Here is a 93121-nt window from a genome sequence, read left to right on the forward strand (position 1 = left end):
TCCGCCCCGCCCTCGAGCAGGTGGGTCGCCGCGGTGTGCCGCAACCCGTGGGGACTGACGTCATGGCCGGTGACCTGCCCGGCCTTCTCCACCACCCGCCGCACCTGGCGGGGGTCGATCCGACTGCCGCGCACCCCGACGAACAGGGCCGGGGTGTCCCCGGCCAGCTCCGGACGCCCGGTGCGCAACCACTGTTCGAGGGCGTCGGCGGCGGCTCGGCCGAAAGGGACGACGCGCTCTTTATCCCCCTTGCCCCGCACGCGGACGGTGTGGCGGGTCAGGTCCAGATCCTTGATATCCATGCCTGTGAGTTCAGCGACGCGCACCCCGGTGGCGTAGAGCAGCTCCAGCATGGCTGAATCACGGAGGAATTCGGTCTCATCGCGGGAGGCGGCATTGCCCACGAATTCACTCGCCTTGTCCATGCCGAGCACCTCCGGCAGCGGCCGGTTCACCTTCGGAGTGACCAGGCGGGCGGCGACATCCGAATCCAGGTGCCCGTTCCGCAGGGCCCAGCGGGAGAAGGACTTCAGCGAGGCCGTGCGCCGGGCCAGCGTCGCCCGGGCCTTGCCTTCTGAGACCGCGACCGCCAGCCACCCGCGCAGGGCCGGCAGGGTGAAGTCCCGGAAGGTGGGCACGTGGTCGGCCAGGTCGAGCAGATCGGAGCGGTAGCCGCGCACGGTCGCCTCGGAACGTCCCAGTACCAGCCGGGCATGTTCCGCGAAGTCCTCGACGGCCTCCCGAAGCTGGGACTGTTGTGCGCTCATGGCGCCCAAGCCTATCCCTCGGACACCTCCACCCGCGACCAGGCGGTGCCGTCCAGCCGCACAACATTCCGGCGCGCCAGGTCCATGAGCAGATGGACCGCCAGAGGCAGAGGCAGGCCGGCGCCGGCCGCGATCTCCTGGGCCGTGGAACCCCCGGGGGCGCAGGCATCGAAGACCCGCAGTTCGTTGCGCGTCAGAGACTGCACCGGCGTTGCAGCGTAGGCCAGTTCGTACTGCTCCGCGACGTCGAGGGCCCCGATCGCACCGAGCAGGCCGCGGACGTCGTCGGCGCCGGTGACCAGTTGCGCCCGGCCCTGTCTGATCCGTTCGTGGCAGCCCAGGGAACCAGCACTGGTGACCGGGCCCGGCACGGCCATGGTCACCCGGCCGAGCCCTTCGGCCCAGCTGAGGGTGTTCAGCGCCCCGGAGCGCCAGGCTGCCTCGACGATGACGGTGCCGGCGGTCAGTGCCGCGACGAGTCGGTTGCGGGTGAGGAAGCGGTGGCGTTGCGGGTTCATGCCGGGCGGGTATTCACTGATGACGCAACCCTGGGCGGCAATGCGGTCCAGGAGGGCTCCGTTGCGGGCCGGGTAGGTGCGGTCGATGCCGCAGGCGGCCACCGCCACGGTGAGCCCGCCGGTGGCCAGGGCGGTCTCATGGGCGACGGTGTCGATGCCCAGCGCCGCCCCGGAGACGACCGTCCAGTGGTGGGTGGCCAGGCCCTGGACCAGCTGGCGGGTGGCCTCATGCCCGTAGCGGGTGGCCGCGCGGGTGCCGACAACCGCAACCGACTGCGCGACGGCCTGATCCAGGGGCATGCCCCGCACCCACAGGACATGGGGTGGGATGGCATCAGCCTGGTAGCTGCGGAGGTGGTCACTGCGGCCGGTGGCGGCAAAACCGAAGGCCCGGTCGAATTCCGCCAAGGGCCATTCGGCGCATCCGGGGTGGATCAGCCGGGCGCCGACGGCTGCGGCGTCGGCCAGGTCCTGTTCGGCCCGGTCCCAGTTGTGGCGGGAAGCGGTCTGGGTGGCCAGTTCACCGATCCAGGTGGCCCGGCGGCGCACGCCGCGGGCGATCTCATCGGCGTCACGACCGGCGTCGAGAAGCTGCTGCAGCGGTCGGCTGGGGCCTTCGACGACGCGGTTGAGGTACGCCCAGGAGAGCTGGCTCATGCCCCCTCCCGCAGGTCCAGGGCGCGCGCGACATGCCCGAGGTCCGGGCTGGCGGCCCCCTCGAGGTCGGTCAGGGTCCAGGCGAGTTTCAGGCAGCGGTCGACGCCGCGCTGGGTGAGCTCCCCCTCGGCGAGCAGGGCCCCGAGCATCGCCATGCCAGCCTCATCGGCGGGGTGGTGCCGACGCAGTTCGTGCGGGTCCATCATCGCGTTGGCCATGCCCCAGCGATGTTGTGCCCGCTCCCGAGCCAGGTGCACCCGTCCGGCGATGGTGCTGCTCGGTTCCGCGTCCCCGGCGTCCAGGACCGCACCGGTGGCGGAGGTGGCGGCCACGATGTCGAGCCGGTCGCGCAACGGTCCGGAGAGGTTGTCCAGGTAGGAGGAGCGCTGACGGGAAGTGCAGCGGCAGCGGGCCGGGTCCTCCGCCGCGCACCGGCAGGGGTTGGTGGCGAGGATGAGCTGGAACCGGGCGGGGAAGACAACCTCCCGGCGCGAACGGATGAGCCGGACCTGTCCGTCCTCGAGTGGGGTGCGCAGCCCGTCGAGGATGGCGGCGGGTACTTCGGAGACCTCGTCGAGGAAGAGCACCCCGTGGTGGGCCAGGCTCACCGCCCCTGGCCGCGGTGTTCCGGAGCCGCCGCCGAGGAGGGCTGCCCGGCTGATGGAGTGGTGGGGGTCGATGAAGGGTGCCTGCATCATCACCTGGCCGCGGCCGGCGATGGAGTGCACGGCGGTGGCCTCGAGCGACTGGGTGGGACTGAGCGGGGGCAGGATACCCGGCAGGCGGGCGGCGATCATGGATTTTCCGGATCCGGGTGGTCCGATGAGCAGCATGTGGTGTCCGCCGGCAGCCGCGACCTCCGCTGCCAGGCGCGCCTGGGGTTGACCGGCCAGGTCCGCGAAGTCGGGGATCCGGCGTCGGGGTTCGGGCACGGAACCCCTCGCCACGGGCAACTCTCCTTCTGCTGTGGTCCAGTGCCAGGCCTGGACCAGGGTTTCCGCGGTGTGGACGTTCAGCCCCTCGACGAGGGTGGCCTCCTCCGCATTGCCCGGTGGGATGACCGCATGGCTGAAGCCGTGTGTGCGTGCTGCCAGCAGGGCGGGCAGTACGCCGGGCACCGGCCGGACCGTACCGTCCAGTCCCAGTTCACCGACGAACACGGTCTGCTCCAGGCGGTTGCGGTGTGGTGTGGCGCCGGCGGCGAGCACCGCCAGGGCGGTGGGCAGGTCGAAATGCGAGCCGGATTTGCGCAGTGAGGCCGGTGACATGGACACGACGATCTTCGTCTTCGGCCAGCTCAACCGGGAGTTGGCCACGGCGGTGCGGATCCGGTCGCGGGATTCGGTCACCGCAGTATCCCCCAGGCCGACCAGGTGGATGCCCGGCAGGCCGGGGCCGATGTTGGCCTCCACGGTGACGATCCGGGCGGTGACCCCCTCCAGGGCCACGGTGTGACTTCTACCGAGCGCCATGTTCAACCCCCTCGTAGACCTCGGTGTCGAAGCCGTGGCCGGTGCGGGTGAATACGACGACGTCGAAACGCACGGCGGTGCCGGGTCTGCCTTCGAGCCAGCGGGCGGCGGCACGGCGCAGGCGGGCGAGCTTGCGTCCGGTCACGGCCTCCGCGCCCCCGAAACCCGGGCCGGAGCGGGTCTTGACCTCCACGAAGACGATGGTGCCGTCCGTTTCCCGCGCGATGAGGTCGAGTTCCCCGACGGGATAGGCGACGTTGCGGTCGATGATCTCCGCCCCGCGGCGCCGGTAGAGCTGCGCGGCGCGTTCCTCCCCCAGCCGCCCGAGCCGGCTGCGTCGACGGTGCATGGATGTGCTCATGGTGTTTCCCCCTGATCAGATGACGGTGTCTTCTCCCCCTCACCATCACCCGGGCACGGGCTCCCCCACCAGTGCCTGATACGCGAAAAAACCGCGAACTGTGGATAACCCCCGTTATCCACAGCCGCGGCGTAGGCGGAGTTGACTACTCCGGCAGGATGAGGTCCGGTTTGTCCAGTTCCTCGATGTTGACGTCCTTGTAGGTGATCACCCGGACGTAACGCACGAAACGGGCGGAACGGTACATGTCCCACACCCACGCGTCCGACATGCGGACCTCGTAGTAGACGTCCCGGCCCTCGGTGTGCGGGATCAGCTCCACGGCGTTGGCCAGGTAGAAGCGGCGCTCGGTCTCCACCACGTAGGAGAACTGGCTGACCACGTCCCGGTACTCACGGTAGAGGGAGAGTTCGACCTCCGCCTCGTAGTTGTCGAGTTCCTCAGCGCTCAATGATCTGCCTCCTGCGTGCTCAGCCATTCGCCGTGGGCCTTCACGACGTTGGCATAAGTGTATCGGTGCTCCCCTGTTGCACCGTGACGGCGCACCGCAGCCATGTGCGCCTTCGTGGAATAACCCTTGTGCGAGGCCAGGCCGTAGCCGGGGAGGCGCCCGTCCATCTCCACCATGTGCCGGTCACGGGTGACCTTCGCCAGCACGCTGGCCGCGGAGATGCACCGCATGGCCGCGTCGCCGCCGAGCACCGGCAGGTGCGGGGCGGTCAGCCCGGGGATATGCCAGGCGTCGGTGAGCACATAGCCGGGCCGCACACCCAGCCCGGCCACGGCGCGGCGCATCCCGGAGATGTTGGCGGGCTGGATGCCGCGGGCGTCGATGTACGCGGCGGAGATGCTGACCACGGACCAGGCCACGGCGGCGTCGATAATCAGCGGGTAGAGCCGCTCGCGGACCGCGGGCGTGAGCTTCTTGGAGTCCGTGAGGCGTTCCAGGCCGGGCAACTCCCCCTCAGGCAGGACACAGGCCGCAACTGTCATCGGCCCGCAACAGGCACCCCGGCCGGCCTCATCGACCCCCGCCACCGGTCCCAGACCATGGGCGGCCAGCAGCTCCTCCGGACGCACTACTGCTGGATCGCGGGGTCGTCGACGCCACCGATCCGGTTGAACGGGAAGATGATGAACTGTACCTTGCCACGGATGTTCTCCTCCGGGATGCTCCCCTGGAACTCATCGCCGATGTGGGCGCGGGAATCTGCGGAGTTGGTGCGGTTGTCGCCCATCATGAAGTAGTTGTCCTCCGGCACCGTCAGCGGGCCGAAGTAGGGGCCACCGCAGGCCTCGGAACCGGTCTCGGGATCCACCGGGTAGGCCACCGGCTCCAGCGTGTAGGACTGGTCGACCGGCTCCCCGTCGACCATCACCGCCGGGTCGTCGGCCTGGCAGGACACCGTCTGACCACCCGTGGCCACGATGCGCTTGACCAGGTCATTCTCATCCGGGGCCACCAGGCCGATGTAGGAACCGACGTTCTGCAGGCTGCGGACGACATCGTTCTCGGAGCGCTGGGACACGAAGCCCTGGTTCCAGGAGTCGGTGCCCTTGAACACCACCACATCACCGGGCTCAGGATCACTGAAATTGTAGCTGATCTTGTCCACGAAAATCCGGTCACCCGTACAGCCCTCACAGCCGTGCAGGGTCGGTTCCATCGACTGGGAGGGGATCATGTAGACCCGGCCCACGAAAGTCTGGAGGAGAAAGATCGCCAACAGCGTCAGCGCGATGACCACCGGGATCTCGATATACCAGGGGGCCTGCTTCTTCTCCGTATCAGTCACGATGAACGAGCTTAGCAGCCGCTGACCGCCGTACACTTGTACACCATGGCCTCGTCCACCGTGTCACCGTTCCGCACCCTGCTGTCCATGCTCGCCCACCACAAGGGCGTGCTCACCGTGGCAGTGGTCATGTCGCTGGTCGGCTCCGCCCTCGGGCTGGTGCAGCCGCTGGTGGTCAACCAGATCATCTCCACCATCGGTGACGGACCCGTCGCGGCCCTCGTCTGGCTGCTGGTGGGCCTGCTCATGGGTTCCTCGGTGCTCTCCGCGCTGCGCTCCTACCTGCTCACCCGCACCGCCGAGACCGCGGTCCTGGCCACCCGCCACCGGCTCATCGCCCGGCTGCTGCGTCTGCCCATCCCGGCCTACGACCGCCACCGCACCGGCGACCTGGTCACCCGCCTCGGCTCCGACACCACACTGATCCGCTCCGCCTTCAACGGCGGCCTGGTCGAGGCCATCGGCGGGGTGGCCACCATGGCCGGCGCGATCGTGCTCATGGCCCTGGTCGACGTCTTCATGCTCGGTATCGTCCTGGCCGTCGTGGTGGTCACCCTCGTCGCGGTGGTGGGCACCTCCACCCTCATCCAGCGTTACACCAAAAAGGCCCAGGAGGCCGTCGGCGACCTGGGCGCCGGAATGGACCGTGCGCTGGTGGCTGTGCGCACCATCCGGGCGGCCGGTGCGCAGGACCGCGTCGAGACCGGTCTGCGTGCCGACGCCGACACCGCCTGGCTCCAGGGCGTGCGCATCGCACGGGTCGCCGCGCTGATCTTCCCCGCCGCCGGACTGGCCATGCAGGGCAGCTTCCTCGCGGTCCTGGGCATCGGTGGCGCCCGCGTCGCCGCCGGCACCATCAGCGTCGCGGATCTGGTCACCTTCGTCCTCTACCTGTTCATGGTCTCCATGCCGCTGGGATCCATCTTCGGCGCGGTCACCACCATCCGGCAGGCCATGGGCGCGATCGAACGCATCGGGCAGATCTTCGACATCGAACCCGAGTCCACCGAGGGGCAGGCAGCGGAACCGGCACACTCCATCACCTTCGACGACGTCTCCTTCGCCTATGAGACAGCCTCCGAGGACCAGGAGACGCGGCCGGTGCTCAGGGACATATCCGTGGACATCCGCGCCGGGGAGAAGACCGCCATCGTCGGTCCCTCCGGCTCCGGAAAATCCACCATGCTGGCCCTCATCGAGCGTTTCTACGACCCCACTTCGGGCCGTCTCCTGCTCGGCGACCAGGACATGTCGGAACTCACCCGCGCTTCCGTGCGCCAGGTCGTGGGCTACGTCGAGCAGGAGGCCGCGGTGCTGGCCGGCACCGTGCGGGAGAACCTCACCCTCGGGGCCCCGGAGACCAGCGACGAACGCTGCTGGTGGGCGCTCGACCAGGTGAACCTGCGCGAACGCGTCGCCGGAACCGATGGTCTGGACACCGTCCTCGGCGACCGCGGACTGACCCTCTCCGGTGGTCAGCGCCAGCGCCTCGCCCTGGCCCGCATGCTGCTCATGGACACCCCCATCCTGCTTCTCGACGAACCCACCTCCGCCGTCGACTCCCAGAACGAGCAGCTCATCCTCGACGCCATTGACGCCTCCGCCGAGGGCCGCACCCTGGTCGTGGTCGCCCACCGCCTGTCCACGGTCACCGACGCCGACCAGATCATCGTCCTCGACGCCGGCCGGGTCGTGGCCACCGGCACCCACGCCGAACTGCTGGAATCGAGTCCCCTCTACCGCAACCTCGCGTCCCGGCAGCTGCTGGGCTGAGCCGGCGATTTCCCCGCCGTCGAGATCACCTCTTCGAGAGGACCCTGCCCGGGTCGAGATCAGGGGTGACCTCGACGAGGCCCTATCGGGGAGGTGATCTCGACCCCCTGGCAGTGCCACCCCAGAAAAGGCGAAAACCCGCCGCCCACCAGGGGCGACGGGTCAAACGCGGAAAGCTCAGCGCTTCTCCTTGATGCGGGCAGCCTTGCCGCGCAGCTCACGCAGGTAGTAGAGCTTGGCGCGACGGACGTCACCCTTGCGGATGACCTCGAGCTTGTCGATGTTCGGGGAGTGCAGCGGGAAGGTACGCTCCACGCCGATGCCGAAGGAGACCTTACGGACGGTGAAGGTCTCGCGGATGCCGGAGCCCTGGCGGCGGATGACGACACCCTTGAACAGCTGGGTACGCTCGGTGGAGCCCTCGATGACCTTGACGTGGACGTCAACGGTGTCACCCGGGCGGAAGGCCGGGATGTTCTCGCGCAGCTGCGCGGAATCAACCTTGTCGAGAATGTTCATGCGACATTTTCCTTTTCATGTTCTGGACAGAGGACCCTGGCGGCTTCTCCCCGGTTGGGGCGCTCGACCGGTTCGTATCCGATACAGACAACCCGAATATTCTCCCACAGTCGCACGGCACGGGCAAAATCCAGGGGCGATGGCCTACACTGTCCTCGACCCCACGGGCGCCCGAGGCATCGGGCTGAGATCGCGCTGCCGCCTACGCGAGGACCGTACGAACCTGTCTGGTTAGCACCAGCGAAGGAAGAGAGGCCAGGCTGTGCCATCCATTGATCTCCGTTGTTATCTGGTCACCGGCGCCGGTTCCCGTGAGCATGTCGTCGATGTGGCGCGCGCGGCGGTGGCGGGTGGTTCCCGGATTGTGCAGGTGCGCAGCAAGCCGATCTCGGCACGCGATCTCTACGCGCTGACCGAGCAGGTCGCCCTCGCTGTGGGTGACCGGGCCCATGTGCTTGTCGACGACCGCGTCGACGTCGCCCTCGCCCTGCGCCACCGCGGCATCCCGGTCCACGGGGTGCATGTCGGCCAGGATGATCTGGCTGTCCGCGATGTCCGCGCCCTGCTGGGGGCGGATGCCGTCATCGGTCTGACCACCGGCACCCGCGAACTGGTGGCGGCAGCCAACGAGCTGGCTGATGTCCTCGACTACGTCGGGGCCGGCCCCTTCCGACCCACCCCGACGAAGGACTCCGGCCGTGAACCTGTCGGGTTGGCCGGTTACCGGGAGCTGGTGGAACTGTCGAAGGTGCCGGTGGTGGCCATCGGGGACGTCACCGCCGATGACGCCGCTGAACTCGCCGGCACCGGTGTCGCCGGTCTGGCTGTGGTGCGCAGCCTCATGAGTGCCGCTGATCCGGCCGCCTACGCACAGCGCCTGATCCGCGATTTCGAGCAGGGTCGCCCATGAGCACCCTCACCGTTGTCGGCGGTGGGCTGGTCGGCCTGGCCACCGCCTTCCGCCTGGCCGAACGCGGCCACGGCGTCACCCTCGTCGACCCCTCCCCCGCCTCCGGGGCGACGCACCACGCCGGTGGCATGCTCGCCCCGGTCGCGGAGGTCGTTTACCGGCAGGACGCGCTGTTCCCGCTCATGCTGCGTTCGGCGGAGCTGTATCCGGGGTTGATGGCGGACGTCGCAAAGCACACCGCGTTGCCCACCGGTTACCGCACCGAGGGCACCCTCGTCGTGGCCGCGGACCGCGCGGATGCCACACACCTGGCGGAACTCACGGACTACCAGGCGGCCCACGGAATGAGCGCCGAACGCCTGCCGCTGCGCCGGGCACGGCAGCTGGAACCGGGGCTGAGTCCCCAGTTGGCCGGTGCCGTACACATCCCGGGCGACCACCAGGTCAACCCACGGCTGTTCGCCGCCGCGCTCCTCGACGCCCTGGGCAACCTCGGCGTGGAGATCATCCGGGAGCAGGCCACCAGGCTGCCCGGGGGACAGACCATCCTGGCCAACGGCCTCGGCGCCACCGCGCTGTACCCCGGCCTGCAGCTGCGGCCCGTCTACGGCGACATCCTGCGCCTGGGTGTGCCGGAGTACCTCGATCCCCTGCTCAGCCGCGTGGTGCGGGGCTTCGTCGAGGACCGATCTGTCTACCTCATCCCGCGCACCGACGGTACCCTCGCGATCGGGGCCACCTCCCGCGAGGATGACCGCCCCACCCCGCAAGCCGGCGGGGTCCATGACCTGCTGCGCGACGCCATCCGGCTGGTCCCCGGCGTGGAGGAATGCGATTTCCTCGAGGCCACCACCGGCGCGCGCCCCGGCACCCCGGACGACCTGCCCTATCTGGGCCGGGTCTCCGCAGAACTCATCATCTCGACGGGGTATTTCCGCCACGGGATCCTGCTCACCGCGCTGGCCGCCGAGGCGACGCTCGCGCTGGTGGAGGGCCGCGATCCCGGCATTGATCTCTCCGCCTGTGAACCGAACCGACACCAGGAGTTGCCATGAACCTGACCGTGAACAACCAGCCCGTCACCACTGAGGCCACCACGCTCGCCGGCCTGCTCGAGGAGACCCTCGGCCGGCTTCCGGACGCCGGGGTGGCCGTGGCCGTCGACGGTGACGTCGTGCCCCGCTCCCAGTGGGACGCCAACCTCGTCGAGGGCCAGTCAATCGACATCCTCACCGCAGTCCAGGGAGGTTAGTCATGCTCACCATCGCCGACCGCACCTTCGACTCCCACCTGATCATGGGCACTGGCGGGGCGACGTCCATGTCCATGCTGGAGGAATCACTGCTGGCCTCCGGCACGGAGCTGACCACGGTGGCCATGCGCCGCCACGCCGCGAAGACCACCGGTGAATCCGTCTTCGACATGCTCCAGCGCCTGGACATCGCTCCACTGCCCAACACCGCCGGCTGCCGCACGGCCCGTGACGCCGTGATCACCGCGAAGCTCGCCCGGGAGGCGCTGGGCACCAACTGGGTGAAGGTCGAGGTCATCGCCGATGAGCACACCCTGCTGCCCGATGTGGTCGAACTCATCGACGCCTGCGAACTGCTCGTCGCCGAGGGTTTCGTCGTGCTCGCCTACACCTCCGACGACCCGGTCGTGGCCAGGCGTCTCGAGGACGTCGGCTGTGCCGCGGTCATGCCGCTGGGCTCGCCGATCGGCACGGGGCTGGGCATCCTCAACCCGCACAACATCGAGCTGATCTGCTCGCGCGCGGGCGTGCCCGTACTTCTCGACGCCGGCGTCGGCACCGCCTCCGACGCCGCCCTGGCCATGGAACTGGGTTGCGACGGCGTGCTGCTGGCCTCTGCCGTCAACCGCTGCCAGGATCCGGTCGCCATGGCCACCGCCATGAGATACGCCGTGGAAGCCGGCCGGCTGGCGCGGGACGCGGGGCGCATCCCGAAGCGGGAGCACGCCCTGGCCTCCTCCAGTTTCGACGGGCTGGTCTCATGGTCGGACCAGGTGCTGTAGTTGACCGTGACCCTGCCTGATTCCGAGCTGCGCCGCACCGCCCGCCAGCTGGCCCTGCCCGGCTGGGGCATTGAGCAGCAGCAGCGCCTGTTCAACTCCCACGTCCTGGTCATCGGCGGCGGCGGCCTGGGCTGCCCCGCGATGCAGTCCCTGGCCTCCGCGGGTGTCGGCCACATCTCCATCATCGATGACGACACCGTCGACATCACCAACATCCACCGCCAGATCCTCTTCGGTGCCGATGACGTCGGCCGACCCAAGGTGGAGGTCGCGGCCGAGCGCCTGCGCCAGCTGCAGCCGGACATCACCGTCACCACGCTGAACAAGCGCCTGACCGTGGACAATGCGGTGGAGATCCTCTCCGGGGTGGACCTGGTGCTCGACGGCTCGGATTCCTTCACCACCAAATACCTGGTGGCCGATGCCGCCGAGATCACCGGCACGCCCCTGGTCTGGGGCACGGTGCTGCGCTTCCGCGGTGATGTCTGCCTGTGGACCGACGGTGTGGGCCTGCGTGACCTCTTCCCCGTCCAACCCACCGGCGACTCGATCCCCGACTGCGCCACCGCCGGGGTCCTCGGTGCCACCACCGCCACCATCGGGGCGATGATGGCCACCGAGGCGATCAAATTCCTCTCTGGGCTGCCCACGAAGCCTGGCCGCATGCTCAGCTATGACGCGCTGACCGCGACGACCCGCAGCTTCACCGTCGTCGCCGATCCGCAGCGCCCGCGGGTGACCGCTCTGCAGCCCGACTACGCCGACGCCGTCTGCGCGGTGGGGCCGTCGCCGGAGGAGCTGCTTGACAGCGTCCGCGCCGGTCACGCCACCCTCCTGGACCTCCGCGAGCCGCATGAGTGGTTGCTCGACGACTCGCTGGCTGAGCTGGATCCGGTGCGACTGCCGCTCTCCGCGGTCTCCGGACCGGAGTCTGTCCGCGGGGCCCTCGGTGGGGCGCAGCGGGTCATCGTCCACTGTGCCTCCGGGGTGCGCAGCGCCGAGTTCTGCCGTACCTGGGCAGACCTGGGCTATGAGCTGGTGGACCTGCCCGGCGGCATCAACGCGTTGAACTGAGCCGTGTTCCTCACCGCCGCGCGTCTCGACGTCCCGCCGGAGCACGTGGCCCACTACCTCGCCGGGTTACCGGTGGTCACGGCCCTGGCCGGGGAGGGAATCGGGTTCACCGCCCCGGTCACCGTGCTCACCGGGGAGAACGGGGTGGGCAAGTCCACCCTCCTGGAGGCCCTGGCCGTAGGTATGGGGTTGAATCCGGAGGGTGGTTCCCGACACGCGCGTTTCGCCAGCCTCGACCAGTCGGTCTCACCGCTGCACCACTGGCTCACACTGAGCCGGCGTCGCAATCCCCGCGACGCCTTCTTCCTGCGCGGGGAGTCCTTCCTCAACCTCGCCGGTTATTACGCCGGCCTGGAACCCGCTCCCCGGGGCCCGCGCATGGATGACCTGCAGGCCATGAGCCACGGGCAGTCCCTCATGGCCCTGTTCGAACGGCGTCTGCACGCCGAGGGCCTGTTCTTCCTCGACGAGCCGGAGGCCGGCCTGTCGGTCCTGCGCCAGCTGGAGCTCATGGGAAGACTCTTCCACCTGGCGGCGGGTGGATCCCAGATCATCATGGCCACCCATTCCCCCGTTCTGCTGGCGGTGCCGGGAGCACAGATCCTCGAGATCAGTGCCAGGGGGATCCGGCCCCGTGGTTTCGAGGACACTGAGGCGGTGTGTGCCGCCCGGGAATTCATCACGGACCCGGAGGGGACGGCCGCCTTCCTCATTTCGGAGGAGGAGTCATGACACCGTTCGTCCACGCCTACTTCCTCTACGATTATTCCGCTGCCTGGAAGACACCGCCGTGGGTCTTCGAGGTGCCGGCCTTCCGTGCGCTACGGGAACGCGGCCGGTTGCCCCTGGATCGGCCGGTCACGCTGATCACCGGGGAAAACGGCGTGGGTAAGTCCACCCTGCTGGAGGGCATCGCCGTCAGCTGCGGTTTCAACGACGCGGGCGGTCCCTTCGGCGCCGAGGTCGGCAGCCGGGTCAACCCGTTGCGCCACGTCGCCACCGTCCAGCGGGGCACCCGCACGATGGACGGCTATTTCCTGCGGGCCGAGGCCCACTTCAACATCGCCACCGACTACGGCGGCAGCGCCCCGGGCGTGGTGGATCTGCACCGGATGTCGCACGGTGAATCCGTGATGCAGGTGGTGCAGGAGGCCTTCCACGGCAACGGCCTCTACCTGCTCGACGAGCCGGAATCCGGGCTGTCGACGATCCGCCAGATGGCTCTGCTCGGTGAGCTCCATGCAGTGGCGCAGGCCGGGGCGCAGTTGATCATCGCCACCCACTCCCCCGTCCTGCTCGCGATCCCCGGTGCCGAGGTCTGGGAATTCACCGCGGACGGGGAGCTGCTCCGGGGCCTGACCGTGCAGCAGACGACGGCCTTCCGGGCCCTGCGGGATTTCCTGGCGGATCCGGAAGGCATCGCGGAGTTCATGGTGGGGGTGACGGAACCGGAGTAGAAATGGCGGGCATGCCATGCCTCTTCGACGCCCACCTCCACATCATCGACCCGGCCCGCCCGCTGGTGGAGAACAACGGCTACCTGCCGGAGCCCTTCACCACGCAGGACTACCTCGCCCGGGTCAAGGGCCTGAACGTTGCGGGTGGGGCCGTGGTCTCCGGCTCCTTCCAGGCATTCGACCAGGGTTATCTCCTCGATGCCCTGGCCCAGCTCGGGCCGAACTTCGTCGGCGTCACCCAGCTTCCGGTGCACACCCCCGACGGGCGGATCCGGGAGCTTGCCGACGCCGGCGTGCGCGCCGTCCGCTTCAATCTCCGCCGCGGTGGCTCGGCGGGGATCGGGGACCTCGACCGTTTCGCCCGGCGCGTGCATGACCTGGTCGGCTGGCACACCGAGCTCTACGTCGACAGCCGGGAACTGGCGGAACTCGAACCGATGCTGAGCTCCCTGCCGGCGGTGAGCATCGACCACCTGGGACTGCACCCCGACGGTCTGCCCGCCCTGCTGCGTCTGGTGGAGGTGGGGGTGAAGGTCAAGGCCACCGGCTTCGGCCGCATCGACCTCGAGCCGGTGGCGGCGATGCAGGCCATCATGGCGGTCGACCCGACCGCACTCATGGTGGGCACCGACCTGCCCTCCACCCGGGCGCGCCGCCCCTTCGACGACCACGACCTCGGCATCATCGCCGAGGCCGTGGGCCCCGATAACGTCGGGGCGGTCTTCTGGGGTAACGCGGAGTCGTTCTACCTCAGGGCCTGACCTGTGGGAACGGTCACCATGCCGAACTCCTCGATCCGCTCCCCCACGCCCAGCAGTTCAGCAATCGCCGCGACACACCGCTCGGCTGCCCGGCCGTCGCCGTATGGGTTCACGGCATTGGCCATGACGGCGTAGGCCGCAGGATCATCCAGGAGGTTCTGGACCTCATCGATGATGCGCCGGCGGTCCGTCCCGACCAGCTTCACGGTTCCGGCGGTCACCGCCTCCGGCCGCTCCGTGTTCTCCCGCATCACCAGAACCGGCTTGCCCAGCGAAGGAGCCTCCTCCTGGACGCCCCCCGAATCCGTGAGGACCAGCGTGGAACGGTTCATCAGGCTGGTGAACTGGTCGTAGGGCAGCGGGTCGGTGACGATGACGTTCTCCATCTTCTCCACCTCCGGCAGGACCGCCTCCCGCACCCTCGGGTTGAGGTGCAGCGGCAGCGCAAAAATCACGTCCGGGTACACCCGGGCGAGTTCCTGGATCGCCGAACCGATCTCCACCATGGCATCGAGGTTCTCCCGGCGGTGGGTGGTGACCAGGACGAGGCGCCTGTCCGAGGCCACGGCTGAGACCAGCGCCGGGTCGTCGAAGTCCACCTTCCGCTTCACCACCGTCAGCAGAGCGTCGATGACGGTGTTGCCGGTGACCACGATGTCGGCGGGGTCGAAATTCTCCAGGGTCAGATTCTCCCGGGCTGCTTCGGTGGGAGCGAGATGCAGGGAGGCCACCTGGCTGATCACCCGGCGATTCGCCTCCTCCGGGAAAGGGGAGGCGATGTTGCCGGTGCGCAGCCCCGCCTCGATGTGGACGACCCGGGTACCCCGGTTGAAACCGGCCAACGCAGCTGCCATCGCCGTGGAGGTGTCACCCTGGGAGATGATGACGTCGGGCTGCTCCTTCTCGATGATCACATCCAGCCCCGCGAGGGCACGGGAAACCAGTTCGTTGAGAGCCTGGCCCTGTTTCATCAGGCCCAGGTTGTAGCGGGGGCTGATGCCGAAAATGCCGTTGACCTGCTTTAACATTTCTCGGTGTTGGCCGGTGGAGACGGGGACGGACTCAAAACGTGCATCATTCTGCAGGTGGGAAAGTATGGAGGCAACCTTGATCGCCTCGGGACGGGTGCCGTAGACGGTCATGATCTTGGGGAGAGACATGGGAAACCTTCTCGTTGTGTGAGTGCGCACCTGACCGCCGGGAGGCAGCTGTGCGGCAGATGGAAAAGCCTTGGATGGGGCGCTCCGCGCTGGAGCCGGTCTCATCCGGCTGTCCCACCACAGGGGTGTGATGGTCCGTCCAGCGGGGAGTGCATTGTTCATGGACAGTCACCTCTTCGTTCCGCATGGGTTCAGGCTCTTTGTCATCACCTTGTCTTGAGGCAGAGGAAACATCGGGGCCCCTACAACTCAGTGGAGGGGACGAAGGTGTAGCCCAGATCGGTGATGCCGGTGACCAGCTCGTCCAGGTACTCCACGGGCAGATAGGGGTGGAAGAAGAAGCTGGCGGTGGATTCACGGACCACCAGGTTCCGCTTCGCGTTGTCCACCAGGAAGGCTGGGGGACGTGCCGGGTGGTTGTTCTGCATCTCCTCGGTGACGTTGCCGAGGTTCTCCGGCAGGATCGTCGTCCCGTACACGTCATGGACCCGGTAGGGGAAGATCTGCGTGACCGGCTGCGCATCATCATCAAAGTGGATGCCCGTGGTCAGACCCGGGAAGTACTGGACACGTTCGTAGCGGTAGTCGTAGCTGTCCCCGATCGCTTCGTAGGCGTTCGGGGAGGCGCCGTAGTGCGGCACCTCAAACTGGTCGGGATCGCCCAGGCCTGCCTCGATCATGAGCTGTCTGCCCCGCTCGAGCCGGGTGGCATGGTCTTCGATGCTGTCACGGCTGACCGGTCCCGTCAGGCGGACCCAGGATGTCTGGCGGCAGTCCTCGAACTCAAAGGGCGGGAACTCAGTGGCGCTGCACTTCGCGCGGTAGAACTCGTAGTCGGCTCCACTGGTCGCGCCCTGGTAAGGGTTGTGGATCGTGCCGTACTGGTGGCTGGTTCCGTGCTGGATCAGGGTTCCGCCTCGTTCCTGCATGTACTTCAGGGCCTTGACAACATGGGGCCGGTCCAGGAGTGAGACGCCGTAGTGCCGGACAGGGTCGGTGTCGGGAACCTCGGAGGTGTGGAAGGGGACGACGGCTACCTGGAACGGGATGTCGCGTTCGTACAGGTGGTCGGCGACCCTGCGCAGCGCCCTCGGGTTGGCCTCCGGTCCAACGTCCTCGAACCGGACCGCCGCCTTCTGCGTGGGGGTGGTCTCCGGCGCCAGGAGATCATAGAAGAGGTCCGCGTACGCCAGGTGGTGGGAGTTCTCCTCGATGACATCCAGGGGGATGTCGATCACGTAGGTGATGTTCCCGGAACGGATGGCCCACGGGAAATCGGTTCCCTCCGCACCGCGGCATTCCTTGGGTTTGTCCCTGCTCCCGCAGAGCGCCTTTCCAAGGACCTCGACCTTCGCGACGTCGGTGATGGCCGGCACGTAGATGAAGCCGGTGTCCGCGGACCGCTCGAGTTCCTGGTCCTTGTAGAGGATTTTGGTGATCTCGTCGGAGTTGTTGATCCTCGAGGAGCTGGGCAGCCAGCCGTAGCGGGCGCCGAATTCCTGTGCCTGGGGGGAACCCTCATATCCGCTGAGCAGATGGATGTTGGCACCCACCCACATCACCTTCGTCCGTCCGTCGGTCATGTCGCGGATCAGGGGATCAGGCAGGTCCGCACCGAATCGTGCGCCCACGTACACCGCTGCGTCATAGTCGTGCATCTCACCGGGCTGGTATTCGACTGCATGGCGCATCGTGGCCTGGCCGAAGTGGGTGGCGAGGTTGGCGGTGCCGAGTCCGTGGAGGTCCGCTCTCGCACTTTCATTGTCGTAGAGGACGAGGGTCCGCTTGCCCCCTTCCTGTCCGAAGGTCGCCGGGAACAGAGACTTGGTGACGGGGGCATCCACATCCGGGTCATCGTGGTAGTCGTCGATGAACTCGTCGGTGACGACTGATTTCTCCCCGGCCATGATGGAGTCATCCGCGACGAAGAAGATCAGGTACGCAGCCACCACCAGGCTGACGAGCAGCGAGGTGAATATGATCGCCAACGCAGAGCCGTTCCCCGGTTTCTTTTTCCTAGTTTTGATCGCATTCACCTTGGCCACACTCCAGAATTTCAGGCATTGAAAGTTGAAGAACTGTTTTCCAGTTGTCTGTCTGTCAGTCCGCCGACTGTGCGGACTCAATCTCCAGGTCACTGAATCGGACCTTCGCATCCTCGGTGTAGAGGCCGATGGAACCCCGGTGGTAGGGGGTCTCGGTATCGGTGAACTCACCGAGTTGCACACCGTCGGCGAAGACGGTGATGGTGTTGCCCACCTGGACTATCCGGGCGCGGTAGTCCTGGTTGACGGGAAATCTCGGTTCATGCCCCGACATGAGGAACCTCTGGTTTCCCCGGTAGTCGGGGTCCTGTTTCGACAGTTCCCATCCGTTGGGTTTAAGGGCGAGGGCGTAGAAGTGCTCGTCGTCCTGGTAGTCCCAGAGGACCCACCCGACCTCCCACGTGTTCGGCTCGCCCTGCCGGACCTGTTCCTCTGTACGGACCGTCACCGAGAAGTCGATGTCGCCCTCGAATTCCTCATCCGTCACCACCAGGCATGCGTGGGTTGTGTCCTCATCGGTGGCGGAGGTCGGATACATGAGCACCTCCCGGTCATCACCGGTGACCATGCCGTAGCCGTGGTAGGCGAGCCGCCATTTCCCGTAGCGATGCCCCTCCTGCCAGCCACCGTCGCCGCAGGCGGTGAGCGTGCCCAGCAGGGCACCGGAGGCGGTCATCACGAGCAGTTTCTCCTTCCAGCTCATGATCCTGCCGCCACGGCTTCCCCCGTCTGGTCCCCGGCGATCTCCTCCGGGTTCTCGGCGAGGCGCTCGGTCTTCGCCCAGCTGGTTTTTCCTCTGAGCAGGCGGAACAGTGCTGTCCATCCGGCGATCATCCACAGGAAGGCGTAGAAGACGAAGGCCTGGCCGAGGAGCATCGACCTGATCCATCCCAGGGACCGCTCGGACTGGCGGTAGATCAGTCCGAGGATGGTCGCCGGGCCGAAGGCGAACAGGTAGGTGCTCACCCACGTCCAGCTGAAGTACGCGGTGCCCCGCGAGATGCTGATGGTCAGGTCCACGAACCACAGGAAGAAGGACAGCGTGAACAGGGAACTGATCAGCAGCAGGGAGGGGCTGGTCAGGTGGTAGCACAGGTCGACCCGGCCGGAGCCACGCAGACGGGTGAACACGTCGGGCAGCAGCGTCCAGGCCTGCAGGTGGCCCTGGAACCAGCGGGTCCGCTGCCTGACCCACCGCCGGAGACTGACCAGTCCCTGCTGGTGCACGGCCACCTCAGGGCAGAAGTCCAGACGGTATCCCTCGAGGATCAGGCGGACACCGAGATCGAGGTCCTCCGTGAGGGAGTCGCTCCAGGGGTCCTGCCCCAGACTGTTCAACGCGGACAGACGGACGAACTGGCCGTTTCCGCCGAGTCCGGTACTACCTAGTTTCACCCGGCCGCGCTGGAACACCTCGGTGTAGATCACGAACTCGAAATCCTGGAAGCGGGCCAGCAGGCTGGAGCGTCGGTTGTTGATCCGCACGCCGATCTGGACTCCGCCGAGCTCAGCTTCATCAAAGGCGGGTAGCACGTACTCGAGAGAGCGTTCGTCCATCCTGCCATCCGCGTCGACGACCACGATGATCGTGTTCTCCGGGTCCGGTGCGCCGATCACCCCGCCGGCACCGATGTGGCTGATCGCGGCGTTGAGCGCTCGGCCCTTGCCTTTCCGCGCGTTCGGCAGGGTGCGCTGCAGAAGATGGACGCGAGAATCGTCGAAGGAGCGGACGACATCCGCGGTCCCGTCATCGGAACCGTCGTCGACCACCAGGATGGCGGTGCGCGGGTAGTCAATGCTGAGCAGTCGTTCCACGCTTGCGCCGATCACCGCCTCCTCGTTCAGGCAGGGAAGAACGAAGACCACGTCATAGGCTTCCCCACCCGGTTCGTCGGCGCGCCGGGGAACCCAGGCAGGCTTCCGGAACCGGGAGCTGACCAGCATCATCAGCATGTAGAAGACGAAGATGAGGACCAGGGATATGGCGACGATGAGAACTAGGTCAATGCGCTGGCCGTTGATGAGGATCATTTCAAGGGCTCCTTTTTCGTGTGCCCGGACACAGGCGACCCGGCGGGCGCGGAGTTGCGTTCCAGCGGGGAGAACACCTTATTGCCGCTCTTCATGCCGGGCAGAGCAGGCGCGATGTCCTTCTTGCGGTGGGAGTCCCGGGGCTTCGGCAGTGAGTTGAGGGGTTCTCCTGTGGTGCCGGTGTATTTCACCGATGACTTCCCCGGCCGCCATGTCAGGAGGAGGGCGATGGCGATGGTCAGCACATAGGCCAGGAACAGCACACTGGCGACACGGAGGGTCAGACGACTCACTCCATACGCTGTATCGGCGAACATTGACATGTCCAGAAGCAGCATTGACATGAGTTTTTCCTTAAATGGGATTAAACCGGAACCATGCAATTTGCATGCTATGTCAAGCATTCGAGCCTTACCTACCATATCGATAAACCCGGAAAACATTATTTTTCCGCGATACGTCCGCGACCTGCACTTTCGAATGGTTTTACCGCCGAAAATAGGGCAACCAACGGGGTCAATCATTGGTTTGATTTTGGCTTTTAATCACACCTTTATTCGCCTTTCCCACATGGAGGGAACGGCACATGTCCGACCTGAAGGCGCCCCCACCTCACAGTCCCTTCCCTGCCACGCCCCCACCACCAGCCACGGAGGCAGGACAGCCCTAATTACACGGAAAAAGGCGGTCTAATATTCCTACCCTCGAAAAATGCCCCCGACACGTACTTCACTTCACCCCCACACCCTCCGACGAGACAGGTCCACCCACGAGCTGGGGTGGACCACCGGGATTACCCTCCGCCCACCAGAAAAAGGTCGTGTGAAAAATCCTGAGCGGACACTCCCCCCACTCCCGACGACCAGTGCTGGCTAGCGGCCGAGCCCGGCACGCTTGAGGGCCTCGGCCATGCTCCCTGCCGGCGCCGCCGGCTTCTGTTGCTGGTGCTGTCCACGGGGACGCTGCTGCTTCTCGCGCCTGGGCTTCTTGGCGGGCTGACCGGGCTCGTCGTCAAGCCGCAGGGAGAGGCCGATGCGCTGACGGTCGACGTCGGCCTCCATGACCTTGACCCTGACCACCTGGCCGGAGCGGACCACCTCGCGGGGGTCGGAGACAAATTTATCGCTCATCGCGGAGACGTGCACGAGCCCGTCCTGGTGGACGCCGACATCGACGAAGGCACCGAAGGCGGCGACGTTGGTGACGGTGCCCTCCAGGATCATGCCGGGGACCAGGTCGGAGATCTTCTCCACACCCTCCTTGAAGGTGGCGGTGCGGAATTCGGGGCGGGGGTCGCGGCCGGGTTTGTCCAGCTCGGCGATGATGTCGGTGACGGTGGGTATGCCGAAGGTGTCGTCGGCGAAATCAGCGGGGCGCAGCTGGGAGAGCACCCGGGTGTTGCCGATGAGTTCGTCGACGCCCAGGCCGGTGGCCGCCGCGATGCGGGCGACGACGGGGTAGGCCTCTGGGTGTACGGCGGAGGCATCGAGGGGGTCGCTGCCGCCGGTGATGCGCAGGAAGCCGGCGCACTGTTCATAGGCCCTGGGTCCCAGGCGCGGGACCTTGAGCAGGGCCTTCCGGTTGGGGAAGGCACCGTTGTCATCGCGGTGGGTGACGATGTTCTTCGCCAGGGTGGCGGTGACGCCGGCGACACGTTCGAGCAGCGGTACGGAGGCGGTGTTGAGGTCCACGCCGACGGCGTTGACGGCGGATTCCACCACGCCGTCGAGGGTGCGGGCCAGGGCCGTCTGGTTGACGTCGTGCTGGTACTGGCCTACGCCGATGGCCTTGGGGTCGATCTTGACCAGTTCCGCCAGTGGGTCCTGCAGGCGGCGGGCGATGGAGACGGCCCCGCGCAGGGAGACGTCCATACCGGGGAATTCCGCGGCGGCCAGCTCGGAGGCGGAGTAGACGGACGCCCCTGATTCGGAGACGACGACCGGGGTGGGGCGTTTTCCTCCGGCGGTCTGGATCAGGTCGGCGACCTCGTTGCCCAGCTTCTCGGTTTCCCGGGAGGCGGTGCCGTTGCCCACGGCCAGCAGGTCGACGCCGTGGGTGGCGCACAGGCCGGCGAGTTCCTGGCGCGCGGCCTCCCAGCGGTTCTGCGGCTGGTGTGGGTAGACGATGGTGGTGGCCAGCACCTTACCGGTGGGGTCGACGACGGCGCATTTCACGCCGTTACGGAAGCCCGGGTCCAGGCCGAGGGTGGCGCGCTGTCCGGCGGGGGCGGCGAGCAGGACGTCGCGGAGGTTGGTGGCGAAGACGTCGAGTGCGCCTTCCTCGGCGGTCTCCTTCAGCCGCATGCGCACGTCCAGTCCGGAGGAGACGGCGAGTTTGGTGCGCCAGCCGAAGCGGACGGCGTCGGCAAGCCAGGTGGACTGGTCGACGGGCAGGTCGAAGCGCCCGGCGATCATGCCCTCGTAGACGGTGTCGTCCCCGGGGTCGAGGTTGAGGTGGAGGATGCCCTCGGATTCGCCGCGCAGCAGCGCCAGGATGCGGTGGGAGGGCAGCTTCGTGAAGGGTTCGGCGAACTCGAAGTAGTCCTTGAATTTCGCCCCCTCCTGCTCTTTACCCTTGATGACGCCGGCGGTGAGCTGCCCGGTGCGGTACATCTGCTCGCGGACCTCGCCGACCAGGTCGGCGTCGAGGGCGAAGCGGTCGATGAGGATGGCGCGGGCGCCTTCGAGGGCCTTCTTCTCCTCCTCGAAACCCTCGGTGAGGTAGGCGGCGGCCAGGGTGGCGGGATCAGCGGCGGGGTCCTTGATGAGCGCATCCGTCAGTGGTTCCAGGCCTGCCTCGCGTGCGATGTCGGCCTTGGTGCGGCGGCGTTTCTTGAAGGGCAGGTAGAGGTCCTCGAGGCGGGCCTTCGTCTCGCAGCCCTGGATCAGTGCACGCAGGTCCTCGGTGAGTTTGCCCTGTTCCTCAATGGCGGCTAGCACGGTCTCCTTGCGTTCTTCGAGTTCACGCAGGTAGGTGGCGCGTTCCTCGATGGTGCGCAACTGGGTGTCGTCAAGTCCGCCGGTGGCTTCTTTCCGGTAGCGGGCGATGAAGGGGACGGTGTTGCCCTCGGCGAGCAGGTCAAGGACGGCGCGGATCTGGTCCTCGCGCACGCCGAGTTCACGGGCGATGGTGGTGGCGATCATTCGCCCTATTCTAGGCCACCCTAATAGTGCTAGTATAGGTAGCACAACTAGTGAAAGGAGGATGAGTTGCTCATCCAACTCGACGCCGCCTCCCCAACCCCCATCTACGCCCAGCTCGTCGCCGCGCTGCGCAAAGCCATCACCGACGGTGACATCCGTGACGGCGAGCGCCTGCCCACCGCAGCGGACCTCGCCGCCGCCCTCGACCTCAACCGCAACACCGTGCTGCGCGCCTACCGCGACCTGCGCGACGAGGGGCTGGTTGAACTGCGCCGCGGACGTGGCGCCACCGCCATCACGCCCACCGGAAGGCCGGACGGGGATGTCGAGAAACATCTCGACGCCCTCGCCGCAGCCGCCCTGAAATCCCGGACCCCGCTCGCTGCGCTCATCGCCGGCCTGACCATCAGAGGAATTTCCTGAGATGAACCGCTACCTGCTCACCACCACCGGCATCCCGGCACTCACCCTGCTGGCCGCCGTCATCTGGTCCCTGACCATCCTGGGTGAACTACCCGACCCCGTGGCCAGTCACTTCGGTGCCGATGGCACCGCGGACGGTTTCTCCTCCCCGCTCACGCTCATCCTCGGCCTCGCCGTCCTCGGGGTGTTCCTGCTGGCGCTTTTCGCCGCGATCGCCCGTTCCGGTTTCACCTCCGGGACCTCCGCACGCTTCATGGCCGGCATCGGCGCCGGTTCCGTCATCCTCCTGGCGGTACTGCTCGCGCTCATGCTGGACGCGCAGCGCGGGCTCACCGACGCCACCGCCGCCACACTCGACGGCTCCCTCCCCCTCGCCTTCGGCATCGCCGCCGCCGGTGGTCTGCTCGTCGCCCTGCTGGCCCGGCCCGTGGTCACCGAGACCCCCGTACCCGAGCCCGCCGAGATCCCGCTCAGCGACACCTCCCGGGCGGTGTGGTTCGGCTCGGCGCGCGTCTCCGGCTGGATTCTGGTGGTCTTCGTGACAGGCGCCGTGGTGATACTGATGGCCGCCGTGTACATGCTTCTCGACACCCAGTGGCTCCTGGCCGCCGTCCTCTTCATCTCATTCCTGCCGCTGGTGGCGCTCACCGGCGTGCACGTGCGTGTTGACGCCCACGGCATCCACTGGCGCCTGCTCCCCGGGATCCCGCGCAGGACCATCCCCTACTCCGCGGTGACCGGCGTGTCCGTGGTGGACATGCGCCCCGGTGACTGGGGCGGTTGGGGCTGGCGTCTCGGCCCGCACGGTCAGGCGCTGTTCTTCCGCAGCGGTGAAGGCCTGCGCATCGAACGCGCCAGGGGCGCCGCCTTCCACATCAGCGTCGACGACGCCTCCCACGGGGCCGCCCTTATTCGGGCGTATCTGGATTCCTGACGTCCTTCTTCCCGGAGCGGGCCCGCCGCTGCGCCTGGAAGACGGCCACCGCCACCAGGGCGAGGGTGATCCACAGCAGGTAGCGGTTGATCACGTTGACGACCTCGAGCACCTGCTCACCGAAGGTGTAGCCCAGCCACATCATCAGGCCGTTGACCACGAGGATGCTCACCACGTTGATGGCGAGGACCACCCAGAACCGGATCTTCAGCAGCCCGGCGACGGCGTTGACCACCGAACCCGGCACCGGGCCCGGCAGGTAGGAGACCGGGATCAGGCCCACGGTGCCGGCCAGAAGGCGGGGCGACTCGTTGTCCACGGCCCGCCGGAAGATCCGGTGTGCACGGGGCATGTACTGCAGGGACATGTCGATGAACTCCGTGCCCCATTTCCGCCCCATCGCCCAGTAGATGGGCATGAACTTCACCGCGCCGAAAACCGAGCACAGCAGGTAGACGACGACCAGGCCGTTGCCGACGGAGGCGTTGGCACCAGCCACCACCGCACTGGTGTAACCGCCGACCAGCAGCGTGTACGCCAACGGCTGGGTGAGCAACCAGGCACGCAGGGGAATGATCACCACCGACCACAGGCCCATGAGCAGCAGCGCGGCGAAGAGGATCTTGTCGGTGCGGTCGGGCTGGGCGAGGAAATCGGGCAGTTCCGGTTCCGGCTTCTTGTCTGTCATCGTCACGCTGGCCCTGCCATCCCTGATCGTGTGAGTGTTCCGTACCGATGGTAGCCATCACCCCTGCCCCGGCGCGGGAGGCCGCGCGGATCAGGTCAGGAACGGTCCTGCCAGGCGCAGGAGGCACTGATGCCGGGCTCGGTGGGACCCTCCAGGCTGGTGCCGTACCAGTAGGAGTTCTCCGGCAGGGCGGCGACGACAGCCTGGGTGGCCTCCCGCAGGGGCAGCCCGGAGACACCGTTGATGATCACCCGGTGCAGGGACTCCACCACCGGGTAGTGGCCCTGCTCCTGGGAGAACTGGGTGATGAGCATGTTGTCGGGTTCGCAGGTGAGGTCGACGACGTCCCCGTGTACCGTGCGCACCTCGTAGCCGCGCCCGGCCAGGCTCGCGGGCAGTTCCACAGCCACGCGCGCCCACTCGGCGGGCCTGATCAGCAGATTCAGGTCAGTGGAGATCTCGCGGTCCATGTCTCCACGCTACTCCCCCGCCTCAGTCCAGGCCCAGCACCTTGCGGTCGGCCGTCGAGAGCTCGACGTCGGCAAGCAGTTCGGGGCGGACGGCCTGCGTGCGCAGCAGCGCCTGGTCGCGACGCCAGCGGTCGACCTTGGCATGGTTGCCGGAGAAGAGCACCTCGGGCACATCCAGCCCACGCCAGGAACGTGGCTTGGTGTAGCTGGGCCCCTCGAGCAGGCCGTCGGAGAAGCTGTCCTCCTCGTGGGAACGGCGGTTGCCCAGCACGCCGGGGATCAGGCGGACGATGGCCTCGGCGATGACCAGCACAGCGACCTCCCCGCCGATGAGGACGTAGTCGCCGATGGAGACCTCGCGCACGCGGTAGCGCTGGGCAGCGTCATCGACGACGCGCTGATCGATACCCTCATAACGCCCGCAGGCGAAGACGATGTGCTCCTCATTGGACCAGGCCTGGGCATCTTCCTGGGTGAAGGGCTTGCCCGCCGGGGTGGGCACGATCAGCAGTGGCAGATCGGAGTCCTCGCCACCGCCGTAGGCCTGCTTGTCGACGCCCGCCAGCTCATCGTGGCGTGGTTTGTCGACGTGCGGGAGGGAGGAGGTCAGGTCCTCACCGGAGGCGGTGCCGGCGGCGACGTCGTCAAGCGCGGGTCCCCAGACCCCCGGCTTCATCACCATGCCGGGGCCACCGCCGTAGGGGGTGTCGTCGACGGATTTGTGCACGTCGGTGGCCCACCGGCGCAGATCGTGCACCCCGACGGAGAGGATGCCCTGCTCGATGGCCTTGCCCAGCAGGGCGTGGCGCAGCGGCTCGAGGTACTCGGGGAAGATGGTGAGAACATCCAGGCGCATGTGGGTCACAGATCCAGCAGTCCTTCCGGCGGGGTGATGACGATGGCCTCATTGTCCAGGTCGACAATCGGCACGATGGCGTGGACGAAGGGGACGGTGGTCTCCCCGCCCGCATCGAGGGTGATCTCCAGGAGGCGGTGTGCCGGGCCGCGGATGACGGAGGTGACCTCGCCGATGTCCTCGGGCTCCGGTTCGGCCCCCTCGTAGGCGCGGGCATTGGCCTCCTCCTCGGAGACCGCACCGACGTTGAGCACGCGCAGACCGATCAGCTCGTGGTCGTAGTAGGCGTCATCATCGTCCTCGGGCACCAGCGGGGCCGCCATAAAGCGCATACCGCGCAACGAATCCGCCGCGGTACGGTCGGGGACCTCCTCGAATTTGACCAGCAGCCGGCCCTGGTGGGGGCGCACCGTGGCCACCGTCAGCTCCTGCTGCTTGTTGCCCTGCCGCCCGTCGAGCACCTCGCCGACGGCGAAGCGCAGCTCCGGTTCATCAGTGGTCGCATCCACGACCACCTCACCGCGGATGCCGTGCGACTTGATCACCCTGCCGATCATCAGTTCCATGGTCACTGAGCTTATCGCTAGGCTCGATTGCATGACCAACATGACCGTACTGTCCGTCCCGGAAACGGCGCCCACCCCCGATCCCTCCCGTCCCCGGCCCGCTGTCGCGCGGCTGCTGCAGGGCGACGGGGCGAACCTCATCACCTTCGCCTTCGCCCCCGGACAGAACATGCCCGACCACCGCTCCGCCCATCCCATCACCGTGCAGTGCCTGGAGGGTGAGCTGGACTTCACCTGCGGCGAGGAGACCGTGCGCATGGCACCGGGCACCGTCATCCACCTGCGCGAACAGGTCACCCACCGCGTCGACTGCCCCGACGATGCCCCTGCGCGCAGCGTCCTGCTGCTGACCATGCTCACCGGTGAGCGCCATGGCTGAGACCCCGCACATCAACCCCGGCGGCGCACCCATCGCGAAGACAGTGCTCATGCCCGGTGATCCCCTGCGCGCGAAGTTCATCGCGGAGAACTACCTGGAGAATGTCGTCCAGTTCAACGCCGTGCGCAACATGCTCGGCTTCACCGGCACCTGGCAGGGACATGAGGTCTCCGTGATGGGCTCGGGCATGGGCATCCCCTCCGCCTCCCTCTACGCCCACGAACTCATCCACGTCTTCGGCGCGGAGAAGCTGGTGCGCGTCGGCTCCTGCGGCGCGATGCAACCGGAGCTCGACCTCTACGAGATCATCGTCGCCCAGGGTGCGTGCACCGATTCGCACTTTCTGGCCCAGTACAACCTGCCCGGAACCTTCGCCCCCATCGCCTCCTGGAAGCTGCTCCGGGCCTTCACCGACGAGGCCGAACGGCAGGGCGTGGACGTCCACGTGGGCAACATCCTGTCCTCGGACGTCTTCTACAACGCCGATGACACCGCCAGCCGCCGCTGGGCCGGGATGGGGGTGCTCGCCGTGGAGATGGAGTCCGCCGGCATCTACGCCGTTGCCGCCGATGCAGGTGTCGATGCCCTCGGGGTGTTCACCGTCTCCGACAACATCATCACCGGCACGGCCACCTCGGCAGAAGAACGCGAGACCGCCTTCACCCGGATGATGGAGCTGGCGCTGCCCCTGGCCGCGGTCTGAGAAGTTCGGCCAGCTCCCCGCGCAGCACCTCCAGCCGTTCCCGCCCTGCCGCCCGTGAATCACTGATGACCTCGAGGTAGCACTTGAGCTTCGGTTCCGTACCGGAGGGCCGGATGATGATCCGGTCATCGGCCTCCGTGAGCAGCAGTAGCCCGCTGGTCGGGGGCAGCCCCTCATGCCCGGCGGACAGATCGATGACACGGGTGACCGGGGCGGCACCGATGACCGTGGGTGGTGTCGCCACCAGGCGGGCGAGCAGCGCCGGGGCCTGTGTGGTGCGCAGCGTCAGCGGTGCGGTGAGGTACCAGCCGAAATGCCCCGCGATCTCGGTGAGCAGGTCCTCAAGGTCCACCCGGGAGGCCAGCTCCGCCACCCGCAGGCAGGCGGTGATGCCGTCCTTGTCCGCCACCGCATGCGGGTCGGTGCAGTAGCCGAGGGCCTCCTCATAGCCGTAGACCAGCCCCGGGACACGGGCGATCCACTTGAAGCCGGTCAACGTCGTCTCATGCGTCAGGCCGTGGTGGGCCGCGATACGCCCCAGCAGGCGGGAGGAGACGATGGAGGAGGCCAGCACACCCCGCTCCGTGCGGGAGGCGATCTCCCAGCCGAGCAGGGCCCCGACCTCATCCCCGCTGAGTCGGCGCCAACCCTCCCCCTCCGGCACGGCGACCGAGCAGCGGTCCGCATCCGGGTCCACCGCCAGGACCAGCCGTGCCCCGAGCCGGTCGGCTGTGGCATATGCCAGGTCCAGGGCGCCGGGTTCCTCCGGGTTGGGGAATCTGACCGTGGGGAAATCCGGGTCCGGCCGGTGCTGTTCCACCACCGGATGGACGTCATGGAAACCGGCGCGGGCCAGGGCCTCCACGAGCATCCCGCCACCCACCCCGTGCAGGGCGGTGACGACGATGGGCAGGTCGTGGGCGGGGGTGTCGACCAGGGCTGCCGCGCGGGCGAGGTACTCCTCGAGGACGTCAATCTGTTCGATGTTCTCCCGGGAACGGGGTACCTCATCGGCCCAGCCCACGGCCTCGATCGCGGTGGCGATCTCCACGTCCGCCGGCGGGATGATCTGGCTGCCGCTGCGGTCGTAGACTTTATAGCCGTTGTCGTCTGCGGGGTTGTGTGAGGCGGTGATCATCACCGCGGCATCCGCCCCCAGGTGCCGCAGCGCGAAGGCCGTGAGCGGGGTGGGCAGCTGCGCGGGCAGGAGCAGCACCCGGATCCCCGCCGCGGAGAGCACCTCGGCGGTCACCTGCCGGAAGTCCGCCGAACCGTGCCGGGCATCGCAACCCAGTACCACCCGGGTGCCCGGACCCAGCCAGGCCGCCAGGCCCGCGGTCGTGCGGGTGACGGTGGCGATGTTCATCGCCGACTCCCCCGCCCCCACCGGACCGCGGATCCCCGCGGTGCCGAAGAGCAGGGGCCCGGCGAAACGGTCCACCAGCTGCAGGGAATCCTCCGCCAGCCAGCCCAGCACCTCGGCGCGGGTGGCCGGATCAGGGTCGTGGGCGGCCCACTGCGCCGGGTCCATGGTCGCTACAGTCCGGACAGGACATCGGCTGAGGCGGAGCAACCCAGGCGGGTGGCGCCGGCGGCGATCATCGCGAGTGCGGTCTCCGTGTCGCGGATCCCGCCGGAGGCCTTGATACCCAGGCGACCACCGACCGCGGCGGCCATGATCTCGACGGCGTGGACGCTGGCCCCGCCGGCGGGGTGGAAACCAGTGGAGGTCTTGACGAAGTCCGCTCCGGCCCGCTCCGCCGCCAGGCAGCACTGGGTGATCTGGTGGTCGGAGAGCACCGCGGTCTCCAGGATGACCTTGAGCACCGCGCCCGGGACGGCGTCGCGCACGGCCCGGATATCCGATTCCACGGCCTCGAATTCGTGCTCCATCACGAAGGAGAGATTGAGCACCATGTCCACCTCATCAGCACCGGTGCTCACCGCCAGGGCGGCCTCAGCCGCCTTGATGTGACTGTGGTGCGCGCCGGAGGGGAAACCGCACACGGTGGCCACCTTCATCTTCTCCGGGGCAGTGACCGGCAGCCGGGAGGGTGAGACGCACACGGAGTACACGCCGAGTTCCTCCGCCTCCCTGATCAGCGCCGCGATATCCGCGGGGGTGGCCTCCGGCTTGAGCAGGGTGTGGTCGATGGACTGGGCGAGTCTGGCACGAGTGAGGGTCATGCCTCCAGTTCTAGCCGATCCGGTCGTGGTTAAGGGCGGGTTGCGCGGGTTTCTCCTCCACCGCCACACCCGGTGCGGATAATGTCGACCATGTCCACGCGTCTCAACCCCAGGGAGAAACCGTGCTCCTCGACGCCGCCGCCCGCGCCGCCACCTTTGCCTATGCCCCGTACAGCAACTTCACCGTCGGTGCTGCCCTGCTGACGACGGGCGGGCAGATGTTCACCGGCTGCAACGTGGAGAACGCCGCCTTCGGTGAGACCATCTGCGCCGAGCGCAACGCCGTGACGACGATGGTCGCGGCCGGTCTCCGGGAGATCGACACCATCGCGGTCGTCGGCGGGGAGGGCCCCTGCTGGCCCTGCGGCGCGTGCCGCCAGGTGCTCGCCGAATTCGGCTGCCGACGCGTCGTGGTCGCTGGCCCGGATGGTCCCCTGGAGGTGGCTTTCACGGACCTGCTCCCCCACTCCTTCGGTGGGCCCGGCAACCGTTAGCTCCCGTCCGTTAGATCTGGATATGTATCCCTCAGGTGGGCGGCTGAGTCGCCCACCTGCCCCAGAACGAGAACAACCCCGTCCGAAATGGACGGGGTTGCGGATCAGAGTCGCTTACTCAGCGGTCTCCTCGGCAGACTCCTCAGCCGGAGCCTCCTCAGCAGCCGCTGCCTCAGCCTTGGCCGCCTCCTCGGCGGCAGCCTTCTCAGCTGCCTCCTTCTCAGCAGCAGCCTTGGCCTCGGCCTCTTCCTTGGCCTTGCGCTTCTTCTCGGTGACAGCCTCGACGGACGGGCCGTCGTTGGCCTCAGCCAGCGCCTGGTTGAACAGGTCGAGCTTGGACGGCTTCTCCTCGGCCACCTTCAGGGTGCCCTCGGCACCCTCGACGCCCTTGAACTTCTGCCAGTCGCCGGTCACCTTGAGCAGGGCCTGGACGGACTCGGTCGGCTGTGCGCCGACAGCGAGCCAGTACTGCGCACGCTCAGAGTTGATCTTGATGACGGACGGGTCCTGCTTCGGCTCGTAGGTACCGATGTTCTCGATGACCTTGCCGTCGCGGCGGGTGCGGGCATCGGCGATGACGACGCGGTAGTGCGGGGTACGGATCTTACCGATACGCTGCAGCTTGATCTTGACAGCCATGGGGGCTCCTTTAAAGTCACTGGGCAGTTCAGGCATCCGTCATGGATTCGACGGACCGGTTCAACCCTTGGGTTTAACCTGCGTGTGACATTGCCGGCCGACCATGGTCGGTGACGGTGCTACGCAGGAACGCGTAACACTATACGGGCTGTCTGTCCGTTTCCGGAAATTCCCGCCCCTCCGGGACATAAGGGCAGGTCGGATCGGAGGCGAGAGGGTCCCCGCTGACGGCATAGGCGGCGGCCCGGGAGCCTCCGCAGAGGCCGGCGAATTCGCAGCTCGTGCACCCGCCCGTCCATGTCGAGGGATCCCGCAGCCGCCGGAGTACCGGGGACTGCGCGTAGATCTCCGGCAACGGACTCTCCCGGATGTTCCCGCAGTGCACCGGCAGCAACCTGTCGGGGCGGACGTCCCCGGCCGGACCGATGACCACGAGGCCGCTGCCCGCGTTGACGACCATGGGTGGTCGGGGCCGGCGTGGTGCCGCCGGGCGTGCCCCCAGAAGCCGGACGGTCTCGGTGGTGAGGCGACCGTAGAGTTCCCCTCCCGCATGGTCCGCCCCCTGCGCACGCTGGTGGAATACCCGCCGGAGCTGGGGCGCGTCGGTGGCTTCGACGACTATCCTGTCCGAGACGTCACGGAGCCAGTGCAGGACATCCTCATGTTCTGCACCGGACAGATCACACCGGCCGGTGCCGCGGTCCGTGGGGACGAGAAGGGAGACGTTCCACTGCCTGGCACCCAGGCCGATGACGCGGGCGAGCAGGGCAGGCGCCTCCGCCAGGTTGGCTGGGGTCAGCGTCGAGTTGATCTGCAGCCGGAGGCCGGCGAGGGTGGCCTCCCGGGCGGCCCTGATAGTCCGGTCGAAGGCGCCGGGTACGTCGTGGAACTGGTCATGGGTGGCAGCCGCGGCACCGTCCAGGGTGAGCGCCAGGGTCGTCACCCCCGCGGCATAAAGTTCGGCGAGTTTCCTCCGGTCCAGCCCCGGTGCCACCGGGAGGCTGAGGGAGATCTCCAGTCCGAGGCCGGTGCCGTGGCGGATCAGTTCCGTCAGGTCACCGCGTCCGAGGATGCCCGGACCGGTGAGCACCACCTGTGGACGAGACCGGTGCCAGGTGGCGAGGGAGTCGAGCAGGGCGCGCCCCTCGTCGGTGTCCAACTCCCCGGGGTGTCCCGTCCGGGTCACCTCCCAGATGACGATGAGAGGTGTGACGTGGATGTCGTGCCGGGCCGGCCGGGACGTGTGGCTTCCAGTCATGCCCTACACCATAAACGGAAAAAACCCCGCTGGTGCAGGGTTTTTCCATACCGTTACTTCTTGCCGCCCTGGCCGAAGTCGAGGTTGTCCAGGTCGATGTTCTCCATGCCCTTGGGCAGTTTCGGCATGCCGGGGATATTGGGCAGGCCCGGCATACCGCCGCCGCCACCCATCTGCTGCTGCATCTGCTGCAGCTGCGCCATGTCCGGCATCCCGGGCATTCCGCCCGGCATGCCCGGCATCTGCGGCTGACGCACCGGCTTGCGCTTGCCGCCCTTGCCCTTGCGGCCCTTGGGCCGCTTCTTCGTCGCGGAGCGCTGCATGCCACCGCCGGGCATGCCAAACTGGCCGGCCATCTTGCCCATCATCTTCTTCGCCTCGAAGAAACGCTCAACGAGCTGGTTGACGTCCGTGACGGTCACGCCGGAACCGCCGGCGATGCGCTTGCGGCGGGAGGCGTTGAGGATCTTCGGGTCGTCGCGTTCTGCGGGGGTCATGCCGCGAATGATCGCCTGGATGCGGTCGAGATGCTTCTCATCGACCATGTCGGCCATCTCGTTCATCTGCTTGCCGCCGGGCAGCATCTTGAGGATGTTGCCGATCGGCCCCATGCGGCGGATCATGAGCATCTGGTCGAGGAAGTCCTCGAGAGTGAGCTCACCGGTGGTCAGCTTGGCGGCGGTCTCCTCGGCCTTCTGCTGGTCGAGGACCTGCTCCGCCTGCTCGATCAGGCTGAGGACGTCACCCATACCGAGGATGCGGCTGGCCATGCGCTCGGGGTGGAAGACATCGAAGTCCTCGAGCTTCTCACCGGTGGAGGCGAACATGATCGGCTTACCGGTGACCTCACGGATCGACAGGGCCGCACCACCGCGGGCGTCACCGTCGAGCTTGGTCAGGACGACACCGGTGAAGTCGACGCCGTCGCGGAAGGCCTCGGCGGTGTTGACCGCATCCTGGCCGATCATCGCGTCGATGACGAAGAGGACCTCGTCGGGGTTGACGGCGTCGCGGATGTTGCGCGCCTGGGTCATCAGGGTCTCGTCGATGCCGAGACGCCCGGCGGTATCGACGATGACCACGTCGTGCTGGGTGCGGCTGGCTTCCGCGATGCCGGCCTGTGCCACGGCGACCGGGTCGCCGTGGGAGGTGCCCATCTCATGCTCGTGGGAGTCGATGGAGGTGCCCGGGTCGGGGGCGAAGGTGGGCACGCCGGCGCGCTCACCGACGATCTGCAGCTGCTGGACCGCGCCGGGGCGCTGGAGGTCACAGGCCACCAGCATGGGTGTGTGCCCCTGCTTGGTCAGGTGCTTGGCCAGCTTGCCGGCGAGCGTGGTCTTACCGGCACCCTGGAGGCCGGCGAGCATGATGACGGTCGGCGGGGTCTTCGCCAGCTGGATGCGGCGGGTCTCGCCGCCGAGAATCTCGACGAGCTCCTCGTTGACGATCTTGACCACCTGCTGGGCAGGGTTGAGGGCCTCGGAGACCTCGGCACCGGCGGCGCGTTCCTTGATCTTCTTGATGAAGCCGCGGACGACCGTCAGGGAGACATCCGCCTCCAGCAGGGCGAGTCGGATCTCCCTGGCGGTGGCGTTGATGTCCGCCTCGGTCAGCTTGCCTTTGCCACGGAGCCCGGTGAGGGCACCGGTGAGGCGCTCTGAAAGAGACTCAAACACTAGGACACTCTCCCTGCGATCGACGTTTCAACTCCCTCATGCTAGCCGGTACCGAGCGCGCGGGTCACATCCCTGCCCACCTGTCGCCGGTCGACGGGACCTGCGAAGGCCACCTGGGTGATCATCGTCGCCCCCGGCGTGCTCGCCGACAGCCAGGCCAGTTCGGGCAGGACCGCCAGGAGTACGCCCAGGGCTCCGATCCGGTCGCCGGTGCGCACCTCCAGGACCTGGCCGCGCCAGGTGGTCAGCGTCGGGGCGGGCGGGACCTGCGGCAGCCGGGTGTGTACCCCGGATTTGTGGGCCTGGATGAAGGCGGCCTCGTCGGCGGCCTCAGCGAGGGTCTGCACGGTGGGCCGGGCATCGAATTCGGCGTGCAGTTCCCCCGCCGCCACCAGCCGGGCCGCGGTGATCTTCCAGGCCTTGGCGGCGATCAGTGCCAGCACCGGCTGCGGGTCGCTGCCCCGCCAGGAGACGGTGACGGTCTCCTCTTCCGGGTTGACGCGCAGTCCGATCCCGGCCGGGGCGTGGACGTGCGGGCGCAGCAGCGCGGCCGGGCGCAGTGCGCGGCGGGCCCGGCCGGCCAGGGCGCGCAGGCCGGCCTCGAGGCGGGGGTTCCACACGCCGGGGCCGGTGGCGCGGGCGTCGGCTTCAGTGAGGACCTCGAGCAGGTCGAGGGTGTCGCGGTCGTAGTGGACGGCGTCGAGAAGCAGGTCAAGGGTCTCATCGGCGGTCGGGTCATGGCGGGCGGCCAGGCGGGCGATGGTGGTGTGCTCCGCGACGAGGGTCTGCACGCGCGAACGGTCGGGCAGGTGCAGGCCCAGGCGGCGGGCCATGCGGGCGACGAACTCGGCGCCCACCTGCTCGTGGGGGCGGCCATGACCCTTACCGATGTCGTGGAACAGCGCCCCGAGCAGGAGGAGGTCCGGGCGTGCCACGGAGACGCCGACGGCGGCGCAGTGGGCGACGGTGACCAGGCTGTGCTGGTCGATGGTGTGGATGTGGTTGCGTTCCCGCGGCATCCGGCCCCGGATGTGGGCCCATTCGGGCACGAGCCGGGTCCACAGGCCGTGGCGGTCGAGTTCGTTGACCACCTCGGCGGTGTGGGTGGGTGAGGCCAGCAGAGCGAAGAAGTCCTCGGCGGCCGCGGCGGTGAGGATCTCCGGCAGGGCGGGCAGTTCGCGCAGTCGCTGCCAGGTGTGGGCGGCGACGGGCAGGCCCGTGCGGGCAGCTGCCGCGGCGACGCGCAGCAGCAGCGCGGGATCGGTGAGGTCAGGGCGGCGGGAGAGCGTGATCTCCCCGCCGTCGTCGACGACGTCGACGTCGAGGGGGCGGCGTTGACCGCGAGCCCGGGAGCCGAGGGCGGCACGGGCCGTGGCCAGGGCGGCGGTGACGGCGGCGTCGATGCGCCGGGCGGTGTCGGCCAGCCGGGCGGAGAGCTCGTGCCGGTCCCCCAGCCCGAGTTCCGTGGCGATGTCCTCGGCGAACTCGGGGTCGAGGACGTCGCGGCGGCGGCGGGCGTGGGCGTGGAGGAGTGCGCGGATGTCGAGAAGCAGGGTCCGTTCTGTGGCCAGGGGCGGCTCATCGCAGAGGTTGGCCAGCGCAAGGGCCCGGATGAGGTCGAGGTCGCGCAGACCGCCGCGGCCGTTCTTCAGATCCGGGTGGGTCATCGCGACCACCGAGCCGAAGCGGCGCCAGCGGGCGATGGCGGTGTCGGTGAGCGCGTTGAAGTTGCGGTGGATCTCCGTGCGCCAGCGGCTGAGGACAGCCGCTCGAGTGCGGGCGGTCAGACGCGCGTCGCCGCTGATGTGGGCCAGCTCCAGCAGGGCGAGGGCGGCGGTGGAGTCGGCGCTGATCATCGCGGCGCACTCAGCCGGGGTGCGCACGGCATGGTCGACGCGGACACCGGAATTCCACAGGGGGTACCAGAAATCCGCAAGATCCGGCGTGCTCTCCTCCGGGTGGAGCAGCAGCAGGTCGAGGTCCGAGAAGGCGGTCATGTCCCCGCGGGCCAGGGAGCCGGTGGCCACCAGCGCACAACCCGCGGGGACATCAAGTTCCGCCACCAGCGCGCGGGCCCGGTCGAGGGCCGCGGCGCGCAGGGCCGCGGGATCAGAGGGCGGCTTCGTCACGGTCACCGGTGCGGACGCGGATGACGTGCTCCACCGGGGTGACCCACACCTTCCCGTCACCCATCTTGCCGGTGTAGGCGGAGCGGGTGACGGCATCGAGGACGTCGCCCAGCTGCTCGTCAGCGACGACGACCTCCACCTTGACCTTGGGCACGAAGTCCGTGGCGTACTCGGCACCGCGGTAGACCTCGCTGTGGCCGCGTTGCTGGCCGTAGCCCTGGGCTTCGCTGACCGTCATGCCTCCCACATCCAGTGCGTTGAGCGCCTCACGAATGTCGTTGAGGGTGAAGGGTTTGACGACTGCGGTCACGAGTTTCATCGGTTTCTCCTCATTCCGGCGGACTGTCCGGCTCGACGGTTCTGGCCTGATCCTACTCGCGCGGTGCGCAGGCGCTGTTCGCCGCCGGCGTCGTCGTAGGCGCTCTCCCGGTGCTCGTGGAGGTCGATGCCCTCGAATTCGGCCTCCGGTTCGATGCGCCAGCCGAGGGTGTGCCGCAGCGCCAGGCCGATCAGGGCGGTGATGATCCCGGTCCAGGCCATCGCCACCACGGCGATGATGACCTGTACGGCCAGCAGACGCAGCGTCTGCCCGCCGCCGGCGAACAGCGCCAGGCCGATGGTGCCCCACAGACCGGCGACCAGATGCACGCCGACGACGTCGAGGGAGTCGTCGTAGCCGAAGCGGTGTTTGAGGCCCACGCCGAGGCAGGCGAGGATGCCACCGATGACGCCGAGCGCGAGGGAGGTCACCGGCGTGAGTGCCCCGGCGGCGGGGGTGATGGTGACCAGGCCGGCGACCACGCCGGAGGCTGCGCCGAGGGAGGTGGGCCGACCGTCCCGGAGCTTCTCGACGCCCAGCCAGCCCAGCATCGCCGCCGCCGCTGCGGCCGTGGTGTTCAACCAGGCCAGGCCCGCCAGCCCGTCGGCGGCGAAGGCGGAGCCGCCGTTGAAGCCGAACCAGCCGAACCACAGCAGGGCCGCGCCGAGCATGACCAGCGGCAGGCTGTGCGGGCGCTGCGGGGTGGTGAGGAAGTCGAAGCGCCTGCCCACGATCAGGACGAGCACCAGGGCGGCCGTGCCGGCGGAGATGTGGACGACGGTGCCACCGGCGAAGTCGATGGGCGCGACGGTGGCCGCACCGTCGGTGGTGCCGAAGAGCCGGGCGGCGAGGCCGGTCTCCGCGTGGGAGAGCAGTCCCCCGCCCCAGACCATGTGGGCCAGCGGGAAGTAGACGAGGGTCGCCCACATCCCGGCGAAGAGCAGCCACGTGCTGAATTTCACCCGGCCGGCCAGGGCACCGGAGATGATCGCGGTGGAGATGACGGCAAAGGTGAGCTGGAAGGCGATGTCGATGATGTTGGCGTAGCCGGAGGCCCCGGCCAGGTAGTTGCCGGCCCCGTCGAGGATGGAGTCCCGTAGGCCCAGGAACTGGGTCGGGTCGGCGACGATCCCGCCGAGGGAGCGGGTGCCGTAGGACATCGACCACCCCCACAGGATGTAGACGATCGTGACCACGCCGAGCGCGCCGAAGGACATCATCATCATGTTCAACGCGCTGCGGCGGCCGGACATGCCGCCGTAGAAGAGGGCGAGTGCCGGGGTCATCAGCAGGACCAGCGAGGCTGAGACGAGCATCCAGCCGGCGTTACCGGAGGCCAGCATGGTTTCGTGCGTGTTCATGGTTCCCTCCTTTGATTACCTGTTGCCCGACAGGTTGCCGGGCACAGCGTTAACTATAGAGCTATCGAAACCATTCCGGTAGAGCGACAGAAAACTTTTTCTGATCCACCCCGGAAACGACGAACGCCGCCCCGGAGGGCGGCGGGTCCCAGATGGCGGGACCGGGATCTAACCCAGCAGGGCGTCGACGAAACCCTCCACCTCGAAGGGGGCGAGATCATCCGCACCCTCACCCAGACCGACGAGCTTGACCGGCACGCCGAGCTCCTCCTGGACCTGGAAGACGATGCCGCCCTTGGCGGTGCCGTCCAGCTTGGTCAGCGCGATACCGGTGATGTCGACCACCTCACGGAACACCCGCGCCTGGGTCAGGCCGTTCTGGCCGACGGTCGCATCGAGAACCAGCAGAACCTCATCCACGGCGGTCTTCTTCTCCACGACACGCTTGACCTTGCCCAGCTGATCCATCAGACCGGTGGCGGTGTGCAGACGGCCGGCGGTGTCGACGAGCACGACATCCGCCTGCTCCGCCACTCCCCTGGCCACCGCATCGAAGGCCACCGAGGCCGGGTCCGCACCCTCGGCGCCGCGCACGGTGGCGGCGCCGACGCGGCGTCCCCAGGTCTCCAGCTGGTCAGCGGCCGCGGCACGGAAGGTGTCCGCAGCACCCAGGAGCACCTTGTGGCCCATGGAGACGAGCACACGGGCCAGCTTGCCGGTGGTGGTGGTCTTGCCGGTGCCATTGACACCGACGACCAGGATCACGGCGGGCTTGCCCTCGTAGGGCATGGCCCTGATGGAACGGTCCATCTCGGGATGGCAGGCCTCGATGAGGGCCTCGCGCAGGAAGGCGCGGGCCTCCGCCTCGTTGGACACACCGCGCTCGGCGATCTTGTCCCGCAGCGAATCGACCACATCCATGGTCACCTTCGTGCCCAGGTCCGCCATGAGCAGCGTGTCCTCGATCTCCTCCCAGGCGTCCTCGTCGAGATCACCGGCGGTGAGGATACCGAGCACGCCCTGACCGATCGCGTTCTGGGAACGCGACAGGCGGCCGCGTAGACGGCCGATTCGGCCGGCCGCCGGGGCGATCTCCTCGATCGGCTCGGGGGCAGGGGCGGGTTCAGTGGCCGGGACCGGCGTGGTCTCCAGCGCCTCAGTGACGGATTCAACAGTGACCTGGGCGGCCTCGGCAGCCTCCACGGCCTCCTCGATGACCTCGGGTTCCTCAGCCACCTCCGTCTCCGGCTCCGGTTCGGTGACTCCGGACGCGGCTGCAGCTCCCGCGATCACCGCTCCCCCGGCACCGCCGGCAACCGCATCTCCCGCACCGGACAGACGCTCGGTCCCATCGACCTGCGCCTCCGCCTCCGTTTCCTCGTGGTGGGACTCGTAGGTGACGTAGGCCTTCTCCCCCGCCGGTTCACCGGTCACGACCACCTCAGAGTCATCTGCGTCCGGGTGCACCGCGTCGTAGGTGACATAGGCACCGGGGTCCTTCTCTTCCCGGGCCTGAGTCTCAGTCTCAGCCTTCGGCTCGGGCTCGGGGGTGGGCTCCACCGTGGGGGCAGCCATCTTCGGCTCGGGCTCGGGGGTGGGCTCCACCGTGGGTGCCGGGATGGGCTCCACCCTGGGGGCAGCCATCTTCGGCTCGGGCTCGGATTCCTCCACCTTCGGGGCCGGCGAGGTGGCCGCGGCCGCGGTTCCACCGAGTGCCTGGCCCGGCAGGAGTTCGGGCTCCTTCACCTCAGTCGGGGCGGCAGGTGCGAAGTTGAATCCGCCCTTGGCCTGGTAATCACCCGATTTCTCCTGCTGGGTCAGCTCCTTCTGTTCCTTCTCCTCGAAGCGGACGGTTTTCGCTTCTTTTCGCCTATTTCCGACGACGACAAGAACGATCAGCGCCAGCACCAGAATGACGACGATCGCCAGGATGATCCACATGGTCATGTTCATGTCATCCATAGTGGCAGGAAATGCGCCGCTTCACACTCCGGGGCCCCGGGAAGTCGCAGGAAAAATCAGGTGGCGACGCTAGTCCTCCTGCAGCGTCGCCAGGACCATCGCCTCCGCGGCGACGAGGTCACCGCTGACCAGGTCGGGGACGATGTCTGCCATGCGGCTCCAACCGCGGGAGGCCGCCTCCAGGGTTTTGGACTTGCCCATCAGCCCATGGGCGTGCATCCGGGCGGCCAGGGCGAAGACGAGGGAGACCACCGGGGCGAGTGCCCAGGCGTTGTCCCGTTCGTCGGTGTTGACCCCGTCGAGCTTGTCGAAGCGGACACGCGCGTTGGAGTACAGCGCCCGGTTGGCGCCGCGCAGGCCGCGCAGGAGGCTGACGGCCGGCTTGATCAGGTCCTCGGAGGTGAGCAGGTCAATGAGCTCCTCGCGGCGGCGGAAGGTCTCGAAGACGGCGAGCAGGCGGGCGTTGTCGTCCGAGAGCGCACCGGGCACAAGTTCCGCGCTGGAGAAGAAGTGCGCCAGCAGGGCCTCCTGCTGGGCGGCATCCATCTTCGCGATCATCACCGTGGACTGGTCGATACACGCGGAGTCAAGGGTGGAATCATGACCGGTGTCGAGAGTGCTGAGGATTCCGCGGCCAGCGACCTCCGCGAGACGGTTGCGCAGCTCCCGGCGGGCCACGCGGTCGGAATCGTCCGCGGCAGCGATCTCGGCGAGAAGCTCCAGCGAACCGAGCCAGGCCGCATGGTGACCGGTCTCCCCCGTCGCAGGGGCGGCATCCGGGTCGAGAGCGACGGTGGCCAGGCCGGAGGCGATCACCCGGCCCGGCTGCTGATGCGCAGGCACCAGGGAGTCCGCGAGCGCGGCGATGGCGGCACCCGGCGCGGAGGCGAAGGTGGCGCTGACGGCCGCGCGGCTGCGCGGGTCATCGGCCTCGGCGAGCAGCTCCCACAGGATCGGCATGATCTCCGGGTCGGTGGGGGCCTCCTCCAGTTCGCCGGCGAGGAAGGCCGAGAGGGACTCCAGGCCGTTGTCCTGGGCGCTGTAGTGGCCGGACTGCTCGGCGGTGAGTGCCCCGTCGCCCGGGTACTGCGGGGCGCGCAGGGTGGTGAAGGGGTCCACGGAGTGGAGGACGACGGCGAGAGAACCGGCGTCGACAAGCGATTCGGGCAGGGGCGTGGTCGCGGTGATCCCGGAGAGGGTCACGGCCGGTGCCCAGGGGGCGGTCAGCGGCCACACCCAGGCGTCGAGGCTGCGGGAGGCCAGGCCGTCGAATACCAGTGCGCGGTCTACGACGGACACGCCCGCGCAGTGTGGGGTGGACAGCTCGGCGAGGGTGACGGAGATGCGTTCGTCGGCGCTCGCGTCAACCCACTCGAGTTCCACACGGCCCGAGGGCAGCGTCAGTGCGGAGGTGGCCAGCGCCTTGAAGGGTGCGGAATAGGTCAGCGCATCAGTCTGCTTGAGGGTGACGGTACGCACCGGGGTGCCGTGGTTGTTGAGGACACGGATCTGCGGGCGACCCATCCCCCCACCCACGCGCACGCGCAGTTCACCGGCGGGATCCAGATCGCGCGGGGTGCAGATCAGGCGGGTGGTGCGCCACATCGTGCCCTCGCGGACGGGCAGTTCGAAGGCCATGCGCGGCGGGGTGAAACGCAGCGGCAGACGGTCACCCTCCTCCGTCTCGATGGCGAAGTCGGCGCCGGCGGAGTGCGCGTCGACGGTGACCCGGCGCGGGTCGACGATGAAGGGTTTGTCGCCGTGGTTGATGTGCAGCTGCGCGTCGCTGAGGCCGGAGACGGCCGGCACGCGCACGGAACGGTCGTTGTCGATGACGGTGCGGGTCTCCATGCCCTCGACGATGGTGTAGCGGTGGCGGAAGGATTCCCCGCGGGGGCCGCGCACGCGCACGAGGTATTCGCCGACCCAGGGGGCGTCGTAGACCTCGGAGTCGAAGATGGCGAACTGGCCGCCCTCGGCGGGCACCTCAAGCGGTTCGGCGGGGGCGATCTCCTCACCGGCGGCACCCGGGCGGGCGTAGGCGGAGATGGACAGCTGCCAGATCTCGTCGCGGCCGGAGGGGGTGGGTGGGAAATCTGCGATGAGTTCACCCGGATAGACCGGCAGGCCGGAGAGGGATTTCACGTCGGCCAGCGGTTCGGCGGGGTGGAGGAAGCGCACGCGGTGGCGGGGGTCCACGCTGCGCAGGCGGGAGGAACTGGCGCCGCGGGTGACCTGGAGGCTGGCGGCCTCGCCCAGGTCGAGGCGGCGGGCGATCCAGGAGTTCCAGCCCTGGACGGCAACCTCCTCGAGAACGGGCAGGTCCCTGCCGGTGGCGACGTCCGTGATGGTGGCGTCCGCCGGGGTGAGCACCCAGGCCTCGCGGTGGTGGAGGGTGGAGACTGCGGTGAGGTTCTGGCCGTTGTCGGCGAAGATGAGCACCGGGTCATCGGTGTCGACGACCGGGGTGGTCCAGGTGATGCCGTTGGAGACGTCCTGGACGGTGGCCTCGCGGATCTGGCGCTCGACGGTGACGTCGAGTGCCTCCGACCAGGTCGGCTCCCCCCAGGGGCGGCCGGTGCGGAAGATGCGGGTGGTGCCCTCCACGTTGACCCGCCAGGAGACCTCACCGAGTTCGTCGTGTACCCGCTGCTGCGGCAGGCGCAGGCAGACCTTGGCGCGACGGGCGTCGAAGATCAGGCGCGGACGCAGCTCGCGGGTGGCCACGCCCACCTCGGTGGCGCGGTAGAGGGTGCCCACGGGGCGTTCGCGCAACTCGGCGATGACCGGCTCGGCGACCAGTGCCGGCAGGGAGTCCGGCAGTTTCCGGTCCGGCCACGAGGTGGGGTGCTCGAGGGTGAAGTTGCGCAGTTCGTTGATGCCGTCGAGCAGGGTGGTGAAACGTTCCGGGGCCAGGCCGGCGATGACGGCGGTGAGTTCAAGGGTCTCGTCCTCCACGTCCTCCCAGGCCCAGGAGTCGTCCGCGAGCAGGGGCGCGATGTCGCCGCCCTCGGTGCGGTCGAGCACCTCGAGAAGGGTGCCGATCTCTGCCCAGGGCAGGCCGGCGTGGACGGCCAGCAGGTCGACGGGTTCGGCCTCCAGCACGGTCAGGCCGAGCCGTTCCAGCAGGGCCGGGACCTGGTTGCGCAGGTGTTCGACCCATTCCTCGCGGGCCTCCAGGCCGAGGCCGGTGAAGTGGTTGTCCAGGAAGGTCTCGCGTTCGGTGGTCACCGAGGCGTGTGAGACCAGTGTGGCCACCGCGAGTGCGGGGGTGATCTCGAGGAGTTCCGGGAAGGCTGCGCCGGCGGAGAGTTGCCGGGCCAGGAAGGTGCCGTAGAAGCGGTCGATCGATTCGAGTTCGTCCGCGGTGAGACCTGCGTCGGTGAACCAGTCCCGGCCGGCCAGCCGACCGGCGATGTCGAGTTCCGTCTGGGAGGCCCAGAGAAGCAGAGAATCCTGGAGGTCGGCGAATGGCGTGCTCATCTGGTGGTGGTGTCCCCTGTCCAAGGTTGTTCGTGTGAATCGATCATCCTACCCGGCGGGCTGCATACGCTGGGAGATGACTCTGGTGACACCGTCGCCGCGCATGGTCACGCCGTAGAGGACGTTGGCCACGTCCATTGTCGGCTTCTGGTGGGTGATCACGATCAGCTGCGAATCCCTGCGCAGTTCCTGGAACAGGGCGATCAGGCGGCGCAGGTTGACGTCATCGAGGGCGGCCTCGACCTCGTCCATGACGTAGAAGGGGCTGGGCCGGGCCTTGAAGATGGCCACCAGCATCGCCAGGGCAGTGAGTGACTTCTCCCCGCCGGACAGCAACGAGAGGCGGCGGACCTTCTTGCCGGGCGGGCGGGCCTCGACCTCGATGCCGGTGAGCAGCATGTCGTCGGGGTCGGTGAGCACGAGCCGGCCCTCACCGCCGGGGAAGAGCGTGGCGAAGACCGCCGGGAACTGCTCCTCCACGTCGTGCCAGGCGTCGGTGAACAGCTGCAGGATGCGGGCGTCGACCTCCTCGATGACCCCGGACAGGTCCGCACGTGCCCGGATGACGTCGTCGAGCTGGGTGGAGAGGAACTCATGGCGTTCCTCCAGGGCCGTGAACTCCTCCAGTGCCAGCGGGTTGACCTTTCCCAGGGCGCGGAGGTCCTTCTCCGCCCGGGCCAGGCGCTGCTCCTCTTCCGTGCGGTCGAAGTCCGCGTCGGGGGTGTAGTCGGCCAGCAGGTCGGCGATGGGCAGGCCGAGATGTTCGACGATCTTGGCCTCGGCCTCGTCGATGCGTACCTGGGCCTGGGTGCGTGCGATGTCCCCGGCGTGGGCGTTGTCGGTGAGGCGGTTGAGCCGGATGCGGGCGGCGTTGACCCGGTCTCTGGCGCGCGCCAGGCGGGCGGAGACCTCAGCACGCCGGGTGGCCAGCCGGTCGCGTTCCGCCATCGCTCGCCCCGTGGCGTCGGCGACGCGTGTGCCCACGTCCAGTGCGTGCTTCTCGACGACCGCAGCCAGCTCCGCCGCGCGCCTGCGCCGGGCCATCACCTCGTCGTGACGTGCCTTGGCCTGGCGTTCAGCCGCTGCCTGCCGGCGCAGGCCCTCTCCCCGGCCGGCGGCCTGGTTCGCGCGTTCCTCCGCGGTGCGCAGGCTGAGGATGGCCTCCATCTCCATGGCCTTGACCTGGGCCAGTGCGGTGGCGGCCTCGTCGCGGGCGGCGGTGGAGGGCTCCTCCGGGGTGTCGGTGTCCTCCACGCGTGCGAGCCGGTCGCGGGCTGCGGCGAGCTGTTCGCGCAGAGTGTCCAGGCGGGCGTCGGCACCCGTGGCGCGCTCGGTGACACGCTGGTGCTCTGCCCGGGCGGCCTGGTGCTGCTCGTTCTGACGGTTCAGGTCGCGTTCCAGGGCGGACACCGTCTGGTCGTGCTCGCGCAGGGCAGCCTTCTTCGCGGCGGCGTCGACACGGGCCTCCTCCGCGGCGATGCGGGCTCCCTCAAGGGTTCCGGAGAGTTCGTCGAGGATGCGGCGGGCGCTCACAAGCTCTGCTTCTGCAGTGACGATCTGGGCGCTGACCTCCACCGGGGAGACCACGCCGGAGCCGGCCTGGATCCAGCCCTCGCCGCACAGCACACCCTCCGGCGTGACCGCCCGCAGGCGGGGATCCGCCTCGACGGTGGCGCGCGCCGTCACCAGGTCCGGGGCGAGGGCCACGTCGGCGAGCAGGCGGTTGAGGGCAGGAGCCACCCGCGGATCGGCGTCGATGTGGTCGAGCAGCCAATCCACCCCGGCGGGCAGTTCCGCGCCCAGCCGCCAGGGCTCGGCGCATCTGGTGTCATCGATGAGCACGGTGCGCGAGGCCGCCCGGAGCTTATCGACGACCCCCGCATCCACCGCCCCCACCAGCGCCTGCGCATGCGCACCCAACGCTGCGGCCACGGCCGTGCCGTGTTCGGTGCGCAGCAGCCCGGCGAGCGCCGGCCAGTCCAGATCCACGTCGGCGACGGGCACGTTCTGGCGCAGGGTGTCGATGCGTGCCTGCAGCGAATACACCGCCCGTTCCCGTTCCCGCTGTTCATCACGCAGCTGCTCGAGGCGTTGCTCGGCGGCCCCGGCCTCACCCGCGGCCCGGACGTGGCCGTCCTCCAGCAGACCGCGCTCCCCCGCCAGCGCGCGGATCCGCGCAGCCGTCTCCTCGGCCTCCTGCTGCGCGGTGGTGGTCCGGGCGAGGGTGACCGCCAACGTCTCCGCCTGGTGGGCGATCTCCTCCTCCGCGGCAGCCACCTGCCCGGCCAGGGACTCCTCCGCGGCGACCAGCCGCACCACGCCCTCGCGGCGGTCGGCGATCGCGCGCACCTGCGCCAGGTGCTCGGCCTCCGCCTCCCGGCGGGCCTCCTCGCGTTCAAAGACCTCGTCGCGGATGGACTCCAGCCGCTCCCGGGCGATCTCCACGGCCTCGGCAAGCTCGGCGGATTCGGCGTCGGCCTGCTCCGCGCGTCGTTCCAGCACCTCCGGATCCGGCCCGGTGTAGGCCACGACATCGACATTGGCGGCACGTTCCGCGGCAATGCGCCCGGTCGCCGAGACCCGCTCCGCCAGCGTGGACAGGGTGAACCACAGCTGCTGCGCGGCCTCCACCTGCGGAGCCAGCTCCTCGAGTTCCTGCTCCAGGTCAAGCTGCTCCCCGGTGGCCTCCTCCAGCACCCCGGTGACCTCGGCGACCTCCTCTGCGAGCAGGCGGGCCCGGCGGTCGGCATCGTCGAATTCGCTGCGCAGCCGGTGGACACGGTCGCCGGCGAGCCGCAGGCGGGCATCGCGAAGCGTGGCCTGCACGGTCTGCGCCCGTTGCGCGGCCTCCGCCTGCCGGGCCAGCGGCTTGAGCTGCCGGCTCAGCTCCTGGGTGAGATCGTTGAGCCGGTCCAGGTTGGCCTGCATGCCGACGAGCTTGCGCTGTGCCTTCTCCTTACGCCGCCGGTGTTTGAGCACACCGGCCGCCTCCTCGATGTAGGCGCGGCGTTCCTCCGGCCGGGACTCGAGGATCTGTGCGAGGCGCCCCTGGCCGACGATGACGTGCATCTCCCGGCCGATACCCGAATCCGACAGCAGCTCCTGGATGTCCATGAGCCGGGCCTTCGCACCGTTGATCTCGTACTCGCTGGCCCCGTCGCGGAACATCCGCCGGGTGATGGACACCTCGGTGTAGTCGATCGGCAGGGCATGGTCGGAGTTGTCGATCGTGAGCGTGACCTCAGCGCGCCCCAGCGGTTTCCGGTCGCCGGCACCCGCGAAGATGACGTCCTGCATCTTGCCGCCGCGCAGGGTCTTCGCCCCCTGCTCCCCCATCACCCAGGCCAGTGCGTCCACGACATTGGATTTGCCCGAACCGTTGGGCCCCACGACCGCGCAGATGCCCGGTTCGAATTTCAGGGTCGTCGCGGACGCGAAGGACTTGAAGCCCCTGAGGGTCAGCGATTTCAGATGCACGCGGAAAGGGTAACACCAGGATGGTGCGGTTCAGAATAAAACGGGTCGAACACAGGGACGACTATAGGACCTGTCGTACAATGTCACGTCAACAATCGGCGCTTTTGCCTGCCACCTGGTCTTATAGAAGTACGTGCATTCGTATTATGTGACATTTTCCGAAACACCTCAGAAGGTGTCGAAACCCTTCTCCCCCACCGGCTCAGCCCACTCGCGGGCCACATCCTTTACGCGTCCGGGGCCGGAGGGCAACCGCCGGAGCAGCTCAGCGAGTGCATCCTCAGGCCCCTCGGCGACGACGCGGACACGACCGTCGGCGAGGTTCTCCGCCGAGCCGGCGAGCCCGAGACCGACGGCCTCACCCCGGGCCCACCACCGGAAGCCGACGCCCTGAACGTGGCCGTCGACAAGAGCCACGAGTCTGCGCTGTGTCATGGACCCCAGCCTATCTGCGTCTCTGGCATCCCGGGCAGAAGTGCGAGCCACGATTCATGAACTGCTCGCGCACGATCTCGGTGCCGCAGCGGTGACACGGTGTGCCCTGCTGGCCGTAGGCGTTGAGGTGCAGGGCGAAGTACCCGGAGTTGCCGTTGACGTTGACGTAGAGCGCATCGAAGGACGTCCCGCCCTGGGCCAACGCCCGGGTCATCACCGCCCGCCCGGATTCCAGCAGGTCCACCAGCCGGGGCAGGGCGATCCGGTCGGCGCGCTGCAGGGGGTGGATCTGCGCCTCCCAGAGCATCTCATCGGCGTAGATGTTGCCGATACCGGAGACCAGCTCCTGGTTGAGCAGCAGGCGTTTGATCTCCGAGCGCCGGGACTTCAGCAGGGCGGCCAGCACCTGCAGGTTCAGGCCGTCCTCGAGCAGGTCGGGAGCGATATGGGTGAGTTTCCCGGGCACACCGTCGACGAGTTCCCCCACCCACCAGTAACCGAAGGTGCGCTGGTCGACGAACCAGACCTCGGAGGTGTCGTCAAGAACCAGCCGCGCACGCAGGTGCGCATGGACGGGGCTGCCCGCATCCTTGACCAGCATCTGCCCGCTCATACCCAGATGCACCAGGAGTGCCTCATCCGTGGGTGTCGGCTCACCGAGGTCGAGCCACAGGAACTTCCCGCGCCGACGTGCCGCGGTGACCTGCAGCCCCGGCAGTCTGGCCTCGATCTCCGTGGGTCCGCCGGGCTGGTTGCGCGCGGCCCGCGGGTGCAGCACCTCCGCAGCAACGATGGTGCGTCCGACGAGGTGCCCCTCCAGACCCCGGCGGACGACCTCAACCTCGGGGAGTTCCGGCACGCGGATTCTCCCGGAGAGTGAGGAAGGCCGTGCGGGCGGAGGCCTGCTCGGCGACCTTCTTGCTCGGCCCCGTGCCGGTGCCCAGCTCAATGCCGTTGACCGTGACGGAGGCGGAGAAGGTCAGGTCGTGCTCCGGCCCGGTGGACGTCGCCTGGTATACCGGCATGGGGTACTTCAGCTCGGCGACGCGTTCCTGGAGGTTGGTCTTCCAGTCGCGGTGGATATTGCTCGCCGACGCCGCGTCAATCTTCTCCTGGAACAGACGCAGGACGACATCACGGGCAGTGTCGAAGTCGAACTGCAGGTAGATGGCACCCAGCAGGGCCTCGGTGGTGTCCGCGAGGATGGAGTCCTTACCCCGACCGTCGGTGACCAGCTCACCCCGGCCCAGCAGGATGTGCTCGCCGAGGTTGATCTCCCGGGCGACATCCGCCAGCCCGTAGCGGGAGACGATGGAGGCACGCATCTTCGAGATGTCCGACTCCGGACGCGAGGGGTACTGGCTGTAGAGCTGCGTGGCCACCGACAGGCCCAGGACGGCGTCGCCGAGGAACTCAAGACGTTCGTTGTTGGGCAGGTTACCGTTCTCGTTGGCGAAGCTGCGGTGCGTCAGCGCGAGACGCAGCAGCCCGTCCTCGAGGGCGACCCCCAGTGCGTCGAGAAGCGGGGTGTGGTCGACCGCGCGGAAGGCAGCCTCCAGCGCCTCCTCCCCGCTGGGCCGGTTGCGGCGGCGGTTCACAGGAACTTCTCCAGGTCCGTCCACCGCGGATCAACCGGCTTGAACTCGCCGGAGACCCCGTCCGGGGCCGGCGTGTCGGTCTCCTCGCAACCGCCCTCACAGGTGGGGTTGAAGGGCAGGGTCAGGCCCGCCTCGTCGATGACGGACTGGAGCAGGTCGATCTTGTCGCCGACGACCTCCGGCAGATCATCCGCCTCGTCCCCCTCTTCGCCGGTGACGAAATCCGGGGAGACGGAGAAGACCTGCGTGACATGCAGCTCAAGCTGCGGGTGGAGTTCCGTGAGGCAGCGGACGCACTGTCCGGTGAGCCGCCCGCGGACATCCGCGTTGACGAGCACTCCCCCGCCCAGCTGGGAGAGGGTGGCCTCGACGGTGATCTCCTCACCTTCCGCGAGGCCGATCATCTCCGGCCCGATCCGCGTGGGGTTGGGGCCGGTCTGGGTGCGCTGCGCGAAGTCAGTGAGGCCTGCGATATTGAAGACAAAAGGTGAAGTCATAGCCTTCGAAGTCTACTCGGTCCGGCGCCGGGACACACCTGCCCCCCGGCGCAGGGCCTGACGGTCACGGGTGACGGTGCGCAGCACGCCTGAGAGGGACTCCTCGAACTCGGAGAGCTTGCCCTCCACGAACTCGTCGCACTCGGTGCGCAGACGCTCGGAATCGACGTGCGCGGTGTCGACGATGCGGCGTGCCTCATCGTTGGCGCGGCGGACGATCTCGGTCTGGGAGACCAGGCGCTCCTGCTCCGCCTCACCCTCGCTGACGCTGCGGTCATAGGAGGCGTTGCCGTCGGCGACAAGCCGGTCAGCCTCAGCCTGGGCCCGGTGGACGGTGTCCTCGGCCTCCCGGCGGGCCGAGCCGACCAGGTGGTCCGCATCGTCCTCGGCCTTGGCCATGAGGGTGGAGGCGTGGTGTTCAGCGTCGGCGACCATGGTGTCGGCATCCTGCCGGGCCCGGGCCACGATGTCATCGGCCTGGCTCTCCGCCTCGGCGACCATGTTCCGGGCGCGTTCCTCGGCTCCGCGCAGGATCTCCTCCTGCTTGTCCAGGACGTCCTGGGCGTCGTCGATCTCCACGGGCAGGGCGTTGCGCAGATCGTCGAGAAGCGCGAGCATGTCATTGCGCGGCACCATGCAGTTGGAGGTCATGGGCACGCCATAGGCCTGCTCAAGGGTCTGGTTCAGTTCATCGAGGGCCTCAAAAACTCGGTACATGCCCTCATCGTAGACGACCCGGATGGTGTTTCCCTGCTGCGGGAAGCAGGGTTTCCCATGTCCGTTAGACGACCCCCTGGGCGAGCATCGCGTCAGCGACCTTCTTGAAGCCGGCGATGTTGGAACCCAGGACATAATCGTCCTCGTGTCCGTACTCACGGGCAGTGTTGGACATGGTGCGGTAGATCCTGGACATGATCTTGTGCAGGCGCTGGTCCGTGTACTCGAAGGACCAGGAGTCACGGGAGGCGTTCTGCTGCATCTCCAGTGCGGAGGTGGCCACACCGCCGGCGTTGGCGGCCTTGCCCGGGGCGAAGTGGATCCGGTTCGCGCGGAAAATCTCGATGGCCTCCGGGGTGGAGGGCATGTTGGCGCCCTCGGCAATGAAACGGATGCCGTTGTCCACCAGGGCCAGGGCGTGCTCACCGTTGAGCTCGTTCTGGGTGGCGCACGGCAGGGCCACATCGGCCTCGAGGTCCCAGATGGAGCCCTCGGTGTGGAAGGTGGCGCCGGTGGTCTCCTCAACGTAGACGGAGACCCGCTCACGGCGCTTGTCCTTGACATTCTTGAGCAGCTCGACATCGACACCGTCCGGGGTGGACACCCAGCCGGAGGAATCGGAGAAGCCGACGACGGTCGCACCCAGCTCCTGGGCCTTCTCGATGGCGTAGATGGCGACATTGCCGGAACCGGAGACGATGACCCGGGCACCGGACATGGAGGCGCCGTGGGCCTTCATCATCTCCTCGGTGAGGTAGACGCAGCCGTATCCGGTGGCCTCGGTGCGCACCAGCGAACCACCCCAGGTAAGTCCCTTACCGGTGAGGACACCGGACTCATGCTGGTTGGCCAGGCGGCGGTACTGACCGAAGAGGAAACCGATCTCGCGGCCACCGACGCCGATGTCACCGGCCGGGACATCGCGGTACTCGCCGATGTGGCGGTGCAGCTCCGTCATGAAGGACTGGCAGAAACGCATGATCTCCAGCTCGGACTTACCCTTGGGGTCGAAGTCGGAGCCGCCCTTGCCGCCGCCGATGGGCAGGCCGGTCAGGGAGTTCTTGAAGATCTGCTCGAAACCGAGGAACTTGATGATGCCCAGGTTCACGGAGGGGTGGAACCGGATGCCGCCCTTATAGGGGCCCAGTGCGGAGTTGAACTGCACGCGGAAACCACGGTTGACCTGCACCACCCCGTTGTCGTCGATCCACGGTACCCGGAAGATCAACTGACGCTCAGGTTCACACAGACGCTGGATCAGTCCATAGTCCGCATAGTGCGGGTCCTTCTCCAACACGATCTTCAGGGAGGTGAGCACCTCTGCGACGGCCTGGTGGAACTCCGGCTCTCCTGCGTTCCGCTTGAGCAGCATGTTGTAGTAGGAGGAGACCTGCTCGTCAATAGACATACGAGTCCTTTCCGGCCCGCAGTTGCGGGCAGCCCGGGGGTGGGGTTTCTAACGGGTAACAGTTTTCACGCGTGAGGCTGCCCATGCAAGTTTCCGACGCGTTGAATGCGTCACTCACCCTACCCCTAGACTTGTATTTCATGGTCCACATCATCATCGCCCCCGACTCCTTCAAGGGCACCGCCACCGCCGAGCAGGCCGCCCGACTGCTTGGGGAGGGTGTCCGTTCGGTCATCCGGGACGCCCAGATCACCCTCGCACCCATGGCCGACGGCGGGGAGGGCACCGCCGCCACCTTCTCCGGCGAGACGATCACCCTGCCCACCACAGACGCCGCCGGCAGGCTGACCGAGGCCTCCTACATCTTCGACGGCTCGACCGCCTACATCGACATCGCCGCCGCCTCCGGGTTGCCCGCCGTGGCGGACAATACGGTGCCGCTGACCGGTGACACCTACGGCACCGGTGTCCTCATCGCCGACGCCCAGACCCGCGGCGCCACCCGGATCGTGCTGTGCCTCGGCGGCTCGGCGACCACAGACGCGGGCACCGGCATCCTCGTCGCCCTGGGCGCCACCCCGATGGACGAGGCCGGTTATTCCCTGCGCAAGGGCGGCGGATCGCTCGGTGCACTGGCCAGCATCGACACCGCCCAGCTCAACATCCCGGCGGCCGCCCTCGAGTGGGTGCTGCTCACCGACGTCACCGCCACCGTCCCGGAGGCCGCCACCGTCTATGCCCCGCAGAAGGGCGCCTCCACAGAGGACGTCGCGCTGCTGGAATCCGCGCTGATCCACACCGCCGTGACCCTCGGCATCGACCCGCAGACCCCGGGTTTCGGGGCCGCCGGCGCAGTGCCGGTGGGTATCCACTGGCTGTCGACCATGCTCCACGGCACCGATTCCCACGTCCACGTCCTGCCCGGCGCGCCGCTGGTCGCCGACGCCCTCGGACTGGTCGAGTCGATCCCGCAGGCCAACCTCGTCATCACGGGTGAGGGGCGTTTCGACGCCCAGTCGCTGACCGGCAAGGTGGTCGGCACCATCGCCGACATCGTCGCGGGCACGGGTGCCACGCTGGCGATCGCCGCCGGACGCATCGACGCCGACCCGGGTCCGGGTGTCATCACTGCCGCGATGGGTGAGCCGGTGGACGTGGAGAAGCAGCTCTTCGAGGCGGGCGCGCAGATCGCCGCGGACTACCTGCGGATCTCCACCGCCCAGGGGTAGATCGCGGGCACCTCGTGGGCCTGTTCGTTCTCCAGCGCAACGGCATTGGTGGGCAGGTCCGCCTGCGGGGTGAGGAAACGGGAGAGCACCATCGCCAACTGGTTGACGGAGCCGGTGGCCCCCTCCACGGCGATGACGTAGCGGTGGATCTGGGCCTGGTACAGGTCGTCCCGGTCCTCGCGCAGACCCTCTTCAATACCTTCGTGAAGTTTCGGGGTGTGGTCGTGGGTGACGGCACCGCCGGTGAGCTTCTCCGCGGCGATGAGCTTGCTGATCGCCTCCTCGAACACCCCCTGCAGCTGGAGGGCGGGGGCGTCGGGGATGAGGACATCAAACTGGATTGCAGGCATGCCTAAACACTAGCCCTTAGTCTGGGGAGCATGAATCTCCCCGTCAACTCCCACCGCGACCCCATCACCATCATGGTCGATGGGACGATCAAGCAGGTCAACCCGTTCACCGGGACCGAGGTGTGGACCGTGCCGGGCCGCGGCAACCGGCCGTTGACCAGGCCGGCTGTTGATCCGACGCCGCTGGGCCGCCACGACCGGGACCGCCGCTGCGCCTTCTGTTCCGCCACCCCGCTGGCCACCCCGCCGGAGAAGTCCCGCATGGTGCGTGAGGACGGGCAATGGCGCATCCTGCACGGCCAGCTGCCCCACGAGCTGGCGGAGAGCACCGCCGAGTTCCGCCGGGTGCCCAACCTCTTCGAGATCATCTCCTATGACTACTGGTCGAAGAACTACGGTTACGAGATGGACCCGGGGACCACGAAACGGATGGCCGACTATCTGGCGGACCCGGCGGGGCGCGCCCACGTCCTCGACATCGTCCGCACCCGCCTGAGCGCCGCCGGGAAGGATTCCGATCTGCCGGAGGAGCAGCTGCTGGAGTATGCGCCGGCCTATTTCGGTGGCGGGCACGACGTGATCATCAGCCGCCGCCACTTCACCGACGAGGCCACCCACACCCACGAGCTGGCCTCCTCGGGCTCTCTGAGTCCGGAGGAGCACTTCGCCTTCACGCTGTTCACCATCGACGGCATCGACGATCTCTACCAGCGCAACCGCTATGCCCCCTATGTCGCGGCCTTCCAGAACTGGCTGGCCCCCGCCGGCGCCTCCTTCGATCACCTGCACAAGCAGCTGGTGGCCATCGACTCCCGGTCCGTCCAGTCCGAGATGGAGATCGCCCGGCTGCGCACCAACCACAACATCTACAACGAGTGGGGCGTGGACTACGCCGGCTACCGCAACCTCATCATCGCCGAGAACGACTACGCCGTCGTCCACGCCGGCTTCGGTCACCGCTACCCCACCCTGACCATCTACTCCCGCTCCCCCGTCCCGGAGCCGTGGCTGCAGTCCAACGACGAGGTCCGCGGCATGAGCGACCTGATTCACGCCTGTCACGCCGCCACCGGTGCGGAGGTGCCCGTCAACGAGGAGTGGCACCACCGACCCGTCGACCTGGACCTGCCCATGCCGTGGCGGGTGAACATCAAGTGGCGGGTGTCCACGCTGGCCGGCTTCGAGGGTGGGACGAAGATCTTCGTCAACACCCTGTCCCCCGACAACATCCGCGACCGGGTGGTCTCCGCGATGTACCGCCTGCGCGACGAGGGGCTGATCGCGCAGGACATCCGCATCGCCACCGAGTGCCTCCCCCGCCGCAACACTCTCCTGTATAACCCGCTGCTGCAGTAACCTGGCGTTCACGATGAACGACATCACCCATCTCCTCAACCACCACACCGCGGACCTCGGCTGGCAGCGCGCCTTCTACGAGGATCTGCACGAGCACCCCGAACTCTCCGGCCATGAGCAGGAGACCGCCGGGCGGATTCTGCAGAAACTGGCCGACTTCGACTGCGAGGTCATCCCCCACATCGGCGGTCACGGCATCGTCGCCGTCTTCCGCAACGGCGACGGCCCGTGTGCCCTGTTCCGCGCAGATTTCGACGCCCTGCCCATCCGCGAGGAAACGGGCGTCCCCTTCGCCTCCACCCAGATCCGCCCCGGCCCCGACGGCAACCCGACCGGGGTGATGCACGCCTGCGGCCACGACATGCACACCACCGCGCTGCTCGGGGCGTGCGCCATCCTGGACACCCACCGGGAGGCCTGGTCCGGCACATTCATCGCCCTGTTCCAGCCCGCCGAGGAGACCGGCACCGGCGCCAACGCGATGATCGCCGACGGGCTGCTCCACCGCGTGCCCCGCCCGGACGTCTGCCTGGGGCAGCACGTGATGCCTGGCCGCGCCGGTGAGGTGCAGACCATGCCGGGCGCCCAGTTCGCCGCGTGTGATTCCATCCGCATCACCATCCCCGGCCGCAGTGCGCATGGCTCGATGCCGCACAACGCCATCGACCCGACCTTCACCGCCGCGATGATCGTCATCCGGCTGCAGGGCATCGTCGGCCGGGAGGTCAACCCCAACGACTTCGCCGTCGTCTCCGTGGGCACTCTGCGGGCGGGTTCAACCAACAACATCATCCCGGACTCGGCGGCACTGGTCCTCAACTGCCGGTTCTACGACGTGACCGTCCAGCGTCGCATCTACGCCGCCATCAAGCGCGTCGTCGAGGCCGAGTGTCTGGCCTCCGGCATCGAGGAGCTGCCCACCTTCGAGTTCTTCGGCCACGGCGAGCTCATCGACAATGACACGGGGGTCTTCCGCACCGTCCGTCCCGTCCTCGACTCGGTTTTCGGGGCGGCCTCCGTGGATGCGACCCGCACCACCGTCTCGGAGGACTTCGCCAACATCCCCCGCGCCTTCGGTGTGCCCTACCTGTACTGGGTGGTCGGCTGCACGCCGCAGGGACTGTGGGACCGGGCCGTCGCGGAGAACCGGGTGAAGGAGGACGTGCCGGTCAACCACATGAACACGTTCCTGCCGGAGTACGGCACCACGGTGGAGGCGACCACGAAGGCCGCCGCCGCCGGGGTGCTCGCCTACCTGTCCCGCTGAGGCGCGCGGCGGGCGGTGGGCCTATATGCTGGGGCGGGCGGTCCGCACCCGTGTGCGTGCCCGCTTTGTTTTGTTGCGAGACGACCATCGAAGCCTCAGGAGCGATCCACATGAGTGAGACCCTGCCCGCATTGAACACGACTGTCGCCGGCCACGTGCGCGCCGCCTCCGGTGCCACGCCGGAGAATGCCACCGACTACAAGTTCTGGTTCGGGCTCTCCCGCAGCGTCATGGAGCAGATCGCAGACAACTGGGAGGCCACCACGGAGGCCTACGCGGGTGTGCGCCAGCAGCACTACTTCTCCGCCGAGTTCCTCATGGGCCGTGCGCTGCTGAACAACCTCACCAACCTCGGCATGGTCGAGGAAGCGGAGGAGGCTGTCCGTGAGCTCGGCCATGAGCTCAGCGACGTCCTCGACGCGGAGAGTGACGCCGCGCTGGGCAACGGTGGCCTGGGTCGCCTCGCCGCCTGCTTCCTGGATTCCTCCGCGACGCAGAACCTGCCGGTCACCGGCTACGGCATCCTCTACCGCTACGGCCTGTTCAAGCAGATCTTCGACCACGGCTTCCAGACCGAGCAGCCGGACGCGTGGAAGGAGAACGGCTACCCCTTCTACATCCGCCGCGAGGAGCAGCCGCGTATCGTCCACTTCGAGGACATGACCGTCCGCGCCGTGCCCTACGACATGCCGATCACCGGCTACGGCACCGACAACGTGGGCACCCTGCGTCTGTGGAAGGCCGAGCCGATGGAGGAGTTCGACTACGACGCCTTCAACTCGCAGCGTTTCACCGATGCGATCGTCGAACGCGAGCGCGTCATGGACCTGTGCCGCGTGCTCTACCCCAACGACACCACCTACGCCGGCAAGGTGCTGCGCGTGCGCCAGCAGTACTTCTTCGTCTCCGCCTCCCTGCAGGCGATGATCGAGTCGCACATCGAGAACCACGGCGACCTGTCGACCTTCGCCGAGTACAACTGCATCCAGCTCAATGACACCCACCCGGTGCTGGCCATCCCCGAGCTCATGCGCCTGCTTCTCGACGAGCACGACATGGGCTGGGAGGAGGCCTGGGACATCGTCGCGGCGACCTTCGCCTACACCAACCACACCGTCCTCACCGAGGCCCTCGAGCAGTGGAACGTCACCATCTTCCAGCAGCTCTTCGGCCGTATCTGGGAGCTCGTCCTCGAGATCGACCGCCGGTTCCGCGATGAGCTGCGCGAGGAGGGCCTCGACGAGGGGCACATCCACCGCATGTCCCCGGTCCAGGACGGCCATGTCCACATGGCGTGGATCGCCTGCTACGCGGCCTACTCCATCAACGGTGTCGCGGCGCTGCACACCGAGATCATCAAACGCGACACCCTCGGTGACTGGCACGCCATCTGGCCGGAGAAGTTCAACAACAAGACCAACGGTGTCACCCCACGCCGCTGGCTGAAGATGTGCAACCCGCGCCTGTCCGACCTGCTCACCCGCCTCATCGGCTCGGACGCCTGGGTCACCGACATGGACCTGCTCAAGGACATCGCACACTACGCCGATGACGAGACCGTGATGCAGGAACTGCTCGACATCAAGGACGCCAACAAGGCCGACTTCGCCGAGTGGATCAGGGAGCGCCAGGACATCGAGATCGACCCGACCTCGATCTACGACACCCAGATCAAGCGCCTCCACGAGTACAAGCGCCAGCTGCTCAACGCCCTGTACATCCTCGATCTCTACCTGCGCATCAAGGAGGACGGGCTCAAGGACGTGCCGAAGCGCACCTTCATCTTCGGTGCGAAGGCCGCGCCGGGCTACCACCGTGCCAAGGCCATCATCAAGCTGATCAACGAGATCGCCCACGTGGTCAACAACGACCCGGAGGTCAACAAGGTCATCCGTGTCGTGTTCGTGGAGAACTACAACGTCTCCCCCGCCGAGCACATCATCCCGGCCACCGATGTCTCCGAGCAGATCTCCACCGCCGGCAAGGAGGCCTCCGGCACCGGCAACATGAAGTTCATGATGAACGGTGCGCTGACCCTGGGTACTCTGGACGGCGCGAACGTGGAGATCCACGAGGCTGTCGGCGATGACAACGCCTACATCTTCGGTGCCAAGGAGGAGGAACTGCCGGAGCTGCGCGCCAGCTACAACCCGCACCACGCCTACGAGACGATCCCGGGTCTCAAGCGCACCCTCGACGCGCTCATCGACGGCCGTCTCAACGACAGCGGCACCGGAATGTTCCACGACCTGCGTTCCTCGCTTCTCGACGGCGGCGGCTGGGAGACCCCGGACATCTACTACGTCCTGGGTGACTTCGCCGACTACCGCGAGACCCGCGATCGCATGGCCGAGGACTTCTACGCCGACCGCCAGCACTGGGCACGCATGTGCTGGGAGAACATCTGCGCCTCGGGCCGATTCTCCTCCGACCGCACCATCAACGACTACGCCCGTGAGGTGTGGAAGCTGGAACCCACCCCGGTGACCCGCTAGCCCCGGGCAGGGGCACCGGCTGGTTCCCAGGGAAAGGAGTTTGGCATACTCCCCCGGGTACCTTCTGATAATGGAGCCCCCATGCGCACACGCCTGTCCCTGCTTCTCCTGCTCAGCCCGCTGGTGCTCGCCGCCTGCGGCACCAGTGCCGCCGAGACCGCCCCGGTGACGGTCACCCGGACCACCACCGCGACGACTACCGCCACCGCGACAGTCACCGCCACCCCGGAGGTGACGACAGTCACCGAGACCGTGACAGACACGGCCACCATCACCGCCCAGGCGGCGGCCCCGTCCCCGGAGCAGGCGAACACCGCCCCCATGGGCTTCGTCGCCGCACCCGAGCCTGCCCCGGCCCCGGCATCGACCTACTACAAGAACTGTGCCGCGGCCAGGGCCGCCGGCGCGGCCCCGGTCTACCGCGGCTCACCCGGTTACGGCACGCACCTGGACCGCGACGGCGACGGCATCGGCTGCGAATAAGGCCCGGTGAAAGCCGGAGGCGGCGGAGAGGAACTGTCCTCTCCGCCGCCTCCGGCTTTCGGCGGGTCAGGCTACTTGGCCACCCGGGTGTCCTCGCCCAGCAGGTGGACGTGGATCATGTTGGTGTTGCCGGAGACTCCGGGCGGGGAACCGGCGACGACGACCATCATGTCGTCGCGGTGGTACTCGTCCATGGCCAGCAGCGCCTTGTCCAGCACCATGAGCATCTCATCGGTGGAGGTGACGGGCGGGCTGAGGAAGGTCTCTGTCCCCCAGGTCAGCGCCAGCTGGGAACGCACCGCCGCATCCGGGGTGAACACGAGCAGCGGCAGGTGCGAGTGCAGACGGGCCACGCGGCGGGCGGTGTCACCGGAGGTGGTGAAACAGACCAGGGCGCGGGCGTTGAGGCGCTCGGCGATATCGCGGGCGGAGTAGGAGATCACGCCACGCTTGGTGCGCGGGACGTGGCTGAGCGGCGGCACGTGGCCGTCGGTCTCCGCCTGGGTGACGATACGCGACATGGTGCGCACGACATTGTGCGGATCCACGCCGATGGAGGTCTCACCGGAGAGCATGACCGCATCCGCGCCGTCGAGAACGGCGTTGGCCACGTCGGAGGCCTCCGCGCGGGTGGGCCGCGAGTTCTCGATCATGGAGTCGAGCATCTGGGTGGCCACGATCACCGGCTTGGCGTTCTCGCGGGCGATCTGAATGGCCCGCTTCTGCACCAGCGGGACCTGCTCGAGCGGAACCTCGACGCCGAGGTCACCGCGGGCGACCATGATGGCGTCGAAGGCGAGGACGATCGGCTCGAGGGCGTCGACGGCCTCGGGCTTCTCCAGCTTGGCGATCACCGGTACGCGGCGACCGACGCGGTCCATGACCTCGTGGACGAGGTCGATGTCGGCGGGGGAACGGACAAACGACAGGGCGATGAGATCGACGCCGAGCTGGAGGGCGAACTCGAGGTCGGAGATGTCCTTCTCGGACAGTGCCGGCACGGAGATGTCCATGCCGGGCAGGGAGACGCCCTTGTTGTTGGAGACGGGGCCACCCTCGGTGACCTCGCAGACCACGTCGCTGCCCTCGACACGGAGGACGACGAGGCCGACCTTGCCGTCATCGACGAGGAGACGGTCGCCCGGCTCGGCGTCCTGGGCCAGGTTCTTGTAGGTGGTGGAGACCCGGTCGTGGGTTCCCTCGACGTCGTCGACGGTGATCCGCACGACTTCGCCGTTCTCCCAGACGGTGGCACCGTCAATGAAGCGGCCCAGGCGGATCTTCGGGCCCTGGAGGTCGGCGAGGATACCCACCGCGCGACCGGTTTCATCGGTGGCCTCCCGTACCCACCGGTAATTCTGCTCGTGGTCGGCGTGATCGCCGTGGGAGAAGTTCAGGCGGGCGACATCCATACCGTCCTCCACCAGACGCAGGATGGCGTCCTTGCTGGCGACGGCTGGGCCGAGGGTGCACACAATCTTGGTTCGTCTAGACACGGCTTCCAACCTACTCGCTTTCCTGTGAAACAGCCCGTCGGCGGCGCTGGAGCCAGACGAACACGGCCACGGCGATGAGGAAGACCACCGCCGAGACCCAGGTGTTGACGCGCTGGCCGAGGATCATGGTGGCGGAATCGTCGCGCATGAGCTCGATCCAGAATCGGCCGAGGGTATAGCCGGCGACATAGAGGGCGAAGATGGAGCCCTGCGCCAGCTGGAAACGACGGTCGATGAGCAGCAGCAGGGCGAGGATCGCCAGGTTCCACAGCAGCTCGTAGAGGAACGTCGGGTGCACGGAGGCGATCACATCCCCCGTGGAGCGGCCGGTCAACGGAGCGAATTCACCGTTGTCGTCGATGCGGTAGAAAATGTCCAGGGCCCACGGCAGGTCGGTGGGACGGCCGTAGATCTCCTGGTTGAACCAGTTGCCCAGCCGGCCGATGGCCTGACCGAGGATGATGCCGGGGGCTACGGCATCGGCGAAGGGCGCCAGGGGGACCTTCCGGTAGCGGAACAGGGCCCACACCGCGAGGGTGCCCAGGGCCACGGCACCCCAGATGCCCAGGCCGCCGTTGGTGATCTTCAGTGCGTCGACCGGGTCGCAGGCCTCGCAGAAGTACTTGTCGGCGTCGGTGATGACGTGGTAGATCCGGCCGCCGATGATGCCGGCGGGGATGGCCACGATCGCGGCGTCCCACACCATGTCCGCGTTCCCGCCACGCGCGAGGTAGCGCCGGTGGGTGAGCCACAGCGCCAGGATGATGCCCACCATGATGGACACGGCGTACGCGCGGATGGGCAGGGGGCCGAGGTACCAGACGCCCTGCGGCGGGGACGGGATGTTCGCGAGAATCGTGGTCTGCACGCTAGACAGTGTGCCAGACCCCTCAGCGGGAGGGGCAGGACGGGTGCTGGCCGGTGGCCACGAGAATGCGGGTGAGGCGGGCGGGGTCCTCGGCGCTCATGAGCTCCTCGCCGACGACGACGGCGTCGGCGCCCGCGGCGGCGTAGTTGAGCAGGTCACGGGAGGTGTGGACACCCGACATCGCGATGCGCACCGTGGATTCGGGCAGTCCGGGGGCGATCTCCGCGAAACGGGACTTGTCCACTCCCCCACCCACCATGGGTCGGGCGTTGACGGCCACGACCCGGGCACCGGCCTCCATGGCGCGGTCCGCCTCGGCGGGGGTGCGCACCTCGAGCACGGCGGTCATGTTGAGGGACTCGATGCGGTCGAGAAGGGAGACCAGCCGGTTCTGGTCGAGCAACTCCACCTGCAGGGGGACCAGGTCAGCGCCGTAACAGCGGGCCTCGTGGATCTGGTACGGGTCGATGATGATGTCCCGGCAGAACACCGGCAGTTCGACGGCGTCACGGGCGGTCTTCATGTCCAGCAGGGAGCCGTGGTAACGCAGCTGTTCTGTCTGGCAGGCGATGAGGTGGGCCCCGCCCTGCTCGAATTCCCGGGCCAGGTTGGCGATGGGCGCCAGATCGGTGTCGTTGAGGAAGATCTTCCCCGGCATGGCGCGTTTGATCTCGGCGATGACACTGCAACCGCTGCGCAACAGGGCGGCGACCCCGTCGCGGGGCGGGGCGACGTCCCGGGAGCGGGCCTTGATCTCCTGGAAGGGAACCACTGCCTCACGTGCGGCGACCCCGGCCAGGACCTCGGCGACAAGCCGGTCCGGGTCGTTCATCGGCACCTCCCATCGGGACCTGTTCTCGAACAGACAATATTTGTCAACAGGCTATCCCGTGAGACTGCTCACGACGAAATCAGGGGTGTGACGTGTCCGTCGGGTCGATGTCGGCGTCGAGGGCGTCCCACATGACGCGGCCTGAATCCGGTTCGCTCGCCAGGTCACGGGAGAGCTTCGCCTGGCGGTCCTGTTTCCGTTCGTAGCGGTTGCGTTTCGCGGAGTCGGTGCCCGGGCGCACGGCCAGCAGGACACCGCCGAACAGGGAGATGGCGGCCCCCACCATGGCCAGGGCGGGACCGGCGGTGTTGACGCTGATCCCGGCGAGTTCCGCCCAGGCCGCGATCTTCGCCTCCTCACCGGTGGACAGCAGCTGGTGGGCGCGCTGCGGGTCCGGTTCCCCGGCGAGCAGGCCCAACGGGGCCCAGCTCGCACCGATGGCGGCCAGCGCAGAGATGATCCCCACAACGCGGCGGCCGAGGCGGCGCAGGGCAAAACCGGCAATGGCGCCGGCGAGCAGCAGCAGGGCCACGGCGGTCTGCTCAGTGGACCACAGGCCACCGATGATCGCGTTGGTGGCGTCACCGGACTTGTCGTCGAAGGTCGCCACCGTCAGCCACGCCATGCGGGAGGCCGCCCACAGCACCAGCGCCCCGACGGCGAGGAGGAGGGCGGCGATCCGGGAGGGGTTACTCACAGCAGCCCGTCCGCGTCGAAGCAGGTGCGGGCGCCGGTGTGGCAGGCCGCGCCGACCTGTTTCACGGTGACCAGGAGGGTGTCGCCGTCACAGTCGAGGCGCACACCGGTGACCTCCTGGGTGTGGCCCGAGGTCAGACCCTTGATCCAGTACTCGTCGCGGGAACGCGAGTAATAGGTCCCGCGGCGGGTGGCCAGGGTGTAGGCCAGCGCGTGGGTGTCCATCCACGCCATCATGAGGACCTCACCGGTGCCGTCGGCCTGCACGATGGCGGGCACCAGGCCCTGGTCATTGAGCTTCAGGCGGGCGGCGATGTCCTCGTCGAGTTCGTGGTCGGCGGGGTTGTCGCTCATCGGCGGACCTCGTGGCCGGCGGCCGCGATCGCATCCTTGACCTCGGCGATCGTGACCTCCCGGAAGTGGAAGATGGTGGCGGCGAGCACCGCGTCTGCACCGGCGTCGACGGCGGGCGGGAAGTGCTCGGCTTTGCCGGCACCGCCGGAGGCGATGATCGGCACGTTGACGGCCGCGCGGACCAGGCGCAGCAGTTCGAGGTCGAAGCCGTCGCGGGTGCCGTCGCCGTCCATGGAGTTGAGCAGGATCTCGCCCACGCCCAGCTCCTCGCCGCGTCGTGCCCACTCGACGGCGTCGAGGCCGGCGGAGCGGGTACCGCCGTGGGTGGTCACCTCGAAGCCGGAGGGCTGGGGTTCACCACCCTCGGGGACGCGGCGGGCGTCAACGGACAGGACGATGCACTGGGAACCGAATTTATCGGCCAGTTCGCGCAGCAGCTCAGGGCGGGCGATGGCGGAGGTGTTGACGGAGACCTTGTCGGCTCCGGCGCGCAGCAGCTGGTCGACGTCCTCGACGCTGCGGACACCGCCACCGACTGTCAGCGGGATGAAGATCTGTTCGGCGGTACGGCGGACCACCTCGAGCATCGTGCCACGTCCGTCCTTCGAGGCGGAGACGTCGAGGAAGGTCAGCTCGTCGGCGCCCTCCTCGTTGTAGCGTGCCGCCAGCTCCACCGGGTCACCGGCGTCGCGGAGGTTCTCGAAGTTGACGCCCTTGACCACTCGACCGTTGTCGACGTCGAGGCAGGGGATGACGCGGATGGCGACGGCCATTATCCGCCCCTTTCCATTAGTCGGAATTCAGAATGTTGTCCATCGTACTCATGATGGCCTCATGGGCCCGCGCTGTCCCCGCCACCACACCGACGGAGTCGGGGGTCCAGTCGTTGCCCTCGATGTCGGTGACCACTCCGCCGGCCGCGCGCACGAGCATGACGCCCGCGGCGTTGTCCCACACGTGCGGGGAGAAGCTGACCGCACCGCCGAAGATGCCCTGGGCGGTGAAAGCCAGGTCCACGCCGACGGAGCCGGTGATCCGGGGGCGCAGGTAGGTCTCTGCGAGTTCCGAGAGCAGCCCCTGGCGCAGCAGCGAGGGGAAGCGGGAACGCACCTGGGAGGCCACGGAGGAGAAGCCGACCTGGGCGACGAGGGTGTCCGCCTCGCTCAGCGGGGTGACGGGCCGGCCGTTGACCATGACGGGTGAGCCCTCGAAGGCGGTGAGCCGGCGGTGGAGCATGGGCATGCTGGTGATCGCCGCGACGGGCCGGTCCTCAACGAGCAGACTGATGAGGATGGCGCACATGGGGTTGCCCGCGGCGTAGTTGGCGGTGCCGTCGATGGGGTCGACGACCCAGACGGCGTCATGGTTGTACACGCCGCCGGACTCCTCCCCCAGCACCGGGATCCCGGTGAACTGGATGAGCATCCGCCGCAGGTGGTCCTCGATGCTCAGGTCCACCTCGGTGGCGAAGTCGCCGGGCTGCTTCAGCTGGGCGGGGTCGGAGCCGACCCCGGCCAGGAACATCGCCTCGGCGTCGTCGCAGACGGCCTCGGCGACGGCGAGCAGCTCGCGCGCGTCCACGGCTACTGCTTCTCGACGGCCGCGAGCGCCTCGCGCAGCGTGAATCGTCCCTCGTAGAGGGCCTTGCCGATGATCGCGGAATCAATGCCCTCATCCACGTGGCGGGAGAGTTCAAGGACGTCGTCGAGGACGGAGATGCCGCCCGAGGCGACGATCTTCGCGTCCGTGGCGGCAGCGACCTCGCGCAACAGCTGCACGTTCGGTCCGGTCAGGGTGCCGTCCTTGGAGACGTCGGTGACCACGAAGCGGGAGCAACCGGCGGCGTCGAGACGCTCGAGGACCTCCCAGAGGTCACCGCCGTCGGAGACCCAGCCGTTGCCGCGGGTGCGCCACTCGCCGTCGATCTCACGCACGGCGATGTCCACGGCGACCTTCTCGCCGTACTCGGCCAGCACCTTCGCGATCCACTCCGGCTTCTCCAGGGCGGCGGTGCCGATGTTGACGCGGGTGGCGCCGGTGGCCAGGGCGCGTTCCAGGGAGGCGTCGTCCCGGATGCCGCCCGTCAGCTCGACCTTGATATCCAGCTGGCGGGTGATCTCCGCCATGAGCTCATGGTTGGAACCGCGGTTGAAGGCGGCGTCGAGGTCGACGAAGTGCAGCCACTCCGCGCCCTGCGCCTGCCATTCGAGGGCGGCCTCCAGCGGGGAGCCGTAGGACTTCTCGGTGCCGGCCTCGCCCTGGTCGAGTCGGACTGCCTGGCCGTCGACGACATCGACGGCGGGAAGAAGGGTGAAATCACTCATGTGTGGAATCCTATCCGGCGCTAGAGGGTGGTCAGCCAGTTGGTCAGCAACTGTGCCCCGGCGTCCCCGGACTTCTCCGGGTGGAACTGGGTGGCCCACAGCGGCCCATTCTCCACTGCGGCGACGAAACGGTCACCGCCGTGCGCTGCCCAGGACACCGCGGGCGGGGTGGTCAGGTCATCGGTCTCCAGGGTCCAGTCACGCACCCCGTAGGAGTGGACGAAGTAGAAGCGCTCGTCAGCGGGCAGGCCGGCGAACATCTGCGAATCGACTGCCCGCTCGACGGTGTTCCAGCCCATGTGGGGCAGGATCTGCGCATGGAGGCGTTCGACCACGCCGGGCCACTCCCCCGCCCCGCGGCTGTGCACGCCATGTTCGCGGCCCTCCTCGAAGAGGATCTGCATGCCGACGCAGATGCCCAGGACGGGGCGGCCGCCGGCCAGGCGCTGGCCGATGATCCGGGGGCCGTGGACCGCGTTGAGGCCGGCCATGCAGGCCGCGAAGGCACCCACTCCGGGTACGAGCAGGCCGTCGGCGTTGACTGCGGTCTGTGGATCACTGGTGACGGTGACTTCCGCCCCGACGCGCTCGAGGGCCCGCTGGGCCGATCGCAGATTGCCGGAACCGTAATCGAGGAGGGCGACGCTTTTAGCCATGGCCCGAAGTCTAATCGACCGGTGGCCGCTCATTCATCGCGGGACGGTCTGCGCCGGCGCTGCAACCGGGGGCGGGGCAGGGGCAGCTGGCGCAGGCGGGCACGGGTGTTGTTGAGCTCAGTGATCCGGTGGGCACCGACGATGCGGTCCGCGACCGTGCCCAGGAGACCCAGCGCCACGATGACCGCACCGACACCGAAGGCCCCGGAGTAGGCCACCTGCGCGGCGACCGCCCCGAGCACGAAGGAACCCAGACCCGTGCCGGCGTCGAAGGCGATATTCCACACTGCGGAGGCCTCGGAGACCCGGGAGCGGGGCAGGCGGAAGAACATGGTCAGCAGGGCCTCGTTCTGCACGATGCCGAAGCCACCACCGAAGAGGATGCCGGCGAGCACCAGCCACCACACCGACCAGCCCTGCGCGATGACCAGGGCCATGAGGAGCACCCCGGCGAAGCCCATCACCTGGCCCGGGATCATCGTCGCCCCCGGCAGGCCGTTGCGGTCGGCGATGACACCGGATCCGAAGCGCAGGACCATCGAGGCCCCACCGATGATGGAGAGCATGAATCCGCCGATGACGGCACCGGTGACGGGGTCGAGTTCCTGCACGGCGGCCGGCAGGAAGGAGGAGACGGCACCGAAGCTCATGGACAGGCTGGTCACCGCCAGGGCGGGCACCAGCACCAGTTTCCAGGCCGGCGCCACACCGACGAGGTCCTGCGGGGCGGGGTTGACGCGGGGTTGCGCCTTGATCCGCGGGATGCGCAGGCACATCACCGCGGCCACCAGGGCCACGGCGGCGGCCGCGACGTAGACCACCGGGTAGCCGACCGTGTTGGCCAGGAACAGGCCGGTGGGCAGGCAGATCATCTGTGAGATGCCGAGGAACACGCCCAGCATGCCGGTGGCCTTGCCCAGGAAGCGGGCGGGCATCAGCTCGGCGATCAGCGCGGATTCCGCGACGGTGAGCGCACCGAAGCCGATGCCGCGCAGCGCGGAGAACAACAGCAGATTCCAGGCCTCCAGGCCCAGCAGGTGACCGAGGGCCGGCACCCCGAGCATGAAGGCGGCGGCGACCATCACCGGGTTGTAGCCGATGCGCCGCAGGGCCGCCGGCGTGAAGATCTGGGTGGCCACGGTGGTGGCCATGAAGATGCCGGTGGAGGCGCCTGCGAGCGTGGCGGAATGCCCGGCGTCGAGGGCGGCGAGCGGGATGACGGGCAGCAGCAGGGACCAGGAGCCGAAGGCGGCGAAAACCGCGATCAGGGTCGGGATGAACCCGGGGGCCTTCCACATGCTGTCGAGTTTCTCGATCTCCGCGCGTGAAAGACCCGTCTGTGCCACTTAGTTCATCGCTCCCATCATCCAGAAGACGGCCCCCGCGAACGCCACGGCGGCGCACAGTGCCAGGAAAATTGTCAGGGGTCTGCTGCCGGCCTGGTATGCGGACCAGGTGCCGCCGACAAGCAGGCCGGCGGCAATGAACAGCAGGTAGATGAGCCAGGGGCTCGATTCCTGCCCTGCCTGGGCAACTGTATCAATTACCGGCATGTGTTACAGGGCCCCCTTGGTCGACGGCACGCCGTGGACCCGGGGGTCGGTCTCGACGGCCTCGCGCAGCGCCCGGGCGACGGCCTTGTACTCGGCCTCGGTGATGTGGTGCGGGTCGCGGCCGTAGTGGCAGATCACATGGAGGGTGATGCGCGCGTTCAGGGCGAGGGTCTCGAAGAAGTGCTCGTTGATCACCGTGGCGTAGTGGCCGCCGATGACAGCGGTGATCATCTGCTCCGGCTCGCCCTTCATCACGAAGTAGGGGCGGCCGGAGATGTCCACCACGGATTCGACGAGGGTCTCGTCCATCGGCAGCTGACGGGAACCGAAGCGGCGGATGCCCTTCTTGTCGCCGACAGCGTCGAGGAGCGCGGTGCCCATGACGATGGCGGTGTCCTCGACGGTGTGGTGGGCGTCGATCTCGATGTCACCCTTGGCGTGCACCTTCAGGTCGAAGGAGCCGTGCACGGCGAAGGCGGTGAGCATGTGGTCGAAGAAGGGCAGGCCGGTGTCGACGTCCACCTGGCCGGTGCCGTCCAGGTTGATCTCCACCTGGATGTCGGATTCAGAGGTGGTGCGGCTGGCGCGGCCGATACGGTCGGTCATTTCTCTAGTTCTCCTTGATTACTGCGGCTGCGGCGGCGAGGAAAGCATCGTTCTCCGCCGGCAGGCCGATGGTGGTGCGCAGGTGGCCGGCGACGCCGACGTCCCGGATGAGAACATCCCGGTCGAGGAAACCCTGCCAGGCGGCGTGCTGGTCGGCGAAGGGGCCGAAGAATACGAAGTTGGACTCGCTGGGCACGACCTCGTAACCCAGCTCCTCCAGTCCGGCGACGACGCGGATGCGCTCCTGCGCGAGCTTCTCGACGGTCGCGAGCGTGTCCTCCCGGTGCCGCAGCGCGACGGTGGCCGCCGCCTGGCTGAGCACGGACAGATGGTACGGCAGGCGCACCAGCATGACCGCCTCGACGAAGGCCGGGTCGGCCACGAAATAACCCAGGCGGCCGCCGGCGAAGTCGAAGGCCTTGGACATGGTGCGCGAGACGACCAGCTTCGCCGGGTACTCGGCCAGCAGCGTGGTGGCCGAGGGGGAGGGCGAGAACTCGGCGTAGGCCTCGTCGACGATGACGATGCCGGGGGCGGCGTCGAGAAGCAGGCGCAGCGAGTCGATGGAGGTCACATCCCCCGTCGGGTTGTTCGGGGTGGTGACGAAGATGATCTCCGGCTGGTGCTCCCTGATCGCCTGGAGTGCGGCGTCGATGTCGATGCGGAAATCCGCGCCGCGGGGGCAGTCGATGAACTCGGTCTGCGTGCCGGCAGCCAGGATCGGGTGCATCGAATAGGAGGGCTGGAAGCCCAGCACCCTGCGGCCCGGCCCGCCGAAGGCCTGCAGCAGCTGCTGGAGGGTCTCATTGGAGCCGTTGGCCGCCCACAGGTTCTCCACGGTCACGGCCACACCGGTCTGCTCGGTGACGTACCCGGCGAGCGCCTCCCGCAGCTCGACGGCATCCCGGTCGGGGTAGCGGTTGAGCTCGGAGGCGACCTTGGCCACGGTCTCCACGAGATCGTCGATGAGCGCCTGGGAGGGCGGGTACGGGTTCTCGTTGGTGTTCAGGCAGACGGGCACCTGCAGCTGCGGTGCACCGTAGGGGGACTTGCCGCGCAGCTCATCGCGCAGGGGCAGCTGGTCGAGGGTGAGTCGGGTCATGGGGCTAGTTGCCACCTTCCATGGTCTCGAAACGGGCGCGGATGGCCTCTCCGTGGGCCGGCAGATCCTCCGCATCGGCCAGCGCGATGATGTGTGGGCCGATCTCCTTGAGGGCCACCTTGTCGTACTCGATGAGGTTGACCTCGCGGAGGAAGGTGTGGGTGGACAGCCCGGAGGAGAACCGCGCGGTACCGGAGGTGGGCAGCACGTGGTTGGAACCGGCGGCGTAGTCGCCCAGCGGCACCGGCGAATAGGGGCCGACGAAGATCGCGCCGGCGTGGCGGATCCGTTCAGCGACCTCACGGGGGTTGGCGGTGTGGATCTCCAGGTGTTCGGCGGCGTAGGCGTCGGTCACTGCGATGCCCTGCTCCAGGTCATCGACCAGCACGATGCCGGACTGGCGCCCCTTCAGGGCACCGGCGACCCGGTCGGCGTTGCGGGTGACGGTGTACCGGGCCTCGATCTCGTGATCGACGGCGCGCGCCAGCTCCTCCGAATCAGTGATCAGCACGGAGGCGGCCAGGTCATCATGCTCCGCCTGGGAGATGAGGTCATAGGCCAGATAGACCGGGTCCGCGGTCTCATCGGCCAGGATCGCGATCTCCGAGGGGCCGGCCTCCGCGTCGATGCCCACCACACCCTGGACCAGGCGCTTGGCGGCGGTGACGAAGATGTTGCCCGGACCGGTGACGATGTCCACCGGCTCCAGACCGGCCTCGTCATCACCGTAGGCCAGCAGGGCCACGGCCTGCGCACCACCCACGGCCCAGACCTCCTCCACACCCAGCAGGTGGCAGGCGGCGAGGATCGTCGGGTGCGGCCAACCGCCGTGCTCCGCCTGCGGCGGGGAGGCCACCACCAGGGAGGAGCAGCCCGCCTCCTGGGCGGGGACGACGTTCATGATCACGCTCGAGGGGTAGACGGCCTTACCGCCCGGGACATACAGACCCACGCGCTCGATCGGCAGGTGGACCTCGGTGACCGTGGCACCCTCCGCCAGGGTCGTGGTGTGCGGTCCCGGCTTCTGCTCGCCGTGCACCTTGCGCACGCGGGCGATCGACTCCTGCAGCGCGGTGATGACCACCTCATCCAGGCTCTCCACCGCGGCGGCCAGCGCCGCCGCCGGCACCCGCACGGAGGCCGGGGTGACCCGGTCGAACTTCTCGCCGTACTCCAGGGCGGCCTGCGCACCATGCTCACGGACGGCCTCCACGATCGGTGCGACGGTGGGCAGGACCGCGTTGACGTCGGTGCCGCCGCGCGGCAGTGCACGGCGCAGTTCACTGGTGGACGGGGTGCGACCACGCAGGTCGATCACGTTGAGCATCCGGAAGAGTCTCCTCGAACAGCCTGGAAGAAGGGGGGAAGGTCAGTACTATGTTGCCTTATTGTAGGTCTCCCGGTCGCTAGACTGGGCAGCACCCTGTTTCCCGGTCCATCCCCTGGAGGTGTCAGACCAATGGTGACCCTGACCGAGGTGTACGTCGCCGCCGAGAAGTTCGACTTCCACTGCTATGTGGGTTCCGACCGGCTGGTATTCCCCTGGCATGACCACGTGGTGACCGTGTACCTGGACGAGCGCAACCCTGCCGCACTGGTCTTCGACACCGAACTGCGCAACACCCTGAGCATGGAGCACACCGCGGTGCTCGCCCGCACGATCACGACCTGGAACCGGGAACGTCTCGGCCCGACAGTGTCCATGCGGGTCGTCGACGACGCCATGGTGCGCCTGCACGCCCGTTCCAGCGTGCTCACCGGCACCGGTATCTCCACTGAACAGCTCGAGGACTTCGTGCGCCTGTCCATGGAGACCGCCCGCCTGGCGGTCGACCACCTCATTGAGGACTTCCCCGAACTGGCCCTGCCCGATACCGAGGAGAACTCCGCGCAGCGCCGCAAACAGGACACCGCCGCCCTCGCCGGCACTCTCCCCCGCGACCGCCACGTGAGCGTGAACAAACTCGATGACGACGTCGTGCGCCTGCGCGAGATCGACCACCGGCGCACCCAGGACGAGATCGACACGATCGACGACTTCGGCTTCGAACCCCACGAGGAGTATTCCGCCAGCATGAGCACCGACCAGGACTGGGACGGCGAGGAGGACGACTGGGAGGAATCCGTCCCCGAGGAGGTCACCCTCGACCGGATCCGCGAGACCCTGGCCGGGCTGGGTATAGAGAAGACCCACGGCGACGATGACGTCGTCATCGCCTGGATCAACGATGTCCTCTTCGGCTTCTTCCTGGACAACGGTCCCAGTTACCTGGTCAAGGGGCACTGGGACCCGGGCATGGACCCGGATGCCGACTACCTGCGGATCTTCCTGCTGTGCAACGACTGGAACGAATCGTCCATCACCACCAAGGCCTTCCCCCATGAGGACGACGACGGCCTGCAGGTGCGGGTGGAGTTCACCACCTCCGTGCGCGAGGGACTCACCGGCTTCCAGCTGGAGCACAACACCGCCGTGGCCATCAACCACGTACTCCACGCCATCGACTCGATCAGTTCCGATTCCACGGGGGAATCGGCGGTTGCCTGGCCGTGAGGGGCGCCGGCGGATGTTGATGCAGGTCTGGTCCGTTAGGTCCCGACACGTATCCCGCGGGTGGTGCACTCCCCCGGTCGGCCGGTCATCTGGGAGATACGTCTCCGGATCTAACGGTCCAGACCTACCTCAGGAGCCCGTCCAGCTCCGCCATCAGCTGTGCGGACCGGCTCCTGCCCGGCGGTGCCGGCGGGTAGCGCCGGAGGACATCGACAAGCACCGGGCCCGCATGCTGCGCGAACTGCCGGATCATCCGCTCCCCCACCTGTGGATCCTCTGGGGCGAGGAGCTCCCGGATCCGGGCCGCGTTGGCGGCCGCCCGCAGGATGTGACCGACCTGGTGGGCCTTGCTGATGGGGTGCAGATAGGCGGCGGAGGCGGCGTCCCCGGCGGCCTGCGCCGCCAGCAGCGCGATCTCACCGGGGGCCGCCTTCGCCGCCCGGTGGGCGTCCATCGACGCCACCCGTTGCCGTCTGGAACGGGGTGTCCCGGCGATGAACTCGTGGGCGGCGGCGATCGCCTCTCGGGGCCGGGGATCCTCCGGGCATGCCTGGCCGAAGAATTCGAGGACGCTCTCCGCTGCGGCGGTGGCATAGGCGGCGACGGCCCGTAGTTCCGCCGCACTGAGCTCGAAGTCGCCGGTCGACGTCACTTCTTCCCTAGTCGAAGTCCAGCCCCAGGTCGAGGGCCGGGGCGGAGTGGGTGAGAGAGCCGACGGCGAGGAAGTCGACGCCGGTCCTGGCGTAATCCGCCGCCACGTCGAGGGTGAGTCCGCCGGAGGCCTCGAGCAGCGTTTCCGGGGCGAGTGCGTTGCGGCGCTGGACGGCCACCTGCACGGCCCAGGGTTCGAAGTTGTCCAGCATGATCTCGTCCGGCTTCTCGGGCAGCAGCTCGTCGAACTGTTCGAGGGTGTCCACCTCTACCTCGCACCACTTGTCCGGGTATGCCTCCCGCACGGCGAGGAAGGCGGCCCGGACACCCCCGGCGGCGATGACGTGGTTGTCCTTGATCAGGGCGCGGTCACCGAGGCCGAGGCGGTGGTTGAGCCCTCCGCCGACGGTGACGGCGTATTTCTGCAGCATGCGCATGCCGGGCAGGGTCTTGCGCGAGTCGCGGATGCGGGCGCCGGTGCCCTCGACAGCGTCAACCCAGGCGGCGGTGGCCGTGGCGATGCCGGACAGGTGGGTCAGCAGGTTGAGCAGGGTGCGCTCGGCGGTGAGCAGGTCGCGGGTACCGGCCTCTATGGTGGCGACCACGTCACCGGCTGCCACGCGGGTGCCGTCCGGGGCGATCTCCCCGACCTTGAAGTCGGAGGTGGCCACCTGGCGCAGGACGCGGTCGACGACGAAGAGCCCGGCGATGGTGCCGGGTCTGCGGGCGACGATGCGGGCGGTGGAGCGGTGCTCCGCGGAGACGGTGGCCCGGCTGGTGATGTCGGGGCCGTAGGTGAGATCCTCGTCCAGTGCCGTGGCGATCATCCGGTCCACGGCCTCGGGGTCATATTCCGCGGCGGGGAAGGCGGGCGTTTCAGTCGACGTCATGGGTTTTACTGTATCGGGAGAGGCTCCGCCTCTGTGTCAGGGGTCACCAGGGCGCAGCACCAGTAGGCCAGTGCCCCCATGAAAGGGGCGGCGAGCCAGCCGATGCCCGGGGAGAGGGCGGGCACGATGCTCACCCGGTCGCCTTCGCTGAGACTGCCCAGGTCAGCAGCGGCGTGCAGCAGTCCGGAGGTCACGGTACCGACGGTGAGGAAGGAGAAGGCCGAGACGGCGGCCACGAGGATCAGCCACCACAGCATCCCGGGTCCGCGGGTCGCGGGCGAGGTGATGTACACGCCGAGTGAGACGATGACGGCTAGCAGGCCGGTGGCGATGACGAAGCTGGCGAAGGAGACGAATTCGACGCTGACCATGGTCACGTCGATGGCCACCCTCCCCTCCTCGCGGAGGGTACCGGTGTGGGCGGGGCGCAGCAGGCCCCACAGTGCGCCGACGACGCTGTAGAGCAGGAGTGAGACGGCCAGGATCCCCGCTGCGGAACCGATCGGGCGGGGGATGGTCGTGCGTTTGAGGGTCATCGAGGTTAATTGCAGAATTTCCAGCGTCCGTCCTCGCGCTGGTAGCGCTGGGTGCGGGTCTCCGACTGCCCGGCGGAGACGGCGGTGACCACGGCGGAGGCCCGGTCGCCCTCGACCTGCACGTCGGTGACTGAGGCGATGTGGGGTTGGGCGCTGACGTAATAGTCCCACTCGGCGAGCGGCTGGTCCGGGATGCCGGCGAGGTCCATGGATGCGGCCCCGCCCTGGGCGGCGACGACCTCGTGGCAGGTGTTCTCCGGGATGTAGCGGAGGAACTGGTGGAAGGTGTCCATCTCGTAGATGCCGTGGACCAGACCCTCAATCTCGGCGCGGTCGGACTCGCTGGCGGCGAGGCCGCCCTGGACCGGCTCAGATTCGACGTAGTTCTCCTGGGCGAGCGGATCCTCGGCCGGCGGTTCCTCCACCTCGGGCTCCGGCTCCTCGGTCTGCTCCGGCCCGGTCGTCTCCTCCTCCGTGGTGGTCTCCTCGGTGGTGGTTTCCTCGCTGGTGATCTCGGAGGTCACCGTGGTGGGGGCGACGGTGGTGGTCTCGTCCGCGCTGTCGCCGGAGCCGCACGCCGCGACGAAGGTCAGGGGGGCGATCAGTGCCAGGGCGGCGATGGTCTTCTTCACAGTCATGCTGCTCACTTCCTGCGGACGTGTCCGGATTGCTGTGGCGTATCGAAGGGCCACCCTATCAAGCGCAACTGCGGTCCCGGCTGACATGTTCCTGAGAATTATTTGGGACGGGTAGGCTCTCCTCTGTGCAGCTGACCCGGGAATCCATCATCGCCGCCGCCGTGGAGATCCTCGACTCCTACGGCCTGGCGGACATGACCATGCGTCGCGTCGCCACCTCGCTGAGTGTGGCCCCCGGTGCCTTGTACTGGCACATCGCCAATAAGCAGGAACTGATCGCGGCCATCGCGGAGGAGATCCTGCAGCCTGTACTCGTGGAAGCCGCCCCCACCACCCCGGCTGAGCTGGCGGCGCACCTGCGTGGGGCGATGCTCTCGCGTCGCGACGGTGCCGAGCTGGTCGCCGCCGCGCTCTCGCAGCCGGGCTCGGGGACACGTGCGGTCGTCGAGAAGCAGCTGGCCGACACGTTGCGTGGTGACGAAGATCTCGTCCGGGTCGGGGCGGCCTCTCTGCTGCACCTCGTCCTCGGGGCGACCTCCCTGGAGCAGGCCCAGCGTCAGCATGCCGCCGACACCGGCGCAGAGGTGCCCACGGACGCCTCGGCGGACTTCCACCGCGGGGTCCGGCTGCTGCTGACGGGACTCGACGTGGCGGTGCAGTCCGGTGCGGCGCCTGACAAGCAACTATGATCGGACCCCATGACTATTGAGTCCGACCACGATTACACCGTCTGGCCGGGTGACCCCTACCCGTTGGGTTCCACCTACGACGGCGCCGGCACCAACTTCGCCCTCTTCTCGAATGTCGCGGAGAAGGTGGAACTGTGCCTGATCGACCGGGAGGACAATGAGGTCCGCATCAACCTGGAGGAGGTCGACGCCAACGTCTGGCACTGCTACCTCCCCGGTGTGCAGCCGGGACAGCGCTACGGCTACCGCGTCCACGGCCCGTACGACCCCGACAACGGCAAACGCTGCGACCCGAACAAACTCCTCGTCGACCCCTACGCGCGGGCCTTCGACGGTGACTTCGACGGGCACCCCTCGTTGTTCTCCTATGACATATTCGCCGAGCCCCCGGGATCCGGCCGCAACACCGAGGACAGCCTCGGCCACACCATGAAGTCCGTGGTGATCAACCCGTTCTTCGACTGGGGTTCCGACCGCGCCCCGCGCATCCCCTACAACGAGACCGTCATCTACGAAACCCACGTCAAGGGCCTGACGATGACCCACCCGGACGTGCCCGCCAGCCTGCGCGGCACCTACGCCGGTCTGGCACACCCCGCGATCATCTCCTACCTCAAGGACCTGGGGGTCACCGCCATCGAGCTGATGCCGGTGCACCAGTTCCTCCAGGACGACCGCCTGCGTGAGCTGGGGCTGCGCAACTACTGGGGCTACAACACCTTCGGTTTCTTCGCCCCGCACCAGGACTACGCCGCCGCCGGCAAACCCGGTGGCGCGGTCTCCGAGTTCAAGGGCATGGTGCGCGCCTACCATGAGGCGGGCATGGAGGTGCTGCTCGATGTGGTGTACAACCACACCGCGGAGGGCAACCACCTGGGCCCGACGATCATGTTCCGCGGCATCGACAACGAGGCCTACTACCGCCTCGTCGATGACGACAAGTACCACTACATGGACTACACGGGCACGGGCAACTCCCTCAACGTCCGCGACCCGCACTCACTGCAGCTGCTCATGGACTCGCTGCGCTACTGGATCACGGAGATGCACGTCGACGGCTTCCGCTTCGACCTCGCCTCCACCCTGGCCCGTGAACTCCATGACGTCGACCGCCTGGCCACCTTCTTCGACCTGGTCCAGCAGGACCCGGTGGTCTCCCAGACCAAGCTCATCGCCGAGCCCTGGGACATCGGCCACGACGGCTACCAGGTGGGCAACTTCCCGCCGCTGTGGACGGAGTGGAACGGCAAATACCGCGACACGGTGCGTGACTTCTGGCGCGGTGAACCCGCCACCCTGGGTGAGTTCGCCTCCCGGCTGACCGGTTCCTCGGACCTGTACGCCAACAACGGCCGCCGCCCCACCGCGTCCATCAACTTCATCACCGCCCATGACGGCTTCACCCTCAATGACCTGGTCAGCTACAACGACAAGCACAACCTGGACAACGGGGAGGACAACCGTGACGGTGAGTCCCACAACCGTTCCTGGAACCACGGTGTGGAGGGCCCGACCGAGGACCCGGCGATCCTCTCCCTGCGGGCCCGCCAGCGTCGCAACTTCCTGACCACCCTCATCCTCAGCCTGGGTACACCGATGCTCTCCCACGGTGATGAGATGGCCCGCACCCAGTTCGGCAACAACAACGTCTACTGTCAGGACAACGAGCTGGCCTGGATGAACTGGGACCAGCTGGAGGAGAACTCCTCGCTGCACCAGTTCACCAGGCGGCTGCTCAACATCCGCCGCCGCCACCCCGTTTTCCGCCGTCGCCGCTTCCTGGCGGGCGGCCCCCTGGGTGCCGATGTCCGCGACCGTGACATCGCCTGGCTGGTGCCCTCCGGCAAGCTGATGACCCAGGACGACTGGGACTTCGCCTTCGGTAAGGCCCTCATGGTCTATCTCAACGGCAACGCGATCTCCGAGCCGGACAGCCGCGGCCAGAAGATCACCGACGACTCCTTCATCCTCATGTTCAACGCGCACTACGAGGAGATCGAGTTCACCCTGCCGCCGCGCGCCTTCGGCGTGCGCTGGCAGCTGCTGGTGGACACGACCGAGGACATCGGCTATCCGATCGAGGCCTCCATCATCGAGGCGAAGGGCACCATCACGGTCCCGGCGCGCGCGACGATGGTGCTCAAGCAGATTGAACCGCCGGCCTACGACGAGTTCGAGGAGGCGGACAAGGTCGAGGTCGTTGACGAGGCCGAGCGTGAGAAGGACCTCGGCCAGGCGGGTGACAAGGTGACCGCCGCCTCGAAGGCCACCGCGAAGGCGGTCGAGGAGCAGACAGCCGTGGAGCCGGCCGAGGAACCGGCGCCCGGTGCGGCTCCGGCGCAGGCACCGAAGACGCTGCCGGAGAAGACCGCCCGGAAGGCCCCGCTGAAGGACCAGTCCAGTGAGGCTGATGTGGAGGCGAAGCGTCGAGCGGCCCTGCGCGACGACTACACCGACATGGAATAACGTCAGTCCCGGTGCTGCTGCGCCACCGTGGCGTAGTGGTCCGCGACCCAGTCGACCAGGGCCTGCGCCACGGGCAGGAGGCTGCGGCCCAGGTCTGTGAGTTCGTACTCCACCCGTGGCGGGATCTCCTCAAAGGCCCAGCGGGCGACGAGCCCGTCCTCGGTCATCCTGCGCAGGCGCTGGGAGAGCATCTTCTGGGAGATCCCGTCGACGGTCTCCTCGATCCGGCCGTAGCGCCGCGGGCCCTCCTCGAGGGCCAGGACGATGAGGATGGTCCATTTGTCGCCGACGGACTCAAGCAGTGCGCGGCTGGGGCAGGTGCGGTCGAAGGGATCGTAGCTGCCCGCCCAATCCGGCAAGTGGCCGTTCATAACTGCTTATTCTAGCGGTGTCGGGGCGCGGGTACACTGGCCTTCCACTGTTCCTGCCTTCCCGATGAAAGAGAGTCGACGACGTGATCCCGGCCCACGGCGCCCAGCTGAGTGTCTCCGCCACGAGCATCCGCATCGAGAGATCGGCGCTGGCCGCCGCCCTCAGCGGCGAGGCCCTCGTCGAGGTGCCCCTCTCGTCCGTCACCGGTGTCAGCGCCACCGTCCCCTCGCTTGTCGACGCCGGTCGGGTCCTCCTCGAGGGCGCCGACGTCGCCGTTGATTTCGCCCCCAACCAGGAGCGTGCTGCCGAGGATTTCATCGCCGATGTCGAGGCGGCCCTGCGTGGGGAGGCCCCGGCCGCATCCAACGGTGGAATCACAGGCCTGAGCTTCATCGGCCTCGACGTCGAGACCGCCAACATGGATGTCGGTTCCATCTGCCAGATCGGGGTGGTCCGCATCATCGACGGTGTGGAGGTCGCCGCCGAGTCCTGGTTGTGCACCCCGCCCCCGGGGCTGGATGAGTTCGACCCGGACAACATCGCCATCCACGGCATCACCCCGGAGACCGTCGCCGGGCAGCCCGGCTTCGCGGAACGCCTGCCCGCTCTGCTCGACTTCATCGGGGATCTCCCGGTGGTGGCGCACAACGCACAGTTCGACATGATGGCGCTGCAGCGGGCCTGCGAGGCCGGCGACGTGACCGTGCCGACGCTGGCCTTCGGTTGTTCGCTGATCCTCTCCCGGGCAGCGAAGCTGGGCATCGCCAGCCACCGCCTGCCGGTCGTGGCCGAGGTGCTGGGGGTTCCGTTGGGGCGTCACCATGACGCCATGGAGGATGCCCGTGCCGCCGCCCTGATCGTGGTGGAGCTGGCCCGCAACGCCGGCCACCGGGGCACCTACACCGATTTCCAGCACACGAGTGGTTTCACCATGGGCACCCTCAACGGGGAGCGGACATGGCCGGTGCTGCGGGATCGTTCCGGCGCCCGGATCGCCATGCAGAAGGTGCAGCCGGACGTGCCGGTGGCCGCACCCGCCGAGGAGAAGAAGGCCCCGCGCAGGGCACCCTGGCAGTCGGTGTCCACCCCGGATGTGATCCCGGATCCGAATCCGGACGCCGACCCCAGCAACCCCCTCTTCGGCCAGCACGTCACCCTCACCGGTGATTTCGAGCCCTTCGACAAGGGACGGCTGTGGTCGGCGATCGCCGAGCTGGGGGCGGAGATCGGCAAGAACGTCACACGCAAGACCACGGTCCTGGTGGCCGGTGAGTGGGCGACGAAGACCAGCAAGGAGAAGCGGGCCGAGGAGCTGATCGACAAGGGTCAGGAAATCCAGATCTGGACCTCCGGCCAGCTTTTCGCGGTGCTCGGCCTCGACCCGCAGGCTCCGGCCGACGACGAACAGCCTCCGTTCTGATCCGCTTCAGCCGTGGTGGCGGCTGTGGTCGGCGGGGTCGGTATCCCCGGAGACCAGTGACTGCAGGCGGGCCAGATCCTCCGGGTGCAGGTCGGGTCGCTCCGCCAGGGACTCCAGCAGCATCCGCATCTGGTGTTCCAGGGCCGGGACAAGTTCCGGGCGGTCCTCCTCCTCGACGTGGGTCATGAGCATCCGCAGGATCCGCAGCAGCGCCGCGGCCACCTCGGTGTGGTTGACGCCGTCCTGGCGGAGCTGGTCAAAACCGTGGGCGATGTACTCCTCATGGGAGAGATTCCAGGGCTGCACCAGCACCCGGTCCTCCCTGTCCTGCAGGGCCGGAGGTGGCAGCGGGGTGGCCAGCACAGTGCGCAGCAGGCTGCCCAGACGCAGGGTGACCTCGATGGCGGTGGTCGGGTCGTTGATGTCCGGGCCGAGGGCGCGCAGCCCGATGTCGACGAGCTGGCGGACTGCGAAATCGACGTCCTGGAGCATCCGCCTGGTGTCAGAGACCTCGACTGCCGCGGCCAGTTCCCGCCGGTTGCGCTCTGGAGGTGCGGGCCACACCGTCAGCAGCGGTTCCCCGGCGTGGATGTAGGCGCCCACCCGGGTCTCCATCCGCACGACCGCCCCAGGTGGGGCAGCGTGGAGGAGCTGGCGGTTGTCCACCTGGCTGATCCAGCCGTGGCCGGTGGCGTGGATGACTGCGGCATCGCGGGGCACGTCCCGGTACTCGCTAATATCGACCTCGTGCAGGTCTGCGGGCACCGTGTCCAGGGCTTCGGCAACCTTTTCCCCCTCATCCGCGATGAGCCGGGCGACGTTGCCCACCTGCAGGCCGTGGGCCAGATGATCCAGGTGGATGATGATGCCGATCACCGTGACCAGGGTGAGCACCACCGCGATGGTCAGGGAGATCTGCGGGGCAGGGTCGGTGGCCTCCCCACTGACATTGGGCAGGACGAGAACGCAGTAGAAGAACGTGCCCACGAGCAGGCCGATGACCCGCTGGCTCAACCGGTCCCGGATGAATGACCGCATCACCCGCGGCGAAAACTGGTCACTGGCCAGCTGCAGGCTGACCACCGTCAGGGAGAAGACCACGCCGACGGTGGTGATCATCGCCCCGGCGACGGTGGACAGCAACCACGTGGCTGCGTTACTGCTCATGGACAGGGTGAGCGGGATCCCGGCACCGTGGCCGAGGGCGTCATCGAGCATGGTGGCACCGACCGCCAGTGCGATGCCGGCCAGCATGATCAGAGCCGGGTGGAGGAAGAGACTGTCAGCGAAGCTGTCCCGGAACGACGCGATCCGCAACCGCCACGATCTGCCTGCCCGCTCCGCCACCGCCACTCCTCTCACCTGCCGAACAATGACCGGAGTCTACCGAATACCTGGGTGACCGGTTCTGCGGTCGCACCCCCGAGACAACGCGCCGCATGCAGCACATCCTCGTCGCCGGGTGGGGGTTCCTGACCCCACAGTAGAAGCAAAATATGACGAGAAAATTCCCCGCGGCGGGAACCTCCGACCCATTTTCCGGGTCCAACAGTGGTGGAGACACCGACACATAAGGAGACCGCGAGACCATGACCGCACCGACCCTGTCCCCCACTACCCTGCTGCCCGCCCTGCGCCCCGCCACCTGGCGCACCCACCGGGGTTTGAGCGACGACGGTTTCTGCGACACCGTCGCCACCATCGCCCTGTCCCGGGAACTGTGCGCGACGTTCGTGTGTGGGAACAGCGACGTCAGCTACCGGGGGCTGGGGGAACTCGATCTCTCCGCCCGGCAGGCCTGGGAACTGGCCGCCCGTAACCTCATCACCCGCGCCCGCACCCCGGAGGGCATCCGGGTACTCAGCCGTCCCCACGCGGACGGCCTGCAGGTGGCCATGCCCGGCGCACCGGCGGAGAGCTGGCTGGCGCATCCGCACACCTTCACCATCCTCGACAGGCACCTCGCCGAGCTGCTCGGCGGACCCGTGGCATGGTGGTGGCCTGCGGCGGGGCGGCTGGTGGCGGTGCCGCGGGCGGACGTCGATAAGCAGGCGCCGGGAGAGGGGGCGCTGGTGGAATGGCGTCACGGCTTCCCCGCAGCTGTGTCCCGCCACCCGTTGCTGGCCACTCCCGCCTAGGCTGGCATATGCACTTTTCCTGAACTCAGCACTGACCCGAGGAGATCCATGCGACGTCCCATCACCGCCACCTACCGCCTGCAGCTGCGGGGTCCACAGGCGGACCCGTCGGGACGGGCCTTCGGTTTCGCCGAGGCGGCCGCCCAGGTTCCCTATCTGCAGGCCCTGGGCGTCAGCCACCTCTACCTCTCCCCCATCTTCACCGCCGCACCGGGCTCCACCCACAACTATGACGTCACCGACCCCACGGAGATCAACCCGGAACTCGGCGGCATCGAGGGGCTGCGTGAACTCGCGGCCGTGGCACACGAGGCGGGCCTGGGCCTGATCATCGACATCGTGCCCAACCACCTCGGCGTGGAGAACCCGCGCCTGAACAAATGGTGGTGGGACGTGCTCAAGAACGGGCAGGACTCCGAGTACGAGCACTACTTCGACATCGACTGGCACGAGGACAACGGCGCCGGCGGCAAACTGGGCATGCCGGTGCTCGGCCAGCCGGGTGACGAGGACAAGCTCGAGTTGCGCGAGGACGACGGCGAACTCGTCCTGGCCTACTACGAACATGTCTTCCCCGTGGCGGAGGGCACCTGCGAAGGCGTCGACGATGACGTCGCCGACGTCTACGACCGCCAGTCCTACCGCCTGATGTACTGGCGCGACGGGGTGATCTCCTACCGGCGGTTCTTCTCCGTCAACGGCCTGGCAGGTATCCGCCAGGAGGACCCGCTGGTCTTCGAGCACACCCACCGCATCGTCCGCCAGCTGATCGCCGAGGACCTCATCGACGGCGTCCGCGTCGACCACCCCGACGGGCTGTCGGACCCCTTCGGCTACCTCAACCGGCTGCGCGAGGTCGTCGGCCCCGACCGCTGGCTGCTGGTGGAGAAGATCCTCGAGGTCGATGAAGTCCTCGACCCCCGTCTCGCCGTCGACGGCACCACCGGCTATGACGCCCTGCGGGAACTGGACGGTGTGTTCATCTCCCGGAAGGCGGAGGAGTCGATGTCCATGCTCGCACTCCAGCACTCCGGTTCCACCTGGGATGAGACGGCCGTGACTGTGGCGCAGCAGCAGCTCAAGCGCGAGGTCGCCGGCTCGGAACTCGCCGCGGAGATCCGCCGCCTGGCGCGCGCCATCCGCCGGGACAACTTCTCCACCGCCGGTTCCGCCGTCGATGAGCAGGATCTGACCACCACCATCATCGAACTGGTCGCGGCGATGCCCGTCTACCGCGCCGACTATCTCTCGCTGTCGCGCGTCACCGCCACCGTCGTCGCCGAGATGTCACGCCGTTTCCCCTCCCGCCGCACCGCACTCGACCTCATCGTCGCCGCCCTCAACGCCAACGGGGAGGCCAAGATCCGCTTCGCGCAGGTCTGCGGTGCCGTCATGGCCAAGGGGGTGGAGGACACCACCTTCTACCGCGCCTGCCGTCTGGTGGCGCTGCAGGAGGTGGGTGGCGCGCCGGGCCGTTTCGGTGTCTCCTCCGCGGAGTTCCACCTGCTCCAGCAGGAACGCGCGCGTCTGTGGCCGCAGGCGATGACCACGCTGTCGACCCACGACACCAAACGCGGTGAGGATGTACGCGCCCGCATCATCGAACTGACCGAACGCCCCAGCGAGTTCTCGGAGTTCATCCACCGCGTCTTCGCCATGGTGCCGGCCCCGGATGCGGGCACAGGCTACTTCCTCATCCAGAATCTGCTGGGGGTGTGGCCGGCGGACGGGCAGATCACCGAGCAGCTCAGGGAACGGTTCCGGGCATACACGGTCAAGGCGCTGCGGGAGGCCAGCGTGCACACCACCTGGACCGATCCCGTCGAGGCCTTCGAGACGGCCGTGCTGGACTGGGTGGAGGTGCTCTTCGACGGCCCCGTCACCTCCATCATCACCGAATTCGTCGCCCCGCTTGCCGACGCCACCACCACCATCTCCCTGGGGCGCAAGCTGCTGCAGCTGACCGGGCCGGGTGTGCCGGACGTCTACCAGGGCACCGAATTCTTCGACGACTCCCTCGTCGACCCGGACAACCGCCGTTTCGTGGACTACACCGCCCGCCACCAGACCCTGGACATCCTCCGCGAGGGGGTGGACTGGAATGACCTGGCCGCCGAGGCGGATTGCCAGGAGGGCACCTCGGGGGTCTACCCGCACCTGGAGCTCTACGGCGACCGGGCGAAGCTGCACATCGTCCATGAGGGGATGCAGGTGCGCCACGACCACCCGGAGTACTTCATCAGCGGCGACGTACAGGCCGTCTTCGCGGACGGACCGGCCTACTCCCATCTCATCGGCCTGGCCCGCGGCAGTGTGAACCAGCCCGGCGAGGAGGGCATCGGCGTGATCACCCTGGCCACCCGCCGCCCGCTGCGCCTGGCGGAACGCGGGGGCTGGGCCGGTACTACTGTCACCCTGCCGCAGGGGCAGTGGTTGGACCGGCTGACGGGTCGCATCTACGAGGCAACCGTCCCCCTGACTGAGGTCATGGATCTCTTCCCCACGGCACTGCTGGTGAGGCAGGGTGTCTGACCGGATGGCCCAGCTGGGCAGCCGCTACCACGAGTGGGTGCGCGCCCACCCGGATGCCGGGGAGGATTTCGGCGCGGCGGTCGAGGACCTGCTGGCCGATGCCGGCGTCACCTATGACCGGGTGATCGCCCGGGTGAAGGACTGGCCCTCCATGAAGGCGAAGGCCTATAAGCGCAAGGCTGACGGCAGCTGGATGTACCCGGAGCCGTGGGAGGACATCCACGATCTGATCGGCGTGCGCGTGACTGTCTTCCACTCCACGGAGATCCCCGTGGCCATCGGCGCTCTGCAGCAGTCCTTCCTCGTGGAACGTTCGGTGGACAAGACCGCGGAGACGCGCATCTCCGGTGGCTTCGGTTACGGTTCCCACCACCTCATCCTCACCGTCGACGAGAGTTCCGCCGACCTTGATGAGCTCGCCGACTACCCGGGTGTGAGTTTCGAGGTGCAGGTGCGCACGGTGCTGCAGCACGCGTGGGCCGAGTTCGAGCACGATATCCGTTATAAGCGAGGCCGGGATCCGGTGGACCCGCGGGTGGACCGGGCCTTCACCCTGGCGGCGGGCCTGATCGAGCTGGCGGACCAGCAGTTCGACCAGATCGCGGTGCTGCAGTACACCGATGACACCGCGGGCGATGATGTCGAGCTGACCGCGGAGACCCTGCCGGGCATTCTGACAATGCTGTTGGGCAACCGTTTCCCGGGTTCGCGTTCGGAGAATTACCGCTTCCTCATGGAGATCCTCGCCGCCGACGGCATCACCACTGTTGCGGAGCTGGCGGCGTTGCTCGACGACGTGGACATCGAGGCGGTGCGCGGGGCCATGCGCTACCGGTTCCACCCCGGACAGATCCGGCTCATCGATGATCTGCTGCTGCGCCGTTACGGTCGGGCGCACGTCGACCGCACCGGGGAGATCGGTATGCGGCCCCAGTTGCGGCCTGCCCAGCTGGCCCGCCGACTGGAAATGATGCGCACCGCGCGGATCATGCGCGAGGAATGATGCCTCACCCAGTAGCATGGAGCGGGTCCGCACCGATTGCCCGATAAGGAGCACTGTCCCATGAACCTGGTTTCGTCCATCCGCGAAGATTTCCCCGAGGTGGCAGACTTCCTGCATGTGTGGGCGCTGTCCATCGCGGATTTCTTCCGCCCGATGGGTATTGACTTCCCGCCGGCAGGCTGGGGCCTCTGGTAGTAACCCCCTGAGCTTGTTGACGTATCATCGTCAGCATGAACAGACCCATCTACTTCGGCCTCGACACCTTCGGCGACGTCACCGTCACTCTTGACGGCACCCCGGTCCCCCACGACCAGGTGCTGCGTGACATCGTCGCGGAAGGTGTCGAGGCAGACCGCGTCGGCGTGGACGTCTTCGGCATCGGTGAGCACCACCGCCCCGATTACGCTGTCTCCGCCCCCGACGTGGTCCTCACCGCCATCGCCGCCCGCACGGAGCGCATCCGCCTGACAACTTCCGTCATCGTCCTGTCCTCCGACGACCCGGTGCGGATCCTCGAGCGTTTCTCCACCCTCCAGGCCATCTCCTCGGGCCGTGCCGAGATGACCCTGGGACGCGGCTCCTTCGTCGAGTCCTTCCCGCTCTTCGGCTACGACCTCGGCGACTACGAGCGCCTCTTCGAGAAGAAGCTCGAGCTCATGCGCGTGCTTCTCGACGCCGACGCCTCCCGCACCCCCATCCCCTGGGACCGCGCGCCGGAGCACATCTACCCGCCCACGGCCACCCCGCTGCAGGCCTGGGTCGCCGTCGGCGGCTCCCCGGAGTCCGTCATCCGGGCCGCCCGCCACCGCATGCCCCTCATGCTGGCCGTCATCGGCGGCGCCGCCCGCCGCTTCCGCCCCTTCGTCGACCTCTACCACCGGGCCAACGAGGAGTTCGGTCAGCCGCAGGCCCCCATCGGGGTGCACTCCCCCGGTCTGATCGCCGAGACCGACGAGCAGGCCCAGGAACGTGTCTACGAACACTGGGCTGCCGGACAGCGCCTCATCGGTGCCGAACGCGGTTGGTCTGCCCCCACCCCGGAGCAGTTCACCCGGGAGGTCAACCATGGTTCGCTCTACGTCGGTTCCCCCGCGACGGTAGCGGCGAAGATCGCCGACACCGTCCAGGCACTCGACCTGGACCGCTTCACCCTGAAATACGCCAACGGCCCCGTCCCCCACGAGCACAACATGGACACCATCCGCCTCTACGGCGAGGAGGTCATCCCGCGCGTGCGGAAGCTGCTTCAGTAGCTGTCGTAGCCGCGCAGCCGGTCGAGTTCGCGCCGCTCGCGTTTCGTCGGCCGGCCGGCCCCACGCTCACGCCGCGGCAGGGAGGCCAGGACCTCCTTCGGCGGGGGCGGCGGGGAATGGTCGATGTAGCAGGTGCGGGCGATGGGTGCCCCGACACGTTTGCGCACCGTGCCGGTGACCTCCAGATCCAGTTCCCGGTGGTTGACCCACACGCGGACCCGGTCGCCGGGCACGACCTGCTGGGCGGGCTTGACGGCGTGGCCGTTGAGCTTCACGTGCCCGGCGCGGACGGCGGTGGCGGCATCGGAACGCGTCTTGAAGATGCGCACCGCCCACACCCATACGTCGATACGGACTGCCTCACTCATGGGCGCGCCTAGCGGTTGTCCTTGTGGTTGACGATCTTCTGGATCTTGTTCCAGTTGTAGAACCCGCCCACCACGGCGACAACAAGGCCGAGGATGATCCAGGTCCAGCTGGTGAACAGCAGGCCGAGGGCGAGACCACCGACGACACCGCCGCCGACGCTGAGGACGGCGTTGCGGGAGTACCGGCGCACGGACTGTTTGCGCTGTTCGATCGGGTTGTTCGGGCGACGTTGCATGGTCATGTGTCCCATCCTAGTACTCGATCCATGCGGTCCCCGCCTCAGCGGGGATGACCGCCCCGGCGCTCAGCGCAGCCAGCGTGGACTCCAGTTCCGCCCGCGCGCCCGGCTCGACGGCGAGGGTGTAGGTGACGGCCGCCCCGTAGTCGGTGTCGGTGACGGATACCCCGCGGGCCCGCAGGTCGGACTCCAGGCGGCCGGCGTCGGCGTGTGGTACCTCGATGCGGTAGAGCTCCCGGATCGCGCGGGTCACCCGCCGCACCTGCGGCATGAGATCGCCGACGGACTGGGAGTAGGCGTGCACCAGGCCGCCGGCACCGAGTTTGATGCCGCCGAACCAGCGGACGACGACCACGGTGACGTCGAGAAGCCCCGAACCCTTGAGCATGTCGAGCATCGGCTTGCCGGCGGTGCCGGAGGGCTCGCCGTCATCGGAGGAACGCTCCACGGGGTTCGAGCCCTCGACGTGGATGAGGTAGGCGCTGCAGTGGTGGCGCGCATCCGGGTACTGTGCGCGGATCTCGTGGATGAAGTCCCGGGCGGCCTCATCGGTCGGGGTGCGGCGGGCCAGGGAGAGGAAGCGGGACCGTTTGACCTCCCACTCGTGCATCCACGTCTGATCGGCGGCGGGCAACTGGTAGGTCGTGAGCATGAGCACTGATATTAGCCGCCCGTTTGGTTAGCCTGGGGCGCATGACTGCTCATGAACCCTTCTCCGTGTGGGCACCCCATGCCCGCGACGTCCGACTCCGCCTCAACGGGGAGGTGCTGCCCATGCGCGCCGGCCGGGGGAACTGGTGGACCGCGGACCGGGTGGCCGAGCCCGGGATGCGCTACGGTTTCGAGCTTTTCGACGGTGAACACTGGTCGAAGACCCTCCCCGATCCGCGCAGCACCGCCCAGCCGGACGGCGTCCACGGCCTCAGCGAGGTCACCGACCCGGACCACGCCTGGACCTCCGGTGACTGGACCGGCCGTCCCCTGGCGGGCCAGGTCATCTACGAACTGCATGTGGGCACCTTCAGCCCGGAGGGCACCTTCGAAGGCGTCATCGGCAAGCTCGACTACCTGCGTGACCTGGGGGTCACCGCCATCGAGCTCATGCCCGTCCAGCCCTTCGGCGGCGAGCGCAACTGGGGCTACGACGGAGTCGAGTGGCACGCCGTCCACCAGGGCTACGGTGGTCCGGAGGGACTGAAACAGCTTGTCGACGCCGCCCACGACAAGGGCCTCGGCGTCATCCTCGACGTCGTGTACAACCACTTCGGCCCCGACGGCAACTACAACGGCATGTTCGGCCCCTACACCTCCGGTGGATCCACCGGCTGGGGCGAGGTGGTCAACATCTCCGGGCACGATTCCGACGAGGTGCGCGCCTACATCCTCGACGCCGTGCGCCTGTGGCTGGCCGACTACCGCATCGACGGCCTGCGCCTGGACGCCGTCCACTCCCTCGATGACACCGGCGCATACTCCCTGCTCGAGCAGATGCAGTACATCGCCGACGACGTCACCGCGCGTACCGGTGTGCCCCGCTACCTCATCGCCGAATCCGACCTCAACAACCCGCGCGTGATCACCGGGACCGACGGCGGCGGCTACGGACTGGCGGGCCAGTGGGTCGACGACATCCACCACGCCCTGCACACCATCGTCTCCGGTGAGGACCACGCCTACTACGAGGACTTCGGTTCCCTCGACGCCCTGGCCAAGACCCTGCGCGGCGGCTACTACTTCGACGGTATCTGGTCCTCCTACCGGGGGCGCACCCACGGCCGGCCGATCAACACCGCCGCCATCCCCGCGCATCGCCTGGTCACCTACACCACCACCCACGACCAGACCGGCAACCGGGCCCGCGGCGACCGGCCGTCGATGAGCCTCACACCCGCCCAGCAGGTGCTCAAGGCCGCGGTCATCTACTCCTCCCCCTTCACCCCCATGCTGTTCATGGGTGAGGAATTCGGCGCGCAGACCCCCTTCGCCTTCTTCTGCTCCCACACCGACGCCGAACTTAACCGCCTGACCTCCGAGGGACGCAAACGCGAATTCGCCCGCTCCGGCTGGGACCATTCTGAGGTGCCGGACCCCGCCGACCCGGCCACCTTCGAGGCCTCCAGGCTGGACTGGGACTTCTCGGAAGAGCAGCAGGAGATCCACGCCGCCTACCGGCAGCTGCTGCACCTGCGCCGCGAACTGGGACTGGCACGGGCGAACCTGTCGAAGCTGCTCGTGGAGACCGGCACCGAGGAAGAGAAATGGCTGGCCATGGGGCACGAAGACGTCCTGCTCGTGGCCAACCTCTCTGAACAGCCCGTGACCGCCCCCTACGGCGGTGAACTGATCTGGTCCTTCACCCAGCCCACGGTGGAACTGGACCGGACCGTGCTGGGGCCGTGGGAGTTCGCGCTGGTCCGGCGGTAGAGGCGCTGAAGGGCATGACCCTGATCAACTATCGGAGTCATGCCCTCCACCTCCCAAGGCCTGCCGTCATGCGCGGGCCACACCGTGCGGATTGTTCTTGCTCAGTCCAGCGTCGCGAAGTAGTCCTGGAGTTGGTAGTAGGACTGCTTCAGGCGCGGGGTGGTATCGAAGTAGGTCCACTTCTCCCACGTGTAGCGCTGCAGGGGCGCGATCCCGGAGGTGCCGGGGTTCATCCCCGGTAGCGTCTGCACCGACTGGTCACCGTCCACATAGAGAAAGCCGATACCCAGATCCTCAATGAACTCACCACCATAGATTTCTTGGAGGACGTTGAAATCTGTGGCAATTTCCTTGGTGCTTGGGTCGCGCACGCTCAAGAGCAGCCACGGAATGCGGACTTCCAGCGTTTTCCCGTCGTTGGACCAGGCATAGTCTGCCAACGAGTCATAGTCCGGTGCTTCCGGATTACCGTTGCCCTCCCGTAGTCGGCCGGTCTCGTACTCCTCAAACGGGATGGTCTCTCCCGTTTCCGGGTTGAACATCGACTGGTTGAGCACGTACTTGAGGGGGACGAATTCACCTGAGTTCTTCTGCCCCACATTTTCTGGGGCGTCAGTATATCCAAACAGGTAGCCGTAGATGTATCCGTGCAAGTCGTAGTAGGGGTCAACCATCACGCGGGCGTTATCGCCCTCCAGTGGCACCATGAAGTCCGCAGCGGTTGCGCTGCCCACCCCGTACTGGTTGATGACATTATTGCCCTGGTTCGGGATAGTGTCGATGAGCGCGACCGGGTATCCACCGTCAGGTGTGGAGTCAGACAGGTCGAGTTTGAGGTAGAGGTAGCGCTCATCATGATCGACATAGGCCTTTTCGATCGGATCGTTATCATCGGCGGCCTCGTAAAATGGCGCGGTTACCCATTCGTTTCCGTCGCCATCGACCTTGATCTTCAGCGAATCAAAACTGACAAGACCAAACTGCTGTTCGCTGGTCTGTGCATTGGACCAGTAGGGTCGGCGGTCCGGATTATCGAACTCCATCGTGTTCCATGTGCGTTTAAACCATTCGTCCTGCCAGGTGAACACGAGTCCGCCCATGTAATCCGTCTCGAGGATGTCCTCAAACATCTTCTGGACATAAATTCCCTGGTCCTTCTCACTGACACCTCCCTGGTGCATGCCCATCGGCCCTGAGTGCGTGCGGCCACGCGAGGTGGGAATACCGAATTCCGCGACGAGCACCGGCATGCTGTGCACGCTGCGCAGCTCTTCCAGATAGGCGTAGTAGGTGTTCGGCTCACCACGGTGGTCGATTGCGTTGACGTACTTCTGGTCCATCTGGAGGAAATCAGGATAATAAGGGTAGATGTGGTAGGACGCGAACTGGCCCACCTCCTCCATCACCCCCTTGACCGCGATGTTGTTGGGGTTGACCTCGGAAATATCCTCCTGGTTGGAATCGTCCGAAGGGTGGTGCAGGATATCCGTGGTCACCCAGTTGGTGAAGCTCATCGGGCGAATTTTGTTGTACTGGGACAACTCATATTCGGTGGTGTACTCCATCTGCGATGCCAACCAGAACTCGAACGGACTGGCATTTGTGGTCTGGTAGTGTTTACCGTCAAATTCGCCCACCTCCGGATGTTTCTCGATGGTTCCTTCCACCATGAACGGGTCCCATTCCGTACCCAGGATCCAGGCGATGACGTAGTCGGACACGTCGGTCGCGTACACACCGGAACTGTGCCCCGGCACCGGTTCAATGATGGCGTTGCCGTGGAGCGCGTCGACAACATGCCTGATCTCCCTCTGGAATCCTTCAACAGCTTCCTGGTGGAAAGCATCGGCATCGCCGGTGATCCATTCCTCATTGATCCATACACCGTGGAGCACATAGATCTTGTTCTCGTGCAGCGCGTTGTACTTGGCCAGAGCACGATAGAATCCCGGAGGATGCAGGGTGTATACACGCACTGTATTAGCGTTCATGGCTCCGATCTGCTCGAACCACTCTTCGTACTCTTCTTCCAAGATGGCGGCCTCTCCCGGGAAGTAGCCCGGTGATGCCATACCCATGTTGACACCCTTGATGGTTATCTCGCGGAACTCACCATCGATCTTGACCTCAATAAGATCCGATTCCTCTGCCATCCGTGCAGGATAGGACACCCCATCGGTGTACTCGCCTGCCGTGACAGCAAATTCCTTGCCCTCCCCGCTCGCGAACTCCTGCTGCAGACTCAGGGTCTTGTCCATCAACGGGAAGAAGGAGTTCCAGTAGAAACTATTAGAACTGTAGCGCTCGATCGCGCCATAGACGTGTTGAATTCCCGTGGCCTGATAAATCTCCGGGATCGCCTCAGACCGGCTGAATGTACCTGCCAGATAGACTCGGTTAGATGGACCGTTACGGTTTACCGTGACCGCAGGAATATTCTCCGGAACACCGTACTTCTTGAAGACCTTTTTATTGGCGTCAGACAGGTTCAGTGCGAAGTCGTACAGAATACGGGTTCCCTCGGCAGGCAAAACGATGTCGAACCAACCAGTATAGGGAGCATCCAGGTCTTCGAACCCCTGCTCTTTCCCGTGCTCGGTTGCTATCAGGCCAAGTCCCGGATTCTCCTGCTGCTGATCCAGCTCAACAACGACCGCCTTTTCCTCGTTGCTGTTGTTGAGCACAAGGCCTGGGCCGCTGTAGTCCCACTCATCACCCAGGTTGCTGAAGACCCGATCCGGGATGGCCGGATTGTGGCGGTCGGAGAGATCCGAGACATACAGCCCCGACCAGTTGGTGGAGTTGACACCGAGATCGCCGGAGATCATGTTGGACAAGTCTCCCGACTCGGCGTTGTGGATGACACCGTATTCCGCGAACAGCAGGCTGGGGGCGTTCTGACCAATGTTCATGTTGACCTTGTTCCACTGATCCGCATTCAGCGCGTAGCCGTCCTCGGTGGACACGAAAACCGTGTCGTATTCCTTCACCTCCTGAATGGTTTCATCCAGTTCTTCCAGTGAGGTAAACGTAGGATTCGACTTCGTGTACTTGAAGTAGAAATTGCTGCCGCTGTCGTCCACGGATTCACCGGCACGGTTGTCTATCACCAGAGCCTTGTCAAACGGGGTGGGCTTCACACCCCAGATAAGGATGGGAATGAGGAAGACCAGGGAAGCCAGTCCTACCAGAGAGAGGAATTTCTTCATGGAACTACTTGCTCCTCCCGCTCTTCTTTCTCAGATTCTGCGCTAAAGCCCTTGCGTTCCATCACACCCCAGTCGTTACGGTTGACGAAGAATCTGTAGAACCCTTCCAGTCGCCAGAACAGCATCAGCGGCTTGTACCAGAAGAACTCCGTAAACGACAGGCCAAGGACGTAGGTGATCTCCGACGTCGACGGGAACCTGCCCTGCTGCCACGAATTGAGCATGACCGAGGTGAGGCTGATGAGTCCTGCGTACAGCAGGGAGTACATGATTAGGAGCAGAGAAAACTCGAAGAAGATCTGACCTGCAAAGAATCCGGCAACCAAGTACAGAAAACCGAACAACTCGACGACCGGAATCGTTGCCTCTGCCAGAATGAAATACGGGAATGCGACGAGACCGAGAGATCCGTACCTGGGGTTCAGCATCACCTTCTTATGCCGCCACAAACTCTCCAGCAGACCCTGATGCCAGCGACGCCGCTGCCGGTGCAACACCTTCAGCGATTCCGGGGCCTCCGTGTAGCAGATCGCATCGGAAACATGCACAATACGTTTGTTCATACCGTTGTCGATCAAGCTCTTCTGAAGACGGACAACAATCTCCATGTCTTCACCGATCACATCGGTAGCCAGGCCGTCATGGTCGATGAGCAACTGCTTATCAAAGACGGTGAATGCACCGGAACAGATGAGCATGAGGTTGTGCTCGGCTAACGCAACGCGGCCGATGAGAAATGAGCGGTAGTACTCGATGGTCTGCATAGCCACGAGAGGGTTTTCCGAGTACTCAACCTTTTTGTCCGCAATTCCATCGACGACTTCATTGCCATTGATGAGTTCCACAGAGCCACCGACCGCTGCGACCCTCTCCCCATCAAGAACAAAAGGGGCTCTTCACGATTCAGAGTGCGTAGCTGACCACGAGGTGGGGCT

Annotated in this window: 88 protein-coding genes and 2 pseudogenes; 29 read left to right on the forward strand and 61 right to left on the reverse strand. The window is 67.4% G+C overall.

Going from position 1 to position 93121, the window contains the following annotated elements:
- The 7 genes from EAH68_RS09980 to lepB form a co-directional block, all read right to left on the reverse strand.
- Positions 1-767 (reverse strand): tyrosine-type recombinase/integrase (locus EAH68_RS09980; protein ID WP_126121193.1); only part of this gene is annotated, 767 nt, incomplete at its 3' end.
- Positions 768-778: 11 nt separating this feature from the next.
- Positions 779-1942 carry a DNA-processing protein DprA gene (dprA, locus tag EAH68_RS09985; protein WP_126121194.1) on the reverse strand — a complete coding sequence of 388 codons (1164 nt, stop codon included), beginning with the start codon at positions 1940-1942 and terminating at the stop codon, positions 779-781.
- Positions 1939-3414 carry a YifB family Mg chelatase-like AAA ATPase gene (locus EAH68_RS09990; protein ID WP_126121195.1) on the reverse strand — a complete coding sequence of 492 codons (1476 nt, stop codon included), beginning with the start codon at positions 3412-3414 and terminating at the stop codon, positions 1939-1941. The genes dprA and EAH68_RS09990 overlap by 4 nt, the downstream gene beginning before the upstream one ends.
- Positions 3401-3775, reverse strand: coding sequence for a YraN family protein (locus EAH68_RS09995; protein ID WP_241228406.1), 375 nt, complete (start codon positions 3773-3775; stop codon positions 3401-3403). The genes EAH68_RS09990 and EAH68_RS09995 overlap by 14 nt, the downstream gene beginning before the upstream one ends.
- Before the next feature lie 145 nt (positions 3776-3920).
- Positions 3921-4226, reverse strand: a complete 306-nt coding sequence (locus tag EAH68_RS10000) for a DUF2469 domain-containing protein (RefSeq protein ID WP_042621676.1) — start codon at positions 4224-4226, stop codon at positions 3921-3923.
- On the reverse strand, positions 4223-4855 hold the full coding sequence (locus EAH68_RS10005; protein ID WP_126121196.1) for a ribonuclease HII: 633 nt from the start codon (positions 4853-4855) through the stop codon (positions 4223-4225). Before EAH68_RS10005 ends, EAH68_RS10000 begins: the two co-directional genes overlap by 4 nt.
- Positions 4855-5571: a signal peptidase I gene (gene lepB, locus EAH68_RS10010; RefSeq protein WP_241228407.1), complete on the reverse strand. Its 717-nt coding sequence runs from the start codon at positions 5569-5571 to the stop codon at positions 4855-4857. The genes EAH68_RS10005 and lepB overlap by 1 nt, the downstream gene beginning before the upstream one ends.
- Positions 5572-5616: 45 nt before the next feature.
- On the opposite strand from lepB, the gene EAH68_RS10015 reads away from it, so the two are divergent.
- A complete protein-coding gene (locus EAH68_RS10015) occupies positions 5617-7344 on the forward strand; it encodes an ABC transporter ATP-binding protein (RefSeq protein ID WP_126121198.1) in 1728 nt (575 codons plus the stop codon).
- A 177-nt stretch (positions 7345-7521) separates the two neighbouring features.
- On the opposite strand, the gene rplS is transcribed toward EAH68_RS10015, so the two are convergent.
- Entirely contained in the window at positions 7522-7863 is a 342-nt protein-coding gene (rplS, locus tag EAH68_RS10020) for a 50S ribosomal protein L19 (protein WP_126121199.1), read from the reverse strand.
- Positions 7864-8125: 262 nt separating this feature from the next.
- Between rplS and EAH68_RS10025 the strand changes: the two genes are divergently transcribed.
- Genes EAH68_RS10025 through EAH68_RS10060 form a run of 8 tightly spaced genes read left to right on the forward strand, consistent with a single transcriptional unit; the run spans position 8126 to position 14099 of the window.
- The gene (locus tag EAH68_RS10025; RefSeq protein WP_126121200.1) at positions 8126-8773 is read left to right on the forward strand and encodes a thiamine phosphate synthase; all 648 of its coding nucleotides are present in this window, start codon (positions 8126-8128) and stop codon (positions 8771-8773) included.
- On the forward strand, positions 8770-9828 hold the full coding sequence (gene thiO, locus EAH68_RS10030) for a glycine oxidase ThiO (RefSeq protein WP_126121201.1): 1059 nt from the start codon (positions 8770-8772) through the stop codon (positions 9826-9828). Before EAH68_RS10025 ends, thiO begins: the two co-directional genes overlap by 4 nt.
- Positions 9825-10025 (forward strand): sulfur carrier protein ThiS, encoded by a 201-nt coding sequence (gene thiS / locus EAH68_RS10035; RefSeq protein ID WP_126121202.1) that lies wholly within the window; start codon positions 9825-9827, stop codon positions 10023-10025. The genes thiO and thiS overlap by 4 nt, the downstream gene beginning before the upstream one ends.
- A 2-nt stretch (positions 10026-10027) precedes the next feature.
- On the forward strand, positions 10028-10807 hold the full coding sequence (locus EAH68_RS10040) for a thiazole synthase (protein ID WP_126121203.1): 780 nt from the start codon (positions 10028-10030) through the stop codon (positions 10805-10807).
- 6 nt (positions 10808-10813) lie between these two features.
- Positions 10814-11881, forward strand: a complete 1068-nt coding sequence (locus tag EAH68_RS10045) for a ThiF family adenylyltransferase (RefSeq protein ID WP_164546466.1) — start codon at positions 10814-10816, stop codon at positions 11879-11881.
- Between the two features lie 3 nt (positions 11882-11884).
- Positions 11885-12613 (forward strand): AAA family ATPase, encoded by a 729-nt coding sequence (locus EAH68_RS10050; protein ID WP_126121205.1) that lies wholly within the window; start codon positions 11885-11887, stop codon positions 12611-12613.
- Positions 12610-13338, forward strand: coding sequence for an AAA family ATPase (locus EAH68_RS10055; protein ID WP_126121206.1), 729 nt, complete (start codon positions 12610-12612; stop codon positions 13336-13338). The genes EAH68_RS10050 and EAH68_RS10055 overlap by 4 nt, the downstream gene beginning before the upstream one ends.
- 11 nt (positions 13339-13349) lie before the next feature.
- Entirely contained in the window at positions 13350-14099 is a 750-nt protein-coding gene (locus tag EAH68_RS10060; protein ID WP_126121207.1) for an amidohydrolase family protein, read from the forward strand.
- Here the strand turns inward: EAH68_RS10060 and wecB are convergent.
- The 6 genes from wecB to EAH68_RS10090 all read right to left on the reverse strand — a co-directional run bounded on the left by wecB (position 14084) and on the right by EAH68_RS10090 (position 22478).
- Positions 14084-15259 (reverse strand): non-hydrolyzing UDP-N-acetylglucosamine 2-epimerase, encoded by a 1176-nt coding sequence (gene wecB, locus EAH68_RS10065; protein ID WP_126121208.1) that lies wholly within the window; start codon positions 15257-15259, stop codon positions 14084-14086. The genes EAH68_RS10060 and wecB overlap by 16 nt on opposite strands.
- Positions 15260-15501: 242 nt before the next feature.
- The gene (locus tag EAH68_RS10070) at positions 15502-17247 is read right to left on the reverse strand and encodes a DUF2334 domain-containing protein (RefSeq protein ID WP_164546467.1); all 1746 of its coding nucleotides are present in this window, start codon (positions 17245-17247) and stop codon (positions 15502-15504) included.
- Between the two features lie 112 nt (positions 17248-17359).
- Complete coding sequence (locus EAH68_RS10075) at positions 17360-18007, reverse strand: 3-keto-alpha-glucoside-1,2-lyase-like domain-containing protein (RefSeq protein WP_164546468.1); 648 nt, start codon at positions 18005-18007, stop codon at positions 17360-17362.
- Positions 18004-19335, reverse strand: coding sequence for a glycosyltransferase family 2 protein (locus tag EAH68_RS10080; protein WP_126121211.1), 1332 nt, complete (start codon positions 19333-19335; stop codon positions 18004-18006). Before EAH68_RS10080 ends, EAH68_RS10075 begins: the two co-directional genes overlap by 4 nt.
- A complete protein-coding gene (locus tag EAH68_RS10085) occupies positions 19332-19679 on the reverse strand; it encodes a hypothetical protein (RefSeq protein ID WP_126121212.1) in 348 nt (115 codons plus the stop codon). Before EAH68_RS10085 ends, EAH68_RS10080 begins: the two co-directional genes overlap by 4 nt.
- 528 nt (positions 19680-20207) lie before the next feature.
- Positions 20208-22478 carry a Tex family protein gene (locus EAH68_RS10090; protein ID WP_126121213.1) on the reverse strand — a complete coding sequence of 757 codons (2271 nt, stop codon included), beginning with the start codon at positions 22476-22478 and terminating at the stop codon, positions 20208-20210.
- Positions 22479-22544: 66 nt separating this feature from the next.
- Between EAH68_RS10090 and EAH68_RS10095 the strand changes: the two genes are divergently transcribed.
- The gene (locus EAH68_RS10095) at positions 22545-22901 is read left to right on the forward strand and encodes a GntR family transcriptional regulator (protein WP_126121214.1); all 357 of its coding nucleotides are present in this window, start codon (positions 22545-22547) and stop codon (positions 22899-22901) included.
- A gap of 1 nt (position 22902) precedes the next feature.
- Entirely contained in the window at positions 22903-23835 is a 933-nt protein-coding gene (locus EAH68_RS10100; protein WP_126121215.1) for a DUF1648 domain-containing protein, read from the forward strand.
- On the opposite strand, the gene EAH68_RS10105 is transcribed toward EAH68_RS10100, so the two are convergent.
- The 4 genes from EAH68_RS10105 to rimM all read right to left on the reverse strand — a co-directional run bounded on the left by EAH68_RS10105 (position 23810) and on the right by rimM (position 26448).
- A complete protein-coding gene (locus EAH68_RS10105) occupies positions 23810-24523 on the reverse strand; it encodes a DedA family protein (RefSeq protein WP_126121274.1) in 714 nt (237 codons plus the stop codon). The genes EAH68_RS10100 and EAH68_RS10105 overlap by 26 nt on opposite strands.
- Before the next feature lie 95 nt (positions 24524-24618).
- Complete coding sequence (locus tag EAH68_RS10110; RefSeq protein ID WP_126121216.1) at positions 24619-24993, reverse strand: hypothetical protein; 375 nt, start codon at positions 24991-24993, stop codon at positions 24619-24621.
- Positions 24994-25015: 22 nt separating this feature from the next.
- Positions 25016-25849, reverse strand: a complete 834-nt coding sequence (gene trmD / locus EAH68_RS10115; protein WP_126121275.1) for a tRNA (guanosine(37)-N1)-methyltransferase TrmD — start codon at positions 25847-25849, stop codon at positions 25016-25018.
- A 5-nt stretch (positions 25850-25854) separates the two neighbouring features.
- On the reverse strand, positions 25855-26448 hold the full coding sequence (rimM, locus tag EAH68_RS10120) for a ribosome maturation factor RimM (RefSeq protein WP_439647624.1): 594 nt from the start codon (positions 26446-26448) through the stop codon (positions 25855-25857).
- On the opposite strand from rimM, the gene EAH68_RS10125 reads away from it, so the two are divergent.
- Both EAH68_RS10125 and deoD read left to right on the forward strand, forming a co-directional pair.
- Positions 26447-26794, forward strand: coding sequence for a cupin domain-containing protein (locus EAH68_RS10125; protein ID WP_241228408.1), 348 nt, complete (start codon positions 26447-26449; stop codon positions 26792-26794). The genes rimM and EAH68_RS10125 overlap by 2 nt on opposite strands.
- Positions 26787-27497, forward strand: coding sequence for a purine-nucleoside phosphorylase (gene deoD / locus EAH68_RS10130; RefSeq protein WP_126121277.1), 711 nt, complete (start codon positions 26787-26789; stop codon positions 27495-27497). Before EAH68_RS10125 ends, deoD begins: the two co-directional genes overlap by 8 nt.
- On the opposite strand, the gene EAH68_RS10135 is transcribed toward deoD, so the two are convergent.
- Positions 27454-29028, reverse strand: a complete 1575-nt coding sequence (locus EAH68_RS10135) for a phospho-sugar mutase (RefSeq protein ID WP_126121218.1) — start codon at positions 29026-29028, stop codon at positions 27454-27456. The genes deoD and EAH68_RS10135 overlap by 44 nt on opposite strands.
- Before the next feature lie 5 nt (positions 29029-29033).
- Entirely contained in the window at positions 29034-29684 is a 651-nt protein-coding gene (deoC, locus tag EAH68_RS10140; RefSeq protein ID WP_126121219.1) for a deoxyribose-phosphate aldolase, read from the reverse strand.
- 116 nt (positions 29685-29800) lie between these two features.
- Between deoC and EAH68_RS10145 the strand changes: the two are divergent.
- Positions 29801-30178: pseudogene (locus EAH68_RS10145) on the forward strand (cytidine deaminase); the annotation flags it as partial.
- A 114-nt stretch (positions 30179-30292) separates the two neighbouring features.
- On the opposite strand, the gene rpsP reads toward EAH68_RS10145, so the two are convergent.
- The 15 genes from rpsP to gdhA all read right to left on the reverse strand — a co-directional run bounded on the left by rpsP (position 30293) and on the right by gdhA (position 51137).
- On the reverse strand, positions 30293-30817 hold the full coding sequence (gene rpsP, locus EAH68_RS10150) for a 30S ribosomal protein S16 (RefSeq protein WP_126121221.1): 525 nt from the start codon (positions 30815-30817) through the stop codon (positions 30293-30295).
- A 139-nt stretch (positions 30818-30956) separates the two neighbouring features.
- Positions 30957-32075 (reverse strand): radical SAM/SPASM domain-containing protein, encoded by a 1119-nt coding sequence (locus EAH68_RS10155; RefSeq protein WP_126121222.1) that lies wholly within the window; start codon positions 32073-32075, stop codon positions 30957-30959.
- 53 nt (positions 32076-32128) lie between these two features.
- Positions 32129-33751 carry a signal recognition particle protein gene (ffh, locus tag EAH68_RS10160; RefSeq protein ID WP_126121223.1) on the reverse strand — a complete coding sequence of 541 codons (1623 nt, stop codon included), beginning with the start codon at positions 33749-33751 and terminating at the stop codon, positions 32129-32131.
- A gap of 41 nt (positions 33752-33792) precedes the next feature.
- On the reverse strand, positions 33793-35976 hold the full coding sequence (locus EAH68_RS10165; RefSeq protein WP_126121224.1) for a [protein-PII] uridylyltransferase: 2184 nt from the start codon (positions 35974-35976) through the stop codon (positions 33793-33795).
- The gene (locus tag EAH68_RS10170; RefSeq protein WP_126121225.1) at positions 35861-36199 is read right to left on the reverse strand and encodes a P-II family nitrogen regulator; all 339 of its coding nucleotides are present in this window, start codon (positions 36197-36199) and stop codon (positions 35861-35863) included. Before EAH68_RS10170 ends, EAH68_RS10165 begins: the two co-directional genes overlap by 116 nt.
- Positions 36196-37560 (reverse strand): ammonium transporter, encoded by a 1365-nt coding sequence (locus tag EAH68_RS10175; protein WP_126121226.1) that lies wholly within the window; start codon positions 37558-37560, stop codon positions 36196-36198. Before EAH68_RS10175 ends, EAH68_RS10170 begins: the two co-directional genes overlap by 4 nt.
- Positions 37561-37728: 168 nt before the next feature.
- Complete coding sequence (gene ftsY, locus EAH68_RS10180; RefSeq protein WP_126121227.1) at positions 37729-39513, reverse strand: signal recognition particle-docking protein FtsY; 1785 nt, start codon at positions 39511-39513, stop codon at positions 37729-37731.
- Between the two features lie 78 nt (positions 39514-39591).
- Complete coding sequence (locus EAH68_RS10185; RefSeq protein ID WP_126121228.1) at positions 39592-43005, reverse strand: hypothetical protein; 3414 nt, start codon at positions 43003-43005, stop codon at positions 39592-39594.
- 48 nt (positions 43006-43053) lie between these two features.
- Positions 43054-46482 (reverse strand): AAA family ATPase, encoded by a 3429-nt coding sequence (locus EAH68_RS10190; RefSeq protein ID WP_126121229.1) that lies wholly within the window; start codon positions 46480-46482, stop codon positions 43054-43056.
- A 168-nt stretch (positions 46483-46650) separates the two neighbouring features.
- Entirely contained in the window at positions 46651-46917 is a 267-nt protein-coding gene (locus EAH68_RS10195) for an acylphosphatase (protein ID WP_126121230.1), read from the reverse strand.
- 10 nt (positions 46918-46927) lie between these two features.
- A complete protein-coding gene (mutM, locus tag EAH68_RS10200; RefSeq protein WP_126121231.1) occupies positions 46928-47776 on the reverse strand; it encodes a bifunctional DNA-formamidopyrimidine glycosylase/DNA-(apurinic or apyrimidinic site) lyase in 849 nt (282 codons plus the stop codon).
- Positions 47754-48515, reverse strand: coding sequence for a ribonuclease III (rnc, locus tag EAH68_RS10205; RefSeq protein WP_126121232.1), 762 nt, complete (start codon positions 48513-48515; stop codon positions 47754-47756). Before rnc ends, mutM begins: the two co-directional genes overlap by 23 nt.
- Entirely contained in the window at positions 48512-49012 is a 501-nt protein-coding gene (locus tag EAH68_RS10210) for a YceD family protein (protein WP_126121233.1), read from the reverse strand. The genes rnc and EAH68_RS10210 overlap by 4 nt, the downstream gene beginning before the upstream one ends.
- 12 nt (positions 49013-49024) lie before the next feature.
- Positions 49025-49729, reverse strand: a complete 705-nt coding sequence (locus tag EAH68_RS10215) for a DivIVA domain-containing protein (protein WP_126121234.1) — start codon at positions 49727-49729, stop codon at positions 49025-49027.
- A gap of 64 nt (positions 49730-49793) precedes the next feature.
- Positions 49794-51137, reverse strand: coding sequence for an NADP-specific glutamate dehydrogenase (gdhA, locus tag EAH68_RS10220; RefSeq protein ID WP_126121235.1), 1344 nt, complete (start codon positions 51135-51137; stop codon positions 49794-49796).
- A 140-nt stretch (positions 51138-51277) separates the two neighbouring features.
- On the opposite strand from gdhA, the gene EAH68_RS10225 reads away from it, so the two are divergent.
- Positions 51278-52366 carry a glycerate kinase gene (locus EAH68_RS10225; protein WP_126121236.1) on the forward strand — a complete coding sequence of 363 codons (1089 nt, stop codon included), beginning with the start codon at positions 51278-51280 and terminating at the stop codon, positions 52364-52366.
- On the opposite strand, the gene EAH68_RS10230 is transcribed toward EAH68_RS10225, so the two are convergent.
- Entirely contained in the window at positions 52336-52716 is a 381-nt protein-coding gene (locus EAH68_RS10230; RefSeq protein ID WP_126121237.1) for a hypothetical protein, read from the reverse strand. The two genes, EAH68_RS10225 and EAH68_RS10230, sit on opposite strands and share 31 nt — an antisense overlap.
- Positions 52717-52746: 30 nt before the next feature.
- Here EAH68_RS10230 and EAH68_RS10235 point away from each other — a divergent pair, with 30 nt between their 5' ends.
- The 4 genes from EAH68_RS10235 (at position 52747) to EAH68_RS10250 (ending at position 58317) form a co-directional block, all read left to right on the forward strand.
- Positions 52747-54072, forward strand: a complete 1326-nt coding sequence (locus tag EAH68_RS10235; protein WP_126121238.1) for a DUF4921 family protein — start codon at positions 52747-52749, stop codon at positions 54070-54072.
- Between the two features lie 13 nt (positions 54073-54085).
- Complete coding sequence (locus EAH68_RS10240; protein ID WP_126121239.1) at positions 54086-55339, forward strand: amidohydrolase; 1254 nt, start codon at positions 54086-54088, stop codon at positions 55337-55339.
- Between the two features lie 110 nt (positions 55340-55449).
- The gene (locus tag EAH68_RS10245; RefSeq protein WP_126121240.1) at positions 55450-57834 is read left to right on the forward strand and encodes a glycogen/starch/alpha-glucan phosphorylase; all 2385 of its coding nucleotides are present in this window, start codon (positions 55450-55452) and stop codon (positions 57832-57834) included.
- A gap of 81 nt (positions 57835-57915) precedes the next feature.
- Positions 57916-58317, forward strand: coding sequence for an excalibur calcium-binding domain-containing protein (locus EAH68_RS10250; protein ID WP_126121241.1), 402 nt, complete (start codon positions 57916-57918; stop codon positions 58315-58317).
- 71 nt (positions 58318-58388) lie between these two features.
- Here the strand turns inward: EAH68_RS10250 and pyk are convergent, their stop codons facing one another.
- The 14 genes from pyk to hisD form a co-directional block, all read right to left on the reverse strand.
- Positions 58389-59813 carry a pyruvate kinase gene (pyk, locus tag EAH68_RS10255; protein ID WP_126121242.1) on the reverse strand — a complete coding sequence of 475 codons (1425 nt, stop codon included), beginning with the start codon at positions 59811-59813 and terminating at the stop codon, positions 58389-58391.
- 10 nt (positions 59814-59823) lie between these two features.
- Positions 59824-60681: a prolipoprotein diacylglyceryl transferase gene (gene lgt / locus EAH68_RS10260; protein WP_126121243.1), complete on the reverse strand. Its 858-nt coding sequence runs from the start codon at positions 60679-60681 to the stop codon at positions 59824-59826.
- Between the two features lie 22 nt (positions 60682-60703).
- Entirely contained in the window at positions 60704-61513 is an 810-nt protein-coding gene (locus EAH68_RS10265; protein ID WP_126121244.1) for an indole-3-glycerol phosphate synthase TrpC, read from the reverse strand.
- Positions 61514-61592: 79 nt separating this feature from the next.
- Positions 61593-62138, reverse strand: a complete 546-nt coding sequence (locus EAH68_RS10270; protein ID WP_439647626.1) for a TIGR02234 family membrane protein — start codon at positions 62136-62138, stop codon at positions 61593-61595.
- 68 nt (positions 62139-62206) lie between these two features.
- Positions 62207-62563 carry a phosphoribosyl-AMP cyclohydrolase gene (gene hisI, locus EAH68_RS10275; RefSeq protein ID WP_126121246.1) on the reverse strand — a complete coding sequence of 119 codons (357 nt, stop codon included), beginning with the start codon at positions 62561-62563 and terminating at the stop codon, positions 62207-62209.
- Complete coding sequence (hisF, locus tag EAH68_RS10280) at positions 62560-63336, reverse strand: imidazole glycerol phosphate synthase subunit HisF (RefSeq protein ID WP_126121247.1); 777 nt, start codon at positions 63334-63336, stop codon at positions 62560-62562. Before hisF ends, hisI begins: the two co-directional genes overlap by 4 nt.
- 16 nt (positions 63337-63352) lie before the next feature.
- Positions 63353-64087 (reverse strand): inositol monophosphatase family protein, encoded by a 735-nt coding sequence (locus tag EAH68_RS10285; RefSeq protein ID WP_241228412.1) that lies wholly within the window; start codon positions 64085-64087, stop codon positions 63353-63355.
- A 59-nt stretch (positions 64088-64146) separates the two neighbouring features.
- Positions 64147-64887 carry a bifunctional 1-(5-phosphoribosyl)-5-((5-phosphoribosylamino)methylideneamino)imidazole-4-carboxamide isomerase/phosphoribosylanthranilate isomerase PriA gene (gene priA / locus EAH68_RS10290; protein ID WP_126121249.1) on the reverse strand — a complete coding sequence of 247 codons (741 nt, stop codon included), beginning with the start codon at positions 64885-64887 and terminating at the stop codon, positions 64147-64149.
- 20 nt (positions 64888-64907) lie between these two features.
- Positions 64908-65543 carry an imidazole glycerol phosphate synthase subunit HisH gene (hisH, locus tag EAH68_RS10295; RefSeq protein ID WP_126121250.1) on the reverse strand — a complete coding sequence of 212 codons (636 nt, stop codon included), beginning with the start codon at positions 65541-65543 and terminating at the stop codon, positions 64908-64910.
- A gap of 29 nt (positions 65544-65572) precedes the next feature.
- Positions 65573-66889: an MFS transporter gene (locus EAH68_RS10300; protein WP_439647625.1), complete on the reverse strand. Its 1317-nt coding sequence runs from the start codon at positions 66887-66889 to the stop codon at positions 65573-65575.
- Positions 66890-67096: a CG2302 family histidine operon protein gene (locus tag EAH68_RS10305; RefSeq protein WP_126121251.1), complete on the reverse strand. Its 207-nt coding sequence runs from the start codon at positions 67094-67096 to the stop codon at positions 66890-66892.
- Between the two features lie 3 nt (positions 67097-67099).
- Positions 67100-67702: an imidazoleglycerol-phosphate dehydratase HisB gene (gene hisB / locus EAH68_RS10310; RefSeq protein WP_126121252.1), complete on the reverse strand. Its 603-nt coding sequence runs from the start codon at positions 67700-67702 to the stop codon at positions 67100-67102.
- Between the two features lie 4 nt (positions 67703-67706).
- Positions 67707-68804: a histidinol-phosphate transaminase gene (locus EAH68_RS10315; RefSeq protein WP_126121253.1), complete on the reverse strand. Its 1098-nt coding sequence runs from the start codon at positions 68802-68804 to the stop codon at positions 67707-67709.
- 4 nt (positions 68805-68808) lie between these two features.
- On the reverse strand, positions 68809-70131 hold the full coding sequence (gene hisD / locus EAH68_RS10320; protein WP_126121254.1) for a histidinol dehydrogenase: 1323 nt from the start codon (positions 70129-70131) through the stop codon (positions 68809-68811).
- Positions 70132-70263: 132 nt separating this feature from the next.
- Here hisD and EAH68_RS10325 point away from each other — a divergent pair, with 132 nt between their 5' ends.
- On the forward strand, positions 70264-71358 hold the full coding sequence (locus EAH68_RS10325) for a YbjN domain-containing protein (protein ID WP_126121255.1): 1095 nt from the start codon (positions 70264-70266) through the stop codon (positions 71356-71358).
- A 124-nt stretch (positions 71359-71482) separates the two neighbouring features.
- Here the strand turns inward: EAH68_RS10325 and EAH68_RS10330 are convergent, their stop codons facing one another.
- The 4 genes from EAH68_RS10330 to EAH68_RS10345 are packed head-to-tail and all read right to left on the reverse strand — an operon-like array spanning position 71483 to position 74073.
- The gene (locus EAH68_RS10330) at positions 71483-72010 is read right to left on the reverse strand and encodes a putative immunity protein (protein ID WP_126121256.1); all 528 of its coding nucleotides are present in this window, start codon (positions 72008-72010) and stop codon (positions 71483-71485) included.
- A 7-nt stretch (positions 72011-72017) separates the two neighbouring features.
- On the reverse strand, positions 72018-72899 hold the full coding sequence (gene nadC, locus EAH68_RS10335) for a carboxylating nicotinate-nucleotide diphosphorylase (RefSeq protein ID WP_126121257.1): 882 nt from the start codon (positions 72897-72899) through the stop codon (positions 72018-72020).
- Positions 72900-72904: 5 nt separating this feature from the next.
- Positions 72905-73435, reverse strand: a complete 531-nt coding sequence (locus tag EAH68_RS10340; RefSeq protein ID WP_126121258.1) for a hypothetical protein — start codon at positions 73433-73435, stop codon at positions 72905-72907.
- Positions 73436-73440: 5 nt separating this feature from the next.
- Positions 73441-74073, reverse strand: coding sequence for a hypothetical protein (locus EAH68_RS10345; RefSeq protein ID WP_126121259.1), 633 nt, complete (start codon positions 74071-74073; stop codon positions 73441-73443).
- 125 nt (positions 74074-74198) lie between these two features.
- Between EAH68_RS10345 and EAH68_RS10350 the strand changes: the two genes are divergently transcribed.
- On the forward strand, positions 74199-74762 hold the full coding sequence (locus EAH68_RS10350; RefSeq protein WP_126121260.1) for a TetR family transcriptional regulator: 564 nt from the start codon (positions 74199-74201) through the stop codon (positions 74760-74762).
- 9 nt (positions 74763-74771) lie between these two features.
- Positions 74772-77228: a glycogen debranching protein GlgX gene (gene glgX / locus EAH68_RS10355; protein WP_126121261.1), complete on the forward strand. Its 2457-nt coding sequence runs from the start codon at positions 74772-74774 to the stop codon at positions 77226-77228.
- 2 nt (positions 77229-77230) lie between these two features.
- Here the strand turns inward: glgX and EAH68_RS10360 are convergent, their stop codons facing one another.
- Positions 77231-77599, reverse strand: coding sequence for a winged helix-turn-helix transcriptional regulator (locus tag EAH68_RS10360; protein WP_126121262.1), 369 nt, complete (start codon positions 77597-77599; stop codon positions 77231-77233).
- 83 nt (positions 77600-77682) lie between these two features.
- Between EAH68_RS10360 and EAH68_RS10365 the strand changes: the two genes are divergently transcribed.
- On the forward strand, positions 77683-79020 hold the full coding sequence (locus EAH68_RS10365; protein WP_126121263.1) for a 3'-5' exonuclease: 1338 nt from the start codon (positions 77683-77685) through the stop codon (positions 79018-79020).
- Between the two features lie 6 nt (positions 79021-79026).
- Here the strand turns inward: EAH68_RS10365 and EAH68_RS10370 are convergent, their stop codons facing one another.
- The gene (locus EAH68_RS10370) at positions 79027-80367 is read right to left on the reverse strand and encodes a DUF2254 domain-containing protein (RefSeq protein ID WP_241228411.1); all 1341 of its coding nucleotides are present in this window, start codon (positions 80365-80367) and stop codon (positions 79027-79029) included.
- A gap of 242 nt (positions 80368-80609) precedes the next feature.
- Here EAH68_RS10370 and EAH68_RS10375 point away from each other — a divergent pair, with 242 nt between their 5' ends.
- The 5 genes from EAH68_RS10375 to EAH68_RS10390 are packed head-to-tail and all read left to right on the forward strand — an operon-like array spanning position 80610 to position 85946.
- Positions 80610-81158, forward strand: coding sequence for a hypothetical protein (locus EAH68_RS10375; protein ID WP_126121264.1), 549 nt, complete (start codon positions 80610-80612; stop codon positions 81156-81158).
- A 48-nt stretch (positions 81159-81206) separates the two neighbouring features.
- Positions 81207-83690, forward strand: coding sequence for a malto-oligosyltrehalose synthase (gene treY, locus EAH68_RS10380; RefSeq protein ID WP_126121265.1), 2484 nt, complete (start codon positions 81207-81209; stop codon positions 83688-83690).
- A gap of 4 nt (positions 83691-83694) precedes the next feature.
- The gene (locus EAH68_RS10385; protein WP_126121280.1) at positions 83695-84693 is read left to right on the forward strand and encodes a GTP pyrophosphokinase; all 999 of its coding nucleotides are present in this window, start codon (positions 83695-83697) and stop codon (positions 84691-84693) included.
- Between the two features lie 60 nt (positions 84694-84753).
- Complete coding sequence (locus tag EAH68_RS15090; protein ID WP_277600473.1) at positions 84754-84888, forward strand: hypothetical protein; 135 nt, start codon at positions 84754-84756, stop codon at positions 84886-84888.
- A 35-nt stretch (positions 84889-84923) separates the two neighbouring features.
- Positions 84924-85946 (forward strand): LLM class flavin-dependent oxidoreductase, encoded by a 1023-nt coding sequence (locus EAH68_RS10390; protein WP_126121266.1) that lies wholly within the window; start codon positions 84924-84926, stop codon positions 85944-85946.
- Here the strand turns inward: EAH68_RS10390 and EAH68_RS10395 are convergent.
- Genes EAH68_RS10395 through EAH68_RS10405 form a run of 3 tightly spaced genes read right to left on the reverse strand, consistent with a single transcriptional unit; the run spans position 85940 to position 87205 of the window.
- Positions 85940-86314, reverse strand: a complete 375-nt coding sequence (locus EAH68_RS10395) for an RNA-binding S4 domain-containing protein (protein WP_126121267.1) — start codon at positions 86312-86314, stop codon at positions 85940-85942. The two genes, EAH68_RS10390 and EAH68_RS10395, sit on opposite strands and share 7 nt — an antisense overlap.
- Before the next feature lie 8 nt (positions 86315-86322).
- The gene (locus tag EAH68_RS10400) at positions 86323-86556 is read right to left on the reverse strand and encodes a hypothetical protein (RefSeq protein ID WP_126121268.1); all 234 of its coding nucleotides are present in this window, start codon (positions 86554-86556) and stop codon (positions 86323-86325) included.
- 10 nt (positions 86557-86566) lie between these two features.
- Positions 86567-87205 (reverse strand): IMPACT family protein, encoded by a 639-nt coding sequence (locus EAH68_RS10405; protein WP_126121269.1) that lies wholly within the window; start codon positions 87203-87205, stop codon positions 86567-86569.
- Positions 87206-87246: 41 nt separating this feature from the next.
- Between EAH68_RS10405 and treZ the strand changes: the two genes are divergently transcribed.
- Positions 87247-88977, forward strand: coding sequence for a malto-oligosyltrehalose trehalohydrolase (gene treZ, locus EAH68_RS10410; protein ID WP_126121270.1), 1731 nt, complete (start codon positions 87247-87249; stop codon positions 88975-88977).
- Between the two features lie 101 nt (positions 88978-89078).
- On the opposite strand, the gene EAH68_RS10415 is transcribed toward treZ, so the two are convergent.
- Positions 89079-92186 (reverse strand): hypothetical protein, encoded by a 3108-nt coding sequence (locus EAH68_RS10415; RefSeq protein ID WP_126121271.1) that lies wholly within the window; start codon positions 92184-92186, stop codon positions 89079-89081.
- Positions 92183-93052, reverse strand: a pseudogene (locus EAH68_RS10420) (glycosyltransferase family 2 protein); the annotation flags it as partial. The pseudogene EAH68_RS10420 and the gene EAH68_RS10415, both read right to left, overlap by 4 nt.
- Between the last annotated feature and the right edge of the window lie 69 nt (positions 93053-93121).

The sequence above is a fragment of the Corynebacterium hylobatis genome (genome assembly GCF_003955685.1).
GTDB lineage: Bacteria > Actinomycetota > Actinomycetes > Mycobacteriales > Mycobacteriaceae > Corynebacterium > Corynebacterium hylobatis.

Bases quoted from the DNA above. Each gene is read 5' to 3' on its own strand.
- EAH68_RS10375 (WP_126121264.1), top strand. From the start codon at position 80,610: ATGACCGCACCGACCCTGTCCCCCACTACCCTGCTGCCCGCCCTGCGC.
- treZ (WP_126121270.1), top strand. From the start codon at position 87,247: ATGACTGCTCATGAACCCTTCTCCGTGTGGGCACCCCATGCCCGCGAC.
- EAH68_RS10360 (WP_126121262.1), bottom strand. From the start codon at position 77,599: ATGAACGGCCACTTGCCGGATTGGGCGGGCAGCTACGATCCCTTCGAC.
- treY (WP_126121265.1), top strand. From the start codon at position 81,207: ATGCGACGTCCCATCACCGCCACCTACCGCCTGCAGCTGCGGGGTCCA.
- EAH68_RS10055 (WP_126121206.1), top strand. From the start codon at position 12,610: ATGACACCGTTCGTCCACGCCTACTTCCTCTACGATTATTCCGCTGCC.
- EAH68_RS10080 (WP_126121211.1), bottom strand. From the start codon at position 19,335: ATGATCCTCATCAACGGCCAGCGCATTGACCTAGTTCTCATCGTCGCC.
- ftsY (WP_126121227.1), bottom strand. From the start codon at position 39,513: ATGAACATGACCATGTGGATCATCCTGGCGATCGTCGTCATTCTGGTG.
- priA (WP_126121249.1), bottom strand. From the start codon at position 64,887: ATGAGTGATTTCACCCTTCTTCCCGCCGTCGATGTCGTCGACGGCCAG.
- EAH68_RS10250 (WP_126121241.1), top strand. From the start codon at position 57,916: ATGCGCACACGCCTGTCCCTGCTTCTCCTGCTCAGCCCGCTGGTGCTC.
- EAH68_RS10155 (WP_126121222.1), bottom strand. From the start codon at position 32,075: ATGACTGGAAGCCACACGTCCCGGCCGGCCCGGCACGACATCCACGTC.
- thiS (WP_126121202.1), top strand. From the start codon at position 9,825: ATGAACCTGACCGTGAACAACCAGCCCGTCACCACTGAGGCCACCACG.
- EAH68_RS10385 (WP_126121280.1), top strand. From the start codon at position 83,695: ATGGCCCAGCTGGGCAGCCGCTACCACGAGTGGGTGCGCGCCCACCCG.
- thiO (WP_126121201.1), top strand. From the start codon at position 8,770: ATGAGCACCCTCACCGTTGTCGGCGGTGGGCTGGTCGGCCTGGCCACC.
- EAH68_RS10305 (WP_126121251.1), bottom strand. From the start codon at position 67,096: ATGCCGGTAATTGATACAGTTGCCCAGGCAGGGCAGGAATCGAGCCCC.
- dprA (WP_126121194.1), bottom strand. From the start codon at position 1,942: ATGAGCCAGCTCTCCTGGGCGTACCTCAACCGCGTCGTCGAAGGCCCC.
- EAH68_RS10175 (WP_126121226.1), bottom strand. From the start codon at position 37,560: ATGAACACGCACGAAACCATGCTGGCCTCCGGTAACGCCGGCTGGATG.
- hisB (WP_126121252.1), bottom strand. From the start codon at position 67,702: ATGACCGACCGTATCGGCCGCGCCAGCCGCACCACCTCTGAATCCGAC.
- EAH68_RS10415 (WP_126121271.1), bottom strand. From the start codon at position 92,186: ATGAAGAAATTCCTCTCTCTGGTAGGACTGGCTTCCCTGGTCTTCCTC.
- EAH68_RS10395 (WP_126121267.1), bottom strand. From the start codon at position 86,314: ATGAGTGAGGCAGTCCGTATCGACGTATGGGTGTGGGCGGTGCGCATC.
- EAH68_RS10185 (WP_126121228.1), bottom strand. From the start codon at position 43,005: ATGAGCACGCCATTCGCCGACCTCCAGGATTCTCTGCTTCTCTGGGCC.
- gdhA (WP_126121235.1), bottom strand. From the start codon at position 51,137: ATGTCTATTGACGAGCAGGTCTCCTCCTACTACAACATGCTGCTCAAG.
- EAH68_RS10265 (WP_126121244.1), bottom strand. From the start codon at position 61,513: ATGAACGACCCGGACCGGCTTGTCGCCGAGGTCCTGGCCGGGGTCGCC.
- wecB (WP_126121208.1), bottom strand. From the start codon at position 15,259: ATGTCTCTCCCCAAGATCATGACCGTCTACGGCACCCGTCCCGAGGCG.
- deoC (WP_126121219.1), bottom strand. From the start codon at position 29,684: ATGACCCTCACTCGTGCCAGACTCGCCCAGTCCATCGACCACACCCTG.
- EAH68_RS10315 (WP_126121253.1), bottom strand. From the start codon at position 68,804: ATGACCCGACTCACCCTCGACCAGCTGCCCCTGCGCGATGAGCTGCGC.
- EAH68_RS10105 (WP_126121274.1), bottom strand. From the start codon at position 24,523: ATGACAGACAAGAAGCCGGAACCGGAACTGCCCGATTTCCTCGCCCAG.
- EAH68_RS10210 (WP_126121233.1), bottom strand. From the start codon at position 49,012: ATGACTTCACCTTTTGTCTTCAATATCGCAGGCCTCACTGACTTCGCG.
- EAH68_RS10215 (WP_126121234.1), bottom strand. From the start codon at position 49,729: ATGTACCGAGTTTTTGAGGCCCTCGATGAACTGAACCAGACCCTTGAG.
- hisD (WP_126121254.1), bottom strand. From the start codon at position 70,131: ATGCTCAACGTGATCGACCTGCGTGGTCGCACCCCGTCCACCAGTGAA.
- EAH68_RS10390 (WP_126121266.1), top strand. From the start codon at position 84,924: ATGAACAGACCCATCTACTTCGGCCTCGACACCTTCGGCGACGTCACC.
- hisF (WP_126121247.1), bottom strand. From the start codon at position 63,336: ATGGCCGTCGCCATCCGCGTCATCCCCTGCCTCGACGTCGACAACGGT.
- EAH68_RS10040 (WP_126121203.1), top strand. From the start codon at position 10,028: ATGCTCACCATCGCCGACCGCACCTTCGACTCCCACCTGATCATGGGC.
- rplS (WP_126121199.1), bottom strand. From the start codon at position 7,863: ATGAACATTCTCGACAAGGTTGATTCCGCGCAGCTGCGCGAGAACATC.
- EAH68_RS10405 (WP_126121269.1), bottom strand. From the start codon at position 87,205: ATGCTCACGACCTACCAGTTGCCCGCCGCCGATCAGACGTGGATGCAC.
- EAH68_RS10125 (WP_241228408.1), top strand. From the start codon at position 26,447: ATGACCAACATGACCGTACTGTCCGTCCCGGAAACGGCGCCCACCCCC.
- EAH68_RS10230 (WP_126121237.1), bottom strand. From the start codon at position 52,716: ATGCCTGCAATCCAGTTTGATGTCCTCATCCCCGACGCCCCCGCCCTC.
- deoD (WP_126121277.1), top strand. From the start codon at position 26,787: ATGGCTGAGACCCCGCACATCAACCCCGGCGGCGCACCCATCGCGAAG.
- EAH68_RS10135 (WP_126121218.1), bottom strand. From the start codon at position 29,028: ATGGACCCGGCGCAGTGGGCCGCCCACGACCCTGATCCGGCCACCCGC.
- rimM (WP_439647624.1), bottom strand. From the start codon at position 26,448: ATGCAATCGAGCCTAGCGATAAGCTCAGTGACCATGGAACTGATGATC.
- EAH68_RS10170 (WP_126121225.1), bottom strand. From the start codon at position 36,199: ATGAAACTCGTGACCGCAGTCGTCAAACCCTTCACCCTCAACGACATT.
- trmD (WP_126121275.1), bottom strand. From the start codon at position 25,849: ATGCGCCTGGATGTTCTCACCATCTTCCCCGAGTACCTCGAGCCGCTG.
- EAH68_RS10325 (WP_126121255.1), top strand. From the start codon at position 70,264: ATGGTGACCCTGACCGAGGTGTACGTCGCCGCCGAGAAGTTCGACTTC.
- EAH68_RS10110 (WP_126121216.1), bottom strand. From the start codon at position 24,993: ATGGACCGCGAGATCTCCACTGACCTGAATCTGCTGATCAGGCCCGCC.
- EAH68_RS10235 (WP_126121238.1), top strand. From the start codon at position 52,747: ATGAATCTCCCCGTCAACTCCCACCGCGACCCCATCACCATCATGGTC.
- nadC (WP_126121257.1), bottom strand. From the start codon at position 72,899: ATGACGTCGACTGAAACGCCCGCCTTCCCCGCCGCGGAATATGACCCC.
- EAH68_RS10165 (WP_126121224.1), bottom strand. From the start codon at position 35,976: ATGCCGTCACCCGCTCCGCCTACACCGGCAAGATGGGTGACGGGAAGG.
- EAH68_RS15090 (WP_277600473.1), top strand. From the start codon at position 84,754: ATGAACCTGGTTTCGTCCATCCGCGAAGATTTCCCCGAGGTGGCAGAC.
- EAH68_RS10340 (WP_126121258.1), bottom strand. From the start codon at position 73,435: ATGACCCTCAAACGCACGACCATCCCCCGCCCGATCGGTTCCGCAGCG.
- EAH68_RS10090 (WP_126121213.1), bottom strand. From the start codon at position 22,478: ATGATCGCCACCACCATCGCCCGTGAACTCGGCGTGCGCGAGGACCAG.
- EAH68_RS09995 (WP_241228406.1), bottom strand. From the start codon at position 3,775: ATGAGCACATCCATGCACCGTCGACGCAGCCGGCTCGGGCGGCTGGGG.
- EAH68_RS10400 (WP_126121268.1), bottom strand. From the start codon at position 86,556: ATGACCATGCAACGTCGCCCGAACAACCCGATCGAACAGCGCAAACAG.
- EAH68_RS10085 (WP_126121212.1), bottom strand. From the start codon at position 19,679: ATGTCAATGCTGCTTCTGGACATGTCAATGTTCGCCGATACAGCGTAT.
- EAH68_RS10345 (WP_126121259.1), bottom strand. From the start codon at position 74,073: ATGACTGTGAAGAAGACCATCGCCGCCCTGGCACTGATCGCCCCCCTG.
- rpsP (WP_126121221.1), bottom strand. From the start codon at position 30,817: ATGGCTGTCAAGATCAAGCTGCAGCGTATCGGTAAGATCCGTACCCCG.
- EAH68_RS10015 (WP_126121198.1), top strand. From the start codon at position 5,617: ATGGCCTCGTCCACCGTGTCACCGTTCCGCACCCTGCTGTCCATGCTC.
- EAH68_RS10285 (WP_241228412.1), bottom strand. From the start codon at position 64,087: ATGTTCCTGGCCGGGGTCGGCTCCGACCCCGCCCAGCTGAAGCAGCCC.
- EAH68_RS10195 (WP_126121230.1), bottom strand. From the start codon at position 46,917: ATGACACAGCGCAGACTCGTGGCTCTTGTCGACGGCCACGTTCAGGGC.
- EAH68_RS10100 (WP_126121215.1), top strand. From the start codon at position 22,903: ATGAACCGCTACCTGCTCACCACCACCGGCATCCCGGCACTCACCCTG.
- EAH68_RS10245 (WP_126121240.1), top strand. From the start codon at position 55,450: ATGAGTGAGACCCTGCCCGCATTGAACACGACTGTCGCCGGCCACGTG.
- glgX (WP_126121261.1), top strand. From the start codon at position 74,772: ATGACTATTGAGTCCGACCACGATTACACCGTCTGGCCGGGTGACCCC.
- EAH68_RS09990 (WP_126121195.1), bottom strand. From the start codon at position 3,414: ATGGCGCTCGGTAGAAGTCACACCGTGGCCCTGGAGGGGGTCACCGCC.
- hisH (WP_126121250.1), bottom strand. From the start codon at position 65,543: ATGGCTAAAAGCGTCGCCCTCCTCGATTACGGTTCCGGCAATCTGCGA.
- EAH68_RS10270 (WP_439647626.1), bottom strand. From the start codon at position 62,138: ATGGCGTGGCTGACGGTGGCGACCTTCGACGACAAGTCCGGTGACGCC.
- EAH68_RS10225 (WP_126121236.1), top strand. From the start codon at position 51,278: ATGGTCCACATCATCATCGCCCCCGACTCCTTCAAGGGCACCGCCACC.
- EAH68_RS10060 (WP_126121207.1), top strand. From the start codon at position 13,350: ATGCCATGCCTCTTCGACGCCCACCTCCACATCATCGACCCGGCCCGC.
- EAH68_RS10240 (WP_126121239.1), top strand. From the start codon at position 54,086: ATGAACGACATCACCCATCTCCTCAACCACCACACCGCGGACCTCGGC.
- hisI (WP_126121246.1), bottom strand. From the start codon at position 62,563: ATGAGCGACAACCCCGCCGACCACGAACTCGACGAGGACATCGCCGCC.
- EAH68_RS10075 (WP_164546468.1), bottom strand. From the start codon at position 18,007: ATGAGCTGGAAGGAGAAACTGCTCGTGATGACCGCCTCCGGTGCCCTG.